General features: G+C 72.2%; 75 protein-coding genes and 1 pseudogene. 40 read left to right on the forward strand and 36 right to left on the reverse strand.

What is annotated here, in order from left to right:
* On the reverse strand, positions 1-914 hold a 914-nt coding region (locus ACIQMR_RS33685), incomplete at its 3' end, for an ABC transporter substrate-binding protein (protein WP_401395555.1).
* A 552-nt stretch (positions 915-1,466) separates the two neighbouring features.
* Between ACIQMR_RS33685 and ACIQMR_RS33690 the strand changes: the two genes are divergently transcribed.
* The 7 genes from ACIQMR_RS33690 to ACIQMR_RS33720 all read left to right on the forward strand — a co-directional run bounded on the left by ACIQMR_RS33690 (position 1,467) and on the right by ACIQMR_RS33720 (position 8,412).
* On the forward strand, positions 1,467-2,687 hold the full coding sequence (locus ACIQMR_RS33690; RefSeq protein WP_401395558.1) for an NADP-dependent malic enzyme: 1,221 nt from the start codon (positions 1,467-1,469) through the stop codon (positions 2,685-2,687).
* A gap of 298 nt (positions 2,688-2,985) precedes the next feature.
* Positions 2,986-3,576, forward strand: a complete 591-nt coding sequence (locus ACIQMR_RS33695; RefSeq protein ID WP_401395561.1) for a phosphoesterase — start codon at positions 2,986-2,988, stop codon at positions 3,574-3,576.
* Positions 3,573-5,138, forward strand: coding sequence for an alkaline phosphatase D family protein (locus tag ACIQMR_RS33700; RefSeq protein ID WP_401395564.1), 1,566 nt, complete (start codon positions 3,573-3,575; stop codon positions 5,136-5,138). The genes ACIQMR_RS33695 and ACIQMR_RS33700 overlap by 4 nt, the downstream gene beginning before the upstream one ends.
* A gap of 97 nt (positions 5,139-5,235) precedes the next feature.
* Positions 5,236-6,201: a zinc-binding dehydrogenase gene (locus ACIQMR_RS33705; RefSeq protein ID WP_401395567.1), complete on the forward strand. Its 966-nt coding sequence runs from the start codon at positions 5,236-5,238 to the stop codon at positions 6,199-6,201.
* A 65-nt stretch (positions 6,202-6,266) separates the two neighbouring features.
* Positions 6,267-7,613 (forward strand): cellulase family glycosylhydrolase, encoded by a 1,347-nt coding sequence (locus ACIQMR_RS33710; RefSeq protein WP_401395570.1) that lies wholly within the window; start codon positions 6,267-6,269, stop codon positions 7,611-7,613.
* 32 nt (positions 7,614-7,645) lie between these two features.
* The gene (locus ACIQMR_RS33715; protein WP_018571396.1) at positions 7,646-7,855 is read left to right on the forward strand and encodes a helix-turn-helix domain-containing protein; all 210 of its coding nucleotides are present in this window, start codon (positions 7,646-7,648) and stop codon (positions 7,853-7,855) included.
* Positions 7,855-8,412 (forward strand): Clp protease N-terminal domain-containing protein, encoded by a 558-nt coding sequence (locus ACIQMR_RS33720; RefSeq protein ID WP_401395573.1) that lies wholly within the window; start codon positions 7,855-7,857, stop codon positions 8,410-8,412. Before ACIQMR_RS33715 ends, ACIQMR_RS33720 begins: the two co-directional genes overlap by 1 nt.
* Positions 8,413-8,552: 140 nt before the next feature.
* Here ACIQMR_RS33720 and ACIQMR_RS33725 read toward each other — a convergent pair whose 3' ends face one another.
* On the reverse strand, positions 8,553-9,464 hold the full coding sequence (locus ACIQMR_RS33725) for a helix-turn-helix transcriptional regulator (protein WP_401395576.1): 912 nt from the start codon (positions 9,462-9,464) through the stop codon (positions 8,553-8,555).
* Position 9,465: 1 nt separating this feature from the next.
* Positions 9,466-10,314: a DUF4097 family beta strand repeat-containing protein gene (locus tag ACIQMR_RS33730; protein ID WP_401395579.1), complete on the reverse strand. Its 849-nt coding sequence runs from the start codon at positions 10,312-10,314 to the stop codon at positions 9,466-9,468.
* Positions 10,315-10,454: 140 nt separating this feature from the next.
* On the opposite strand from ACIQMR_RS33730, the gene ACIQMR_RS33735 reads away from it, so the two are divergent.
* Positions 10,455-11,318 (forward strand): hypothetical protein, encoded by an 864-nt coding sequence (locus ACIQMR_RS33735; protein WP_401395582.1) that lies wholly within the window; start codon positions 10,455-10,457, stop codon positions 11,316-11,318.
* A gap of 18 nt (positions 11,319-11,336) precedes the next feature.
* Here the strand turns inward: ACIQMR_RS33735 and ACIQMR_RS33740 are convergent, their stop codons facing one another.
* Positions 11,337-11,522 carry a DUF6104 family protein gene (locus ACIQMR_RS33740; RefSeq protein ID WP_266382947.1) on the reverse strand — a complete coding sequence of 62 codons (186 nt, stop codon included), beginning with the start codon at positions 11,520-11,522 and terminating at the stop codon, positions 11,337-11,339.
* 226 nt (positions 11,523-11,748) lie between these two features.
* Here ACIQMR_RS33740 and ACIQMR_RS33745 point away from each other — a divergent pair, with 226 nt between their 5' ends.
* The 9 genes from ACIQMR_RS33745 to ACIQMR_RS33785 all read left to right on the forward strand — a co-directional run bounded on the left by ACIQMR_RS33745 (position 11,749) and on the right by ACIQMR_RS33785 (position 25,311).
* On the forward strand, positions 11,749-12,291 hold the full coding sequence (locus ACIQMR_RS33745) for a CU044_2847 family protein (protein WP_401395585.1): 543 nt from the start codon (positions 11,749-11,751) through the stop codon (positions 12,289-12,291).
* Positions 12,288-14,453 (forward strand): trypsin-like peptidase domain-containing protein, encoded by a 2,166-nt coding sequence (locus ACIQMR_RS33750; RefSeq protein ID WP_401395588.1) that lies wholly within the window; start codon positions 12,288-12,290, stop codon positions 14,451-14,453. Before ACIQMR_RS33745 ends, ACIQMR_RS33750 begins: the two co-directional genes overlap by 4 nt.
* A gap of 109 nt (positions 14,454-14,562) precedes the next feature.
* Entirely contained in the window at positions 14,563-15,594 is a 1,032-nt protein-coding gene (locus ACIQMR_RS33755) for an AAA family ATPase (RefSeq protein WP_401395590.1), read from the forward strand.
* A gap of 7 nt (positions 15,595-15,601) precedes the next feature.
* Entirely contained in the window at positions 15,602-19,003 is a 3,402-nt protein-coding gene (locus tag ACIQMR_RS33760; RefSeq protein WP_401395593.1) for an SAV_2336 N-terminal domain-related protein, read from the forward strand.
* A gap of 27 nt (positions 19,004-19,030) precedes the next feature.
* Entirely contained in the window at positions 19,031-19,231 is a 201-nt protein-coding gene (gene fxsA / locus ACIQMR_RS33765; protein WP_401395596.1) for an FxSxx-COOH cyclophane-containing RiPP peptide, read from the forward strand.
* Positions 19,232-19,379: 148 nt separating this feature from the next.
* Positions 19,380-20,546 (forward strand): FxsB family cyclophane-forming radical SAM/SPASM peptide maturase, encoded by a 1,167-nt coding sequence (locus tag ACIQMR_RS33770; protein WP_401395599.1) that lies wholly within the window; start codon positions 19,380-19,382, stop codon positions 20,544-20,546.
* The gene (locus ACIQMR_RS33775; RefSeq protein ID WP_401395602.1) at positions 20,543-21,877 is read left to right on the forward strand and encodes an aKG-HExxH-type peptide beta-hydroxylase; all 1,335 of its coding nucleotides are present in this window, start codon (positions 20,543-20,545) and stop codon (positions 21,875-21,877) included. The genes ACIQMR_RS33770 and ACIQMR_RS33775 overlap by 4 nt, the downstream gene beginning before the upstream one ends.
* Before the next feature lie 55 nt (positions 21,878-21,932).
* Positions 21,933-24,929, forward strand: a complete 2,997-nt coding sequence (gene fxsT, locus ACIQMR_RS33780; RefSeq protein ID WP_401395604.1) for an FxSxx-COOH system tetratricopeptide repeat protein — start codon at positions 21,933-21,935, stop codon at positions 24,927-24,929.
* Between the two features lie 175 nt (positions 24,930-25,104).
* Positions 25,105-25,311, forward strand: a complete 207-nt coding sequence (locus ACIQMR_RS33785) for a DUF6191 domain-containing protein (protein WP_266382969.1) — start codon at positions 25,105-25,107, stop codon at positions 25,309-25,311.
* A gap of 76 nt (positions 25,312-25,387) precedes the next feature.
* Here the strand turns inward: ACIQMR_RS33785 and ACIQMR_RS33790 are convergent, their stop codons facing one another.
* From ACIQMR_RS33790 to ACIQMR_RS33805, 4 genes are all read right to left on the reverse strand, one after another.
* Positions 25,388-29,221, reverse strand: a complete 3,834-nt coding sequence (locus ACIQMR_RS33790; RefSeq protein WP_401395608.1) for a multifunctional oxoglutarate decarboxylase/oxoglutarate dehydrogenase thiamine pyrophosphate-binding subunit/dihydrolipoyllysine-residue succinyltransferase subunit — start codon at positions 29,219-29,221, stop codon at positions 25,388-25,390.
* A 280-nt stretch (positions 29,222-29,501) separates the two neighbouring features.
* Positions 29,502-30,593: an ATP-binding protein gene (locus tag ACIQMR_RS33795; RefSeq protein WP_401395611.1), complete on the reverse strand. Its 1,092-nt coding sequence runs from the start codon at positions 30,591-30,593 to the stop codon at positions 29,502-29,504.
* The gene (locus ACIQMR_RS33800) at positions 30,590-31,333 is read right to left on the reverse strand and encodes a response regulator transcription factor (RefSeq protein ID WP_401395614.1); all 744 of its coding nucleotides are present in this window, start codon (positions 31,331-31,333) and stop codon (positions 30,590-30,592) included. Before ACIQMR_RS33800 ends, ACIQMR_RS33795 begins: the two co-directional genes overlap by 4 nt.
* 83 nt (positions 31,334-31,416) lie before the next feature.
* Positions 31,417-32,112, reverse strand: a complete 696-nt coding sequence (locus tag ACIQMR_RS33805) for a spermidine synthase (protein ID WP_401395616.1) — start codon at positions 32,110-32,112, stop codon at positions 31,417-31,419.
* On the opposite strand from ACIQMR_RS33805, the gene ACIQMR_RS33810 reads away from it, so the two are divergent.
* Positions 32,111-32,974 (forward strand): rhomboid-like protein, encoded by an 864-nt coding sequence (locus tag ACIQMR_RS33810; protein ID WP_401395619.1) that lies wholly within the window; start codon positions 32,111-32,113, stop codon positions 32,972-32,974. The genes ACIQMR_RS33805 and ACIQMR_RS33810 overlap by 2 nt on opposite strands.
* Here the strand turns inward: ACIQMR_RS33810 and ACIQMR_RS33815 are convergent.
* Positions 32,947-33,600, reverse strand: a complete 654-nt coding sequence (locus tag ACIQMR_RS33815; protein ID WP_401395622.1) for a GNAT family N-acetyltransferase — start codon at positions 33,598-33,600, stop codon at positions 32,947-32,949. The genes ACIQMR_RS33810 and ACIQMR_RS33815 overlap by 28 nt on opposite strands.
* A 132-nt stretch (positions 33,601-33,732) precedes the next feature.
* On the opposite strand from ACIQMR_RS33815, the gene lon reads away from it, so the two are divergent.
* Positions 33,733-36,135, forward strand: coding sequence for an endopeptidase La (gene lon / locus ACIQMR_RS33820; protein ID WP_401395625.1), 2,403 nt, complete (start codon positions 33,733-33,735; stop codon positions 36,133-36,135).
* Positions 36,136-36,291: 156 nt separating this feature from the next.
* On the opposite strand, the gene ACIQMR_RS33825 is transcribed toward lon, so the two are convergent.
* Both ACIQMR_RS33825 and ACIQMR_RS33830 read right to left on the reverse strand, forming a co-directional pair.
* Positions 36,292-37,116 (reverse strand): trypsin-like serine peptidase, encoded by an 825-nt coding sequence (locus tag ACIQMR_RS33825; protein WP_401395628.1) that lies wholly within the window; start codon positions 37,114-37,116, stop codon positions 36,292-36,294.
* Positions 37,117-37,134: 18 nt separating this feature from the next.
* Positions 37,135-38,139: a helix-turn-helix domain-containing protein gene (locus ACIQMR_RS33830; protein WP_401395631.1), complete on the reverse strand. Its 1,005-nt coding sequence runs from the start codon at positions 38,137-38,139 to the stop codon at positions 37,135-37,137.
* A 153-nt stretch (positions 38,140-38,292) separates the two neighbouring features.
* Between ACIQMR_RS33830 and ACIQMR_RS33835 the strand changes: the two genes are divergently transcribed.
* Complete coding sequence (locus tag ACIQMR_RS33835) at positions 38,293-41,175, forward strand: M4 family metallopeptidase (RefSeq protein ID WP_401395634.1); 2,883 nt, start codon at positions 38,293-38,295, stop codon at positions 41,173-41,175.
* Between the two features lie 208 nt (positions 41,176-41,383).
* Here ACIQMR_RS33835 and ACIQMR_RS33840 read toward each other — a convergent pair whose 3' ends face one another.
* Positions 41,384-42,223, reverse strand: coding sequence for a lysozyme (locus ACIQMR_RS33840; protein WP_401395636.1), 840 nt, complete (start codon positions 42,221-42,223; stop codon positions 41,384-41,386).
* 202 nt (positions 42,224-42,425) lie between these two features.
* On the opposite strand from ACIQMR_RS33840, the gene ACIQMR_RS33845 reads away from it, so the two are divergent.
* A complete protein-coding gene (locus ACIQMR_RS33845) occupies positions 42,426-42,917 on the forward strand; it encodes a MarR family winged helix-turn-helix transcriptional regulator (protein WP_401395752.1) in 492 nt (163 codons plus the stop codon).
* A gap of 174 nt (positions 42,918-43,091) precedes the next feature.
* On the opposite strand, the pseudogene ACIQMR_RS33850 reads toward ACIQMR_RS33845, so the two are convergent.
* A pseudogene (locus ACIQMR_RS33850) lies at positions 43,092-43,871 on the reverse strand (protein phosphatase 2C domain-containing protein); the annotation flags it as partial.
* Positions 43,872-44,232: 361 nt separating this feature from the next.
* Here ACIQMR_RS33850 and ACIQMR_RS33855 point away from each other — a divergent pair.
* From ACIQMR_RS33855 to ACIQMR_RS33875, 5 genes are read left to right on the forward strand one after another with little or no spacing between them, the layout of a single operon-like run.
* On the forward strand, positions 44,233-47,475 hold the full coding sequence (locus ACIQMR_RS33855; RefSeq protein WP_401395639.1) for a nitrate- and nitrite sensing domain-containing protein: 3,243 nt from the start codon (positions 44,233-44,235) through the stop codon (positions 47,473-47,475).
* Positions 47,472-47,954: a roadblock/LC7 domain-containing protein gene (locus ACIQMR_RS33860; protein ID WP_266383010.1), complete on the forward strand. Its 483-nt coding sequence runs from the start codon at positions 47,472-47,474 to the stop codon at positions 47,952-47,954. Before ACIQMR_RS33855 ends, ACIQMR_RS33860 begins: the two co-directional genes overlap by 4 nt.
* The gene (locus tag ACIQMR_RS33865) at positions 47,951-48,364 is read left to right on the forward strand and encodes a DUF742 domain-containing protein (protein WP_266383012.1); all 414 of its coding nucleotides are present in this window, start codon (positions 47,951-47,953) and stop codon (positions 48,362-48,364) included. The genes ACIQMR_RS33860 and ACIQMR_RS33865 overlap by 4 nt, the downstream gene beginning before the upstream one ends.
* On the forward strand, positions 48,345-48,968 hold the full coding sequence (locus ACIQMR_RS33870; protein ID WP_401395644.1) for a GTP-binding protein: 624 nt from the start codon (positions 48,345-48,347) through the stop codon (positions 48,966-48,968). The genes ACIQMR_RS33865 and ACIQMR_RS33870 overlap by 20 nt, the downstream gene beginning before the upstream one ends.
* A 49-nt stretch (positions 48,969-49,017) precedes the next feature.
* Complete coding sequence (locus ACIQMR_RS33875) at positions 49,018-50,253, forward strand: styrene monooxygenase/indole monooxygenase family protein (protein ID WP_401395647.1); 1,236 nt, start codon at positions 49,018-49,020, stop codon at positions 50,251-50,253.
* Between the two features lie 110 nt (positions 50,254-50,363).
* On the opposite strand, the gene ACIQMR_RS33880 is transcribed toward ACIQMR_RS33875, so the two are convergent.
* Positions 50,364-51,308 carry an AraC family transcriptional regulator gene (locus ACIQMR_RS33880; RefSeq protein ID WP_401395650.1) on the reverse strand — a complete coding sequence of 315 codons (945 nt, stop codon included), beginning with the start codon at positions 51,306-51,308 and terminating at the stop codon, positions 50,364-50,366.
* A gap of 259 nt (positions 51,309-51,567) precedes the next feature.
* Between ACIQMR_RS33880 and ACIQMR_RS33885 the strand changes: the two genes are divergently transcribed.
* Positions 51,568-51,894 (forward strand): nuclear transport factor 2 family protein, encoded by a 327-nt coding sequence (locus ACIQMR_RS33885; RefSeq protein ID WP_401395652.1) that lies wholly within the window; start codon positions 51,568-51,570, stop codon positions 51,892-51,894.
* Positions 51,895-51,988: 94 nt separating this feature from the next.
* Here the strand turns inward: ACIQMR_RS33885 and ACIQMR_RS33890 are convergent, their stop codons facing one another.
* From ACIQMR_RS33890 to ACIQMR_RS33915, 6 genes are all read right to left on the reverse strand, one after another.
* Entirely contained in the window at positions 51,989-53,158 is a 1,170-nt protein-coding gene (locus ACIQMR_RS33890; RefSeq protein ID WP_401395655.1) for a hypothetical protein, read from the reverse strand.
* A 192-nt stretch (positions 53,159-53,350) separates the two neighbouring features.
* Positions 53,351-54,037: a hypothetical protein gene (locus ACIQMR_RS33895; protein ID WP_401395658.1), complete on the reverse strand. Its 687-nt coding sequence runs from the start codon at positions 54,035-54,037 to the stop codon at positions 53,351-53,353.
* 207 nt (positions 54,038-54,244) lie between these two features.
* Entirely contained in the window at positions 54,245-57,109 is a 2,865-nt protein-coding gene (locus tag ACIQMR_RS33900) for a PQQ-binding-like beta-propeller repeat protein (RefSeq protein WP_401395661.1), read from the reverse strand.
* A gap of 40 nt (positions 57,110-57,149) precedes the next feature.
* Positions 57,150-57,425, reverse strand: a complete 276-nt coding sequence (locus ACIQMR_RS33905) for a hypothetical protein (RefSeq protein WP_328726188.1) — start codon at positions 57,423-57,425, stop codon at positions 57,150-57,152.
* Between the two features lie 29 nt (positions 57,426-57,454).
* Entirely contained in the window at positions 57,455-58,186 is a 732-nt protein-coding gene (locus ACIQMR_RS33910) for a TetR/AcrR family transcriptional regulator (protein WP_401395664.1), read from the reverse strand.
* A gap of 82 nt (positions 58,187-58,268) precedes the next feature.
* Positions 58,269-59,204, reverse strand: a complete 936-nt coding sequence (locus ACIQMR_RS33915) for a diiron oxygenase (protein ID WP_401395667.1) — start codon at positions 59,202-59,204, stop codon at positions 58,269-58,271.
* A gap of 129 nt (positions 59,205-59,333) precedes the next feature.
* On the opposite strand from ACIQMR_RS33915, the gene ACIQMR_RS33920 reads away from it, so the two are divergent.
* Together ACIQMR_RS33920 and ACIQMR_RS33925 are read left to right on the forward strand one after the other, a co-directional pair.
* Positions 59,334-60,440, forward strand: coding sequence for a ferritin-like domain-containing protein (locus ACIQMR_RS33920; RefSeq protein ID WP_401395670.1), 1,107 nt, complete (start codon positions 59,334-59,336; stop codon positions 60,438-60,440).
* An 11-nt stretch (positions 60,441-60,451) separates the two neighbouring features.
* Positions 60,452-61,060: a Uma2 family endonuclease gene (locus tag ACIQMR_RS33925; protein ID WP_401395673.1), complete on the forward strand. Its 609-nt coding sequence runs from the start codon at positions 60,452-60,454 to the stop codon at positions 61,058-61,060.
* A gap of 15 nt (positions 61,061-61,075) precedes the next feature.
* Here the strand turns inward: ACIQMR_RS33925 and ACIQMR_RS33930 are convergent, their stop codons facing one another.
* The 5 genes from ACIQMR_RS33930 to ACIQMR_RS33950 all read right to left on the reverse strand — a co-directional run bounded on the left by ACIQMR_RS33930 (position 61,076) and on the right by ACIQMR_RS33950 (position 68,454).
* The gene (locus ACIQMR_RS33930; protein WP_401395676.1) at positions 61,076-62,548 is read right to left on the reverse strand and encodes a penicillin-binding transpeptidase domain-containing protein; all 1,473 of its coding nucleotides are present in this window, start codon (positions 62,546-62,548) and stop codon (positions 61,076-61,078) included.
* Positions 62,545-63,948 (reverse strand): FtsW/RodA/SpoVE family cell cycle protein, encoded by a 1,404-nt coding sequence (locus tag ACIQMR_RS33935; RefSeq protein WP_401395679.1) that lies wholly within the window; start codon positions 63,946-63,948, stop codon positions 62,545-62,547. Before ACIQMR_RS33935 ends, ACIQMR_RS33930 begins: the two co-directional genes overlap by 4 nt.
* A 26-nt stretch (positions 63,949-63,974) precedes the next feature.
* On the reverse strand, positions 63,975-65,375 hold the full coding sequence (locus ACIQMR_RS33940) for an ATP-binding protein (RefSeq protein WP_401395682.1): 1,401 nt from the start codon (positions 65,373-65,375) through the stop codon (positions 63,975-63,977).
* Positions 65,372-66,079 (reverse strand): hypothetical protein, encoded by a 708-nt coding sequence (locus ACIQMR_RS33945; protein WP_401395685.1) that lies wholly within the window; start codon positions 66,077-66,079, stop codon positions 65,372-65,374. The genes ACIQMR_RS33940 and ACIQMR_RS33945 overlap by 4 nt, the downstream gene beginning before the upstream one ends.
* A 401-nt stretch (positions 66,080-66,480) precedes the next feature.
* Complete coding sequence (locus ACIQMR_RS33950) at positions 66,481-68,454, reverse strand: HEAT repeat domain-containing protein (RefSeq protein WP_401395688.1); 1,974 nt, start codon at positions 68,452-68,454, stop codon at positions 66,481-66,483.
* Positions 68,455-68,591: 137 nt separating this feature from the next.
* On the opposite strand from ACIQMR_RS33950, the gene ACIQMR_RS33955 reads away from it, so the two are divergent.
* Positions 68,592-69,434 carry a nuclease-related domain-containing protein gene (locus ACIQMR_RS33955; protein WP_401395691.1) on the forward strand — a complete coding sequence of 281 codons (843 nt, stop codon included), beginning with the start codon at positions 68,592-68,594 and terminating at the stop codon, positions 69,432-69,434.
* Between the two features lie 50 nt (positions 69,435-69,484).
* Here the strand turns inward: ACIQMR_RS33955 and ACIQMR_RS33960 are convergent, their stop codons facing one another.
* The 3 genes from ACIQMR_RS33960 to ligD all read right to left on the reverse strand — a co-directional run bounded on the left by ACIQMR_RS33960 (position 69,485) and on the right by ligD (position 71,808).
* A complete protein-coding gene (locus ACIQMR_RS33960) occupies positions 69,485-69,916 on the reverse strand; it encodes a nuclear transport factor 2 family protein (RefSeq protein ID WP_401395694.1) in 432 nt (143 codons plus the stop codon).
* Positions 69,917-69,982: 66 nt separating this feature from the next.
* Positions 69,983-70,927, reverse strand: coding sequence for an ATP-dependent DNA ligase (locus ACIQMR_RS33965; protein ID WP_401395696.1), 945 nt, complete (start codon positions 70,925-70,927; stop codon positions 69,983-69,985).
* Complete coding sequence (ligD, locus tag ACIQMR_RS33970) at positions 70,924-71,808, reverse strand: non-homologous end-joining DNA ligase (RefSeq protein WP_401395699.1); 885 nt, start codon at positions 71,806-71,808, stop codon at positions 70,924-70,926. The genes ACIQMR_RS33965 and ligD overlap by 4 nt, the downstream gene beginning before the upstream one ends.
* A 49-nt stretch (positions 71,809-71,857) precedes the next feature.
* On the opposite strand from ligD, the gene ACIQMR_RS33975 reads away from it, so the two are divergent.
* The 7 genes from ACIQMR_RS33975 (at position 71,858) to ACIQMR_RS34005 (ending at position 79,015) form a co-directional block, all read left to right on the forward strand.
* The gene (locus ACIQMR_RS33975) at positions 71,858-72,886 is read left to right on the forward strand and encodes a Ku protein (RefSeq protein WP_401395702.1); all 1,029 of its coding nucleotides are present in this window, start codon (positions 71,858-71,860) and stop codon (positions 72,884-72,886) included.
* Between the two features lie 351 nt (positions 72,887-73,237).
* On the forward strand, positions 73,238-74,503 hold the full coding sequence (locus tag ACIQMR_RS33980) for an ABC transporter substrate-binding protein (protein ID WP_401395705.1): 1,266 nt from the start codon (positions 73,238-73,240) through the stop codon (positions 74,501-74,503).
* Complete coding sequence (locus tag ACIQMR_RS33985) at positions 74,500-75,477, forward strand: carbohydrate ABC transporter permease (RefSeq protein ID WP_401395708.1); 978 nt, start codon at positions 74,500-74,502, stop codon at positions 75,475-75,477. Before ACIQMR_RS33980 ends, ACIQMR_RS33985 begins: the two co-directional genes overlap by 4 nt.
* Positions 75,477-76,310 carry a carbohydrate ABC transporter permease gene (locus ACIQMR_RS33990; RefSeq protein WP_401395711.1) on the forward strand — a complete coding sequence of 278 codons (834 nt, stop codon included), beginning with the start codon at positions 75,477-75,479 and terminating at the stop codon, positions 76,308-76,310. The genes ACIQMR_RS33985 and ACIQMR_RS33990 overlap by 1 nt, the downstream gene beginning before the upstream one ends.
* Entirely contained in the window at positions 76,307-77,059 is a 753-nt protein-coding gene (locus tag ACIQMR_RS33995; protein ID WP_401395714.1) for an amidohydrolase family protein, read from the forward strand. Before ACIQMR_RS33990 ends, ACIQMR_RS33995 begins: the two co-directional genes overlap by 4 nt.
* Positions 77,056-77,856, forward strand: a complete 801-nt coding sequence (locus ACIQMR_RS34000; protein WP_401395717.1) for an amidohydrolase family protein — start codon at positions 77,056-77,058, stop codon at positions 77,854-77,856. The genes ACIQMR_RS33995 and ACIQMR_RS34000 overlap by 4 nt, the downstream gene beginning before the upstream one ends.
* Before the next feature lie 37 nt (positions 77,857-77,893).
* The gene (locus tag ACIQMR_RS34005) at positions 77,894-79,015 is read left to right on the forward strand and encodes a DegT/DnrJ/EryC1/StrS family aminotransferase (protein WP_401395719.1); all 1,122 of its coding nucleotides are present in this window, start codon (positions 77,894-77,896) and stop codon (positions 79,013-79,015) included.
* Here ACIQMR_RS34005 and ACIQMR_RS34010 read toward each other — a convergent pair.
* Positions 79,005-79,973 (reverse strand): LLM class flavin-dependent oxidoreductase, encoded by a 969-nt coding sequence (locus ACIQMR_RS34010; protein WP_401395722.1) that lies wholly within the window; start codon positions 79,971-79,973, stop codon positions 79,005-79,007. The genes ACIQMR_RS34005 and ACIQMR_RS34010 overlap by 11 nt on opposite strands.
* 94 nt (positions 79,974-80,067) lie before the next feature.
* Between ACIQMR_RS34010 and ACIQMR_RS34015 the strand changes: the two genes are divergently transcribed.
* Complete coding sequence (locus ACIQMR_RS34015) at positions 80,068-81,033, forward strand: dihydrodipicolinate synthase family protein (RefSeq protein WP_401395725.1); 966 nt, start codon at positions 80,068-80,070, stop codon at positions 81,031-81,033.
* 25 nt (positions 81,034-81,058) lie between these two features.
* On the opposite strand, the gene ACIQMR_RS34020 is transcribed toward ACIQMR_RS34015, so the two are convergent.
* Genes ACIQMR_RS34020 through ACIQMR_RS34030 form a run of 3 tightly spaced genes read right to left on the reverse strand, consistent with a single transcriptional unit; the run spans position 81,059 to position 83,699 of the window.
* Entirely contained in the window at positions 81,059-81,793 is a 735-nt protein-coding gene (locus tag ACIQMR_RS34020) for an amidohydrolase family protein (protein WP_401395727.1), read from the reverse strand.
* Positions 81,793-82,569, reverse strand: a complete 777-nt coding sequence (locus ACIQMR_RS34025) for a hypothetical protein (RefSeq protein WP_401395729.1) — start codon at positions 82,567-82,569, stop codon at positions 81,793-81,795. Before ACIQMR_RS34025 ends, ACIQMR_RS34020 begins: the two co-directional genes overlap by 1 nt.
* On the reverse strand, positions 82,566-83,699 hold the full coding sequence (locus ACIQMR_RS34030) for a DegT/DnrJ/EryC1/StrS family aminotransferase (protein ID WP_401395732.1): 1,134 nt from the start codon (positions 83,697-83,699) through the stop codon (positions 82,566-82,568). Before ACIQMR_RS34030 ends, ACIQMR_RS34025 begins: the two co-directional genes overlap by 4 nt.
* 171 nt (positions 83,700-83,870) lie before the next feature.
* On the opposite strand from ACIQMR_RS34030, the gene ACIQMR_RS34035 reads away from it, so the two are divergent.
* Positions 83,871-85,121, forward strand: coding sequence for a hypothetical protein (locus ACIQMR_RS34035; RefSeq protein ID WP_401395735.1), 1,251 nt, complete (start codon positions 83,871-83,873; stop codon positions 85,119-85,121).
* Positions 85,122-85,274: 153 nt separating this feature from the next.
* Entirely contained in the window at positions 85,275-86,360 is a 1,086-nt protein-coding gene (locus tag ACIQMR_RS34040; RefSeq protein WP_401395738.1) for a mandelate racemase/muconate lactonizing enzyme family protein, read from the forward strand.
* 107 nt (positions 86,361-86,467) lie between these two features.
* Here the strand turns inward: ACIQMR_RS34040 and sbnA are convergent, their stop codons facing one another.
* The 4 genes from sbnA to ACIQMR_RS34060 form a co-directional block, all read right to left on the reverse strand.
* Positions 86,468-87,562: a 2,3-diaminopropionate biosynthesis protein SbnA gene (gene sbnA / locus ACIQMR_RS34045; protein ID WP_401395741.1), complete on the reverse strand. Its 1,095-nt coding sequence runs from the start codon at positions 87,560-87,562 to the stop codon at positions 86,468-86,470.
* Between the two features lie 125 nt (positions 87,563-87,687).
* On the reverse strand, positions 87,688-88,761 hold the full coding sequence (gene sbnB, locus ACIQMR_RS34050; RefSeq protein ID WP_401395744.1) for a 2,3-diaminopropionate biosynthesis protein SbnB: 1,074 nt from the start codon (positions 88,759-88,761) through the stop codon (positions 87,688-87,690).
* On the reverse strand, positions 88,758-89,765 hold the full coding sequence (locus ACIQMR_RS34055) for a TauD/TfdA family dioxygenase (RefSeq protein WP_401395746.1): 1,008 nt from the start codon (positions 89,763-89,765) through the stop codon (positions 88,758-88,760). Before ACIQMR_RS34055 ends, sbnB begins: the two co-directional genes overlap by 4 nt.
* Positions 89,766-89,795: 30 nt before the next feature.
* A partial coding sequence (locus tag ACIQMR_RS34060) for a thioesterase II family protein (RefSeq protein WP_401395749.1) occupies positions 89,796-90,711 on the reverse strand: 916 nt, incomplete at its 5' end.

Genomic DNA, 90,711 nt, shown 5'->3' on the forward strand with positions numbered 1-90,711 from the left:
GCGATGATCTTCTCGTACTCGCCGTTCTTGATGATGGCCTCCAGCGCGGCCTGGATCGCGTCACGCAGCTGGGTGTTGGACTTGGCCACCGCGATGCCGTACGGCGCCGCCTCGACCTGCTCGCCCACGATCTGGAAGTCCTTGCCGCCGCCGGAGGTCTTCACGGCGTAGGCCGCGACGGGGAAGTCCGAGGAGCCGGCGTCCGCGCCGCCCGCCCGCAGGCGGGTCTGGGCCTGCTGGTCGTTGTCGAAGGCCTCGATCGTGATCTTGCCCTTCTTGGCCTTCAGGCACTTGGCGTTCTCGGCCTTGGCGAGGTCCTCGGAGACCGTGCCGCGCTGCACGACGATCTTCTTGCCGCACAGGTCGGCCCAGGTCTTGATGCCCTTGTCGTCGCCCTTCTTGGTGTAGATCGAGACACCGGCGGTGAAGTAGTCGACGAAGTCGACGCCCTCGCCGACCTTCTTGCCGGTCTCGGAGTCCACACCCTCCTGACGGTCCTTGGTGTCCGTCATGGCCGACATGGCGAGGTCGTAGCGCTTGGAGCGCAGACCCGTGATCAGGGTGTCGAAGGTGCCGTTCTCGAACTCGAACTTCACACCGAGCTGCTTGCCCATCGCGTCCGCGATGTCCGGGTCGATGCCGACGACCTTGCCGGAGCCGTCCTTGAACTCGACCGGCGGGTAGGCGATGTCCGAGCCGACCTTGATGACACCCTTGTCGCGGATCGACTGCGGGAGCTTGTCCGCCAGCGGAGCGGCGGAGGTGGCGGCGCCACCCGTCTCCTTGGTGCCCGAGCCCGAGTTCGTCTGGTCACCGCAGGCGGTGAGCACCAGGGCGCCGGCGACCGCGATCGCGCCGACCGCGGCGATTCGGGACCTGGCTGCGGTCGTGCGACGAGTGGTGCGTGCGGTCATGATCGTGGTCCTCCGGCAGTTTGGTGGAGTTGCCAGGCGGTCGAGCTCGTCTTCGAGTGTCGACCTTGTGTGTTTCCGGCATCTTGCCATTCGGACTAGCCCATTCAGTGGCCTCCGCATGTCAAAATCGGATAACGGGTGACCCCCGAAGTGCGACAGGCCGGTACATCAGGGCCGGACCGGCTGCAGCATCTGCAGCGTTTCCTGCTTCTGACCGGAAGATCTCCGGTTCGTCTTGGCATACGGACGGTATTCATGGTGCTTTCAACCAGCTGTTCCCAACGTGTCAGCATATGCCGGTATGAATCCTGTCACCGCATGGTCACTGAGCGGACTATGGACTCGTCGGCGGTGCGGTCCGTCCGGTAAGAAGGATCCTTACACCCCTCATCCGGGGCTCAGGGCGCGTTGTGCGGCGCGCCCGCGCGTACGTACCACCCCTGACGGGCGGGCCAACCGCCCAGGACAGGGAACGGACGCGGTGCCCGCCCACCCCTCCTCAACCAGGAGTGGCCACCCTCAACTGATGAAGACTTAAGGGGTCAAATCGACATGGCAGCGGAGATCGTCAATCCTCGTAGCGACGGCGGTACGGAGAGTGCACCCGGGGAGTCCGGTGAGCCCTTCGATCCGGCCTTCGCGCTGCACCGCGGCGGCAAGATGGCCGTGCAGGCCACCGTGCCGGTGCGGAACAAGGACGACCTGTCCCTCGCGTACACACCCGGCGTCGCCAAGGTGTGCACCGCAATCGCCGAGCGGCCCGAGCTCGTCCACGACTACACCTGGAAGTCGCAGGTGGTCGCCGTCGTGACCGACGGGACCGCGGTGCTCGGCCTCGGCGACATCGGCCCTGAGGCATCCCTCCCCGTGATGGAGGGCAAAGCGATCCTGTTCAAGCAGTTCGGCGGCGTGGACGCGGTGCCGATCGCGCTCGCGACCACGGACGCCGACGAGATCGTGGAGACCGTCGTGCGGCTCGCCCCGTCCTTCGGCGGGGTCAACCTGGAGGACATCTCGGCGCCGCGGTGCTTCGAGATCGAGCGCAAGCTCCAGGAGCGGCTCGACATCCCGGTCTTCCACGACGACCAGCACGGCACGGCCGTCGTCACCCTCGCGGCCCTGCGCAACGCGGCGAAGCTGACCGGCCGGGGTCTCGGTGACCTGCGCGCCGTCATCTCGGGCGCGGGCGCGGCCGGTGTCGCCATCGCGAAGTTCCTCCTGGAGGCGGGCCTCGGCGATGTCGCGGTCGCCGACCGCAAGGGCATCGTGAGCCGTGACCGGGAGGACCTCACCCCGGTCAAGCGGGAGCTCGCCGAGATCACGAACCGGGCCGGGCTCTCCGGCTCGCTGGAGAGCGCGCTCTCCGGCGCGGACGTCTTCATCGGCGTCTCCGGCGGTACGGTGCCGGAGCCGGCGGTCGCCTCGATGGCGCCGGGTGCCTTCGTCTTCGCGATGGCCAACCCGAACCCGGAGGTCCACCCGGACGTGGCGCACAAGTACGCCGCGGTCGTGGCGACGGGCCGCAGCGACTACCCCAACCAGATCAACAACGTGCTCGCCTTCCCGGGCATCTTCGCGGGTGCCCTGCAGGTCCGGGCGTCCCGGATCACCGAGGGCATGAAGATCGCCGCGGCCAACGCGCTGGCGGACGTGGTGGGCGACGCGCTCGCCGCGGACTACGTGATCCCCTCGCCGTTCGACGAGCGGGTCGCTCCCGCGGTCACCGCGGCCGTCGCCGCCGCCGCGCGGGCCGAGGGCGTGGCGCGCCGCTGACGCGGTCGTAGGTACGCACGGAACGGGCCGGGTCCCGCACCCCACAGGGTGCGGGACCCGGCCCGTTCCCTGTGGCAACGGCACGGTCCCGCCGGATGCGCACGGGGTGTGACCGTCGGCATCCCGTTCGGCCCGTTCGGCCCGCTCCCCGCGACACCGTTCCGCCCACGCCCTCAACAGCCGGACCTTACCCAGGAGTTGTCTGGACAACTTGGGCCGGTTGTTCGCCGCGCCGCCTTCCCCGGTTCACCGCCGACTGCTGGGATGCACCCGCTGAGTTCAAACAGGGGAGGCGTGAGTGAATCTCGTAGTGAACGGTGACGCCGAGAGCGGGCCCGGAGGGTCCGCCGAGCCGGTCACGGCCGTGACCGGCTGGGACATGCGCGAAGGCGCGCCCGCCCTCATCGCGTACAGCCTCGGGGGCGGCTACCCGACCCCGTCCGACCCCGGACCGGCAGGCCGGGGCAGCAGGTTCTTCTCCGGCGGGAACAGCCCTCGTACCGCCCTCGTCCAGGACATCGCCCTGCCCGCCCGGGGCGCCACGGGACGAGCCGCCGTCGACGCCGGCCGGGTCCGCTACACCCTGGCCGGTTGGCTCGGCGGATACGCGACGCAGGAGGACGGCGCGCGGCTGTCCGTGGAGTTCCGCGACGCCAAGGGCACGCCCGTCGCCCTGTCCGTCCTCGGCCCCGTGACCGCCGCCGAGCGCCTGTCCCGTACCGCACTCGTCGAGCGCGCCGCGTCCGCGACGGTGCCGCCCGGCGCGCGCACCGCGCGGGTGCTGCTCGTCTTCACCCGCAGTGGCGTCGGCACGTCCAACGACGGTTACGCCGACGCGATATCGCTCACCTTGACCGCCACGGCGAAGGCTCACGGGGGACGGAAATGACCAAGCTCAACCGACGTGATCTGCTCAAGGCGGCCGGCGCCGCCGGTGCACTCAACCTCGTCTGGCCGCTGAGCGCCGGACTCTCGCCGGCCGAGGCCCGTGAGGCCGCGGAGGCGCTCGGCGCCGACTACGACCCCGCGCCGTTCACCCTGGGCGTCGCCTCCGGCGACCCCCAGCCCGGCAGCGTCCTGCTGTGGACCCGGCTCGCGCCGGAGCCCCTCGCCTCCGAGCAGCGGCTGCCCGAGATCGTCGAGGTCGACTGGGTCGTGGCCACCGACCCGCAGCTGCGGCGCGTCGTCGCCCGCGGCACGGCTGCGGCCTCCGCCACCCTCGGCCACAGCGTCCACGTCCCCGTCTCCGGGCTCCGTGCGGGCAGCCGTTACTGGTACGCCTTCAAGGCCCTCGGCAGGACCAGCCGCATCGGCCGTACCAGGACCGCGCCCGTCGGCAACGTCGCCTCCGTACGCTTCGCCGCCGCCAACTGCCAGGCGTTCCACGACGGCTTCTACGCGGCCCACCGCGGAATCGCCCGCGAGAACGTCGACTTCGTCGTCCACCTCGGCGACTACATCTACGAGCACGGCCAGGTCGGCGGCGTCCCCGCCGACCACGTCCGCGACCACGAGAGCGCGGCGATCTTCACGGTCGCCGACTACCGCCGCCGCCACGCCCTCTACAAGGGCGACCGCTCCCTGCGCGAGGCCCACGCCGCCCACCCCTGGTTCCTCACCTGGGACGACCACGAGGTCGTCAACGACTACTCGGGCACCGGCGGCGGCGCCCCGTTCATGCAGCGCCGCGCGGCCGCGTACCAGGCCTGGTACGAGAACATGCCGCACCGCGACGCGGGCACCTCCGCCCTGCCCGACCCGGAGATCCACCGGGCCCGCCGCTGGGGGAACCTGCTGGAACTGACGGTCCTCGACCTGCGCTCGTACCGCTCGGCGCAGAACCTCGCCGACGGCACGATCCTGGGCGCCGGCCAGAAGGCGTGGCTGAAGCAGGGGATCGACCGCGCGCCCGACACCTGGCACGTCTGGGCCAACTCGATCATGCTGAGCCAGCTGCGCGGCCGCCCGGGCGGCTCGTACATGTTCACCGACCAGTGGGACGGCTTCCTCGCCGAGCGCAAGGAGGTGCTCGGTCACGTCCACAGCAGCGGCATGGAGGACCTCGTCGTCATCACCGGCGACTGGCACTCGGCCTTCGTCGACGACATCCGTCCCGACTTCGAGGACACGTCCTCGCCGGTGATCGGCACGGAGTTCACCGCGCACTCCGTCACCTCGGGCGCGTACTCCGCGGACTGGAACGCCGCCAACGGACCGCTCATGGGCGCCGCGAACCCGCATCTGAAGTACTTCGAGGGCAACCGCTACGGCTACGACGTCTACGAGGTCACCCCGCAGCGCTTCAGCGCCCATATGCGGGTCATCGCCGACCGCCGCGACCCGGTCTCGCCGGTCACGACGCTGACCACCTTCCATGTGGACCGGGGGAAGGCCGGTTCGTACGAGGACCCGGCCACGAAGGACTCGCCCGCCCAGTGGCGGCGCGACTAGGTCGTCCCGGACGCGCCCCGGGAAACCGGAAAAACAGGGTCTGTGTCACACCGGTGCGCGGTTCCGCCGCGCACCGGCCCGGCCTATCGTCAAGGTCATGTTCGCCGCATACGCCGCCCGCATCGACCGCGACCAGCCGCTGAACGGCCTCGAGCTGGGCGAACGCCCGGCTCCCGAGGCCCGTCCCGGCTGGACCACCGTCACCGTCAAGGCCGCCTCCCTCAACCACCACGACCTGTGGTCGCTGCGCGGGGTGGGCCTGTCCGAGGACAAACTCCCGATGATCCTCGGCTGCGACGCCGCCGGCATCGACGCGGACGGGAACGAGGTGGTGCTCCATTCGGTCATCGGCCAGACCGGCCACGGCGTCGGGCCGGACGAGCCCCGCTCCATCCTCACCGAGAAGTACCAGGGCACCTTCGCCGAGCAGGTCTCCGTCCCGTCCTGGAACGTGCTGCCCAAGCCCGGGGAACTCTCCTTCGAGGAGGCCGCCTGCCTCCCGACCGCCTGGCTCACCGCCTACCGCATGCTCTTCACCAACGCGGGCGTACGGCCCGGCGACTCGGTGCTCGTCCAGGGCGCCGGAGGCGGTGTCGCGACCGCCGCGATCGTCCTCGGCAAGGCCGCGGGGCTGCGCGTCTACGCGACGAGCCGCGACGAGGCCAAGCGGAAGCGGGCCGTCGAGCTGGGCGCGGTGGACGCGTTCGAGCCGGGCGCCCGGCTTCCGCAGCGCGTGGACGCGGTCATCGAGACCGTCGGCGCCGCGACCTGGTCGCATTCGGTCAAGTCGCTGCGCCCCGGCGGCACCTTGGTGATCTCCGGTGCCACGAGCGGCGACCGCCCCTCGCACGCCGAGCTGACCAGGATCTTCTTCCTGGAACTGAAGGTCGTCGGCTCGACGATGGGAACGAAGGACGAGCTGGAGGACCTGCTCTCCTTCTGCGCGGCGACCGGCGTTCGGCCCGTGATCGACGAGGTGCTGCCGCTGGACCGGGCCCGGGAGGGCTTCGAGAGGATGGCGTCGGGCGAGCTGTTCGGGAAGATTGTCCTGACCAACTCTTGATGGTTCGTCAGATCTGTTGATGGGATCTCCGGCACTGCCCGTTCGCGCCGTGCCGGAGGTCGCCCATGCGCCGTCTTCTCGCCGTCCTCGTCTGTTCCGTCGTCCTGGCCGCGGCCGCGCCGGCCCGGGCGCAGCCCCGTCCCGTGGACATACCCCGGCTCACCGACGACCACGGCCGGACCCTCACCCTGCGCGGCTGGAACGTCGAGGACAAGACGCACCGCGGTGAGCAGGCCCTGTCCGCGATCACCGAGCGGCACTTCCGCGACATGCGCGCGCAGGGCTTCGGCTTCGCCCGGCTGCTCGTCTTCTGGGACGACCTGGAGCCGGTCCGCGGCCGCTACAGCGAGAGGTATCTCCGTAAGATCGAACGCGTACTGGACTGGGCCGACAAGCACCGCGTCCAGGTCCTGATCGACGCCCACCAGGACGTCTTCGGCCCCGCGTTCGGACACCGGGGTGTGCCCCGGTGGGCGACACGGACGGACGGGCTGCCGTTCACCCCGCACCCCGACGACTGGTTCGCCGAGTACTTCGAGCCCGCCGTCCAGCGCGCCTTCACCCACCTGTACGAGGATCCCGACCTCCGGCGCGCCCAGGCCCGTATGTGGCGGGTGCTCGCCGGCCGCTTCGAGGACCATCCGGCGGTCCTCGGCTACGACCTCATCAACGAGCCGATGGGCGAACTGCGCGAGGGCGAGGACCTTCCCACGGCCGCCCGGCGCATCGAACGCGACCAGCTCACCGCGATGTACAACCGCCTCGCGGACGCGGTCCGTTCCGTCGACGACGACAACTGGCTCTTCGTCGAACCGACCCCGATCGTCGGCGAGGGCGTCCCGACCGGACTCGGGAGGATCGAGGACCCCAGGGTCGTGTACGCCCCGCACTTCTACAACGCGGCGATGGAGGCGGGTGCGGACTACGACCCCGACGCCGGCTGGATCGAGTCGTACGAGGCCGCGGTCACGGCGTATCCGAGGGAGTACGGGGTGCCGGTCGTGGTGGGGGAGTGGGGCCCGCTGAACAACTCCCTGCCGAACATGGGCCGCTTCTACCGTGAGGCACTCGCCTCGCTCGCCCGCTACGGCTCCGGCTGGGCGGGCTACGTGTGGTGCTACGGGGGCGGGTACTGCGCGGTGGACGCGGAGGGCCGGTTCCGTACCAACAAGGAGCAGACCGCGGCGCCCTACGCCCGGGCGGTCGCGGGGACGGTGCGGGAGGAGAGCTGGGACCCGGTGCGTGGTGTGTACCGGCTCGGGTACGAGGCGCGCGGGTCGTACGCCACGGAGCTGTCGCTGCCGTCCGGCGGGGCGGGGTGGCGGGTCACGGTGTCCGGCGGGGTGCGCGTGGGGGAGCGGGTGTACGCGGGGCCCGGCGCGCGGGTCCGCGTCACTGTCAACCGTGGTTGACGCCCCCTGTGTGTCAATGTAAGTTGACAGCCATGACCGAAGCAACCGATCTCGCCGAGCGGGCGGGAGACCGTGATCCGCGCGTCGGACTGCGGGCCGTCGCCGCGCTCCGGCGGCTTCTGGAACAGCTGGAGGCGGTTCAGGTCAGGAGCGCCCGCAACCAGGGCTGGTCCTGGCAGGAGATCGCGGCCGAGCTGGGCGTCAGCCGACAGGCCGTGCACAAGAAATACGGGAGGCAGTGATGTTCGAACGCTTCAGCCCGGGCGCCCGCGCCGTCGTGACGGGCGCGGTCGGCCACGCCGAACGATCGGGCGCCGACGCGACCGCCGAGGAGCACATGCTGCTCGCCCTGCTGGACCAGGAGGGCACGAAGGCGTCCTTCGCCTTCCGGGCGCTCGGGGTCACGGACCGGCGGGCGTCCGTCGAGTCGGCACTCGCGGACGCGCGGCGCCGGGCCGGGCTGTCCCAGGCGGACACCGAGGCCCTCGCGGGGCTCGGGATCGATGTCGCGGAGATCGTCGCGCGGGTCGAGGAGACGCACGGCGCGGGTGCGCTGGTGGGCGGCCGCAAGGCGCCCTCCGGGGGCAGAGGGTGGTGGTCGGGCCACCGTCCCTTCACCCGCGAGGCGAAGGACGTGCTGGTGAACTCGCTGCGGATCGCGGTGGGCCGTAGTGAACGCACCATCGGCGACGAGCACATCCTGCTGGCCCTCGCGGCCCGGCCGGGGGTGGTGGCGGAGGTCCTCGCGGAGCACGGCGCGACGTACGAGACGCTGGAACGGGCGATGTTCCCGCGGTAGGGGGCGCGGCTGCGCCTTCGACGGGGCGCGGGTGGCTCGGTCGGCCCGCGCCTGCGTCGTGGTGTCGGTGATGCCGGCCCTGCGCGCCCCGGCCCGGGCCGTCTTTCGGGTGCGGGGGCGCGGGGCGTACGCCGGGGCCGTTACGCGCGGGGGCGCAGAAGCGCGGTGATGTGCGCCGCGGCCGTGGAGAGATGGCGGCGGGCCTCGGACAGCTGGGCTGCCGTGACGCCGTTGTCCCGTGCCGCGTCGCGGACGTCGTCGCGGAAGCGGTCGAGGAGGCGCTCCAGATCACGCGCCGGATCACCCGACTCCGCCGTGTCCTTGGCCCAGTCGGCCTGCGGCGGCGGCGACGCCTTGCTCCGGCCGGCTCCGCCCAGTCCGCCCAGCTGGGAGGTGAGTTCGGCGAGCCCTTCCCGTACGCCCGTCGGCCAGTCGCCCCGCGCGAAGTGCCCCTGCACCTGGTCCTGGACCTGGCGGGCGATGCGCTGGACCTCGTCCCGCGCCCGCTCCTGCGCCTCCTTGGCCTGGCGGCGTGCGGTCTGCGCCTCCTCGCGGGCGCGGCGGGACTCGTCCTTCGCCCGGCGCGCCTGTTCCTTCCACTCCTGCTTGGCGCGGCGGAGTTCGTCCTTCGTCGTCTGCCAGGTCTCGTCGGAGGTGCCGCCGCTGCGGCTCTCCGTCGCCGCCGCCCTCATCTCGCTGCGCAGCTTGCCCGCCGCGCCCCGCACGTCGTCGCGGATCTCCGCGGCCAGTTCGGAGACGGACTCGCGGATCTCCAGCTCGAGATCTGCCAGTTCCCCGCTGCGGCCCGCCAGTTCCTCGCGGCCGGCGTCGGTGATCGAGTACACCTTGCGGCCGCCCTCGGTGGCGTGCGTGACCAGGCCCTCGGCCTCCAGCTTGGCCAGTCGCGGATAGACGGTGCCGGCGGAGGGTGCGTAGAGCCCCTGGAAGCGCTCCTCCAGCAGCCGGATCACCTCGTAGCCGTGGCGCGGGGCCTCGTCGAGGAGCTTCAGCAGATACAGGCGGAGGCGGCCGTGGGCGAAAACGGGCGGCATGTCAGAGGACCTTCCCTGTCTCGTCCCCGTACGGATCGTCCGTCTGCGGGGGGCGCCTCAGCAGGGCGATGGACCCGGAGACGGTGGTGGCCTTGAGCGTGCCGCTGCCCGCGCCGAGCGTGCCGGTGATCTTCTTCGCGCCCCACTGCCCGCTGACCCGGAGGTCCTCGAACGCGTTCGAGACGGACCCGCTCGCGGTGTTGGCCTCGACCCGGGCGTCCGCCGGGTGCGGCAGCCGGATCGCCACCTCGCCGGAGACGCTGGAGAGGCGGATGTCCGTGGGTGTCCCGTCGACGTCGACCACCATGTCGCCGCTGACGGAGTCCGCCCGTACGGACGAGCCCGCGCCGTCGATCACGGTCAGATCGCCGGAGACGGAGCTGAAGCGCAGATCGCCGGTGACCGACTGGGCCTCCAGGCTGCCGGAGACCGTTTCGGCACGGACCGGGCCGGAGAGCCCGACGAGGGTGGTGTCGCCGTTGACTCCCCGCACGTCCGTGCGTCCGCGGATGCCGGAGACGACCGCTCCGGCGCCGACGACACCGACCTCCACGGCCGCGTCGGCGGGGACGGCGAGGGACACCACGACGTTGCGGTGCCAGCCCTTGCGGTCGAGCAGCTTGAGGAAGCCCTTCCAGGGCAGGTCCTCATAGGCGACGGAGATCGTGGAGCCGCTGCGCGTCACGATCAGCGGCGGGCCGTCGATCTCGGAGATCTCCAGTCGGGCGGAACTCTCGTCGGTGCCGACGACGTTCACCGTCCCGTTGACGATGCGCACATTGAGGGCCGTCACGGGTTCGTCGAAGGTGAGCTTCTTCGGCTCGGCGACTTCCCACGTCGAGTCTGGCATGGTGCTGACCTCCCGAGGCCTGCCTGGACGCAACATATCGCGTCTTCTGAACAACACGATATATCGCGGCTGGGTGAAGTCAAGGGGCGATCGTGAGGGCATCACGGCATATATGGACAAAGTGCCCTAGCGTGTGGCGCATGAACGCGACTTCCGCAGGAGCACTGCTGCTCTGCCGGGCCGAGCCGGCCGCCGTGCGGCCCTCGGTCGCCCTGCTGCGTGAGCGGTTCCTCCTCGCCGCGGCGGGCCGGGGCTGGAGCGTGCTCGTTCCGCAGGACGCGCCCTGGCTGAGCGGTTCGGAACCGGTCGACCGGGTGCTCTCCGGCTGGGCCACGGCGCTCGCGGTCGCCACGAACTCGCCCGCCCTGGCCCTGTGGTGGGACGCGGACCGCGCCGGATACACCCTCGCCGCGGGATTCCGCCGACCCGTCGGCTACATCTGGCTCGCGGACGGCACCCCGGCGGGCGAGGACGAGGCGATGCAGACGTTCGCCGCCCGGCTCGCGCTCGATCCGGTCCTCGACGTACAGGCCCTGGAACCGCTCACCCGGGCCGACCGCGACGCGGACGCCCGCGCCCGGCTGCTCGGTCTGATCGCGGTGCTGGCCCGCACCGGTCTCGACCTGCCCGAGGGCCTCGCCCCGGGAGCGCCGGCCGACCGCCTCCGCGGGGCCGCCCATCTCGTCGCCGGACCCGGCCGGACGCCGGACAGCGCGGAGAACGCCGGGACCGCAGAGAACGCCGGGACCGCGGAGAACACGGAGACCTCGGAGAACATCGGGACCCCGGAGAATGCGGAGCACGGGGAAGCCGGGCGCGTCACCGCCACCCGGCCGCCGAAACCGCCGAGGCCGCATGTCCCGGCGGTGGTCCAGATCGCCGCAGGCCTGCCGCTGACCCTCTGGGGCCTGGCGCGCCGCAGCGCCGGATGGACCGCGGCGGGCGCGATCCTGCTGGTCCACGGCATCCTCGGACTGGCCCGCGAGCGCGGCACGGCCCGGTGACGGCGCTCGCCGCCGCTCCTACTCCTCGTCGTCGTCCTCGTCGTCGAGCCGCGCCAGCCAGGTGGCCAGCCGCTCGACCGGCACCTCGAAGTCCGGATTGAGATCGACGAACGTACGCAGCTGCTCGGCGAGCCACTCGAAGGTGATCTCCTCCTCGCCGCGCCGCTTCTCCAGCTCCTCGATACCACGGTCGGTGAAGTACAAGACGTGCTCCTGATGGGGACGGGTGTTCCCCTCCAGGGTATGGCGTCGGCGCTGCTGCCGGAGCTCGACGGTCGCCCTCCCACCCCGGCCGGGGCCGGCTCTCCCGGCGATGATCGTCCCTGCCCGGCCGTGGCGCGGGACAACTGACCCGCAACCCCGGCCGATCCGCCCCATCGGGCCGCCGACCGGGGTTAATCTGCGGGCAGTTGAGGGAACGGGGGATGCCATGGGGGACACCGAGGCTCGGATCACGCGCATCGTCCTGCCGGACGGCACACCGGTATGGGCCCGGATCTCGGGCGCCGAGGAGCTGGTGCGGCCCGGACCGCAGGGGTCCACGGGAGGGACCGCGACACCGCCAGGAGGGCTGTCGTACAGCGACACCGGATTCGCCGAACAGGTGCAGGCCAGGGTCGAGAGCCTGCAGGGAGTCGTGACCGGCGTCGCGCGCTCGCTCGCCGAACCCCTGCGCGCCGTACGGCCCGACGAGGTCAGCGTCGAGTTCGGGATCGAGCTCACCGCCAAGGCGGGAAGGGTCGTCGGACTCCTCGCGGACGGCGAGGCCAAGGGCGCCATCAAGGTCACGCTGACCTGGAACGGCGGCGGGCCGCCCGTCGGCGACCCGGGAGCGGCCGCCGTGCCCGCCCAGGCGCCCGCACCACCTCCGGTGCCGCCGCAGCCCCCGGCTCCGGCCCCGCCCTCATGGGCGCCTCCCGGCGCGGCGGCGCATCCGGACGGCGCCGCGGCGCCGGGCGGCGACGGATCATGACCGAAGGGTGGTCGGGGGGCGCAGGGGGCGCCCAGGAACGGTCGCCCCGTGCCCTGCTGAACCTCGTGATGGCCGCGACCGTACGTATCCACGGAAGTCCGTCGGGGCATGCTCCGGACGGGTCCGGCGGCGGCTTCCTGGGGAGCGGCTTCTTCATCGCCCCGAGCTGGGTCCTCACTTGTGCGCACGTGGCGATGCAGGGGGAGGGGCGCGAGGTGAACGTGGTCTTCGAGACGGGACCCGGCAGCGGCGAGACCTCCGTCGCCGGGACGGTCGTCGCGGCCCTGCCGGAGAACCGCCACGCCCGGCCCCCGGACCCGTACGCGCCCCGCGATCCCTATGCGCCTCCCGATCCGTACGCGACGCACGAGCAGTACGGGGGCCACGACGCTCCGGCCGGCGGCTGGCCGGCCCCCGATCTCGCGCTCGTCCGGCTGCTGAGGCCCGTCGAGCACCCCTGCGTCTATGTCACCGAGCGCCCCGGCGCCCTGTTCGGCGGCGGCAACGTCGTCTTCTCCGGGTGGACCCTGGTGGACGGCAGGCCGACACGGCTCAGCGGCCGGTGCGAGGTGATGGGCACCTACGGCGGCTGGGCCGACTCCGACGCGCAGATCCGGCTCGACGGGGACTGGCTGATCCCGGGCGTCTCCGGGGCGCCCGTCGTCGACCCGGTCCGCGGCGAGGTCGTCGGTGTACTGAAGTCACGCCTCGGTGGCAGCACGGGCGGCACGTCCATCGGCGTCGAACGGCTCCGCTCGCTGCCGGTGCCCGCCGGAGCGGTCACCGCCGAGGCGGACGACGCGTACCAGGCCGTCTTCCACGCGCATGACCGCTACCACGCCGACCGCCACAACAGCCCCGTGGGCACCGACCGCACCTGGGCCGACGTGCAGAGCGAGCTGCGCGCCGGGGCCGGCCGCGCGCTCAATCCTCAAGCGCGCATCGATCTGCTCGGCCGGCTCGCCGAGTTCCCGCCCCCGGTCAGCACCCACAGCCTCCTCGACCAGCTCGAACGACTGCCGGGCGTCCACCCCCGCGACCACCGTCCCGCGCCACGCGGCTGGCGCGACGGCCTCGGCGCGCTGTACGAGGCACGCGGCGGGGACAGCGCCCTGGAGTTGATCCTGCGCTACTGCATGAGCGTCATCGCCGCCGAACGGCCCTACGCCGTGCCGTCCACCATCACCGCCGAGAAGTCCCTGTGGGAATGGGTCAAACGGATCGCGGAGGACCGGCTCTCCCGGGAGTTCCGCAACGAACTCACCCTGCTCTGGCACACCGGCCGGCACCGCGCCGACCATGAGCACCGGCGCGCTTCCGGCGCCGCGACGGAAGCCGTCCGGCGCACGGACAGCCGTCCGTCCGTGCTGCTGGAGCTGGAGCCCCGGGGCTGGGAGCGCGACCGCTACGACTGGCGCATCGGCGTGGCCCGGCACACCGGCGAGGTCCTGCCCGTCGCCGAGGACAGCCACGGCACCGCCCTCGACGCCCTCCCGGCGCGGATCGCCGCGCCGCTGACCGAGGCGTTCCGGCGGTGCGACGAACCGGACAGCCCCGCCGTCCTCCAGGTCGCCGTGGTCCGGGCGCTGCTCGGACTGGACGTCGACAGCTGGCGCGTACCGCCGGACGGGCCCCCGCTCGGGGTCGTCCGCCCCGTCGTGGTCCGCTGCTCCGACCTCGCGCCGCCGACGACGGACGCCGAGGCGCTGGAGCGGCTGGCCCGCTGGAACCGCACGGGCAACGCCGTGATGCGCGCCGAGGTCGTGGACTGCGAGGACGGACTGCGGGTACCCGTACCGGAGTCGGCTCAGCTGCGCTCCCTGGCGCACGAGACGGTGCCCGTGCTCTGCCGGTACGGCGCCAGGCCGCATCCGGACGCCGCCGCGGGTCTGGTGCGGGTGCTCGACGGCGGATTCGGGGTCGCCCTGTGGCGGCGGGCCGACGGCCGGGACGACACGGTCTGCACCGAGTTCCACCGGCGGGCCGCCGATGCCGTCGCCGAGTCGGGCACGGCCGACCGGCTGCCGCGCAAGGTGCTCGAACTGAGGCAGGGGGTGCACGCGGGCCGTACGGAGACGTTCTGGTCCAACGGGGTCGCGCTGTTCTACGACGACCCGCACCACCCGCTCCCCGGCTCCGGCCAGCTGTTGGAGGCACCGTGAAGCGCGGCCCGGCCGGTCATGCCCTTACGGGTCGTACAACCGATCGCTACCGTAAGGCACGTTCGACGGCTGCCGCCCTCCGCGGACGAGTGACGACGAGGAACACGCTATGAGCGAACCCAGCGAGTGGCTCATCTACCGAGGGGCCGGCGAACCTCACGAGGGCATCGAGCAACTGCCGCCGCCACCGCCCTGGCGGGACTTCGCGAGCCGGCACGCGGCCGCCGCGGACGGCGGGGACCCGGACGGGTCCGCCGACCGCAGGCTGGGGGGTCACCGGCACATGGCCGAACTGCACCGGCCGGGCGCCGAAGAGCTCGAAATGATCAACGCCGCCCTCTATCTGCGCCGTCCGCTGCTCGTCACCGGCAGCCCCGGCGCGGGAAAGAGCACCCTGGCCCACTCCGTCGCCCACGAGCTGGGCCTCGGCCGGGTGCTGCGCTGGCCCATCGTCAGCCGCTCCACCCTCCAGGACGGGCTGTACCACTACGACGCGATCGCCCGGCTGCAGGACGTCCAGATCGCCGCGCACCGCGCCGCCGCCGGCCCGGGCGACGCGGGCCCGGCCGACGACATCGGCAGCTACATCCGGCTCGGGCCGCTGGGCACCGCGCTGCTGCCCGCCGAGCGGCCGCGCGTCCTGCTCATCGACGAGCTGGACAAGAGCGACATCGACCTGCCGAACGACCTCCTGAACGTGCTGGAGGAGGGCGAGTTCGGCATCCCCGAGCTGGAGCGGATCGCCGACCGGCTGCCGGACGGCCGGGCGGAGGTCCTCACGGACGACGGCACGAAGGCGACCGTGACCGGCGGCCGGGTGCAGTGCACGGCCTTTCCCTTCGTGGTCCTCACCAGCAACGGCGAACGCGACTTCCCCGCCCCCCTGATGCGCCGCTGCATCCATCTGGAGCTGGGCCGCCCCGACCACCAGCGGCTCGCCACCTTCGTACGCGCCCACCTCGGCGAGGAGGGGGCACGCTCGGGCGAGGACCTCATCGCGCACTTCCTGGAGCGCTCCCGCAGCGAACTCCTCGCCACCGACCAGCTGTTGAACGCCATCTATCTCACCGACGCCGCCGCCCCGGCCGGCCGCGACCGGCTCGCCGACCTGCTCATCCAGCGACTCGACCGGCCGAGGTGACGTCCTGATGCCCGATGCCGGCGCCCGCCACGGCCCCGACGGCCCGCCCCGCACCGAGCCCGCCGGGCCGGCGCCGCACGACGGCGGGTTACTGCCCGCCTTCGTCGCGCGGCTTCGTGCCGCCGGGCTCGATCCCGACGCCGAGCAGCTCTGCGACGTCCTGTGGCTCGCACGGTGGACGGGGAGGCCGGAGCCGGATCCGGAGCCGGCATCCGGGGCGCGGGGCGAAGGCGTGCGCCAGGGCCCGGAGGGCACCCCGTCCGTGGGGGCCGGCGTCCCGCGGGGCCCCGTGCCCGTCCCGGAGCCGCCCGAGGACGACGACCCCGCGCCCGGGCGGGCACCCGTCGGCGGTGACCGCCGGGTCGCCCTCTATCCCGTACCGCGCCACGACGACACCCCACCGCGCCACGACACCCCGTACCCGGAACGCGGGACGGGGCCGGCCGCGCTCACCGTCGGCGTACCGGCCGCTCCCGCCCTGCCCGCGCCCCTCGAACTGCAGCGCGCACTGCGCCCGTTGCAGCGCTACCGGCCCGCCGCACCGCCGATGCGCACCGTCCTGGACGAAGGGGCGACCGCCGAGCGGAGCGCCCGGGCCGGCGGGCTGATCATCCCGGTGTTCAAGGGAGTGTCACGGGCGGACGCGCTGCTGCAGTTCGTCATGGACGCCTCGTCCTCGATGCGTGTGTGGGACCGGCTCTTCGGCGAACTCCAGCAGATATTCGCCCAGTTGGGCGCCTTCCGGGACGTCCAGGTGCGCTATCTGCACCAGGCCCCCGACGGCTCGCCCGCCATCAGCCGCAGCCTCGACCCCGCCGCCGCGCCGCTGCACTCCGCCGACCGGCTCAGCGACCCCACCGGCCGCCGCGTGACCGTCCTGCTCAGTGACTGCGCCGGGCCCCTGTGGCACAGCGGACGCGCCCACCGGCTGCTGCACCAGCTGGCCCGGCAGGCCCCCGCCGCCGTCGTCCAGCCGCTGCCGCAGCGCATGTGGAACCGCACCAGGATGCCCGTCACCTACGGAGTGCTGTCGCGGGGCGAAGGCATCGCGGGCGCGGCCGCGCTGACGGTCACCGACGCGTCCGCCACCCTGCCGCGGCACGGCCACGGCGAGCTGCCGGTACCCGTTCTGCCGCCGGGCTCCGGGGCGCTCGGCGCCTGGGCCAGGCTGCTGTCCGGCGTGGGCGGGGGCGCGGGCCGGGTGTCCGGGGCCGTCGGCTGGGTGCGCCCCGACCATCCCGCCGCGGCCGGCGCCCGCGCCGGGCGCAGGCCCTCCTCGCTCCAACTGGTCAGCGGCTTCCGGTCGGCGGCCTCGCCCGCCGCCGGACAGCTGGCGGTCTATCTGGCCGCCGCACCGCTGTATCTGCCGGTGATGCAGCTGGTGCAGCGGACGATGCTGCCCGACTCGGGGCCCTCCGAGCTCGCGGAGGTGCTGCTGAGCGGACTGTTGTCGCGGGCCAAGGGCGACGGCAGGGACGACGGGCAATGGTACGAGTTCGCGCCGGGCGTCCAGGAGGCGCTGCTCGGACCGCTGGGGCGGGACGAGGCGCTCCTCGTGCTCAAGCACTGCTCGGAGTACATCGAGCAGCGCTTCGGCAAGGGCGGGCCGAACTTCCCCGCCCTCGCGCTCGCCCAGCTGGACGAGGGCAGGCACGGCCCGTACGCGTCCGTCGGCGCGGACGACGACGCCGAGACCCACGGCGAGAACGGCGACAACGGCGAGAAGCGCGTCCCGCACCCCTTCGCCGAGGTCGCGGCGCGCGTCCTGGAGCGGTTCATGCCGCTCCCGGAGCGGTTCGCGCCCTACGGACCCGCCGACCGGCCCGACCCCGGCCGGCCGGTGCACGCGGCGGTGGAGCGCGCCCGCGCCCTGGTGCGGCAGTTCGAGGCCGACAGCATGGTCCAGTATCTGATGGACGCCGTACAACTGCTGCGCGGCGCCACCGAGCGGGAGCAGCGGCCGGGCTCGGACCCCGGACTGTGGGCGGAGTTCGCGCGCTGTCTGCTGCGGCTGTGGGAGGTCCAGGGCGGCAGCGACCTGCTGAGGGAGGCAGAGCGGGCGGCCGAACGGGCCGCGGCCCATCCCGGCGCCGTACGGGAGCGGGCGGTCCTGGCCAAGGTGCTGCACGCCGCCGCCGAGGACCGCCGGCGCCGCGGCGACCGGCGCGGCGCGCTGGAACTCCTGCGCCGCGCCGACCGCGAGTACACGGCGGCCTGTGCCGCGCCCGGCCTCGACTCGGCCGAGGCCCTGCGGCTCACGCTGGAACGGGTGCGCGCGCTGGAGGCCCAGTGGCGTCTCGGCGGCGACAGCGCCCTGCTGCAGGGAGCGGTCGGCATGCTGGAGGCCTTCGCCGACGTGTGGCCCGACCAGGAGAACCGGCCCGTCGCCCTGCCACTCGCACACGGAAGGACCCTGCTGCGGCTCTCGGGCGCGACCACCGACGCCGAGCAGGCCCGGGTGTACGCGGGACAGGCGGCGCGTTCGCTGCGCAAGGCGTTCACCTCGGACGGCGGCGCCCGGACCCTGGGCAGCAGGCAACGGATCCTGCTGGACCTCGTCGACGCCCTGCTGCGGTCCGGCGGGGGAGAGGGGACCTCCGATCACGTGGACGAGGCGGGGACGCTGATCGAGCAGGCCCTGGAGACGGCCGGTGATCCCCGGCTGCGTGCCTCCCTGCTGACGAGGGCGGGCCGGGTGAGCGTCCACCGCTACGAGCAGTCGGGCGATCCGGCCCGGCTGGAGAAGGCGGCCGAGTCCTTCGCGGCGGCCTCGCGCGGTGTCCCGCGCGACTCCCGGGCCCATGCGGACCTGCTCGCCGAGTGGGGCGGCGCCCTGCTGCGCCGCGCCGAACTGCCCGACGGACGGGCCCACATCGGCTCGGCGGTCCGGGTGCTGCGGGACTGCCGCACGGAGACGGCGGCGGGCAGCGCACGGCAGGCGGAGCGGCTGCTGATGCTGGGCCGGGCACTGATGCTGCGGCACCGGGCCACCGAGGACCGGGTGGATCTGCGGGAGGCCGAGTACCTCTTCGGGCTCGCCGCGCAGGAGGCGGCCGATCCGCTGATCGCGGCCGGCTGCTCGCTGGAGCTCGGCCGGGCCCATCTGGCCGCCTACGAGAGCCTGGGCAGGCCGGCCCGGCTCGACGAGGCGGCCGAGGCGTTCCGCGACGCCGCGGAGTCCGCCAGGACGGCCGAAGCGGAGCTGGACAATCCACAACAGCGCGAAGAGGCCGTGCTGTTGCGTGCTAGGGCCAACCACTGGCGGGGTAGGACGTATGAGGAGGCGGGCCGGCCCAGGGCCGCGCGAGAGGCGTACCGGGCCGCCGCCCAGGACTGGCGCAGGCTGACGGACGGCGGCGGAGCGGAGGGCGAAGCCACCACGGAGCGGCTTGCGGAACTGGAACGGTGAGTGCCGTGACGGGAACGGGGAGGCGTGATGAGCGAGTCGGTACGCAAGGAAGCGGAAGAGGTGGCGCCGGCCGGCGGGCAGGGCGGTGAACTGCCCGATCTGCTGGGTCTCGACCTCGCGGAGCTGAGGACGCTGGAGCACCCGGTGCTCTCCGAGGTGGTCGCGGACCTGCGGGGCCGGGCCGAGCAGCCGCGGGAGTTGTTGTGGGGCTTCACCAACGCGTTCTGATCGGACGGCCGTACGGTTTCGGCCCGGCACTCCGGTGAACAGGACAACGTTGCCCGGCACGGGTTTGTCCGGCGGACCCGACAGGGATACTCGCCTCGGACCGGCAGCGGGGGCCGTCCCCCGGTCCGTACAGCATGGGGGTGCCGGAGTGTCTCGTCGCGCGACGCCCCGGGTGCCCTTCGGCCAGTTCATCGTCAAGGCGCACGGCCGGTGCAATCTGGCCTGCCGGTACTGCTATCTGTACGCGGGCCCGGACCACACCTGGCGGGACCGGCCCGCGGCCGCCTCGCCCGCGGTACTCGACCGGACCGCCGCCCGGATCGCCGAGCATGCCCTGACGCACGGCCAGCGGGAGATCTCCCTCGTGCTGCACGGCGGTGAGCCGCTGCTCGCCGGGGCGCGGCGACTGGGTGCCTTCGCCACGCTCGTACGCGACCGGGTGCCCGCGGGCTGCATCGTCCACGCGACCGTGCAGACCAACGCGACGCTGCTGACCGACGCCCGTGTCACCACCCTCGCCCGCCACGGCATCCGCGTCGGCCTCAGCCTCGACGGCGGCCTCCCCTCCCACAACACCCTGCGCACCGACCACGCGGGGCGGCCGTCCTGGCCCTCGGCCGTGCGCGGGGCGCGACTGCTCGCGGAACGCCATCCCGAGGTGTACGCGGGCATCCTCACGGTCGTGGACGTGCGCACGGACCCGGTCGAGCTGTACGAGTCCCTGCTCGCGCTCGAGCCCCCGGCGCTGGACCTGCTGCTGCCGCACGGCAACTGGACCAGCCCGCCACCGGGGCTGGCGGCGGAGCCCTCGACGGACCCGCGCGCCACCCCCTACGGGGACTGGCTGGTCGCCGTCTTCGACCGGTGGTGGGGCGCCGGGCGGCGGGAGACCCGGGTGAGGCTCTTCGAGGAGTGCCTCGCGCTGCTGCTGGGGCTGCCCGGCGCCACGGAGTCGCTCGGCCTCGACCCCGTCAACGCCGTCGTCGTCGAGACGGACGGTGCCGTCGAGCAGGTCGACTCCCTCAAGTCGGCCTACGACACCGCCGCCGCCACCGGACTCGACGTCTTCCGGCACACGTTCGACGACGCACTCGACCACCCGGGCATCGCCGCCCGGCAGGCGGGCGCGGACGCCCTCGCAGGCGAATGCCGCGCCTGCCCGCTGCTCACGGTCTGCGGCGGCGGCCACTACGCCCACCGCTACCGGGCGGGAAGCGGCTTCACCAACCGCTCCGTCTACTGCGCCGACCTGGAACGGCTGATCCGCCATGTGGCCGGCCGGCTGGCCGGCACCGCCGCGGGAGCCGTCCGGTGAGCCCCGCCGTCCCGGAGCGGGCCCTGCGGGAACTCGGCCGCACGGAAGGCGGCCCCGAGACCCTCGGCCTGCTGGTGCGCGACCAGCACACACGACGGCTCGTCATGCTGCGTGCGCTGCTCGACGCCGCGCAGGCGGCGCCGGCCGCCGTCTGCCCGCCCGGCCTGCTGCACCGGATGCACGACGACTGGGCCCTGCTGGAGGCCGCGGAACGCAGGGACAGGGCGGCCGTACGGTCCCTGCTGCTCCACCCGCTCACGGGGCCGTGGGTCCAGCGCTGCCTGTACGGACTCACCGCACCGGAGTCGACACCCCAACTACGGGCCGACCTCGCGCACTTCGGCGCACTCGCCGCGGCGGGGGCCATCCGCGCGGGCCTGTCCTTCAGCGCACGCCTCACCCCCGTCGGCGGCGAACTGGCCCTCCCCACCCTGGGCTCGCTGCGCACGGACTCGACAGGTCCCGTCGACATCGCCTTCACCGAGGACGAACTGACGTTACGTCAGAACGATCCTCGCTGGCAGCCCGTGTACACCCTGCCCGCCGTCCTGCCGGGCTCCGGGCCCGTACCCTTGGACGACCTCCACCCGTACCGCGCCGTCGGAGGGGGCCCGCAGCGGCACGGGCTGAGCGCCGCGGCCGTGCTCGACGACAGCGAGCGCAAGGCCTGGTCGGAGGCCTGGTGCGGAATGGAGCCCCTCCTGCGGATCGGCGGCGAGCACCGCGTCGCCGAGGCGACGGCCCTGCTGCGCTGTCTGGTCCCGCTCGCCCCGCCGCCCGGCTCCGGACCCACCGGCGAGAGCGCCTCGCACTGCAGCGGAACCCGCCGCGAGGCCTTCGGCGCCGTCCTCAGCAGCCGGCCGTCCACCCCCGCCCACTTCGCCGCGACGCTGGTCCATGAGCTCCAGCACACCAAACTGGCCGCACTGGGCGCGCTCGCCCCGCTGCACCACGAGGACGCGACCCCACGGCACTTCGCCCCCTGGCGGTCCGACCCGCGGCCCTTCGACGGCCTGCTGCAGGGCGCGTACTCGCACATCGCGCTGGCCGACTACTGGCAGCGGTTCGCACTCGGCGCGGAGAACACCGCGCACCGCGACCTCGCCTGGGCCGAGCACGCCCGCTGCCGAGAGCAGGTCGGCGCGGTGCTGCCCGTGCTGGCCGGCTCCGGGGAACTCACCCGGGAGGGACGGACCGTGGTCAACGAGATGATCGCGCTCTACCACCATCTGGCTGATCGGCCGCCCCCTTCGGGGCACTTGGCGAGGGCGGCGGCATATGTCGACACCGCGCGCGTGATCTGGTGCCAGCGAAACGGAACGCAGCGCTGAGACCACGTTCCGTTGTATGTTCGTATGGATTGTCGTGGAGCAGGGAGACGGTTGAATGCCCGCAGCGCGTAGGCACGTTGGAGCGACCGGGTCGCGTACCGTCACCATCAGTTTCGCGGGCTTCAACCGCGCCTGGGCGGCATGGATCGGCGACCGGCTCGAACGACGCGGCATGCGCGTGGTCTTCCAGCGCTGGGACCCGCCCGTGCAGACCCCGCTGGAAGAGAACCTGCAGGATCTGATGCTCGCCCCGGGCCGCATCCTCGTCCTGCTCAGCGACTGGTACTTCCAGCTCGGCCCGCGCAGCCACGAGGAGTGGAACCGCGCACTGCGCGAGGTGGTCGCGGCCGATCCCGGCCGGTTCGCCGCCGTCTCCGTCACCACCTCTCCGCTGCCCGCCGCCACCGCCGTGCTCGCCGCCGCGGACCTCACCAACGTCGGCGCCGACGAGGCCGAACGCCGCCTCCTGTCCCGGCTCGACCTGCCCGACGACCCGCTCACCGAACCCGTCGACGGACGGCTGGGCCCCCGCTACCCCGCCGACACCCCCGAGGTCTGGGGCGGCGTGCCGCGCCGCAACACCCGCTTCACCGGCCGTGAGAGCCTGCTCAACTCGGCCTACCACGCGCTCCAGGAGGCCGGGTCCGGCGCCGGCGTCGTGACCCTGTACGGCATGTCGGGCGTGGGCAAGACCCAGCTCGCCGCCGAGTACGTGTACCGCTTCGGCTCCGAGTACGACGTCGTGTGGTGGGTGTCCGCCGAGAAGCGCGTCACCTACCGCCAGAAGCTCGCCGAACTCGCCCCGGCGCTGGGCCTGTCCACCGGCGCCGAGTACGGCGAACGGCTGCGGGCGGTGCGGGACGCGCTGCGCCGCGGCGAGCCGTACCAGCGCTGGCTGCTGGTCCTCGACGGGGCCGACGAGCCGGAGCACATCTGGGACCTGGTGCCGACGGGCCCCGGCCACGTCCTGATCACCTCCCGCAACCCGGAGTGGAGCGAGCACAACAGCAACCTGCTGGAGGTGCCCGTCTACGACCGCGAGGAGTCGGTCGCCTTCATCCGGCGCCGCGCCCCGAGGCTCACCCACAACGAGGCGGACCAGCTGGCGGTGGCCCTGGAGGACCTTCCGCTGCTGCTCGACCAGACGGCCGGCTGGCTCAACGACTCCGACATGTCCGTCGACGAGTACATCGAACTGCTCGAGGGCGGCATCGACTCGGACGTCGTCAAGGTCTCGGCCGACTTCCCGCTGGCCTTCCAGACCGCCTGGTCGATACTGCTGAACAAGCTCCGCGAGACAGTCCCCGAGTCCGTCGACCTGCTGCGCCTGTGCACCTTCTTCGCACCGGGCTCCGTACCCGTGCGGCTGCTCAAGGAGATGCCGCCGGGCGCCATGCCGGAGTCGCTCTCCGGGCTGATGAACGACCCGCTGCTGTGGAACAAGGCGATCGCGCAGCTGCGTCAGTACTCGGTCGTGCGGCTCGAGTCCCACGAGTCGCTGGCGGACGAGGCGTCGACCTCCGGCGAATCGCTGTATCTGCACCGCATGGTCCACCAGATCGTCCGCAAGGACATGCCGGAGCGGGACCGCGGCGAGTTCATCGAGGTCGTGCGGCGCGCCCTCGCCGGTGCCGAGCCCGGCCGCCCGACCGACACACGGCTCTGGCCGCGGTACGCGGAGATCACCCCGCACCTCAAGTACGCCGACGTCCTCGGCAGCGAGGACCCGGCGGTCCACACCCTGGTCCTCAACTGCCTGCGCTACATGTACCTCTCGGGCGAGTACCGGGCGGGCATCAAGCTCGGCGAACGGGCCATGAACGCCTGGCGGGAGCTGCTCGGCGACACCCACCCGAGGATCTGGGACCTCAGCTACCACTACGCCAATCTGCTGCGCGCCGTCGGCGACTACGCCGGCACCGAGGCCATCGAGCGCGCCGCGGTCGAGCATCTGCGGACCGAACGGGGCCCGGAGGACCTGGAGCATCTGCGGGCGGCCGGCGGACTCGCGGCCGATCTGCGCGGCCTCGGCCGGTACGACGAGGCCCTGGAGCTGTCCGGCTGGATCCTCAGCGCCTATCGCGAACTCCTCGGCGACCAGGACTCCCGTACCGTCAACGCCCAGAACAACCTGGCCACGTCGATGCGGCTGCTCGGCCGGTACGCCGAGTCCCTGGAGCTCAACCGGCTCACGCTGGAGGCGCGCCGGCAACTGCTGCGGCCCCGGCACGGCTGGACGCTCTACTCGGAGATCAACTACGCCACCGATCTGCGGCTGCTCGGCCGCTACAGCGAGGCCGAGTCGCTGCAGGCACAGAGCGTCCGCGTGCACCGCCTCACCATGGGACGGGACAACCCCCAGACCCTGCGGGCCGAGCACAACCTGGCCCTGTGCCAGTACCGCATGGGCGAACGCGCCAGGGCCGAGGAGCTGTTCACGCGCGTACTGGAGCGCAGCGAACGCGTCCTCGGCGAGGGCGACCCGCTCACCATGATGTTCGCGGCCAGCCAGTGCTGCTTCGCCCGCGAACACGGAGACATCGACCAGGCCAGGGACATAAGCGCACGGGTCGTCGGCGGCTACACGGACATGCTCGGCGAGAGCCATCCGTACGTGGCGGGCTCGCGCAGCAACCACGCCCTGATCCTGCGCAACGTCGGAGACCGGGAGCAGGCCCATCTGCTCGTGGAGGAAGCGCTCGCCGACATGACCCGGGCCGTCGGCGAGAACCACCCCTGGACGCTGGGCTGCGCCATCAACGCCTCGGCGCTGCGCAATCTGGTGGGCGAGCCCGAGCGCGCGGCCGAGCTGACCGACGCCACGATCGGGCGGGCCACCGAGGCACTGGGCCGGACCCATCCGCTGACGCTCTCCTCGCGGATCGCCCACGCGGCCGATCTGCGGGCCCTGCGCGAGCGGCAGCGCGCGGACAAGATCGAGACGGAGGCGCTCGGGGACCTCGCGGCGACGCTGGGCTCCCAGCACGTCCACACGGTCTCCGCCCGCTCCAGGAACCGCCCCTACTGGGACTTCGAACCCCAGATGGTCTGAAGCACGAGCGCAGGTTTCCTGCACGCCGAAGGGCCCGGCCCGCGAATCCGTCGCGGGCCGGGCCTTTCGTACGTCACGCACCGCGCGCTGTGGGGCAGAGCACGCCCTTGCCCCCTCCACAGCCGCGGAAGGATTCGTACCATGAGGGGCGAACCCCCACCAGACAGGAGCAACCATGTTCGGCGGTGCGTTGAACGAGCTGTTCGCTCCTGGGCGGAGGCACACCGAGGAGGAGCGACGGCGTCAGGAGCTCACCCTGGAGGAGGCCGGTGACGCCGATCCCGGGCGGGGGCCGATAGACCTGGGCAGCGGGGTCGTGCTCATCCGGCTGCCCGCGGCGAGGGCCGGGGGACCGGCCGGCGAGGAGCCCGCCGACGGCTGAACGCCGTACGCATGCCGGAGGGCCCGGCCCCGCGAGTGATCGCGGGGCCGGGCCCTCCGGTTCGTACAGTCGCTGATCAGGCCTCGAAGACCTCGGCGACCAGCTGAGCCTGCTCCGCCTGGTGCCGCTTGGCCGAACCGACCGCCGGGGAAGAGCCGTGCGGCCGCGAGATGCGGCGCAGGCGCTCGCCGTGCGGGACGTCCGCGCCGACCGCGAGATCCAGGTGGTCGATCAGGTTGAGCGCGATGAACGGCCAGGCACCCTGGTTCGCCGGCTCCTCCTGGGCCCACAGGTACTTCTCGGCGTTCGGGAACTTGGCGATCTCCTCCTGGAGCTCGGCACCCGGCAGCGGGTACAGACGCTCGAGGCGGATGATCGCGGTGTCCGTGGAGCCGCGCTTCTGACGCTCGGCCTCCAGGTCGTAGTAGACCTTGCCGGAGCAGAAGACGACCTTGCGGACGGCCGTCGGGTCCACCGACTCGTCGCCGATCACCGGGCGGAAGCCGCCGGTGAGGAACTCCTCCGCCTTGGACGCCGCGGCCTTCAGACGCAGCATCGACTTCGGGGTGAAGACGATGAGCGGCTTGTGGTGCGGGTTGTGGACCTGCCAGCGCAGCAGGTGGAAGTAGTTCGACGGCAGCGTCGGCATGGCGACCGTCATGTTGTTCTGCGCGCACATCTGGAGGAAGCGCTCCGGGCGGGCGGACGAGTGGTCCGGGCCCTGGCCCTCGTAGCCGTGCGGCAGGAGCAGCGTGACGCCGGAGGTCTGGCCCCACTTCTGCTCGGCCGAGGAGATGAACTCGTCGACGACGGTCTGCGCGCCGTTGACGAAGTCACCGAACTGGGCCTCCCACATGACCAGCGCTTCCGGGCGTGCCAGCGAGTAGCCGTACTCGAAGCCCATCGCCGCGTACTCGCTCAGGAGCGAGTCGTAGACGTTGTAGCGGGCCTGGTCCTCGGCGAGGTAGAGCAGCGGGGTGTAGTCCTCGTTGGTCTCCTGGTCGACGAGGACCGCGTGGCGCTGGCCGAAGGTGCCGCGGCGGGTGTCCTGGCCGGCGAGCCGGACCGGGGTGCCCTCCATCAGCAGCGAACCGATGGCCAGGGTCTCGCCCATGCCCCAGTCGATCGTGCCGTCCTCGACCGAGGCCGCGCGGCGCTGCAGCTGCGGCATCAGACGCGGGTGGACGGTGATGTGGTCCGGGACGTTGACCTGGGACTCGGCGATCCGCTTGACGATCTCCTGGGAGACCGCGGTGGTCACCGACACCGGGAACTCGGCCTGCGCGTCCGGGACATGGGCCGGGGCGGGCTGGCTGGTGGCCTCGCGGACCTCCGCGAAGACCTTCTCCAGCTGGCCCTGGAAGTCCTGGAGCGCCTGCTCGGCCTCTTCCAGCGTGATGTCGCCACGGCCGATCAGCGACTCGGTGTAGAGCTTGCGCACCGAGCGCTTCTTGTCGATCAGGTTCACCATCTGCGGGTTGGTGAACTGCGGGTTGTCGCCCTCGTTGTGACCGCGGCGGCGGTAGCAGATGAGGTCGATCACGACGTCCTTGTTGAACGTCTGGCGGAACTCGAAGGCGAGCCGCGCCACCCGGACGCAGGCCTCCGGGTCGTCACCGTTCACGTGGAAGATCGGCGCCTCGATCATGCGGGCCACGTCCGTGGCGTACATGGAGGAGCGGGACGACTCGGGAGCCGCCGTGAAGCCGACCTGGTTGTTGATGACGATGTGGACCGTGCCGCCGGTGCGGTAGCCGCGCAGCTGCGACATGTTGAGCGTCTCGGCGACCACACCCTGGCCCGCGAAGGCCGCGTCACCGTGCAGGGCGACCGGCAGGACGGTGAAGTCCGTGCCGCCCTTGTTGATGATGTCCTGCTTGGCGCGGACGACGCCCTCGAGGACCGGGTCGACGGCCTCGAGGTGCGACGGGTTCGCGACCAGGCTGACCTTGATCTGCTCGCCGTCGAGGCCGGTGAAGGTGCCGTTGGCGCCCAGGTGGTACTTCACGTCGCCGGAGCCGTGCATCGACTTCGGGTCGAGGTTGCCCTCGAACTCGCGGAAGATCTGCGCGTACGACTTGCCGACGATGTTCGCCAGGACGTTCAGCCGGCCGCGGTGGGCCATGCCGATGACGACCTCGTCCAGGCGGGACTCCGCCGCGGAGTCGATGACCGAGTCGAGCAGCGGGATGACGGACTCGCCGCCCTCCAGCGAGAAGCGCTTCTGGCCGACGTACTTCGTCTGCAGGAAGGTCTCGAACGCCTCGGCCGCGTTGAGCCGGCGCAGGATGCGCAGCTGCTCCTCGCGCTCCGGCTTGGCGTGCTGGCGCTCCACGCGGTCCTGGATCCACTTGCGCTGCTTGGGGTCCTGGATGTGCATGAACTCGATGCCGGTGGTGCGGCAGTACGAGTCGCGGAGCACGCCGAGGATGTCGCGGAGCTTCATCATCGACTTGCCGCCGAAGCCGCCGACCGCGAACTCGCGCTCCAGGTCCCACAGGGTGAGCCCGTGCTCGGTGATGTCCAGGTCGGGGTGCTTGCGCTGGCGGTACTCCAGCGGGTCGGTGTCGGCCATGACGTGACCGCGGACCCGGTAGGAGTGGATCAGCTCGAAGACCCGGGCGGCCTTGGTGACGTCGTCGTCGTGCGAGGCGTCGATGTCCTTGAGCCAGCGGACCGGCTCGTAGGGGATGCGCAGCGCCTCGAAGATGTCGTCGTAGAAGCCGTCCTCGCCGAGGAGGAGGTTGGCGACGATCCGCAGGAACTCGCCGGAGGCGGCGCCCTGGATGACCCGGTGGTCGTACGTCGAGGTCAGCGTCATGACCTTGGAGATGCCCAGCTTGTTCAGGGTGTCCTGGGAGGTGCCCTGGAACTCGGCCGGGTAGTCCATCGAGCCGACGCCCATGATCACCGACTGGCCGGGCATCAGACGCGGCACGGAGTGGACCGTGCCGAGGCCGCCGGGGTTGGTGAGGGAGACGGTGACGCCGGTGAAGTCGTCCATCGTCAGCTTGTTGCTGCGGGCGCGCCGGACGATGTCCTCGTAGGCCTGCCAGAACTCGAAGAAGTTCAGCGTCTCGGCCTTCTTGATGGCCGCGACGACGAGCTGGCGGTCACCGTTCGGCTTCACCAGGTCGATGGCGAGGCCGAGGTTGATGTGCGGCGGCTTGACCAGGGTCGGCTTGCCGTCCTTCTCCGCGAAGGAGTTGTTCATCGACGGCATGGCCTTGATCGCCTGCACCATCGCGTAGCCGATGAGGTGGGTGAAGGAGATCTTCCCGCCCCGGGCGCGCTTCAGGTGGTTGTTGATCACGATCCGGTTGTCGAAGAGCAGCTTCACCGGGACCGCGCGGACGGACGTGGCCGTCGGCAGCTCCAGCGAGGCGTTCATGTTCTTCGCGACGGCGGCGGACGGACCGCGGAGGGGGACCAGCTCGGGGCCCTCGGTGGCCGCCGGAGCGGCTGCCTTGGCGGCGGGCGCGGCGGCAGCGGGCTTCGCCGGGGCAGCCGCGGGCGCGGGCGCCGCAGCGGCGCTCGGGGCCGGCGCGGCGGCCGGAGCGGCTGCCTGCGGCGCGGCGGCGGGCTGAGCCGGAGCGGGCTGGGCCGGGGCGGCCGGAGCCGCGGGCGCCGGAGCCTGTGCGGTGCTCGGCGTCTGAGTGGTGCCCTGGGCAGCGGGCTTCGTGGGCTCCGCCACCCCCGCGGCGGCGGAGCCGGCGGCGGCCGTACCGCCCGGCTTGTAGTCGGCGAAGAAGTCCCACCAGGCGCGGTCGACCGAATTCGGGTCCTGGAGGTACTGCTGGTAGATCTCGTCGACGAGCCACTCATTGGGACCGAAGGCGGCAGCGGGGTTCTTCCCCTGCCCGTCTTGATCGGTCGAAGTGCTCGAGTTACTGGGGGACTGAGACGACACGGCGGCAACCGCCCTCTTCCGCTTCACAAGGTGATGGACAGCGGAAATAAAGGCTACGCCTCCGGGGCCGGGAGATGCAGGCCGGGCGTGGTCATCGTCGCCTAAGTCACACCTGACAGCCGGTTTCGGCGTAGGAAATGGCGGGAAACAAGCGGGGTTCCCCGGCGGACAGGGTACGACGCATCGCGGCTACGGCCCCGTGGACCGCACCCCTGACTGCTTCCCGGACGCCCACTCGGATGACCCGGGCGGCCGGTTCGCTTCCGCTTCGAACCCTACGTCAACCGCGTGAGGCCTGGATTCCCGGAAGAGTGACCTGGATGCGGCAGCCGCGAGCCGATTCGGCCACGCCGATGCGGCCGCCGTGCAACTCGACCGCCCAGCGGGCGATCGCCAGGCCCAGTCCCGTGCCGCCGTCGCTGCCGGGGCCGTGCGGCGCCGGGACGCCGCCCCGGTTGAAGCGCTCGAAGACCTTGTGCCACTCCGACTCGGGGATGCCGGGACCCTCGTCCTGCACCTCCAGGTCCAGCGACTCGGCCTGTGCGCCGCGGCGGGCCCGGACCGTGACCCTGCCGTGCGGCGGGGAGTGCTTCACGGCGTTGTCGATCAGATTGGCCATCACCTGGTGCAGCCGCTCGGCGTCCGCGTGCGCGGTCAGCTCGGGCGGCGACACGTCCAGGTGCAGATGGACGTCCTTGCGGGTGTGACTGCCGGAGCCGGAGGACAGCCTGCGCTGCGCGGCGGCCAGATTGGCCTCCTTCAGCACTCCGGACAGATACGGCCACACCTCGAAGCGCCGTGCCTTGAGCGTGACCACACCGTTGTCGAGCCGGGACAGGTCCAGCAGGGTCTCGACCAGCCGGGACAGCCGCTCGGTCTGCTTCAGCGCCGTTCGCATCGTCTCGGGGTCGGCGGCCGAGACGCCGTCCACGACGTTCTCCAGCACCGCGCGCAACGCCGCGATGGGGGTGCGCAGCTCGTGCGAGACATTGGCGACCAGCTCCTTGCGGTGCTGGTCCACGGCCTCCAGGTCGTCCGCCATGCGGTTGATGGTGGAGGCGAGGTCGCCCAGCTCGTCGCGGCGGCCGGCGCCGCGGACCCGCCGGGTGAAGTCACCGTGGGAGATCGACTTCGCGACCGTGGTCATCTGGTCCAGCGGCGCGGTGAGCCCGTGCGCCACGAACTGGGTGATCAGCAGCGTGGTGATGATGGCGAAGACCGTGATGTAGCGCAGCTCCGCGCCGGTCCTGAAAGCGACCAGGGCGAGCCCGGTCGTGATGAGCACCGCCACCACGACGAGGGCGCCGAGCTTGGTCTTGATCGAGATCTCGACCGACCCGAGCTCGGACCGGAGCCGGCTCAGCCGGTTCATGGCGCCGGAGTCTCCAGGGCGTACCCCACGCCATGGACGGTACGGATGCGCTCGGCGCCGATCTTCCGGCGCAGGGCCTTGATGTGGCTGTCGACCGTGCGGGTGCCGGAGGCGTCCGCCCAGTCCCAGACCTCGGCGAGGAGCTGCTCGCGCGAGAGCACCGCGCGCGGCGTGTTCGCCAGGCAGACCAGCAGGTCGAACTCGGTGGGCGTCAGGTGCACGTCCTCGCTCTTGACGCGGACCCGGCGCTGGGCGTGGTCGATCTCCAGCTCGCCGAGGCGCAGGATGCCGCTGCGGGGCGTCACGGCGGCCAGCGCGGCGCGCTCCACCCGGCGCAGCAGTACGTGCACGCGGGCGGCCAGCTCACGCATGGAGAACGGCTTGGTCATGTAGTCGTCGGCGCCGACGCCGAGCCCGACCAGCATGTCCGTCTCGTCGTCACGGGCGGTGAGCATCAGTACCGGGACCGGCCGCTGGGCCTGCACCCGGCGACACACCTCCAGGCCGTCGAAGCCCGGCAGCATCACGTCGAGGACCATCAGGTCGGGCTGCCACGCCTCGGCGGCGTCGACGGCCGCCGGGCCGTCCGTCGCGGTCTGGACCAGGAACCCCTCGGCGCGCAGCCGGGCGGAGATGGCGTCGACGATGGTGGTGTCGTCCTCGACGACGAGCACCCGGCGCTGGGCACTCGCGGTCGAGTGCGCCGCCGCGCCGTTGTTGCTGGTGTGTGTCTGCTCCATCGCCCCGCCCCTGTCGCGCACTGCGAGCTGCGTGTAGATCGGTGTGTCAGGTAGGCAGCGTAAGGGCACCGACCAGTTCCCGGCTACGCAGGGCGAACCGCGAGATGGACCACGTCAGGTACGCCTCGGGCAACCCGGATCTCTTCGGTCCTTACCCCGCTGAATCCGGCATTCCGCAAGGATTCCTCGATATCGGCGGAGGGCTTCGCCGACCATACGGCGAGCACTCCGCCGGGGGTCAAACGCCGTGCGCAGGCGGCCAGTCCGTCCGGTGAGTAGAGGTTGCCGTTGTCCTCGGTGACGGTCCAGTCGGGGCCGTTGTCGATGTCGAGGCAGAGCGCGTCATACGTGTCCGAAGCGTTATGGACGTGATCGACGAGGTCCGTGTGGAGAATCACGGTCCGCGGGTCGGCGAGCGCCGCGCCGGAGATCCGCCGCAGCGGACCCGACATGTGCCATTCGATGATCGCCTGTTCGCGTTCCACGACGGCGATACGGGACCACGCGGGCTCGGCCGCCGCGCGCGCCAGCGAGAAGCCGACGCCGAGTCCGCCGATGAGTACGGACGGGGCCGGGCGGCCGTCGAGCGCCTCGTACGCGGCGTCCAGGAGCCGTCGTTCGGAGCGGCCGTCCGATGTGTCCATCAGGAAGCAGCCGTTGGCGATGATCTCGTGGATCTCCCCTTCGGGGCCGCTCCGTTCACGCAGGACGACCTCGCCGTACGGTCCTTCGCGGCGGTCGACGGTCCGGTGGCCGGCGGGACGGCTGGAGGGCTCCATGGCCCTCAGGCTAGCGGCGGCCGTCGCGCGGCGGGCTGTGTGGCGCAGGTCATGGACGCGACGGGTGGTGATCGCGTTGCTGGGCAGGGTCGGGAGCCGTCGCAGCGAGAGGGGCCGGCCCGGGATGAAGGCGCTCTGCACGGCGCGGCGCGCCGGGTCGCGCGGGTCCGCGGACGCGTGCGTCCACACGCGGGCCCGCCGGCCCGTCCGGCTCGCGCGGCTCCTCCCGGACCCCGCCGGAACGCCCTTCACGTTCTGCTACGGGCTCGTGCTCGTCGCGACCTCCCTCTTCGCCGCTTACGGCGACCCGGCGACGGTGGCCGCCCTGCTGCGCGGCTCCAGCACGGACGTCGCGCACCTCGCCACGGCACCGCCGCTCGTCCTGGTCGCCAGTGCCCTGTGGATCGCCGGCGGGCTCGCCTCCCCGTACGCCCTCGGGTTCGTGCTCGTCCTCACGGCCCTGGAGCGGCGCATCGGCGGCCGGCGCACGGCCGGCGTCTTCCTGGGCGGACATCTGGTGGCCACGCTCGCCACCGAGATCCCGGTCGGGCTGTGGGTCCTGGCGGGCCGGCTGCCCGAGACGTCCCTGCACCGGCTCGACTACGGCATCAGCTTCGGCCTGCTGGCGAGCGTCGGCGCGCTGGCCGGGCTGTACGCCCCGGTCGCGCGGACGGCGCTGCTGGTGTGCGTCTCGGCGCTCCTGGCGCGGGACCTGCTGGCGTACGAGGACCCGCTCGGCAACTGGGGCCATGTGCTGGCCCTGCTCGCGGGCGTCGCCACCTGGCCGCTGCTCCCCGGGCGTCCACGTCCGCGTCCTCGTCCACGACCGTGCCGTCAGACGTCGGCGGGCGCCGGGTCGTAGTACACGCTGACCAGTGGGGCGACCGTGCGCCACCCCAGCGCTGTGTAGAGCGCCTGTCCGTCCGGCGTGCCGCCCAGGACGCCGGCGGTGGCTCCCCGCTCGACCGCCGCGTTCTGGAGCGTGCGCATCACCAGGCTGCCGAGGCCCTTGCGGCGGTGCCCGGCGGCGGTCTCGATCTGGTCGACGACGGCCGTGGTGCCCCGCGTCGCGATCTGGCCCCGGGCCGCGAAGGCGCCGTCCGCGGTCGTGACCAGGACCCGGGTGACGCCGTCACGCGTCCAGGTGCGCAGCCGGTGGCCTGCCCCTACGTCCGTTTCCTTCCGGGTCAGAGCCGCCGTCATCAGGAAGCCGGGTTCGTCCGGCGTCCAGTCCGGCCCCAGCCACTCCAGGACCCGCTCCTGCTCCTCGAACACCTTGAGCCACCGGCCCGGCATCCGGGCCGTCGCGGCCACCTCGCGGACGCTCCGCTCGCTGTTGTCGGTGAGGACGTGCCGGGTGGTGTGCCGGGGGAGTCCGACGTCGACGGTGACGCCCCACGGCTCGCCGACGGGTTCCGCGGCACCGCGCGAGACGACCCAGCCGTCCACCCAGGCCCGTATCGTCTCGGTAATGGATAAAAATGTCATTGACCTATTACATCTGATGGGTCACGGGAAGTGACAGGGGTGATCGCTCACAGCGAACGGCCACGGGGGAACATCGGCCGCCCCTTCCGCATTGAGTCCATGTAGCTCAACTTGACTGCCGAAGGGGAGATCATGGCTTCGACGTCCACACCGCTCACTCTGCCTGTGCTGCCGCTCGACGACGAGGTCGTGCTGCCTGGGATGGTGGTACCGCTCGACCTGTCCGACGCCGACGTACGGGCCGCGGTGGAGGCCGCCCAGGCAGCCGCGCGTTCGGCATCGGGCAAGCCACGGGTGCTGCTCGTCCCGCGCATCGACGGTACGTACGCCTCGACCGGTGTCCTCGGCACCGTCGAGCAGGTCGGCCGGCTCTCCGACGGAGACCCCGGCGCCCTGATCCGCGGCCGCAGCCGGGTGCGCATCGGCGCGGGTACGACCGGTCCCGGCGCGGCCCTCTGGGTCGAGGGCACCGTTGTCGACGAGGCGCTGCCCGAAACACTGCCCGGCTCCGTCACCGAACTGGTCAAGGAGTACAAGGCACTCGCCACCAGCTGGCTGAAGAAGCGCGGCGCCTGGCAGGTCGTCGACCGCGTCCAGCAGATCGACGACGTCTCGGCCCTCGCCGACAACTCCGGCTACTCACCCTTCCTGACCACCGCCCAGAAGGTGGAACTGCTCGAGACCAGCGACCCGGTGGCCCGGCTCAAGCTCGCCACCGAGCAGCTGCGTGAGCACCTCGCCGAGCAGGACGTGGCCGAGTCCATCGCCAAGGACGTCCAGGAGGGCGTCGACAAGCAGCAGCGCGAATTCCTGCTGCGCCGCCAGCTCGAGGCCGTGCGCAAGGAACTGCGCGAGCTGAATGGCGAGGACGGCGAGGACGAGTCCGACGACTACCGTGCCCGGGTCGAGGCCGCCGACCTCCCGGAGAACGTCCGCGAGGCCGCGCTCAAGGAGGTCGAGAAGCTGGAGCGGTCCAGTGACCAGAGCCCCGAGGGCTCCTGGATCCGCACCTGGCTCGACACCGTCCTCGAACTGCCGTGGAACGAGCGCACGCAGGACGCGTACGACATCCGGGGCGCCAAGGCGGTCCTGGACGCCGAGCACGCGGGCCTGGACGACGTGAAGGAACGGATCACGGAATACCTGGCGGTGCGCAAGCGGCGTACCGACCGGGGGCTGGGCGTGGTCGGCGGGCGGCGCGGGGGCGCGGTTCTCGCGCTCGTCGGCCCGCCCGGCGTGGGCAAGACCTCGCTCGGCGAGTCCGTCGCGCACGCGATGGGACGGAAGTTCGTCCGGGTCGCCCTCGGCGGCGTCCGGGACGAGGCGGAGATCCGCGGGCACCGGCGTACGTACGTCGGCGCGCTGCCGGGCCGTATCGTCCGCGCCGTCAAGGAGGCCGGGTCCATGAACCCGGTGGTCCTGCTCGACGAGATCGACAAGGTCGGCTCCGACTTCCGCGGGGACCCGGCAGCGGCACTGCTCGAAGTCCTGGACCCGGCGCAGAACCACACGTTCCGCGACCACTACCTGGAGGTCGAGCTGGACCTGTCCGACGTGGTCTTCCTGGCCACGGCGAACGTCCTGGAGGCCATCCCGGAGGCCCTGCTCGACCGGATGGAGCTGGTCAGGCTCGACGGCTACACGGAGGACGAGAAGGTCGTCATCGGCCGGGACCACCTGCTCCCGCGCCAGCTGGAGCGGGCCGGCCTGGAGCCGGGCGAGGTCGTCCTGGACGACTCCGCACTGCGCAAGCTGGCCGCCGAGTACACCCGCGAGGCGGGCGTACGCAACCTGGAGCGGGCGATCGCCCGGCTGCTGCGGAAGGTCGCGGCCCAGCACGAACTGGGCGACCGGGAGCTGCCGTTCACCGTCACCGACGGGGAGCTGCGTGGTCTCATCGGGCGACCGCACCACGTCCCCGAGGCCGCCCAGGACCCGGCCGAGCGGCGCACCGCGGTGCCCGGCGTGGCCACGGGCCTCGCGGTCACCGGCGCCGGCGGCGACGTGCTCTACGTCGAGGCGTCCCTGGCCGACCCGGAGACCGGCGCGGCCGGACTGACCCTCACCGGTCAGCTCGGCGACGTCATGAAGGAGTCCGCACAGATCGCGCTGAGCTTCCTCCGCTCGCACGGCGCGGAACTGGAGCTGCCCGTCGCCGATCTGAAGGACCGCGGCGTGCACATCCACTTCCCGGCGGGCGCGGTCCCCAAGGACGGCCCGAGCGCGGGCATCACGATGACCACCGCGCTGGCGTCGCTGCTCTCCGGGCGGCCGGTCCGTACGGACGTGGCGATGACCGGTGAGGTGTCCCTGACGGGGCGGGTGCTGCCCATCGGCGGTCTGAAGCAGAAGCTCCTGGCCGCGCACCGGGCGGGGACGACGACCGTCGTCATCCCCAAGCGCAACGAGGCCGACCTGGACGACGTCCCGGCGGAGGTCCTGGACAAGCTGGAGGTCCACCCGGTCACGGACGTCCGCCAGGTCCTGGAGATCGCCCTCTCTCCGGCGGAACTGCCGGTGGCGGCCGCGGCGTAGCGGGTGCGCCGGGGGCTCCGCCCCGGTTCCGGTTCCCCGGTCGCCGGGTGACGGTCCGCGTCCGCAGGCCGTCACCCGGCGACGCGGTGTGCTCTTCACCGTGGGCCCGCGGGCCCACGGTGAAGAAGCGGACGACTGAAGGTCCCCGGACGAAGCTCAGCGCGCCGTGCCCTTGACCGGAACGCGGGCCGCCTTGTCGTACAGAGTGCGCGCACGTGTGCCGAAGAGCACCGCCGTCGATTCCGTGTCCGTGTCGCCCCCGCTCAGGACGCCTATCACCCGCCCCGGCCGGCCCGGGTCCACGTAGTCCGCCAGCCAGGGGCTGCCGCTCGTGCCGTCCCAGAAGCCCTGGCATTCGATGCGCACCATCCGCGCGGGCTGGTCGGCGTCGTGACGGGCGTCGGTGGTGCAGGTGATGGGCCGGTTGGCCGGATTGTGCTCGGGGTTGGGGTAGCCGACGACCGTGACCCGGCGGCTCGGCTGCGACGACCAGTCGGGCTCGGCCGCGCCCACAACGTCCTGCACCTGGCGGCCCCGCGCGTCCGGCTCCAGCGTCAGGAAGGCGTAGTCGGACGTGTCGTCCTCGTCCTTGCGCCAGCGGTCGTCGACCTGGATAGCGGCGACCTTCCACGTGCCGTACGGGGCCGACCCCTTCCCGCCGCCGTGGAATCCGGGCGCGAAGGAGAAGCCGCTCGCGTACGTCCCGTACTCGAAGACGCAGTGCGCGGCGGTCGCGACGACATTGCCGCGTGGGCTGTCGACCACGCTCGCCGTGCACCAGTGGTCCTCGCCGTCGAGCAGCACGCCCACCGAGCGGAGCCCGTCGGACGGCACGGCCGACGTCTGCGGCGAGGGGCCCTCGGCCCGCTGCCGGGGTTCGGCGGCAGGGTGCGGCGTCGCCGAGTGGGACGGCGCCGCGCACGCGGTCGCGGCGGTCAGCACCGCGACCGCGGACCACAGCATCGGCCTGTTCCAGAGCATGGCCCCATCCTTGCTCACTCAGCCGTCGAGCCATCCCCGGAGGGTCGCCTGTGCCCCCGCCTGGAACCGGGTCTCCGCGCCCAGCGTCTCCAGCAGCCTGCTGATCCGCCGCCGTGCCGTGTGCACATGGACGCCGAGCCTGCGCGCTATCGCCTCGTCCTTGAGCCCGGCGGCGAGCAGCGCCAGCAGTTCCTTCTGCGCCGGGACCAGCGAGCCGCCCGGGCCGCCCACCGGGGTGGCCCGCTCCCACACGGTCTCGAAGAGCGGCACCAGCGCGTTGCCGAGCAGCGCGTCGCCCACCACCAGCGCGGAGGCCGTCGGATCGGCCGCGTCACTCGGCGGCAGCAGGGTGATCCGCCGGTCGACGGCGATCAGTTTGGTCGGTACGCCCTGGGCCACCCTGGCCCGCAGCCCGCGCTCCACCAGCGCGGTCACCATCCGCATCTGGTCCTGGGTCGCCAGCCCTTCGGGGTCGAGGACGGTGCGGACGACGATCCCGCGGTCCAGCAGCGCCCCGATGTCCAGTCCGGGCGACGGGGAACTGCCGTCCCCCACCCGGCCCCTGACGTACGGCGGCCGGTCGAGGATGACGACCTCCTGTTCCGCGGACGCCAGCAGCACATCCGCCCGTTCGCCGATCTCCCGCTGCCCGGTGACCACTTCGATGCCGCTTCCGGCCGTGACCGGCGGGCCGGGCGTCAGCCGGCTCGCGAGCCGATCGGCGGTCATGCGTAACTGTTCGAGTTCGGCCGATTTCAGATGCAGCTCGGCCTGCCGGCGGTGGATGAGCGTACGGATCGCGGCGGCCGGCGCGGCCGGGCGGGGCAGCGCCCCGCAGTCGGGCGGCGGAAGCGCGAGACCCTGCTCGACCAGCCGGTCGAGAGCCGACTCCAACTGGTCGCGGGAGAGCTCCAGCAGCCGTGCCAACTCGTCCGCCTCGCCCGCGCGTTCCTTCAGCAGGGCCTCGTACGCGCGCTCCTCGGCCGCCCCCAGGCCGAGGGTGCGCAATTCCCCCTCGATCATGTCCCGGATTCTCACTCCGCGTTCACGAGACACACAAGTGTGCATGCCCACTTGTCGACGCAGTTGGCTCATTGCTGCTCCGGCGGCCCACATGTTGCATGGCCATGACCACCTGAACCGGCTCTGACCAAGCACGTGGGAGGGGTACGTACTGTGCGCAAGCCCAGCAACAACCATGGAAGACCGGCGTCCGGCACAACCAGGGGGGCGGCGACCGCCGCGCTCCTGGCGGCCGCGGGACTCCTGATCACCGCGGTACCGGCCCAGGCGGCGACCCCGTCGCCGGCACCGTCCGTCGAGGTCGTCCCCGGGGAGGACACCGCGACACCCGCGCTCGTGGGAGGCCTGCGCGAGGCCGTGGACGCCAAGGCCGCTCCGGCGGACGCGGCCCGCGGACACCTCGCAGCCAAGGAGAGCCGCTATCGCATCGCCCAACCGCGGCGCGATCTCGTGCCCGTCCAGACGCTCAAGGACGGTGCGGACGAGACGGTACGGCTCCAGCAGAAGCACCGCGGAATCCCGGTGCTCGGCGGCCAGTACGTCGTGCGCATGGAGAGCGACGGCGGCAAGCGGGTCGTCACCGGCACCTCGGGCAAGTACTTCACCGGGCTGACGACCGGCACCGAGGCGTCGGTCACCAAGGACGTCGCGGTGCGCCGCGCCGTGGGCGCCACCGCCGCCCGGCTCGGCCACACGCAGCTCACCAAGGCCGACGCCGTACGCAAGGAGGGCGAGAAGTCCCAGAAGGCGCAGGCGCTCAGCGGCACCGCGGGCGGCCTCGTCGTCATCCCGCGGGGCGACGGCGTGCTCGCCTACCACGTGACTGTGCGCGGCACGAACCCCGCGACCGGCGAACCCGTGCTCCAGCACGTGTACGTCGACGCGCGGTCGGGCTATCCGGTGCTGCAGTACAGCGGCATCAAGTCCGTCACCCCGCCGAATGCGGCGGCGGACCGTCACCCGGCGGCGTCGAAGGCCACCGCGTCGAAGGCCGGCGTCTCCAACGCCGCCGCGACGGGCAGGGCCCCGGCCGCGGAGTCCGCCGAGCATCCCGGCATCAAGGGCAGCGGTCAGCGCCTCGACGGAACCAAGGTCGGCCTCGACCTGTACCTCGACGGCATCCGCAGCGAGTACGTCATGACCGACTACGCGCGGATGGCCGACAGCAGCAAGAACACCCTCAGCACCTGGGACGCCTCGGACCGCGACGTGAGCGAGGTCTCGGGTCAGTGGCCCGCCGGCATCAAGGTGTTCGGCTCCGCGGCCGCCGACTTCGGCAAGGACGCCACCGACGCGGGCGCGGTCGACGCGCACTGGGCCGCGGGCCAGGTCTACGACTACTACAAGAAGCAGCACGGCAGGAACGGTCTCGACGGGCGCGGCTCCACCGTCAACTCGCTCGTCGGCGTGACCCTGTTCGGCGGCAGCTACGTCAACGCCTTCTGGGACGGCCAGAAGATGGTCTACGGATCGGGCGACGAGGAGTTCAAGCCGCTGTCCGCCGACCTCGACGTCGTGGGCCACGAGATGACCCACGGAGTCGTCGAGAGCACCGCGAACCTCGTCTACGCCGGCCAGTCCGGGGCGCTGAACGAGGCCGTCGCCGACTACTTCGGCAACGCCATCGACGTCACCGCGTCCGGCCAGTCGATGGACGACCCGGCCGCGGGTCTGATCGGCGAGGACCTGTGCCGGACGAAGAGCCCGCGCGACTGCGCCCTGCGCAACCTCGACGACGGGGCGACCACCTCCAAGAACTTCCTCGGGGTGACCTTCGGCACCGACAACGGCGGCGTCCACCTCAACTCGACCATCTTCTCGGGCGCGTTGTGGGACATGCGCCAGGACCTCGGCGCGGAGATGGCCGACCGGATCGTGTACAAGGCGCTGTCCGAGTACATGACGCCGCTCGACGGCTTCACCGAGGGCCGCACCGCTGTGCTCGCCGCGGCGAAGGATCTCGGTCTGACCGCGAAGCAGCAGAACGTGGTGAAGCGGTCCTTCAGCGCCCACGGCATCGTGCCCGGCTGGGAGGACGCCCTCGGGGTCGACTCCGAGCAGCTCCTCGACAAGCTCAACATCAGCGGCACGGGAGTCCAGGCGGGCGGCGGCTGGTGGACCTCGTCCCGGTCCAACGACGACGGCTCCGAGCCGTACTCCGTCTACGCCGGACGCGCGGACGGCGCAGGGGCGCCCAAGCTGATCAGCCCGAACGACGGCCGCTTCCACGTCTACCCGGCGACGGACGGCAAGACCGTCGTGTGGGCCGCGTACGGCGCCACGAGCCTGGACATCCTGTCCCGTCCGGTCACGGGCGGCCCCATCAAGAAGCTGTACACGTCGTCCAGCGACATCTCGGGGCTGCGGGTCGAGAACGGTGTAGTCGTCTTCGAGACCTTCGGGATCTTCGGCGATCGCCATGTCGCCTATCTCCGCCCCGGCGACAGCCGGCCCACGTACGCGGACGGCGGCAGCTTCCTCCTCGCCACGGCGCTGCCCTCGATCGCCCAGGGCAGGATCGCGTACGCCAAGCTCTACCCGGGCGAGACCGACTACAAGCTGGGCGTCGAGATCCTCGACCTGAAGACGGGCACCAAGACGCTGACCGAGCAGCTCGGCGACCCGCAGGGCCTCGGCCAGACCGGCATCAACAGCAAGCACGTCTTCTGGCTGACCGACGAGAACGCCGGCGACGCCGGTGAGATGGGCGTGCGCCGGGCGGACCTCGACGGCCGTGGTGCGTTCGACATCAGCTCCGAGGCCAAGCCGCGGGCGCTGATCGCCTTCGACCTGACCGTCTCCGAGGACGCGGTCACCGTCAACAGCCAGCTGCCGGACACCGAGTGGCGCAACGAGACGCTGCCGAAGCTGTGGCAGCTGACCACGGACGGCAGCCGTCAGGAGCGGGTGTCCTGCAACCGGGGTGAGCAGCTGTCCCCGGCCGCGGTGTCCGGACGGCAGGTCGTCTGGCTCGACGGCACGACCGGCTTCACCGACCTGGTCACCCGTAGCCGCCCGGCGGGCCTCTGCGGCTGATCACGGCGTCACCGCGTACGACAGGAGCCCCCGGCGTGGCACGGCCGCGCCGGGGGCTCCTTCGTGGTGCCGCGCGAGGCCGGCCGTCGGCGCCCCCCGGCCCTCCGGACCCCCGGCAGGGGGTCAGCCGTTGGCGAGGGCGACCACCCGGTCCAGCGCCCCGTTGCTGTGTCTTCCCGGGGGCGACCCCCGGACCCCCGGCAGGGGGTCAGCCGTTGGCGAGCGCCACCACCCGGTCCAGCGCCCCGTTGAACTTGTTGTGGTCGCCGACGATCGGGCCGGTCGAGGTGTACTGCCACATCGTGTAGTAGGACCAGCCCGCCGGAAGCGTCCCCGGGGTGGTGTTGTAGCGGGCGACCCAGAGCGGGTTGGTGGCACCGAAGCCGCTGTGGTTGCCGGTGCACTGGGTCCACCAGCTGGTGGCCGTGTAGATGACGGCGTCGCGTCCGGTGCGGGCCTTGTAGCGGTTCAGGAAGTCACGGATCCAGGTGACCATCGCGGACGGCGACTTGCCGTAGCAGGCGTCCCCGTACGGGTTCCACTCGATGTCCAGCACGCCCGGCAGCGTCCTGCCGTCGCGGGACCAGCCGCCGCCGTTGTCCACGAAGAAGTCCGCCTGGGCCGCGCCGGTGGTGGTGTCGGGGGTCGCGAAGTGGTAGGCGCCGCGGATCATGCCGATGTTGTACGAACCGTTGTACTGCTGTGCGAAGTAGGGGTTCTCGTAGTACGTGCCTTCGGTGGCTTTGACGTAGGCCCATTTCACGCCGCTGTTCCACAGTGCCGACCAGTCGACGTTGCCCTGGTGGCTGGAGACGTCGACGCCTTCGGTCTGGACGGCGCGGCTGTCGCGCGGCGGACCGCCCCGGCCGTCGTGGGCGACGACCCCCATGCCCATCCGGGCCGAACCGCGGGCCGGCGCGTCGGCGGCCGACGCCGCGCCGGGGAGGGTGAGGAGGAGGGCCAGGACCGCGAGGAGGGTGCCGGCCACGGTCCAGCGGGTGGTGGTGGTCCGTCGGGTTCCGGTCGTTCCGGATCTGTGCACGAGCATTGCGTGCCTCCGAAAGGCCTAGGTGGGGGAGAGCGACATGGTGTGGACATGCCATATCGAAGCTAGGTGCGGGAAAGCCGCCGACGGAAGAGGGGCCGGTTCCTGCCGTTGGTCTACGCCTGCGAAATACTGGGCGAGCTGCGGCAACGGCGGCCGCAGAAAGAAACTTTCATCGCCGGGAAAGCGCGTGAGGGGTGCTGACGTGCACGGAAGCGGTACGGGGAGTGAAGCCGACCCGAAGGGAGGCCAGGGCGCGGACCACGAGTTCCGCGAGATCCTCGCCCTGGAGCGCGAGTTGGCCGTCTTCCTCCGCCGCGCACGGGCCAGCTCCGGGGAGATGGCCCGCGAGGTCCACCCCGAACTGGAACCCGCCGCGTACGGACTGCTCGTACGGCTGGAGGAGTCCGGCGCCCAGCGTGCCACCGAACTCGCCGCCTACTTCGGCGTCGGCAAGGCGACCATGAGCCGTCAGCTGCGCGCGCTGGAGGAACTCGGCCTGGTCGTCCGGGAGCCCGACCCGGCGGACGGGCGCGCCTCGCTGGTCCGGCTCACCGACGAGGGGCTCACCCGCTTCCGGGCCGTACGCAAGGCCCGGCGCGACCGGTACGTACGCAAACTCGCCGACTGGGACCGGGGCGAGGTCGCCGAGCTGGCCCGGCTGCTGCAGCAGCTCAACACCGCGGACGAGTGGTAGGGCGCATCGGCCTGAAGGCCGCGCTCCGGATCAGGCCGGCCCTCCTCGGTCCGGGTCCGGAGCGGCGCCCGGCGACGGGGTCGGAGCCGACGCCGGGGTCGCGTCCGGGAACGGAGTGGGGGACGGTGCCGACGCCCGGGTCGCGTCCGTGACCGGAGTCGGGGCCGGGGCCGGGAGTTCCGCGTACACCGCCGTCGCGTCGTCGTGCGTCTTCCAGCGCCTGATGCCGCCCCGCCGCGCGTCCGCGCTCTCCAGCGCCCGCACCCGCTCGATCAGGCCGTGCGGGCCCTCCTTGTGCAGCAGCCCCATCAGGTCCGCCCAGCCGCCCTCCTCGAAGAGATCGGTCCAGCGGGACGCCCCGTCGGTGAGCGCCGCCATCGCCCGCACGCTCGCGCGCGGCGTGCTGCCCGTCACCGCGCGGCCCGCCACCTCGGGGTCCGCGGCTGCCGTGAAGAAGCCGTCCTCCTGATTGCGCAGGGCGTCCGTCGCGCTGAGCGAGCGGAGGATCTCCCGCGGAATCCGGTCCAGTCGGTCGTCCAGGACAGCCCGCACGGCACCGTCCGGCGACTCGAGCAACAGCGTCGAGTCCGACAGGACGAGGTGCTCGACCTCCTCCTCGTCCCACCGCGCGACGACGACCGTCGCCTGCGGAGTGCGCACGTGAGAAAGGTCACAGGTGTTCCGGTGGGCATCGGCCGTGCGCCGGATGGAATCCGCGAGAACCTCGGCCAGCGGCATATCCCGCCGCGAACCGGACAGTTCGATCAGGGCTCCGCCGAGTCGTGCGGTGAACCACGGGACGCCGTGCACACAGCCGTCCTCGCCCCGGGGAGGCGTCACCCCGTCCAGGACGACCAGTGATCCGCCCTGGCCCGAGGCGGGGAGGGCGACGGAAGTCCAGTCCTCGTTGGGGTGTTCGGGAGTACCGGGGACAGTGGCCAGTTCGAAGCGCATGATCCTCAGTCTGCACGAGCCGCCACGACTCCTTCACGAAGCCCGCCAGAAGGCGCGATTGGCCGAAAGCACCCGGACGACCAGCGGCTTTCCCTCGGAATGATCGACTCCGGCGAGCTGCGGGCGCGCATCCTGCCAAAGCCCGCGCGGAAGGTCCAACCGGCGCACCACGGGGGCTGGAAAAGCCTTCGCGAACGAGTTGTTTGTCAACTCCCGAGTGATGTTCACTCGTTCGCGTGGCGGAGCGGCCGATGCGCGTCCCCCTCCTGACGGCGCTGGAAAGGTCATGGGCCGTGCCAGGGGTGGGGGACTCTCGTGATGACCGGCCGTCACCTCTGCTTCATGGGCGGACGAGTCAAGAATGCGAGCACCGGTGCAGAAGAAGCGGCCTCGGGGCAAGGGCGGCATGGGCGGTACGGAGTCTTCTGGGCCCGCGGCACCTCAGGTGCCCCCGGCGCCCCAGGTTCCTTCGGCGTCGCCCGAGGAACCCGCGGCCCATGCGGCTGCGGCCTTCGCGGGGCCCCCGGTGCCTTCCGCGCCTTCCACTTTCCCGGCCTCCGTGCCTCCGGTGGTGACGGCCGAGGCGCGTGCCGCCTCCGATCCGACGCTCGTCCCCGGCGGGCGCCCCGTGCGGGTACGCCGCCGCCTCGTCGCCGGTGTCGCCGCCGTCTCCCTCGTCGTCATCGCCGCCGGCGCACCGGCGATCCTCCTGGCCTCCGACGACCTGACGGAGTCCCAGCGGCTCGTCACGCTCGCCGAAGTCAACCGGCAGGCCGTGACCCTCGCCCACTCCCTCGCCGACGAACGCGACGAGGTCACCGCGTACATCGCGGCCGGCCGCGAGGACCAGCAGGGCGAGAAGAAGGACCGCCGCGAGATCTCCGGCAGCGGCAGCGCCCGCGTCGACCGTCAGATCGACGAGATCCGCGGCAACGTCCCGGCCGACCACGCCGACCTCGGCCGCGATCTCGCCGCCGTGCCCTCCGTCCGGCGCACCGCACTCACGGGCAAGGGCAGCGCCCTGGAGGCGTACAAGGCCTACACCGACATCATCGCCGGGCTGCACGCGCTCGCCGACGACCTGGCCGAGAAGACCCCGGCCCGCGCCGCCGACGCCGGTCGCGCGCCGTCCGCCCTCGGCCTCGCCGTCGAGCAGGCCTCCGCCACCCGCGGACTGCTGCTCGCCGCGCTCTCCGTGCCCGGCCCCGCGAACGACGGCCCCTCCTTCGACCCGATCACCGGACTGCCCGTCGAGGACGAGGACGACGCCAAGGCCGAGGCCGCCCGCAACGTCCTCAGCGGCGCCGCCCAGCAGGCCCGCGTCCGCGAACTCGCCGCGCTCGCCGACTTCGACCAGGCCGCGAGCAGCGAGGCCCGGAGCCGGCTCAGCGCCACCGTCACCGGCCCCGAGGTGAAGACCGCCGAGGCCTACCTCGGCCGTCTCACCGACCAGCCCGAACTCTCCGAGAAGGACCGCAAGTCCAACCGCGGGAAGCTCGAATCCGCGCTTTCCGCCCGGATCGAGCAGATGCGCGGCGCCGAGTCCGCGCTCGCCTCCTCCCAGGTCGAGCGCCTGGAGCAGCTCCGCGACGACGACGTGACCGACCTGGAGCTGCGCATCGCACTGCTCGGCGGCTGTCTGCTCGTCACCATCGGCATCTCCTCGGCCGTCGCCCGGAGCCTCACCCGCCCGCTCGCCGTGCTCCGGATCGGCGCCGCCCGACTCGCCGCGACGCCCGAGGCCGGGGAGCCGGTCCGCTTCACCGGCCGCAACGACGAGTTCGCCCAGGTCGTCCGGTCCCTCAACACCCTGCACGGAAAGCTGCTTGACCTCGGCGCCCGGGCCGAGCGGCTGGACGCCGAGCGCGGCGAGCTGACCGCCACCCGCGAGGAGCTCGCCGCGCAGCGCGCAGAGCTCCAGCAGCGCGCCGCCGAGGTCACCGACCAGCTCGACAAGATGCGGCGCACCGTCAGCCACACCTTCGTCAACCTCGCCCTGCGCACCCTCGGACTGGTCGAGCGGCAGCTCGGCGTCATCGAGAAGCTGGAGGAGCGGGAGCAGGACCCGGACCGGCTCGCGACCCTCTTCAAGCTCGACCACATGGCCACGGTCATGCGCCGGCACAGCGAGAACCTGCTGGTCCTGGCCGGCTCCGAGCACGGGCACAGCCACCCGGGACCGGTGCCGCTGGTCGACGTGATGCGCGCCGCGGTCAGCGAGATCGAGCGGTACGAGCGCATCACCATCCAGTCGCTGCCGCCGCACGCCCATGTCGCCGGGTTCGCCGCGGACGACCTGAGCCACCTCGTGGCGGAACTGCTCGAGAACGCCACGTCCTTCTCGCCGCCGGACGCCCAGGTCCAGCTCTCCGGCTGGCTGCTGGAGAGCGGCGAGGTCATGCTCTCCGTCCAGGACGAGGGCATCGGCATGACGGCCGACCGGCTGGACGACCTCAACGCGAAGCTCGCCGCGCCCGAGCGGCCCGGTGACCTCGAACCCGGTCTGGACGGGGAGGGCCTCGGGCTGCGGGTGGCCGGGCTGCTGTCCCGCCGCCACGGCATCCGTGTCCAGCTGCGCGAGCAGAAGCAGGGCGGCATCGCCGCGGTGGTCGTCCTCCCGCAGGCGCTGCTGCCGACCGGGCCGCCGACCGCCACTCCGCAGCCGGCGCCCGTCCCGGGCGGCGCTCCCGCGCTGAACCTCCCCGGTTCGGTCGCGGAGGCCAACTCCAACGCCTTGCCCGCCCGTCGCCCGTCCGCCGGTGACCCGCTCGCCGGTGACCCGCTCGTCGCCGCGGCGGAGGACGCCGTCCGCGCGGCGGAGAGCGAGCAGCCGGGAGCGGTGGACCAGGAGGCCGTGAACGAGCCGGCGCCGGCCGAGCCCGGGAGGACGATTCCCGCGCCCCGGCGTGAGCCGGAGCCGCCGTTCGGGCCCGAACCGGTGGTGCCCGCGGCGCGGCAGGAGCCGCAGCCGACGGCCGAGGCGGAAGCAGGGGCCTTCGCCGATGCGGCCGAGCGCGTCTCCGGGCCGGGACCCGAGTACGTCTCCGACGAGGTGTCCGGGCCGGGACCCGAGTACGTATCCGGACAGGTGTCCGGGCCGCGACCCGAGTACGCATCCGACGACGTGTCCGGGCAGGTGTCAGAGCCGGAGTACGCGTACCCCTCCGACGACGTACCCGGGCACGACGCCGAGCCCGAGCCGGCCCCCACCCCGGAGACCACCCTCCAGGTCCGTCTGCCGCACCCCGCGCCGGAGCCCGACGCCCACGAGCGTGTGGCCGACGCCGCCGGCCACTCGGACCACGCGGACATGACCGGCGGCGATGCCGGGGAGGCGGTCACCGACAAGGGTCTGCCCAAGCGCACCCCCAAGGTCGTCGCCCCCGCCGGGGCGCCCCAGGAGCGCCCCCGGTCCGTCGACGCCGAAGATCTCCGGCGCCGCCTCGGAGGCTTCCACCAGGGTGCGAAGGACGGGCGTCGCGACGTGGAGGCGGAGTTCGCCGAGGCCACCGGCCGGACAGAGAGCTCCGCCCCTGCAGGGACCACGGAACAGAAGGCTCAGAGCGAGGATTCGGGGGACACCGTCGAGGAGGCACGTAGTTGACCGCGACCGGCACATTCGGGCTGAGCAGTGAAGCCCGTAACCTTCACTGGCTGTTGGGCAACCTCGTCGAGGAGGTACCGGGAGTCCGCTCCGTCGCGGTCGTCTCCTCCGACGGCCTCCTCCTGCTGTCGTCGGACCCGGCGCACACCGCCGCCCCCGCCACCACCAAGCGCCAGGACGGCCCGCGCGGCTCCAGCGCCGACCTCGCCACCATCGTCTCCGGCATCGGCAGCCTCACCATCGGCGCCGCCCGGCTGATGGACGGTGGCGGAGTCAAGCAGACCATGGTCGCGATGGCGGAGGGCAGCCTCTTCGTGATGTCCATCAGCGACGGCTCGCTGCTCGGCGTGCACGCCAACGCCGACTGCGACATGAGCGTCGTCGCGTACCACATGGCGCTCTTCGTCGGCCGCGCCGGACACGTACTCACCCCCGAAGTCCGCAGTGAGCTGCGCAAATCGTTGGAGAGCGCCCAATGACGTCCGCCGCCCAGCCCGCCCCCCGGCTTCCGATGCGCGGCGACGGCAAACGCCCCGCCCGCGTCCGCCCGTACTCGCTCACCGGTGGCCGCACCCGGTTCGGCCACGTCCTCCTCGTCGAGACGTTCGTCGCGGCGCTGGAGGCGGCCGACGAGCGCAAGGAACTGACGAACGGGAACCTCACCTCCCGCGTCATGCCGGAGATGCTGGCCATCGTCGAACTCTGCCGCCGGATGCGAACGGTCGCCGAGATCTCCGCACTGCTGAAGATGCCCCTGGGCGTGGTCCGGGTGCTGCTCAGCGACCTCGCGGACCAAGGAAGGATACGCGTGTACGGGACCGGGCACGGCGATGGCCGCCCCGACCGCGCGCTGCTCGAAAGGGTGCTGAGTGGACTCCGTCGTCTCTGACCTCCCCACCGCCGTGGAGGACGAGAACGTCCAGGCCTGGCAGAACGACCGCACCCGCGCACCGATCGCCACCAAGATCGTGGTCGCGGGCGGTTTCGGCGTCGGCAAGACGACCTTCGTGGGGTCCGTCTCCGAGATCACGCCGCTGCAGACCGAGGCGCTGATGACCCAGGCGAGCGAGGGGACCGACGACCTCACCGCGACGCCGGGCAAACTCACCACGACCGTCGCGATGGACTTCGGACGCATCACCCTCGACGACGACCTCGTGCTGTACCTCTTCGGCACGCCCGGTCAGCAGCGCTTCTGGTTCATGTGGGACGACCTCGTGCGGGGCGCGATCGGCGCGGTCGTGATGGCCGACACCCGCCGGCTGAAGGACTGCTTCCCCGCGCTCGACTACTTCGAGAGCTGCGGACTGCCCTACGTCGTCGCCGTCAACCACTTCGAGGGGACCCCTGTCTACGAGGCCGAGGACGTCCGGGAGGCCCTGACCATACCGGCCCACGTCCCTGTCGTGATCATGGATGCGCGTCAGCGGATCACGGTGATCGAGTCGCTGCTCGCGCTGGTGGGCCACGCGCTCGACGCCACCCCCGAATAGCCTCCCCGCACCGCACGTCCCCGTAGTCGCGCAAGGAAAGAGCCCCGCCATGCGGAAGATCCTCATAGTCGGCGCCGGCCAGTCCGGACTCCAGCTCGCCCTCGGCCTCCAGGCACAGGGCTACGAAGTCACCCTCATGTCCAACCGCACGGCGGACGAGATCCGGTCCGGCCGGGTCATGTCCACCCAGTGCATGTTCCACACGGCGCTCCAGCACGAACGCGATCTGAAGATCAACTTCTGGGAGTCCCAGGCCCCGAGGATCGAGGGCCTCGGCGTGTCCGTCGCCGGCCCCGAGTCCCAGCGCGTCATCGACTGGGTCGGCAAGCTCGACGGCATCGCCCAGTCCGTCGACCAGCGCGTGAAGATGGCCGGCTGGATGGAGACCTTCGCCCAGCGCGGCGGCCAGCTCGTCATCCACGGCGCCGCCGTGTCCGACCTGGACTACTTCGCCCGCACCTACGACCTGGTGATGGTCTCCGCGGGCAAGGGCGAACTCGTCTCGATGTTCGGCCGCGACGCCGCCCGCTCCCCGTACGCCGAGCCGCAGCGCGCCCTGGCCGTCGCCTACGTCCACGGCCTCGGCCCGCGCCCCGAGCACCCCGACTACGACGCGGTCCGCTGCAACCTGGTGCCGGGCGTCGGCGAACTCTTCGTCATGCCGACCCTGACCACCTCCGGCCGCGCCGACATCCTCTTCTGGGAGGGCGTCCCGGGCGGCCCGCTCGACGTCTTCCAGGGCGTGAAGGACCCCGCCGAGCACCTCTCCCTGACGCTGGAGCTGATGGAGAAGTTCACGCCGTGGGAGTACGCCCGCGCCACGAAGGTGGAACTCACCGACGCGGGCGGCACGCTGGCCGGCCGCTACGCCCCGACCGTGCGCAACCCGATCGGCCGGCTGCCCGGCGGCGGACTCGTGCTCGGTGTCGCCGACGTCGTCGTCGCCAACGACCCGATCACCGGCCAGGGCTCCAACTCGGCCTCCAAGTGCGCGGCCTCCTACCTCGAGTCCATCACCGAGCACGGTGACCGGCCCTTCGACGAGGCGTGGATGCAGTCCACCTTCGACCGCTACTGGGACACCGCCCAGCACGTCACCAAGTGGACCAACGCGATGCTCGGCGTCCCGCCGGAGCACGTCCTCAACCTGATCGGCGCGGCGGGCGAACTCCAGCCGGTCGCCGACCGGTTCGCGAACGGCTTCAACGACCCGGCGGACTTCGAGAACTTCTTCTATGACCCCGAGAAGACGTCGGCGTACCTGGGCTCGGTCGCCGGAGCCTGACGGGCTTCTGACCAGCACTCACCCCACACCGCACGAGACCAGAGGCCCGGACGCACTGTCCGGGCCTCTTCGTCCCGGCACCGCCCGTGCTGCACGGACGGGAACGGACCTCAGGCAGGGAGCGCGGTGGCCTGCCTGCCCTTGCCCTGCCGCCGGTAGGCGCCCGGGCTGAGACCGAACTCCCGCTTGAAGGCGCGGTTGAAGGCGAACTCCGAGCTGTAGCCCACCCGCTCGGCCACAGCCTGGAGCGGTGCGTCGTCATCGCTGCGGAGGATCCGTCCGGCTGTGCTCATCCGCCACCAGGTCAGGTACGCCATCGGCGGGCGTCCGACGAGGTCGGTGAAGCGCCGGGAGAACGCGGACCGGGACACACCCGCCCGTCGGCTCAATCCCTCGACCGTCCAGGGAGCCGCGGGCTCGGCGTGCATGTCCTGGAGCGCGGAGCCGATCGTCGGATCGGCGAGTGCCGCGGCCCAGCCGCCGGTCCCGCGCGGGGCGTGGTCCTGGTACCAGGCGCGCAGGATGTACAGCAACATCGTGTCGAGAAGTGCGGGGATCGCCGCGTCGGTGCCAGGTCTGCGCTGGTCCAACTCGTCCCCGAGCAGGTCGACGACCGAGGTGAGCGCCATGCGGCTGCCCACCCGCCGCGGGAGGTGGATGACGGCGGGGAGCTCGGCGAGCAGCGGGTGCGCGCCGGCTCGATCGAGCTGATACGAGCCGCACATCAGGAGCGTGAGGTCGCCCGCATCCCCTGCGGGGCCGGGCGCCGACACCCACGTGTCGTCCATGTCGTCCGTCACGTCGACGAGTTCGCTGTCGGGCGAATCGGCGAGGGCGATCTCCTGCCCGTGCGGAACGAGTACGACATCTCCGGCCCCCAGGGCTACCGGGTCCCGTCCCGCGAGCAGCAGCCAGCACCGGCCCTGCAGGACGACATGGAAGCCGATCTCGCGGGTGACCGGGAACCGCAGTCCCCACGGCGCCGTCCGGCGGGTGCGCGCGGCATGCGGCCGACCGGTGCGGATGGCCGCGACCGCGTCGCTGACTACGTCCATGCTCGGATCATACAGATGAGTCCCCAAGCTGAAGACGAATGGATAAAACCTCGCCCTTCTCAGGCATGGATCGTCCACCGTGATCTTCATAGGCTGCTTTACGGAAACCCAGTCCGGCGAGTACGGGAAGAAGCGAATACCAGCCACGACCCCCGATCGAAGCGACCCCGACGCCCTCAGCGGCAAGCGCGCCCTTGTCGCAGGAGGCACCCGTGGAAGGAAAGGCGTGTGACCCACCGACACGAACAGGAGAAAAGGCATGACAACCACCGCGCCCCGGATCGTCCGGCGCTATTTCGAGCTCGCTGCCACACCGGACAGTGAGAGGTACTTCGCCCTGTTCGCCGACGACGCCGTCGTCGAGGACGAAGGCAAGGAGTATGTGGGAATCGACGCCATCCGGGCCTGGCGCACCGAGGTTCCCCTCGTCCAGTACACGATCACCGGCCTCGAACCGGTCAGCGATGGGCTGGTGGTGACCTGCACGGTCGCGGGGGATTTCCCCGGCAGCCCCGTCGCCGGTCTGAGGTTCCATTTCGAAGCGTTCGACGAGGACCACGTGAGGATCCTCCGCATCCGCCCCTGAGCGAGGAGGTTCAGCGATCCGCCGGTGGCGGTCACCGGGCCGGGGGTGACGTGCGACCGCCCCCGGCCGCCAGGCGGCCGGGGGCGGTAGGGGTCTACCAGTAGATGACGGCGTAACCGGCGCCGCCGTCCCTGCCGTTGTCACCGGACTGGGCGAAGAACTCCTCGTCCTCGCCTTCACCGCCCTCTCCACCGTCACCGCCGACAGCGGCGGAGTTCGGCAGGCCGACGATGCCGTCGGCGACAGCGCCGCCCCCGTTGCCGGCCGTGCCGTCGGAACCGGGGCGGTTCGCACCGGCGGTGGAGCACGACGAGTCCCCGCCGTCACCGCCCGCACCCGGAGAACCGGCGTCGGTGTCGTCGGTCGTCCCTCCACCGCCTCCGCCGCCGCCCTCGGCGGTGAGGAGCGCGGTGCCGTTCGGCTTGTTGAACGTGGTCGCACCACCGTCGGTGCCGGGCTGGCCGTCCCGGCCCGCGCCTCCTCCGGGGCCGCTGTCGCCGGCGGTTCCGACGTCCACCAGGTAGCTCTTGCCCGGCTTGACCGGGACGAGGCACCAGGTGAAGCCGCCACCGCCACCGCCACCGCCGTTGCCGCCGTCGGCGGCCGGCACGTCGCCGCCACCGCCACCGCCGCCGCCACCGCCGCCACCGCCCCAGGCCTGGACGAACACCGAGGTGACACCGGCGGGCGGCGTGAAGACCGCGTCCTCGCCGAACTGCACGAGCCCGTGGAGGACTTCGGGGTACTTCGGCTTGTTCTTGCCGTGGCCCTTGCCGTGCTCCTTGTGCTCGTCCTTCTTCTCCTCGCCGCGTTCCTCGCCGCGTTCCTCGCGCGGGGCGGCCTGCTCCTCACCGCGGCCTTCGCCGTGACCCTTGCCGTGTTCCTTCTTCTCTTCGGCCTGGTCCTGGCGTTCGTCGCGCTGGTCCTTCTTCTCCGAGCCTTCGTCCTTCTTCGCGGAGCCCTCGTCCGGGCGTTCGTCGCGCTGGTCCTTCTTCTCCGAGCCTTCGTCCTTCTTCGCGGAGCCCTCGTCCGGGCGTTCGTCGCGCTCGTCCTTCTTCTCCGAGCCCTCGTCCTCGGGCTGGGACTCCTGCACCTCGGAGGGCCGGGACTGACGGTCGTCGTGCGGTTCCGGATCGACTGCGTGAACGGTAGGGGCCATCACGAGCAGCTGGCTGGTCACAGCGACCACGCCGGCTATGGAGGCAAGCAGAACCCGCGCGCGTCGCGCCCGGGGAAGTCCCATGGTCGGGAATCGATTCTTCATGTCTTGGCTTCCTTCCCCGCGGTCACAAAGATTGCCGCAGGAGTGCGAGGGGAACAGCGTGCGGACCGACTGCCCGCACGAGCTCATCCCAGCCGCCGGCACCGAGGCGCGCGCGCCGTCGGCGCGCTGCATGATCCGGTCAGGTGACCCTTCTACCCGACTGGTGTACGCGGGGCGTGTGCCGACGCCTCTTCACGGGCCATTTGCCCTGGTCGGGGGCGCCGGCGCGCCGAGCGCGGCCAGTTCCCGCGCGGAGAGGGACGCCAGCATCGCTTCCACGTCCTTCAGCCGGGCGCGCGCCGTGTCACGCCGACCACGCTCTTCCTCGGCGAGCGACTGCTGCTGGTCGAGGGCCTTGCGCGACGCCGTCGCCAGCGCGTCGACACGCAGCGCCCGGCGCTCCAGCCGGATGATCGTCGCCCGTCTGCTACCGGCCGCGCGCTCCAGCAGATACCCCTGGTCGAGGGCGCGCCGAGGATCGCGTGCCAGCAGGAGCCCGAGGTACGAGGGGAGTTCGGTCCTGCCCTGGTACTGCCGTCGGGCCAGCAGGCCGGCTTCGACACGGCTGCGGGCGAGAGCGTCGCGGGCGTCGGCGAGAGCGGTGTTGAGCCGTCCGGTCTCGACGGTCTGCGCGACGAACAGGTGCTGGGCCACGTCGTACGCCTCCTCCGCCTCGGCCGCCTGCCGGAACAGCCCCTGGAGCTGGGTGAGGAGCCGCGAAACCCTCGCGGGTGCGACACCGGGTGCGACACCGGGTGCGACACCGGCCGCGGGCGCGGCCTCCGGACCGGGCGCGGGTTCCGCCGACGGCCCGGGCGCGGCGGGCGCCCCGAACACCATCACCGCCGTGCAGAACGCGGCGAGCACTCTGCCTGGCACGTCATCACCTCCGGTCGTCCGGATGTCCGGATGGCTCCCGGTTGGTTCCGGCCGGCTCCGGTAGCGATGATGCGGCGGCTCCCCCACGACGGCCGCACGAGTGGCCGGACCGGCCCAACGCGGTCACCCGCTGCGGGCCGATCGGCCCGCCGCCCGGCGTGGCTGCTGGATGTCGGCGGCAGGTGTCCGCCCGGGTGTCCGTCGCCGCTAACCGCCGATGGGCAGCGCGTAGAACGCGCGGTCGCGCCACACCACGGCGGTCCGTCCCGCCGTCACGGCCCGATAGCCGGACACGGGTGTCCGGCCGCCCGCGTCCTGGAACTTCCACAGCCGACCGCCGTCCGCCGTGGTGAACGCCGTGACCTGCGTCGACTCCAGGACCAGCGCGGTACGGCCGCCCGCCGACAGCAGCACGCGCGGCCGCCCGCCGTCGCCGCCGGCCTCCGTGGACTGCGTCCAGCGGCTCGCGCCGGTCGCCGCGTCGAGTGCGTACAGCCGATGACCCGGAGTGGGGACGTACAGCGTGCCGTTGTGGACGACCGCCTCGCCGGACGCGCCGGCGGCCCGCCACAGATGCCTGCCGCTGCGGGTGTCGTACGCGTGCAGGTCGTCACCCGCCGCCGCGTACAGGCGGCCCGAGGGGTCGCCGGACACGGACGCGCCCTGGTGGACCGTGCCGAAGTACTTGCCCCACAGGCGCTTTCCGCCGGGCCGGTCGTACAGGGCGAACAGCGCGCGGCCCCTGTTCACCTTCTGCTGCTGCGGGGTCAGCGAGCCGCTGTCCTGACGTACGAGGATGCCGTCGGGCCGGACCACGACGCCCTGGTAGCGCGGAACGGCGTTCCGGCCGCGTCCGTTCGGGACCTGGGTGCGCCACAGCTCCTTGCGCGCGACGGCGTCGTACGCGAAGAGGTACGTCCGGGCGCCGGACGTACCGGTGAACCAGACCACCGCACCGTCGGCGGCGGCCACCGCGCTGACATGGGCGGGAGCGGCGACGCGATGCCGGACGGCGCCGTCCTGCGGCGACAGCCACACGAAGTGTGTGGCGCCGATGACGAACAGCGCGTCGCCCGCCACGACGGGCGCGTGCCCGGCCGTCGCGGCGGCGGGCTGCGTCCACAGCTTCCGGCCGGTCCGCAGATCCACGCCCGTGCACTGCCGGTCGTCGGCAACGGCCAGAACACGGTCACGCCAGGCGGTCGCCTGCAGTGCGCCGCTTCCCGGGTGCCGGTACGCCCACAGCGGCGTGGGCGGCACCCCGGTCAGCGGCTTCGCGGCCGGTGCGGGCCGGGAACCGGGCCGTGGTGGGGTGCTCTTCTCGTCCCCGCCCGCCAGGGCGGCCCCGATCCCGCCTCCGACCAGCAGCCCGACGGCCCCGGCCACGCCCCCGAGGACCACGGCACGCCGCTCCGCCCCGGCCTTGGCGGCCAGCACGGACGCGGTGAGTACGGACTTGGGCGCCCCGTCACCTTCCGCGGCGGCGGCTCGGCCGGCGGTCGGCGTCTCACTCCGACCGGGCTGCGGAGTCCCGGCCCAGGCGTGGGCGGGGACGCCCGCGCCGGCGTGCGGCGGGACGGCCGGCGCGGTCCCGGGGGAGCCGGCGACGGTGGCGGAACCCGCCTGGCCCTCCGCAGGTCCGCGTTCCGCAGGTCCGCCTGCCGGTCCGGCAGGGCCCGTCGGCACGGGTGCGCCTGCCGTGGCCGCAGATCCGGCCGTTCCCGCCGTGCCCGCCTGCGGCGGTGGACCCGATTCCGCCGGGGGCAGGGCGCGAGGCAGGCTCAGGGCGGCGGTGGCCTTGTCGGTGGTTCGCAGTTGGACGGCACCGAGCGCCAGGGTCCTGCGGCCGTCATCGGCCCGGGCGCCGGAGGAACCGCCGTCCTGCCGCCGCTCGCTCTCGCCCGGTGCCGCGGCGTCCGTCTCGGTGGGCTTCGCGCTCTCGGCCGGCGCGGTGTCCTGCGGCACGAAGCCGGCCGGCACGGCGTCCTGCGGCGTCGTTCCGCCCGGTGCGGGGGCGATGGCCGGGGGGTCTCCGGCCCCGGGCGTGGCACCGGCGGCGTCCGCCGCGCTGGGTGAACCGGCGGCGCCCGCGGACGACGGCCCGCCCAGAAGACGGGCCACCGCAGCCGCCTGGTCCGCGAGGGCGGCCGGCAGATCCTGCGGCAGCCAGCCGTCGCCGTTCTTGGCCAGTGCCGCCGCGCCCTCCAGGGCGAGCGTGGCCGCGGCGCTGCCCGCGGTGGGCCGGGCCGCCGGGGACTTGGCGAGGCAGGCGGCCACCAGATCGCGCAAGCCGTCGGGGAGACCGTCCAGTTCGGGCTCGGCGCCGGCGATGGCCGGGCCGTCGGGGAAGGGTGTGGTGCCGGTGGCGGCATAGGCGAGCAGCAGACCGAGGACGAAGACGTCGGACGCCGTGCCGGGCTTCTCGCCGGCGAGCTGCTCCGGGGTGAGGTAGCCGAGGCGTACGGACAGTCCGCCGCCGGGGGCCGGTTCGGCGTGGGCGGCCGCACCCAGGGCACCGAAGGCCGTGAGCCGGGGCCCGTCGGCCGCCAGCAGCACGGTCTCCGGCGCGAGCCCGTGCAGCACGGTGCCGGTGGCGTGGACCCGGGACAGGGTCTCGGCGAGACCCGCGCCCAGGACCCGTACGGTCCGCTCCGGAAGGGGGCCCACGAGCGCGATCGCCTCGCCGAGCGTGACGGCGGGGACGTACGCGTACGCGGTCCACAGCTCGGGTCCGTTCGTGGACGTGCCGACGGGGGCGGGGACCCAGCCCCCGGCCAGCCGCTCCGCCGTACGGGCCTCCGCCTCGAAGCGGCCGCGGAACGCCGGGAGCGCGGCGAGACCGTCCCGGGCGAGGGACACGACGACGGCGGCGGCGCCGTGGTCGGTCTCCGTCCCGGTCCCCGTCGCGGTCCCTGTCCCGGTCTCCGTCCCCGACTCCGCCCCGGTTCCGGTATCGGCGTCGCTGTCCGCGACCTCGGCGAGGTACTGGACGGTGGTCGCGGTCACCCGCAGACGCCCCAGCGTCGTGTACGGGCCGACCCGTCGCGGGTCGCCGTCCTGCAGTGGCTCCATCGGCGCTGCTCCCCCCGTGGTCGTACGCTCGCCCGTGATCCTATTCGGCCCGCTTCGGCTTCGACCAGGGCCAGTTGAGGGTGCGGCGCTCCCGGCCCTCGGGCACGTACTCGTACTTCCAGCCGCGCGGCAGACCGAGCCGTCTCGAATGGCCGGCGGGGGCGCGGCGGTACGCGTACACGGTGTGCGGACCGCCGTCCTCGTCCGGGACCGGCACCTCGTACCACTGCGGGGGACTGCCGGTGGGGCCGACGAGGACGGGCAGGACCTGCCCGTCCAGCGGTCCGCCGACGAAGGGGGTGTTCTCGCTTCTCACCCGTCCAGTCTCGCGCAGCCGGGCGCGAGCTACAGCAGGTGGCCCGCCTCGCCCACGAGGGGCAGCACCCGGCGCCCGAGCGATCCCACCGGGCCGGACGGGGACTCCAGGGTGAGCAGCTGCCGGAGGACGTCCGCGGTCTGCCCGTCGGAGGCCGCCGTCGCAGCCAGCAGGGCGATGAGGTGGTCGACGAGCCAGTCCCGCAGCTCGCCGACCGGAGGCCGCTTGTCCTCGTCCAGCCAGATCAGTGACGCGGCCTCGACCGCGGCGATCCAGGTGCGCACCATCATCCGCATCCGAGGGCCGGGGTCCGGGACCCCGAGGTGGTCCAGGATCTGCTCGGCCGCGGCGCGCCGTACCCCGTCGACGATCGCGCTGGTGCGGGACGTCTCGGCGACGCTGCCGCCGCGCATCAGCGCGCTGAACCCGGCGTCGTGCTCGTCGACGAAGACGAGATAGCGGTCCAGGACCCGGCCGAGCCGCTCGGTCGGCGGCCCTGTGGGCGGCTCGGCGAAGCACAGCACGAGTGCGTCCGCGGAGCTGCGCAGCGCGGCCTCGTACAACTGCTGCTTCCCGCCGGGGAAGTAGCGGTACACGAGAGGCCGCGAGACCCCCGCCGTCTCGGCGACGTCGTCCAGCGACACGTCCTCCGGCGCCCGGTGGGCGAACAGCGTGAGGGCGGCGCGAAGAAGCTGACTGCGCCGCTCCTCCACGCTCAGGCGCCGGTACGCGCGATTCGTCGCGGGAGCACTGGAGGTCATACGTGCAGCCTAACCGCCCCCTCCAGGAGCAGGGCGGCCGTCACCCGGCCGGTGGCCGGAACGCCGTCACGGCCGCCCGCCCTCAGGCCAGCAGTCCCGAGCTTTTCCACAGCCTGCGTCCCGGGCCCCGGAGTACGCCGATGTCGTCGAGGAAGTCCGTGAGCCGCTTCGCGCCCGTCTGCATCACCTCGCGGCGGTGGCCGCTCGCCCGCACCTGGGCGACGGCCTCCCGGCGGTCGAGGCCGACGTTCTCGTAGACCTTGGGGTTGACGAAGCAGACGGAGAAGACCCGCGCCGCCTCGCCGCAGCTGAGCCGCGTGAACTCCTGCTCCCAGCGCGGCGCGGTCACCATCTGGCGGCGCAGCTCCTCGCGTGCGTACCGGACATGGCGTGCCTCCTCCACCACGTGGATGCGTGTCACACCCCGTACCAGGGTCTGGACGCGCTCGTCCGGGAAGGTCAGGCGCTGCATCCAGTCGAGGATCTCCTCGCCGAGCAGTGTGGCGGCGAACGAACCGGGGGTCGTGGAGACGGTCTTCAGGACGCGGGCGAGGTTGTGGTAGACCCGGGGGACGGGATAGGCCGGGGCGCCACCCTTCTGGATCATCTTGGCGAACATCATCGAGTGCCGGCACTCGTCCGCTATCTCGGTGAGGGCGTAGCGCACGTGGTTGCTGGTCACCGGCTTGTCGTAGATGTGCCGCACCAGCAGCTGCATGAGGATGATCTCGAACCAGATGCCGAGCGAGGCGAGCGACGCCGCCTCGTGCCGCGCCAGGTCCATCCGCTGTTCCTCGGACATCCGCTGCCACAGCGGGGTGTCGTAGAGGGACACCAGCTCCGGCGGCCAGAACCACTTGCCCTCCTCGATCGGGGCCTCCCAGTCGAGTTCCTTGTCCGGGTCGAAGGAGTGCTTGGCCGAGGATTCGAGCAGGCGCGCGGCGACCTGTTCGCGGTCGCGCAGCGGCCCGAGGGCGTCGCGGAGGAGCGTGAGATCGCGTTGGGTCACAGTCGTCATGCCACTTATGAGACTGCGCGTCAGTAAGGGCGTCAATCCCTTGCGCAGTACTTGTTGACTGGGTGTCTACCAACGTGTGAGCCTGCCAACAGACCGTCAGTTCGTCAGTGCGAGGCGAGGGAGCCTTTCGTGTCGACGTATGACTACTACACCAACCCGCCCCAGGAACCCGTCTGGTCCGTCCCGGCCGCCGGCGCCGCCCGCTTCAGCTGGGAGTACGAGGACGGACGCGACCGGCTGCTCGCCCTCTACCAGAAGGGCAAGGACAAGCAGTGGGACGGCGCCAAGCGCATCGACTGGGACCTGGAGGTCGATCCGTACGACCCCCTCGGCACCCCCGACGAAGCCCTCAGCCTCTACGGCACCCGCCACTGGTCGAAGATGACCGAGAAGGACAAGGGCGATCTGCGCCGGCACTACTCCTCCTGGCAGTTCAGCCAGTTCCTGCACGGCGAACAGGGCGCGATGGTGTGCGCCGCGCGGATCGTCGAGTCGGTGCCCGACCTCGACGCGAAGTTCTACTCCGCCACCCAGACCATGGACGAGGCCCGGCACGCCGAGATCTACGCCCGCTTCCTGCACGAGAAGATCGGGATGCTGTACCCGATCAACGACAACCTCCAGGCCCTGCTCGGCGACACCCTGCGCGACTCCCGCTGGGACATGCCGTACCTCGGTATGCAGGTCCTCATCGAAGGGCTCGCCCTCGCCGCGTTCGGCATGATCCGCGACACGACGGAGAAGCCGCTGCCGAAGCAGATCCTGGCGTACGTGATGCAGGACGAGGCCCGGCACGTCGCCTTCGGGCGGATGGCGCTGCGCGACTATTACCGGCAGCTCACGGACGCGGAGCGGCGTGAGCGCGAGGAATTCGTCATCGAGGGCTGCTATCTGATGCGGGACCGGATCCGTGGGATCGAGGTGCTGGAGGACTTCGGCATCCCGAGGAAGGAGGCCGAGGAGTACACCGAACAGTCCGAGTTCCTGCACCTCTTCCGCAAGCTGCTCTTCAGCCGGATCGTGCCGTGCGTCAAGGACATCGGCCTGTGGGGCGAGCGGCTCCAGAAGGCGTACGTCGACATGGGCGTCTTCGAACTCGGCGACTCCAACCTCGATCTCCTGATGAGCCAGGACGAGGAGCTAGCGGAGCAACTGGACCGGGAGCGCTTCGCGGCGGAGGAGGCGCAACGGGTGGCCGAGGTGACCGAGGCGATCGCGGAGGGCGGCGGCACCTGACCTGAGCCATCATGAGTGCCGCACGCGAGTACGGGCTGGACGACCAGTACGAGTGGGCCCGCCCGCCGGCGGACGGGTGGACGGCGGACGACGTGGACAAGCTTCCCAATCTTCCTCCGCACACGGAGTTGATCGACGGGAGTCTCGTCTTCACGAGTCCGCAGACCCGATTCCATACGCGTGCCATGCGTCTTCTGGAGAACGCGCTCATGGACCAGGCGCCGGACCACCTGGAGGCCATCCGGGAGATGACGATCAAGCTGGACCGGCGGAACCGGCCGGAGCCCGATGTCCTCGTCGTTCCGGTCGAGGCGGACACCGGTCCTGGCCAGGCATGGTTCATGCCGGAGGACGTCGTCCTTGCCGTCGAGGTCGTGTCGGCCGATTCACTGGAGCGCGACCGTGAGGTCAAGCCCCGAAAGTACGCACAGGCGCGGGTTCCGCACTTCTGGCGCGTCGAGCAGAGCGACGGATTGCCTGTGGTGTACGTGTACGAACTCGACCCGGCCACCGTGGCGTATGTGCCGGTCGACATCTTCCACAAGCGGCTCAAGGTCGATCGTCCTTTCCCCGTCGAGATCGACCTGACCGCGATCAACCAGCGAAAGCCCCGCGTCTGACCGGCCGCGCACCCGTCAGGGGCGCCGGGCCGCCGTGCTCAGCGCCTGGACCATCACCGCCCGGGCGATCGGCGCCGCGTCGCCGCCGCCGCTGATCTCGCCGCCCGCCGCCTCCGGGTCCTCGACGACCACCGCGACCGCCACGGCAGGACGGGGCGCGTCGGGCTTCTGCGCCCAGGCGATGAACCAGGCGTACGGCGTCCCGGCGTTGCCGACGCCGTGCTGCGCGGTGCCCGTCTTCCCGCCCACGGTCACGCCGTCGATCAGCGCGCGCTTCCCGGTGCCCTTCTCGGCCGCCTCGATCATCAGCCGGCGCAGCTCCAGCGCCGTCGCCGGGAACATCGCCCGCCGGTACGACCGCCGTGGTGTCTCCCGGACCGTGTCGCCGTCCCAGGTCGTCGTGCGGTCCACCAGATACGGGTGGGCCAGCTCGCCGCCGTTGGCGACGGCAGCCGCCACCATCGCCATCTGCAGCGGCGTGGCCGTCGTGTCGAACTGGCCGATGGACGACAGCGCCAGCTGGTCCACGCTCATCCGCCGGTCGAAGTTGGACGGGGCCACCCCCGACGGAATCCGCAGCCCGCCGTCGTTGAACCCGAAGCGGCCCGCCGTCTCCAGCATCCCCTTCAGCCCCACCTTCACCCCCAGGTTCGCCATCACCGTGTTGCACGACCACTTGATCGCGTACTCCAGTGACGCCTTCCTGCAGCCGGGCACGGGGTTGGGCAGCGTGGTCCTGGTGCCCGGGATGGTGAACGGGTCGGGGGTGTCGGTCGGGGTCCTCGCGTTCCTGACGGCCCGTGCCTCCAGCGCGGCCGCCGCCGTCACGATCTTGAACGCCGAGCCGGGCGGATACGTCTGCCGGATGGCCCGGTTGAGCATCGGGTGGTTCGTCGCCCCGTTGAGCCGCTGCCACGCCGCCGTGACGTCCGCGCTGTTCCCCGACAGCAGTCCGGGTTCGTACGAGGGGCTGCTGACCAGCGCCAGGATCCTTCCGGTCGACGGCTCGATCGCGACGACCGCCCCGCGCCTGCCGGCGAGGCCCGCGTACGCGGCCTGCTGCATCGGCGCCCTGACGGTGGTGACGACCTTGCCGCCGGGCCGCTCGGAGCGGGTGAACTCGTTCCAGAACGGAAGCGGGGCGAGCATCGGGTCCGTACCGGCCAGCACCGCGTCCTCGGCGTGCTCCAGGAACGTCGTGCCGTACGTCTGCGAGGAGTAGCCGGTGACGGGGGCGTACAGCGGTCCGTGCCGGTACGTGCGCTCGTACCGCAGCTGCTGGCCGGTGTCCTTGGAGCCCGTGACCGGCTGACCGCCCACCACGATGTCGCCGCGCGGTTCGTCGTAACGCGCGATGGCCGGACGCCGGTTCGCCGGGCTGCCGCCCAGGGTGTCGGCCTGGAGGATCTGCACCCGCACGGCGTTCACGAACAGCGCGGCGAGCAGGAAGAGGCTCAGCGTCGCCGCGCGCCGGATGTAGCGCGTCATCGGGCCTCCTCCGGCGCGGCCGGCGACGCGGCCACGCCGGTGGGCGCGATGACGCCCGTCTCGACGGGCTCCGGGTGCGGCGCGCGGGCCGAGTCGCTGACGCGGATCAGCAGCGCCACGATGATCCAGTTGGTGACGACCGACGAACCGCCCTGCGCGAGGAACGGCATGGCCATCCCGGTCAGCGGGATCAGCCCCGTCACCCCGCCCGCGATCACGAAGACCTGCACGGCGACGATGGCGGCGAGTCCCACCGCCAGCAGCCGGCCGAAAGGGTCCCGCAGGTCGAGTCCCGCGCGGTAGCCGCGCTCCACCAGCAGCGCGTACAGCAGGAAGAGCGCGGTCAGTCCGGCCAGTCCCAGCTCCTCACCGGCCGTCGCCAGAATGAAGTCGGACTTGGCGGCGAAGCCGATGAGGATCGAATGGCCCGCGCCGAGCCCGCTGCCGAGGAACCCTCCGGCGGCGAACGAGAACATCGACTGGGCGAGCTGGCTCGGCCCCTCGCCGGCCGCGATCGACGCGTACGGATCGATCCAGGCCTCGACCCGGCTGTGCACATGCGGTTCGAACGCGCCCACGGCGAACGCCCCGACGGCCGCCAGCAGCAGTCCCACGACGATCCAGCCGGTCCTGCCGGTGGCGACGTAGAGCATGATCACGAAGAGGCCGAAGAACAGCAGCGAGGTGCCGAGGTCCCGCTCCAGCACCAGGACGACCACGCTGATCAGCCAGATCGCGACGACCGGGCCGAGCACCCGGCCGGCGGGCAGACGGAGGCTGCGGATCCGCCGGCCGGTGTGGGCGAGGGCGTGGCGGTTGGCCGCCAGGTACGCGGCGAAGAACACCGCGAGCAGGATCTTGGCGAACTCGCCCGGCTGGAAGGAGAATCCGCCGATCCGGATCCAGATCCGGGCGCCGTTCACCGCCGGGAAGAGGATCGGCACGATCATCAGCACCAGCGCGGCGGCCACCGAAAGGTAGGCGTAGCGCTGCAGCATCCGGTGGTCGCGCAGCAGTACGGCCACCGCGATGAAGAGCGCGACGCCGAGGGTGGACCAGATCAGCTGGGCGGGGGCGGCCCGGTCGGCCGGTGTCTCCAGATCGAGCCGGTAGATCAGCACCAGGCCCACGCCGTTGAGGAGGACCGCGATCGGGAGCAGCAGGGGGTCCGCGTACGGAGCCCGGAGCCGTACGGCGAGATGGGCGAGCAGCGCGAGCAGACCGAGGCCCGCGCCGTAGGCGAGGGCGTCCGGGGGAACGGCGCCGTTCCTGGTGAGGCCGACGTCGACGTAGCCGTAGACGGAGACGAGGACGGCGCAGACGAGCAGCGAGAGCTCGACACCCCGACCGTGTGCCGGGCGGGGTGCGGGCGGGGGAGTCTCCGCCGTCGTTGCGGTCATGCGACGCAACGTAGCAAGCGGGGGTGTTATGTCTGCCTATCTGTCGACTCTGCCCGCTCCATGTCGGTGTCGTCGGCGGCGTGGTCGTCGTCGGCGGTGTCGTCGGCGGCGGTGTCGGATTCCGGGCAGTCCGTGAGGTGGACGTACTCGGGCAGCGTCAGCCGGGCGACCGCCCCGCCCTCCTGCGCGTTCCCGAACTCCAGCTCCGCGCCGATCACCGCCGCCTGTCCCACCGCGATCGTGAGCCCGAGGCCGTGGCCCTTGCCGCCCGACTCCGTACGGAAGCGCTGCGGGCCGTGCTCCAGCAGGTACTCCGGATAGCCCGTGCCGTGGTCCCGGACCGACACCACTGGCCCGTCCACCGAGACCACCACCGGCCGCTCGCCGTGCTTGTGGGCATTGGCGATCAGATTGCCGAGCACTCGCTCGAGGCGGCGCTTGTCCGTCTCGACACGCGTCGCGCGGAAGATCAGCAGATCCGTTTCCGCACCGGAGGAACGCGACATCCGCACGACCCGCTCGGCCAGCGGCACCAGTTCGTGGATGTCGAGATCGACCGTCTCCCCGCCCGCCTCCAGCCGCGATATCTCCAGCAGGTCCTCGGTCAGCGCCCGCATCGTTCGCACCCGGTCCCGCACCAGCTCCGCCGGACGGCCCGGCGGCAGCAGTTCGGCCGCCGCGGACAGTCCCGTCAGAGGGGTGCGCAGCTCGTGCGCCACGTCCGCGGTGAAGCGCTGCTCGCTCAGCAGCTTGCCCTGCAGCGTGGAGGCCATGGTGTCCAGCGCGCCGGAGACCGTGGCGACCTCGTCCTCGGGGCGCGAAGGGTCCTTCGTACGGGGGTCGTTGACGCGCGCGTCCAGGTCGCCGGCGCTGATCCGCCGTGCCACCTGCGCCGTCAGATGGAGCCGGCGCGTGACCCGGGTCACCGCGAACGCTCCCATCAGCAGCGTCGCGCCGATCGCCAGCACCGAGGAGCCGAGGATGGCCCGGTCGAGACCCGTGATCGTCTGCGCGCTCAGCGAGTAGTCGATCCGTACGGCGAGCGCACGGCCGTCCGCCGGGCCCGCCGCCCACATCGTCGGCCGCCCGTCGACGTCCGAGACCACCGTGCCGCGCTGTCCGCGCAGCGCGAGCGCCCGCAGCCCGGCCGGCAGGCCCGGCGGGTCCACCGCGCCGAACCGGCCCATCGGCTCGCCGGCCTCGTACGCCTCGGTCGTGTCCTCCAGCTTGGACAGTGCCTTCTCGCGGGCCTGGTCGACCGTCTGGCGCGTCACGGACGCATGCACCAGCGCGCCGAGCAGCGCCGCGAGCGCACAGCACATGACGGCGATGAAGACGGCGGCCTTCCACGTGAGCGTGGCGGTCCAGGCGGGCAGCCGAGGGCGGCGCGGCCGCCTCCGGCGGCGGGTCAGGGGGCGACGGCTCATCGTGCGTCCGTCGGCGGCTCGGTGGCGCCGGGTCTGGACGGCTTGACCCGGACGATCTCGTCGCGGGCGGGGAGCATCGCCCGCTGCTGTTCGTCCCAGGACCAGACCGTGCGGTACTCGTACCCGGGGATCCCCGCGGAGACGGCACGCAGGATCAGGTCACGGCCCGCCAGCTCGACGCTGACGATCGGCTCCGCGTCGGACATGATGCGCGTCAGCCCGCCCTTCTCCGGCATGTAGACCCGGATCGCGGTCTGCTGCTCGGGCAGCGTGATGCCGACGATCAGCTCGTCCTTCCCGTCGCCGGTGAGGTCCCGGTAGTACGGCTTGAGCACCGGGCATGCCTTCGGCCGCTTCTTGCAGTCGCGGATCTGCTGCGCGGTCCGCTCGTAGAGCCCGTCGGGGCCGGTGACCCGGCCGGGGTGGGCGGCGACTTCCGCCTGGACGACGGCGACCGGGTCCAGCGCGTGCACATCGCCGCCCGGTGCCGCGATGCCGGCGATGTGTTCGGTGTCGCTCTCGCCGTAGTCGACCGGGGGCGCGGAGATCGGCGGCAGCTCGGGCCACAGCTGGACCGGCCCGACGGCGGTCGGGGTGGCGCCGGCGCTCTCCAGCTCACCCGCGTTGCCGCAGCCGGACAGCAACAGCGCGGCGGCGAAGGCCGCGCCGACGGCGGCGCGGGGACGTATGAGGGGGCGGGGCAAGGGAGGTCCTGGGGGATGTCGGTTCGGGCGCTGGCCGTTCCCAAGAGTACGGAAGTCTGATTTGTATGGGTTGGGGTGGGTGGCGGCGCCCAGCCGGGACACGGCAGGAGGCAGACCCCTCGCGGGGAAACGCCCCCGGTCCGTGCCCAGCCCGGACACGGCAGGAGGCAGACCCCCCGTAGGGAAACGCCCCCGGTCGGCTCGCGGCGAGGACTCCCGCACCCGCCGGGCCGATGGCGGGGCATCCGCACCCGCCGGGCCGACGGCGAGGAGTCCGCACCGGTCAGGCCGACGGCGGGGAAGCCGGCGGTGCGGGCCGGTCCGCAGCGGCGGGCTGCGCGGGGCCGCCCGTGGCGGGGAGCCCTGCTGCCGTCGAGCGATCCTGTGCCGCGACCGGCAGGTCAGTCGGTCTGGGACGCGAGCGCCGCGCGGCACAGGGACAGCAGGCGTTCGTCCTGTTCGATGTCATGGCTGCCCGAGCCGCCGTCGAGGACGTTGTGGCGGCGCGGGCGGGAGAGTTCCGCGCGCAGGAGCGGGACGGCGGGCGCCGCGGCGGGGCCCATCTCGGCGAGGCACTCGGCGATCTCGACCCGCCCGTACCGGTTCTCCTCCCACGCCGTACGCAGCACCGGAAGGGATTCCCCGGCCCCACCGGTGACCCGCCACAGCGCCACCGCCGCGTCCATCCGCAGCCACCGCTCCGGCGACGTGAGCAGTCCGCGCAGCGCGGGCGCCGCGTCGACCGCCGCGGGGCCCACGGCGCCGAGCGCGGTCGCGGCGGACCGGCGCTCGTCGGGGCCGTCGGCGGCCAGGAGTTCGCGGAGCGCCGGCAGCACCGCGGCGCCGTCGCCCGTGACGGCCCACAGCGCGCGGGCCGCGGCCGCCACGACCGACGAGGACGGGTTCCGCAGCAGCGCACGCAGGTCGGGCGCGGCCGCGGCCGCCGCGGGCCCGAACGCCGTGAGCGCCCGCAGCGCCGACTCGGTCACCCACTCCCCGCCCCGCGCCGGCGCACCGCGCAGCACCCGCAGCACTTCGGGCAGCGCCTCAGCGGCCCGCGCCCCGGCGAGTGCGGACAGCAGGGGCGCGGCCCGGTCGAAGAGCTGCTCGTCCAGGGCGACCTCGCCGAGCCGGCGCCGCAGTACCGGTGCGAGCGGGGCGGCCCGGGTACCGAGATACGGCACCGCGAACGCCGCGTCACGCGGCAGGTCCGGCTGCTCCAGCGCCTCGGCGAGCGCCGGAAGGGCCCGCGCGTCGCCGAGCCGGGCGAGCGCGACCAGCGCGCGGTGGTCGTCGGTGGCGCCCATCCGCGTCGCGAGCGCGTCGGCCGCGGGCAGCGCCAGCCCGAAGAGGCTCTCCAGGAGGCTGGCCGCGGCGCCCCGCAGCAGCGGATCGGGATCGCCGAGCTGAGCCCCGACGAGCCGTACGACCTCGTCGTACGCACCGCGCCAGGCCCGGATCAGTCCGTGGCACATCCATACGGCGTCCGTGCGCTGCGCCGGGTCGGCACTCGTCAGCTGGCCGGTGAGCAGCGCGATCCGGTCGTCCACGCGGTCGCCGAGCGCCGAGTGCAGGGTCCGCAGCAGGTCGTCCGCCCAGGGCGCCGCCCCCGGCCCGGAACCGCCACCGTCCCCCGACGGCGGGACCCCGGGCCCGTCGGTGGCCCGCAGCAGCGCGGTCGCCGTGGACGCGATGTCGTCGGGCAGGCGGCCCGGCGCGCAGCGCGCGAGCTGGGTCAGCGCGGCCAGCCGCAGGCCCGGCGACCGGTCGGGCGCCAGCAGAGTGGTCAGCCAGACGACCGCCTCGGCACGCAGCGACTCATGGCGCAGCGCGATCCGCCCCACCGCCTCGACCAGCGCGAGCCGCACCTCCGTGTCGGATTCCCCGGCCAGCCGGTCCCGGAGCAGTGCGAGCACCTGGGCCGGGTCGCCGTGCAGCATCGCCAGCGCGCACGGCGCGGCGAGCCGCACCCCGGCGTCCGGGTCGTCCAGCAGCCCGAGGAACACGTCCGCGCCCGCGGCGACCGCGGCCGCCGCCATCGCGTAGTTCGCGGCGTCCTCGAACTCCTCGTCCTCCGGGTCGAGTTCGTCGCCGTCGAGGTCGATGCCCCCGATGCTCGTGAGCAGCTCCACGACCGCGCCGCGGTCCTGGACCTCGGGGCTGGCGACCAGTTCGAGCAGGAAGGGAATGCAGGCCAGCGTCGAGTCGTACACGTCGCCCTGGTGGTGCACCGCGGCGTAGATCCCGTCGAGCGCGCTCTCCCGCTCCGCCGGATCCGCCGAGGCGAGTCCCCGCAGCAGCCCGGGGACATCGTCCGCCGATCCGTACGCATGTCCCATCGAGGCCCAGTCGACCTCGTCGATCCCCGTGAACACGCCGTTCCCTCCCGCGAGCCAGGTGCTTGGGGAGAGTGTGCACCAGGTCGGCGGCAACCCACCCCGCGTGAGTCGGTCCGGGATATTGCCCGCGCCGCCCCAGGGCTGTTCCCATGGTCGTCGGGGTGGTGATGGGGATGACCGGACTGCGCGTCACGCCGGTACGGACGTACGGGCGTTCACGGCTCTACGTCAGCCTTCCCGGTGGCCGGTGCGTGGCCTGGTACGACAGTGACGCGAACCGGGTCAGTCTGGCCCTGGCCGAACTCCGCGAGGAGGCCCTCGCCGCGCTCGCCCCGTACCTCACGGGTGAGGTGAGCGTCGGCCCGCCGCCCGTGCCGACCGCCGACGATCTGGCCCGGCTGTCGCTGCACCCGGACGACGACCTGGCGCCGAACCGTCCGGGGGAGGGCCTGCACCTGGCGCTCGACCGGTCCGGCGGTTCCTCCGGGCCGGGTCGGCCGTCCGGGTCCGGTCTCTCGTCCCGGCCCGGTCGGCGTCGCGATCCGCGCCGCGCCGAACTGGCCGCGCACGAACTGCTCGGTGCGGAGCTGGAGCGCCTGGAGGACGCCGGCTGGCGGGTGCTGCATGCGGTGCCGCTGCCCGGCGACGCCCGTATCGACCATCTGCTGGTCGGCCCGGCGGGCGTGCTGGCGCTGCGGACCCTCGCGGCGCGTGGACGGCGCGTGCGGATCACGGGGGAGTCGGCCGCGGCGGGCCGTGACCGGCCCGTACCGGAACTGCGCCTGGCCCGCCGAGGGGCGGAGCGGGCCTCGTTCGCGCTGGCCACGGCCGTACGGCCGGTGCTCGCGGTCGTCGGGGCCGTGCGGCTCGCCGCCGAGCAGGCCCCGCCGGACGTCCGGATCCTCGCCGAGGGCGAAGTGGCGGGCCTCGCCCGTCTCGGCGGCGTACTGAAACCCTCCGACGTCGAGTCGCTGTACGGGCGCGCCCGCAACCGCCGTACCTGGCTGCGGGCGTGACCGTACGGCTCGACGCGGACTCGACATGGAACAGCTCCAGGTCGACAGGTCTAGCGGAGGTTGTCCCCCCAGCCTCCCTGGAGCATGGTCTGGAACGCCCACTGCCCGTCCCGCCTGATCAGGATGTCGGCGTACCGCAGTTGCCGGGTGGCGCCGTCCATCGTCATGGTCGAGTCGGTGAAGACGACGACCATCGCCGGGCCGAGGAAGACGGGGGTGCGCACCGAGTCGAAGGCGATGTCCTCGGACCCGTCTCCCATCACCTGGGTCATGGTGTCGGTGAACTGCTCGCGGTCCCACTGGGCGCAGGCGCTGTCGCCCGCGGAGTCGTCGCTGACCAGGTTGAGCGGGAAGACCGCCAGATCGGCCATCCGCTCGATGTCGCGGCGCGCGCTCGCCGCGTCGTACTCGGCGAACCACGCCTCGACGCTTTCGAGTTCACCGCGGGTCGGGGTGTAACCGGTGTCGGGCAGCTGTGTCACGCACTCTCCTCAAGAAGCTCATCAAACTTGACTACTGCGAGAAGGTATCCCCTCTCTCTCAACTAGTCAAACTTGATTAATGGTGTCGTCCCGAAGCCGCAGGACGGTCACCACGCTGTGCCGCGTCGTGCCGCGTTCGACCTCGGCCGCGAGCCCCGGTGCCACCGGGCGGAACGGCACCTCGCCCACCCCGATCGCCATGGCCGTCGCCCCTCCCGCCGCACTCCCCGCGAGGTTCTCGGTCCCGTGCCCCGCCAGCATCCCCGCGGCGGCGGTGCGCAGCGCGGGCGGCAGCGGGCTCGACACCACCGGGGCGTCGTCGTCCGGCAGCACCAGGACCAGGGCGGCGGGGCGGTCCGCGGGTCCGGTGAAACCGACCACCGCGGCGTCATGGACGTCCGTGTGCCGCAGTTTGCGCCAGTCGCGGGCGCCGGCCCGGTAGGGCTGCCCCAGGTGCTTCACCACCAGCCCCTCGATCCCGGACGCCGTGAGCGTCTCGTACCAGGTGGTCGCGAGTTCGGGGTCCGTCGTCATCGGCACCGGCTGCAGCGGCGGCCCGAGCGGCCCGAGCAGGGCGGTCAGCCGTTCCCTGCGGCGCTCGTACGGCGCGGGCCGCAGGTCCGTCCCGCCCTCCGCGAGGAGGTCGAAGGCGGCGTAGGAGGCGGGCATCCGGCGGGCGAGGATCCCGGCCCGCGAGGTCGTGGCGGCCGCCCGGCGCTGTACGGCCGCGAAGTCGATCCGGCCGCCCGTCCAGATCACCACCTCGCCGTCGACGACGGTGCCGTCCGGCAGGGCGAGCGCGGCCTCCGCCAGATCCGGGAAGGCGGCGGTCACGATCCGTCCCGACCGTGCCTGCAGCACCGCCGCGCCGTCCAGCTTGAAGACGAGCATCCGGTGGCCGTCGAACTTCGGTTCGTACGCCAGCCGCTCCCCGCGCGGAAGCGTGGACACCGGCTCCGCGAGCGCCACTCTCAGCGGCGGCCGCAGCGTGCGCCCGGTGGCCGGACTCATGGCAGGGTGCCCGCCGCCGCGGGATCCGCCAGAGGGCCGAGCAGGTCGCCGTACCGCTCCAGCCGCCCCGCGATGTCGCCGAGCCGGAACACCAGGTCCCCGGCCGCCCCGCAGCCCTCCACCTCCTCCCAGGTCACGGGCGCGGACACGGTCGGCTCCCGCCGGGCCCGCAGCGTGTACGGCGTGGCCGTGGTCTTCGCCGCGGCGTTCTGGCTGTGGTCGACGAAGACCTTCCCGGGTCGCAGGGCACGGGCCATGCGGTGCACCACCAGGCCCACGAGCTCCGCCTCGGCCTCGACGGCCAGCCCCTTCGCGTACGCCGAGACCTCCTGCGAAGGGGTCGGCTCCAGCGGCACCAGCAGATGCAGGCCCTTCGATCCGGAGGTCTTGGCGTACGCGTCCAGGCCGTCGGCGGCGAGCCGCTCACGCAGCCACAGCGCCACCTCGCAGCACTCCACGACGGTGGCCGGCGGGCCCGGGTCGAGGTCGAACACCATCCGGTCGGCCCAGGCCGGCCGGTCCACCCGCCACTGCGGGGTGTGGAACTCCACCACCAGGTTCGCCGCCCACATCAGCGACGCCAGATCCTGGACGACCACCTGTTCGCCGCTCTCCCGGGAGGAGCGCGGCACCTCGGCGACCTCCACCCACGAGGGGGTGCCGGGAGGCGGGTTCTTGGTGAAGAACAGCTGGCCGTCGGGCCCGTCCGGATAGCGGAGGAAGGACAGCGGGCGGTCGCGGAGGTGGGTGAGCAGCGCATCCGCGATCACGGCGTAGTAGTGCAGCACCTCGCCCTTCGTGGTGCCGGTGGCGGGGTGGAGGACCTTCTCCAGGTTGCTGAGGGTCAGCCGCCGCCCCTCCACCTCTGTGATCGGCGTCATACGATGAGAATCCCATGAATCCCTACGTATCGTATGAAAGGGATGAAACGTGCGATCCATTTGGAACGGCGCGATCTCGTTCGGGCTCGTCAGCATCCCGATCAAGCTGGTGAACGCCACGGAGAGCCGCTCGGTGTCCTTCCGGCAGATCCACACCGCGGACGGCGGCCGCATCCGTTACCGCAAGGTCTGTGAGCTGGACGACCAGGAAGTCGCGCAGGCGGAGATCGGCAAGGCGTACGAGGACGCGGACGGGACGATGATCCCGATCACGGACGAGGACCTCGCCGCGCTGCCGCTGCCCACCGCGAAGACGATCGACATCGTCGCCTTCATCCCGGCCACGGACATCGATCCGCTCCAGATGGACAGCGCGTACTACCTCGCGGCGAACGGGGTGCCCGCCGCCAAGCCGTACACGCTGCTGCGCGAGGCCCTCAAACGGAGCAAGAAGGTCGCGGTCGCCAAATTCGCCCTGCGCGGGCGGGAGCGGCTCGGCATGCTGCGGGTGGTGGACGACGTCATCGCCATGCACGGACTGCTCTGGCCCGACGAGGTCCGCAGGCCGGAGGGGGTCGCTCCGGACGCCGAGGTCACGATCCGCGACGCCGAGCTCGATCTGGCCGACGCCCTCATGGACACGCTCGGCGAGGTCGACCTCGACTCGCTGCACGACGACTACCGCTCGGCGGTCGAGGAGCTGATCGCCGCGAAGGCGGAGGGTGTCGAACTGGAGCCCCAGCCCGCCCCGGAGGGCGGCGGCAAGGTCATCGACCTGATGGCCGCGCTGGAGAGCAGCGTCCGCGCCGCCAAGGAGGCGCGCGGGGACGAGGCGCAGGAGGTTGCCGCGCCGGTCACCGAACTGAAGTCCCGCAAGAAGGCCGCCCCGGCGAAGAAGGCGGCGGCGAGGGCGAAGGCCGCGCCCAAGGAGACGGACGCGAAGAAGTCGACGACGGCCAAGAAGGCGACGGCGGCCAAGTCGGCGAAGTCGACGAGCAAGAAGACGGCGGCGACGAAGGCCGCGTCCAAGAAGGCGGCGGCGAAGAAGACGACACCCCGCAAACGCGCCTCGGCCTGACCGGGAGCGGCTCCTTCCGGCCGCTTCCCGCCCCGTTCCAGCTCGTTCCGGCCGCTTCCCGCCCCGCTCCGGCTCCATCGGGCCCCGGCTCCGCCGGCCGCGGCACGCGCACCCCGCCCGCGCGTGGTCGGCGCCGTGCGCCGGGGTCGTGCGCGGGGTCCGTCCACGTTCCGGAGCCGGTGCTACGCCTTTCGGGCGATGCCGTAACGGCGACACGCGTAACGCACCCGTACGGAGCAGGTGTTGAGGGAGCATTGACAGCCCAAAACAGCCCGGCTACTTTCGGCCCAGGCCGAAACTGCCGGACTCTTCGCTCGTTTCCCCAGGTCCCCAGGGCTTCCGGAGGCCCCCATGAAGACAGGGTTCAAGCGCGCCACCGTTCCTCTCGCACTGATCATGCTCACCACGCTCACCGCCGCCGGCTGCGGCGACGGTGACAGTGGCGCAGGATCCAAGAAGGTCACCGTCTGGATGTACCCGGTGATCATGGATCCGAAGGCCAACGCCGCCTACTGGGACGGGATCGAGAAAGGCTTCGAGGCGACGGAGAAAGGCGTCGACCTCACCGTCGAGCAGCTCCCCTGGGAGAACCGGGACCAGAAGCTCGCCACCGCGTTCGGCAGCGGCAAAGGCCCGGACGTGGTCCTGCTGGGCCCCGACCAGATCCCCCAGTACCAGGCCAACGGGGCGCTCCAGCCCGTCGACCGGGCCATCGAGGACGCGAAGAGCGCCTTCCGCCCGGCCGCCCTGGAAGCCATGACCCAGGACGGAAAGGTCTACGCGGCGCCGATCTACCACACCGTCACCAGCACGCTCTACAACAAGAAACTGCTGGAGAAGGCGGGCATCGCCGAGCCGCCCGCCACCTGGGACGACATCAGGGCCGCCGCCCCGAAGCTGAAGCAGGCCGGCGCGAGCACGCTCGACTACTCCGCGAGCAACGAGGCCTCGCTCAACATGAGCTTCTATCCGCTGCTGTGGCAGGCGGGCGGCAAGGTCTTCGACGACAGCGGCAAGAAGGCCGCCTTCAACAGCGCCGAGGGCGTCGAGGCCCTCACCTTCCTCGTCGACCTGTACAAGGGCGGTTCCGTCCCGAAGTCCGCGATGACCAACGCCAACCTCTTCACCGACCAGGCGCTGGGCAAACAGCAGGTCGCGATGGGCTTCACCAACACTCCGGCCGACGCCGTGCTGGCCGAGCAGGCCTGGGGCAAGGGCAACGTGATCGTCGGCCCCGCGCTCACCGGCCCCCGGAAGCAGGTCTGCTTCGGCATGCCGGGCGGGCTCGGCATCAACGCCAAGTCCAAGAACGTGGCGGGCGCCGAGAAGTTCATCGCGTACATGGTCCGGCCCGCGCAGATCGAGTCCATGGGCAAGGCGGGCGGCTTCTTCTCCCCACGTACGGACGTCACCGTCCCCAACGACAGCACCTACGCCAAGGAGTACCAGCAGGCGCTCGACCACACCTATCCCGGTGAGCCCAACCCGGCCGCCCGGCAGCTGATGGCGCTGCTCAGCCCCGAGATCCAGGCCGCGCTGACCGGCAAGAAGAGCCCGAAGGCCGCCCTGGACGCGGCGGCCGACGAAGCCGACGACCTGCTGGCGCGTCAGCGTTGAGCAAGCTCGCCGCCGACGAGGTCGCACCGGAAGAGCCCCTGCCCGAAGCCGGCCCGGAACCCGGCGAGGGCGGGGGCGGGCCCGGCGTGAGTGCCGGCCGGAGCCGGATCCTGCGACGGCGCGAGGCCCTGGTGGGCCTCGCGTTCGTCGCGCCGATGCTCGCGCTGTTCATCGTGTTCCGCTTCGGGCCGACGCTCGGCGCCGCGTTCCTCTCGCTCACCGACTACCGGCTCAGCGGCGAGTGGACCTTCACCGGTGCGGGGAACTACACCCGCCTCCTCCAGGACGACCTGTTCTGGGAGAGCCTCGGCGTCACCGCCGTCTACACCGCGCTGTACGTCCCGATGACCGTCGCGCTCGCCCTCGGCACCGCCGTCCTGCTGCACCGCACGCTCTGGCTGCGCGGCTTCTTCCGCGGGCTGTTCTTCCTCCCGTACGTCACCAGCATCGTGCTGGCCGCCGTCATCTGGAAGTGGATCTACGAGGTCGAGGACGGACTGCTCAACGCCACCCTCGGCGCCCTCTCCCTCGGCCCGGTCGACTTCCTCGGCAGCGAGTCCCTGGTCCTGCCCTCCATCGCCGCCGCCTCGGCGTGGAAGGGCTTCGGCTACTCGATGCTGATCCTCCTCGCCGGACTCCAGTCCATCCCGCGCGAGGTCACCGAGGCCGCCACCATCGACGGCGCGAACGGCTGGCAGCGCTTCCGCTGGGTCACGCTTCCCCTGCTGCGGCCCGTCCTGTTCTTCGTCCTCGTCATCGAGGCGATCACGGGCTTCCAGGTCTTCGACGCGATGTACGTCATGACCGCCGGCGGCCCGGTGCGCGCCAGCTACTCGCTCGTCTACTTCCTCTACGACTCCGGCTTCAAGTTCTTCGACTTCGGGTACGCGAGCGCCGTCGGCCTGGTCCTCTTCCTCGTCGTCCTCGTCTTCTCGCTCATCCAGCGGAGGCTCATCGGAAGGGACACGGACTGATGGCGACCCCCACCGCGCCGCGGCGGGCCACGGCCCGGCTCGGGCTTCCCGTGCTCCTGGTCCTGGTCGCGTTCGTGACCGTCACCCCCTTCGTCATCATGGTGCTGGTGTCGTTCGCGCCCTCCGGCGGACAGACGCTTCCGGGCGCCTTCGACATCACCCGCGCCACGTTCGCGAACTTCACGGACGTGCTGGAGGACGCCGACGTCACGCGATGGGCGGTCAACTCGCTCATCTACTCGCTCGTGTCGGTGCTGCTCATCCTGCTGTTCTCGTCCATGGCCGGCTACGCGTTCGCCAAGAAGCGCTTCCCCGGCCGCGAGGTGCTCTTCTGGTCGTTCCTCGCGACCCTGATGGTGCCGTTCCAGGCCACCCTCATCCCGTACTACATCCTCGTCTCCGAGCTGGGCGGCGTGGACACCTACTGGGGTCTGATCGTGCCGACGCTCGCCAACTCCCAGGCCGTCTTCCTGATGCGGCAGTTCATCATCCAGCTGCCCGACGAGCTCTTCGAGGCCGCCAAGATCGACGGGGCCTCGGAGTGGCGCATCTACACCACGATCGTCGTACCGCTGATCCGGCCCGTGCTCGCCACCCTCGGCGTGTTCGTCTTCCTCTGGCACTGGAACGACTTCCTGTGGCCGCTGGTCATCGGCCAGTCCGAGCAGATGCGCACGCTCACCGTGGGGCTCGCCACGCTGGAGGGGGAGAACGTGACGATCAACCAGATCATGGCCGGAGCCACCATCACCGTCATCCCCTGTCTGCTCGTCTTCGGGCTGCTCCAGCGGTATCTGACGGACTCGATCGCCACCTCCGGGCTCAAGTCGTGACCGTCGCCGCGCCCACCGTCGCCGCACCCGCCCGCCCCGCCCTCACCGTCGTCGACGTCAACCGGATCCTCGGACCCCTGCCGAACGACGACGTACCGAGCCGCGACGAGGACGGACTCGTCAAGGAGCTGGAACGGCTGAGGATCGACACGGCCTGTGTCGTCCACTCCCACGCCGTGTACGGCGACCCGCGCGACGGCAACGCCCGGCTCGGCCGCATCGCCGGCGAACGGCTGCGCCCCGTCCCCGTGCTCGTGCCGGGACCGCTCGGCACCGGTGACTGGACGGGCGGCGGGGCCCCGCTGGTACGGCTCTGCCCCGACCGGCACGGCTGGGCCGCGACCGGACCGTACGCCCTGGGCCTGACCGCCGCGCTGTCCCTGGCCGGCGTCACGGTGCTGCTCGACTGGGGGGCCGTCACGGCGGCCGACGTGGACCTGCTGGCCGGCACCAGGCCCCGGCTGCGGATCGTCCTCACCGGCACGGGCTACCGCGGCCTGCGCGAACTCACCGAACTCCTCGACACACACGAACTGCTCCACGTGGACACCTCCACGCTCGCCGGACACCGCCAGGTCGAGTGGTTCGCCCAGCGGTACGGCGCCCACCGCATCCTCTTCGGCACCGGCGCGCCCGTCAGCGACGACGCCGGCCCGCGCCACCTCCTCGACACCCTCGACCTGCCGGCCCACGACACGTCCCTCATCGCCGGCGCCAACGCGCTACGCCTCCTCGGCGGCGGGGCGTGAACCCGCTCGCGCCGGGCGTCTGCGTGCGCGCCCCCGGCGGGCTGCGCGTCATCGACGCCCACGGCCACCTAGGGCGCTGGGGCGCCTTCGCCATCCCCGACGGCTCCGCCGCCTCCCTGGTGGCCATGATGGACCGCTGTGGTGTCGGAACAGCCTGCGTGTCCCATCTGCTCGCCGTGGGCCCCGACGCCCGGGCCGGCAACGCCCTCCTGCTGAAGGCCCTCGCCGCCCACCCCGGCCGGCTCCTCGGCTACGCCGTCCACAACCCCCACGACCCGGAGGCCGCCCCACGTCTGCGCGAGCTGCTCGCCGTACCGGGCGTCATCGGGGTCAAGCTCCATCCCGAGGTCCATGAACTGGCCCTCGACGACCGCGCCTACACCCCCGCCTTCGAGGCCGCCGCCGACCACGGCCGTGTCGTCCTCGCCCACAGCGAGCACGGCAGCCGCTGGTCCGACGCCCCCCGCTTCGTCACCGTCGCGTCGCGCCACCCGGGTGTGCCGCTGCTCATGGGCCACTCGGGGCTGTTCCCGCAGGGCTACGGCCCGGCCGCGGAGGCCGCCGCGCGCTGCCCCAGCCTGGTCCTGGAGACCTGCGGCTCCCGGATGACGGCCCGCCACCTCACCCGGCTGGTCGCCGAGGTGGGCGCGGACCGGATCGCCTTCGGCTCGGACGCCGTCTTCCTCGATCTGCGGATCGGTCTCGGACGTGTGCTGCTCGCGGACCTCGCGGAGAACGAGCGGGAGCAGGTCCTGCACGGCACCATGGCCGCCCTGCTCTCGCGGGCCACCGGGTGAACCGCCGCTGCGGAGCGCGACGGACACGGGCGCGACGGTGAACCGTCCGCAGTGGCCCGTCTGGCCGCCGCCCGCCACCGACGAGCAGCGGCGGGCACTGCTGCGGGTCCTCGACAGCGGCCGCTGGGGCGCGACCGACGGCACGGAGACCCGGGACTTCGCGGCGGCCTTCGCGGCGCGCGTGGGTGTCGCTCACGGCGTGTGCACGGTCAACGGCACGGTCGCGCTGTTCCTCGCCCTGCGCTCCCTCGGAGTCGGTCCCGGCGACGAGGTGATCGTCCCCGCCTACACGTTCGTGGCCAGTGCGACCGCCGTGGTGCTGGCCGGCGCGGTACCGGTCGCCGCCGACGTACGGGAGGACACCCTGCACCTCGACCCCGAAGCCGTACGCCGCCTCGTGGGTCCGCGTACGAAGGCCGTCATGCCGGTGCATCTCGCGGGCGCCCCCGCCGATACGGAGGCACTGCGCGGCCTCGGCCCCGCCGTCGTGGAGGACGCGGCGCAGGCGCACGGAGCCGCACGCCACGGCCGGCCCGCGGGCGGCCTCGGGGACGCCGCCTGCTTCAGCTTCCAGTCGAGCAAGGCGATGACCGCGGGGGAGGGCGGCATCGTCGTCACCGACGACCACCGTACCTACGAGCGGCTGTGGGCGATGCACAACGTCGGCCGCAGCCCGGACGGCGGCTGGTACGAGCATCCGGAGCTGGGCTGGAACCTGCGCATGACCGAGTTCCAGGCGGCCCTGCTGCATCCCCAGCTCGCCCTGCTGGACGGTGGGATCGACCACCGTGCGGCCTGTGCCGGCGCGCTCGCCGAGGCTCTCGGCGAGGTCAGGGGCCTCGCACTCGTCCCGCCCCCGCCGGGCACGACCCGCCACACCTGGCATCTGGCGATGCTGCGTTACGACCCCCGCGCCTTCGGCGGCCGCCCGAAGTCCGCGTTCCTGAAGGCGATGGCGGCCGAGGGCGTCCCGATCGACCCCGGCTACCGTTCGCTGACCCGTGTGCCGTACGTCGGCAACGCCGCGCCCTGCCCGGTCGCCGAGGCCGCGGAGGACAGCGTCGTCTGGGTGCGTCAGGCCCTGCTGATGGCGGACGAGGCGGCGATGGGGGCCGTGGCCCGGGCCGCGCTGACCGTCCAGCGCGCGTTCACGCGTTGAGCTCCCCGAACGCCTCGATCGCCCGCAGCGCGTCGGCCTGCGGCATCCCCGGCGGCTGGACCCGCAGCACCAGCCCGTCCGCGCCCATCTCCGCGTACCTCCCGATCCGTTCTGTGCACTCCTCGGGCGAACCGATCACCGACCGCGCCACGATGTCGTCCCACTGCTGCGCATAGCGCGCGGCGTCCATCGAGGTGCGCTTCCAGTCGCCGTACGCGTCGTACAGCCCCCGCAGCGGCCTCTCCAGCGCGTTGCGCGCCCGCTGGGTCGTCGCGGCGGCGTACCCCTCGCGGCAGACGATGACCTCCGCCCCCAGCGAACGCGGACCCCGCGGGTGGGCGCGGTAGGCGCGGATCTTCTCCGGCAGTTCCTCGTCGGTCTCGTTGAACGACGTCGTCCATCCGTCGCACATCCGGGCCGTGCGCTCCAGCGCGGCCGGCACCCGCCCGCCGTTCCAGATCCGCGGCCGCGGGTTCTGCACGGGCCTCGGCGACAGATAGGCCCCGTCCACCTCGCTCCAGCGGCCCTTGTACGTCACCTCGTCCTCGGTCCACAGCCGGGTCAGCAGCTCCAGGCACTCCTCGAACCGCGGCACCCGCTCGCCCGGCCGCGCGCCGAACAGGGTGAACTCCTCGGGGCGGTAGCCCAGCACGAACCCGGCGGTCAGCCGCCCGCCCGACAGCACGTCGATGTGCGCCAGCGTCTCGGCCAGCCACACCGGCTGGTAGACGGGAGCGATCAGCCCGGCCGTCGCCAGCCCGATCCGCTCCGTGTGCGCGGCGAGATACGCCAGCGAGGTGAGCGCCTCGTGGTAGCCGGGCCGGTGCAGATGACGCTCACCCAGCACGACCCAGGCGAAGCCCGCCTGTTCCGCCAGCCGCACCTGCTCCACGGCGTCGGCGAGCCGCGGCCGGTCGGCCTTGTCCGCATACAGGTTGACGTACAGGCCGAGGCGCATCGAAGCGGAATCCCTTCCTTTACGGTCCGGACCGTAAAGGCTAGCGTAGCGGCGACGACCGCAACAGACGGGCAACGGACGGGAGAGAACGCCGATGTCTGCGACGGACCAGCTGGTGCGCCGGCTGCGCGGCACCGTACTTCCGGCAGTCGCAACCCCCATGGACCAACGGGGAGTTGTCGACTTCGACGCACTGCGCGGATACGCGGAACGCATCGCCGCGCACCCCGTCGGCGGGGTCGCCGTATGGGCGCACACGGGACGCGGGCTGTATCTCTCCGAGGCGGACCGCCGACGGGTGCTGGGGGTGTGGCGCGCGGCGGTCGACCGGCCGGTCGTGGCCGGCGTGGGGGTACCACGCTCGACGTCGGTCACGGGACTTCGTGACGCGGTCGACGCCACCGTGGCGATGGCGGTGCAGGCGGCCGAGGGCGGCGCCGACGCCGTCATGGTCTATCCGCTGGCGCAGCTCGACGGCGACGAGGACGCGGCCCTGGCGCTGCACGAGGAAGCCGCCTCGGCGAGCGGCCTCCCCGTGCTCGGGTTCTTCCTGCACGGGGAGGCGGGCGGATACCCGTACCCGCCGCGGCTGGTGAGCCGGCTGCTCGCACTCCCGTCCGCCGCCGGCGTCAAACTCGCCACCCTCGACCGGGCGATGGCCTGCCAGGACGCGATCCGCGCGGCACAGCCCGGCGGGAAGCTCGTCATCACCGGCGAGGACCGGATGTTCGGACCCTCGCTGATGTGGGGCGCCGACTCGGCCCTCGTCGGCATCGCGGCCGCCCGGGTGCCGCTGACGGCCGCCGTGCTCGACGCGTGGCGGGACGGCGACCACGGTGCGTTCGTGCGGGCCTCGGCCCGTCTGGACGCCTTCGCGGAGGCCACGTTCCTCGATCCGATCGAGGGCTACGTGCAGCGCATGCTGTGGGCGGCGGTGTGGGAGGGCCTGATCCCGCAGGAGTCGGCCCACGATCCGTACGGGCCGGGGCTGCCCGCGGCGGAGCGGCAGACGGTGGTGGAGTGCCTGGAGCGGCTCGCGAAGGACCCCGACGCGGCGTAGCCCCTCCCGGCACCCCTGACACCCGTCACACCTTCAGGTCGAACAGCTCGGCCGCGTTCCGCCACAGGACCCTGTCGAGCTCGTCCTCCGTGAAGTGCGCGTCGCGCAGGACGCCGAGGGACCAGCAGGGGTCGATCAGGGTGGCGTCGGTGCCGAAGAGCATGCGCTCGACCGGGACGCCGGCCTCACGGGCGTAGGCGATGCGGCCCGCGTCCGCGGCCGTACGGCAGTGCTCCAGATACAGGCCCTCGCAGGACGCCGCCGCGTGCGCGGCCTCGCGCCAGGCGTCACCGCCCGCGTGGCCCATGATGACGCGGAGTCCCGGCCGGGCCGCGACCATGTCGGCCAGCTGGAGGACCTCGCGCCCCCAGGTGTGGAGCAGCAGCGGCACCCCGGCCTCGGCGATGACGTCGAAGGCCTCCGCCATCTCGCGCGAGCCCGGCAGCCGCCCCGGATAGTGGGTGTGGATCTTCGCGCCGACGAACCGCCCGGAGTCCAGACAGCGGCGCAGATCGGCCGCGCTCTCCTCGATCCGGTTCGGGTTCACCACCGCGTAGCCGTACAGCCGTGGCCGGGAGGCCAGTTCCTTCAGCAGCGCCGCGTTGCCCGCGACCGCGTCGTACACCACCGCCTCCGACGCCGACACCAGCTGCAGATCGATACCGTAGCGGTCCATCTGCCGCAGATTGGTCTCCGCGTCGCCGCAGGTCAGGTGGAACTGCCAGCGCCCCACATGGGCGTGCACATCGATGATCGGCATCAGGCGAGCAGCTCCTCGACGTTCCTGGTGGCGATGGCGGCACGGTCGTCGTCCGAGATGTCCGCGTACCGAAGCCTCAGCGTCAGCGGTGAGATGTCCATGAAGGGGGTGCGCGAGCCGAAGACGAGATGGCGCGCACCGACCGAGTCCACGACCCGCTCGACGGAGTCGGGCCCGGACAGCATCCGCGTGGTGACCCGGAATCCGGGTTCCTCGCGGGCCATCAGCAGAAAGTCCGCCAGCAGATAGGCGTGCAGGTCCAGGAAGACCACGTCCGCGCCCCGGTTCATCAGCGGCGGACCGTAGCGGCGGGGGTCCCCGTCGTGGAGGAGCACCATCCCGCGGTCCAGGGCGAGGTCGACGACCCGCCGGTAGCCGGGGAAGCCGGGGTCGGCGGCCTGCTCGACAGTGAACACGCGCAGGAAGCGCACTCCGGCCGCCGTCAGCTCGTCCAGCCGGTCCTCGGCGGTCAGCGCGTCCCGTACGTCGATCGTGCCGACCGGCAACAGCTCCGGGCAGTCCGCCAGATCGCGGAGCGTCTCCTCGTTGCCCGCTCGGTCGTCGAACAGCGGTCCGCGCGTGGACAGCGCCAGCGCCCCGGACACGGGGGAGCGGTCGAGCCGTCGTCGTACCTCGGCGAGCGGGAAGTCCCGGTGGTGCCGGGGCCACGACCCGTACAGCACGTCCACGTCCCAGCCGATGGTCTCCTCGGGGGACGGCGTCAGCCAGTCGTAGGCGCTCAGCCGCTCGTGCGCGGTCGTCGTGCTCGTGCTCATCCCGCTCCCACCTCGCCCAGCGCGCGGGCGATCCGGTCCACGTCGTCCTCGGTGTACGCCTCGTTCCACTGAAGCACCAGCAGCGTACGGTCGATCAGCGTCTCCGCACGGGGACACAGGCCGGGCGGGTGGCCGGACAGTGCCGGATTGGCGTACAGCGGCCGCTCCAGATAGCCGGGCAGCGCCGGGACGCCCGCCTCCTGAAGTCCCTTGGCCCAGCGGGAGTTGTCGTCGACGAGCAGCGGCATCACCCACCAGGCGTGACCGGCCCGCCGCTCCGGCATCCGGGCCGCGGCCGACAGCCCGAGCCCGTCGAGGGCGCTCGCGAGGCGCCCGGCTCGCTCGCGCCGTACGCGCACGACATCGGCGACCCGGGTGAGCTGGACGCGGGCGACCGCCGCGACGAGTTCCGTCATGCGGTAGTTGAGGCCCATCGTGCGGTGGATACGGCCCTCGGCGCGGTCCCAGCCCTTGTCCATGAACAGCCGCATACGGCGGGTCAGTTCCGGATCGTCGGCGATGCAGAGCCCGCCGTCACCGGCCGTGATGTGCTTGTACTGCTGGAGACTGAAGCAGGCGATGTCCCCGACGGTGCCGAGCAGCCGGCCGGAGGCGTCCTCGCCCAGCCACGCCTGTGCGCAGTCCTCGATCAGCAGCAGCCCGTGGCGGTCGCAGATCTCCCGCAGCCGGCCGGCGTCCGCGGCGCCGCCGAAGAGATGGACGGCGATGACGGCCCTGGTGCGCGGCGTGATCGCCGCCTCCACCGCGTCCGGGTCCAGGTTCCCGTCCTCGGGCCGTACGTCTGCGAACACCACCCTCGCGCCCTGCGCGAGGACCGGTGCGACCGTGCCGAAGTCCGAGATCGGCGTGGTGATGACCTCGTCCCCGGGGCCGACACCGGCCGCGGCGACCGCGAGATGGACCGCGGCCGTGCCGGAGCTGGACGAGACGGCCCCGGAGCGCCCGTACAGCGCCGCCATCTCCGCTTCCAGCGCCCGGGTCTCCGTCCCGAACGCACCGCACAGGACGGCCGAGTCGAGGACCCGCAGCACCGCGGCGCGTTCCTCCTCGCCGATGGTCCTGCCGCGTGGTTCGAGAACTGTGGGCAGTGGCATTTCCCGTTGCGGCATCGGGGGATTATCCTCTCGGCAGCACACGATTATGGCCTGGGCCGAAAGTAGAACTCCCGTCGTCGGTCGTCAATCACGCGTCAACCTCGAAGGAACGTGCGTCGAACCCCGGCAGAACGTGCGTCAACCCCGCAGGTCGTGCGTCGACCCCAGCAGAACGGAGACCGGGCCATGCCGCTCACGGTCGGCGTGATAGGCCCCGAGGACCTGGTCCACAAGGTGGTCGCCGTGGGCGGCGGCCAGGCGGGCCCGGCCCAGCTGCTGCCGCTGCCGTACCGCCACGAGGACGAGACGACGGACGTCGTCGCCGCGGCGCGTTCCTCCGCGGACGCCCTGCTCTTCACCGGAGTGGTCCCGCACTCCCTCGCCGCCGCGGCCGGCGTCCTCGACCGCCCCGCGATGTACGTCCCGTACAGCGGCGCCACCCTCCTGCGGGCCCTGGTCGAGCTGCTCCGCCTCGGCCACGACGTCTCGCGCGTCTCCATCGACACCCTGCGCCGCGACGAGGTGCTGGAGACGCTCACCGAGGCGAAGTTGCCCACGGACCACGTACAGGTGCTGCCCTACCGGCCAGGGCTCACCTCGCAGGATCTCGTCGACTTCCATCTCGACGCGCGGGACACCAGGAAGTCGAGGGTCGCGATCACCTGCCTCGGCTCGGCGTTCCACGTCCTGGAGCACCGGACCCACGCGGTACGGCTCGCTCCCTCACGGCACTCGATCCTGGCGACGCTCCAGGCCCTCGTCCTGGCCACGGCGGGACAGCACAGCGGCGACGCGCAGGTCGCCCTCGGCGTCATCGACCTGCCCGCCGCGGCCGGCGGGCCGGCCGACGAAAGACTGGCCGAGGACGTACGGATCCTCGGCGGAAGCCTCGCCGCCCTGCCGGACGGGCAGCGGCTCGTCGTCACCACCCGGGGCGTGCTCGAGAAGGCGACCGAGCAGTTCACCCGAATCCCGTTCCTCGACGGCCTCGCCGCCCGGCACGGCACCGCGCACATCGGCTTCGGGCTCGGGCGCACCGCCGCTGAGGCGGAGGCCCTCGCCCGCCGTGCCGTCAACCGGGCGCGGTCCGTCGGCGCCGCCGCCGGGGTCGTGTCGATGACCGACGACGTCGACATCGTCATCGACCCCGCGCTCGGGGACGCGGCGAGCGAACCCGCCGCGCCCGAGAGCGCCGCGCTGCTGGCCCGCCGGGTGGGCATCAACCCCCAGACCCTGGACCGGCTGCGGGAACTGGCCGCCGCGGACCCGGAGGAGGGGCTCACCGCCCACGTCGTCGCCGAGCACCTGTCCGTTCAGCAGCGCACGGCCCGGCGCATACTCAAGCGGCTGGAGCGGGCGGGCGTGGCCGTCCCGACCGGAAGCCGCCAGGAGGGACAGACCGGCCGGCCGCCGATCGTGTACCGGGTCCGGCTGTAGCCGGGACAACGGCTGCCATGCCACAGGGCCGCCGAGTTGCCGGGACGCGAGGGTGCGGGGGTGCCCGGACGCGGTGTGCCGTTTGCGGACGGCCGCCCGGCGGGAAGTTACGGTCCCGACCGAAACGACGTCACAGCGAAGGAGCTGAGCCGCGTGAAGATCGCGTCGTTCCACACCCGAGTCGTCCGCGCCCCCTACCGCCGCCCGTTCGCGATCAGCAGCGGCACCAGCCCCGAACTCATCAGCCTGCTCGTCGAGGTGCGTACCACCGACGGTGCTTCCGGCTTCGGCGAGTCCTCCCCGATGACCGCGTACACCGGCGAGACGCTCGCCGGGCTGCGGGCCGCCGTCACCGAGCACGCCGCGCCCGCACTCCTCGGCCGAGACCCGCGCGACCTGGCCGGAGCCCACACCGCGATGGACGCCGCGATCCGCGGCCAGCACCTGGCCAAGGCCGCTCTCGACCTCGCCCTCCACGACCTCGCCGCCCGCGCGGCCGGCTGGCCCGCGCACCTCCTCCTCGGCGGCGCCGTCACCCGACGCGTCCCCACCACCTGGGTCGTCGGCCTCGGCAGCCTCGAAGAGAGCGCGGAGGAGGCCGCCCGCCACGCCGAGCGCGGCTTCCCGCACATCAAGCTCAAGGGCGGCGAGGACCCGGAGCGCGACGCCGAACTCGTGGCCGCCGTACGCAAGTCGATCCCCGAGTCCGTCGAGCTGTCCCTCGACGCCAACGAGGGCTACGAGCCGGGCGGCGCTCTGCGTACGGTCCAACGCCTTGCCGACGCCGGACTCGACCTGATCGAACAGCCCCTGCCCCGCTGGGACCTGGCCGGGCTCGCCGCCCTGCGCGCCCACGGCGGCGTACGGGTCATGGCCGACGAGTCCCTCCAGTCGCTCCACGACGCGCTGGAGCTGGCCCGCCGCGGCGCGGCCGACGTCCTCAACATCAAGATCCTCAAGGTCGGCGGACTCCACCGGGCCCGTCAGATCGCGGCCCTCGCGGAGGCCGCCGGCCTCGCCGTGAAGATCGGCAGCATGCCGGAGCTGGGTGTCGCCACCCTGGCGGCCGCCCATCTGTCCGCGGCCCTCCCGCACGCCACGGTCCCGCCGGACCTGGTCGGACCGCTCCTGGTCGAACAGGAACCGCTGGCCCCGGAGGCGTTCGCGGCGACGGCCGGCACCGGTCATGTGGAGCTGCCGGACCTGCCGGGACTCGGCCACCGGCTGGCGCCGCTGTGAGCGGCGGGGCGGAAGCCCTCTGCACCGCCGTCGACGTGGGCTGATGAGCCATCAGCCCGACGCCGACCGCGGCTGGTTCACGAACGTCTGCGGGAATCCTTCACTCTTCACGGGTCTCCGGTACGACGCCGGTGACGCCGTCGGCCACCGCGGTCGCCGGTCCGCATATGCGGACGACGGCCGCCCGGTGACGGAGACGGTGCCGGCGGCGCGGGCTGGATCGCCCAGGACTCGGAGGCCCGCTCGTCGGCTTCGATCACGTCGTCGCCGTAGAGGCCCTGCAGCCAGTTGGACTGGTAGACGGTGTCGAGGTAGCGCTCACCGAGGTCCGGGGCGAGGGCCACCGCGGTGTGACCGGTCGTCTCGTGCTCGGCCAGCCAGCCCATCGCGCCGCTGACCACCGTTCCGGTGGAGCCACCGAACAGGAATCCGTTCCGGGCCAGCGAGTGGCAGGCGCGGATGGTGTCCTTCTCCTCGACGCGTATGACCTCGTCCACGTAGGACTCGTCGAGCAGCGGTGGACGGATGCTCATGCCGAGACCGGGAATCATCCGGCGACCCGCCTCGCCACCGAAGGACACCGAGCCCACACTGTCGACCGCGACGATCCGCACCGGCCGGTGCCACTCGCGGAAGTAGCGCGCACAGCCCATCAGGGTGCCGGTGGTGCCGGCCCCGATGAACAGGGTGTCCAGCTGCGGGAACTGCCGCGCGATCTCCGGCGCCGTCCTGCGGTAGTGCGCCTTCCAGTTGCTCGGATTGGTGTACTGGCTGAGCCACACGTACCGGCGGTCGGAGGCACACAGAGCGCGGAGATAGTCGATCCGTGCGCCGAGGAAGCTGCCGTTCGCCTCCTGACCGGCGATGACGTGCACCTGGCTGCCCAGCGCCTCCATCATCAACCTGGTGGTCAGGTTGCAACGGGAGTCCGTCACGCAGAGGAACCGGTAGCCCTTGCTCGCCGCGATCATGCTCAGCGCCACACCCAGGTTTCCCGAGGAGGACTCTACGAGGATCGAATCCGGCTTCAGGACACCGTCCCGCTCGGCGGCCTCCACCATCTCGATCGCGGCCTTGAGCTTGATCGAGCCGGCGAAGTTGAAGCCCTCGCACTTCAGGAAGAGCGAGTGTCCGAACATCGACGCGAGGTCGATGTAGAGCTCGTCTTCGTTGAAGTCGTAGGGAGCGGATATGACAGGCACGATGGCCTCCTCATCTGCAGTGGACCACGCGGGGTCCCTGCGTCAGCGGCCGCGGTGTCGTGCGCATTGACCTGCGGCGACCTGACCGGTGATCTCTCCTGCGATCAGTCCTGCGATCAGCCTCCTCACGGGCTTCCGTCAGCTGGGCCGTAGCGGCGCAGCTCGTGGAAGAAGTTGTCGACGACCTGCAGTTCGCCGGAGCGCTGCACCTCGTCGTAGATCCATTTGCCGACCGCGAGGTCGAGCACGCCGAGGCCGAAGGGCGAGAACACCACCGGCCGGTCCCTCGGCACCGCCACCCGGTCGGACATCACGTCGTCGAGCGTGCCGGTGAGGAAGTCGCGGCCGCCGGTGAGCTGTTCGGCCAGATGGGGCGAGGTGTTCGCCTGGAGGCAGTGCTCGACGTCGTCGACGATGTTGGCCGAGGCGAGCAGGATCTCCGGCGCGAGGTCGCGCAGCGACACGTGCAGCACCAGCGGATTGTGCTCGAACCACGACAGGTCGCCGACATGCGGCTCACCGGCCACGGTCGCGAAGACCACCAGGTCGCTGAAGCGGACCAGTTCCTCGGCGCTGTCGTGCACGCTGATCCGTCCGGCGGTGCCCGACTGCTCCAGATAGCAGCGGAAGCCGGCCGCGCTGTCGGCGGACACGTCATGGACGCCGATCTCGTCGAACGACCAGCCGGTGCCCGCCAGGAACGTGTGGATGTAGCGGGCGATCAGACCCGTACCGAAGAACCCGACGCGCAGCGGCCGCAGCCCTCCGCGGCTCAGCCAGTCCGCCGCCAGCGCGGCCGACGCGGCCGTCCTGGTGGCGCTGATGATGGAGCTCTCCAGGCAGGCGAACGGATAGCCCGTGTCGTGGTCGTTGAGGATCAGCACGGCCGAGGCCCGGGGAATGCCCGCCGCGACGTTCGCCGGGAAGCTGGAGATCCACTTCAGGCCGTCCACGCGGACCTCACCGCCGAGCGATGCGGGCAGGGCGATGATCCTGGACGCCGGGCGGTCGGGGAACCGCAGGAAGTACGACGGCGGGTTCACCGAATCGCCGGTCCCGTGCAGCCGGTAGGTGGACTCGATGAGCTCGACGAGCTGCTTCTCGCGGCCCTGCAGCGTTCGCTGCACCTGCTCACCCGAGATCACCGCGAACGCCGGCCGCGCGGTCGGTTGGGCCGTTTCGGTCCGGATGGGGGTCATTGGTCGCTCACCTCGATGGTGGGTGAGCAGTCGGTGAGTCGTACGGGTTCGGCGAGGCCGACGAGGACTTCGCGTGTGCCTTCGTAGGGTTCTCGGCTGTGGGCTGTGCGGATGTTGTCGACGAGCATGAGGTCGCCGGCCTGCCAGGGTTCGCGGGCGGTGTGGGCCTCGTAGGTCTGGTTGAGGAGCTGGACGACGTCCTCGCCGATGGGGTCGCCGTCGCCGTAGCGGGTGTTGAAGGGCAGGCCGTCCTCGCCGTAGACGTCGACGAGGTACTCGCGGACCTCTTCGGCGAGGGTCCACTGGTTGAGGAAGGCGATCTGGTTGAACCAGCAGCGCTCGCCGGTGACGGGGTGGCGGACGACGGCGCTGCGGCGCTGGCGGGTGCGCAGGGTGCCGTCGCTCTGCCAGGCGAAGTCGATGGCGTTGATGCGGCAGTAGTTCTCGATGATGGCTTTGTCGTCGGTGCCGAAGGCTTCGGCGAAGGAGGCGCCGATCTCGTCGTTGTAGCTGCGGGTGAGGAGCCAGCCTTCCTGTTCGAACCGTTTGACCAGTTCCGGGGGCAGGGCCTGGAGCACGGTGGGTGCGTCGGCGACGGCGGTGGCGCCCATCTGGGTGGGGGCGCTGAGGCAGGCGAACATCATCAGGCCGGGGAACTCGAGGGTGTAGCTGAGTTCGTGGTGCATGCACATGGGCTGGTTGGCGGGCCAGGTGGTAGAGGAGTACACACCGCCGGGGTAGGTCTGGCGGGGGGCGAAGGCCTCGCGTTCGCTCATCAGCTCGCCGCCGGCCAGCTGCCGGAAGACACCGCCCACCTGATCGGCATCACTCAGGTTCAGGCCGCGGACCAGCACCGCACCACGCTCGGCGACGACGGCACGCAGCGCCTCACGCTGCTCGGCCGCCCAACGCGCCGCATCGGCGGGGGACTCGATCCGCAGCACGGGTGGCTTGCCCGGCTGCGACTCCACATCGAGCAGTGACGCCTGGGATGAGGACGACATCTCGTTTCCTTTCGGTCTCGGCTCACAGGCTCACGAAGAAGCCGGGAGTACGGCGGCCCGCAGCACGGCATGTGCCGCTTCGGCCGGACGGGTGCGGAGGAAGTAGTGGCCGCCGTCGGTGAGCTCGTACAGATCGACGTGCTCGGCCAGCAACTGCCAGTCGCGGTAGCGGTGTGCGGACTCCGCCGTGAACGGGTCGTCGGCCGCCACGACCACCGTGACCGGCGCGGACAGCTTCACGGCGGGTGGGGACTCCAGGGCGTCGGCGAAGTAGCGGTGCGCGCTCACGCAGTCGTGCCGGTACGCGGCACCGACGTGCTCGGCGCGCTCGGCGTCCAGCTCGCCCAGCTCGGTGTAGCCGCCGTCCGTGCTCAGCCCGGCGGCGATCTCGGCGCTGCTCCGCTCCGTCAGCTCGGCGACGGCGGCGCGCCGCCCGGCGGCGTCACCGAGCAGTTGCGCGGCGAGGAAGACGCGCTGGACCTCCACCCCGCGCTCCTGGAGCCTTCTGGCCGTCTCCAGGGCAGGGGCGGCACCCGAGGAGTGGCCCCACAGGGAGACCGTGGTCGGGCCGAGCCGGATGATCTCGGCGACGACCTGCTCGACCACCTGGTCCAGCGGGGCGAAGGGCTCCCGCGCGGCGGCCACGTCGTGACCGGGCAGCTCGACGGCGTGGACCGCCGGTCCGCCGGGCGCGAGCGACCGGGCCATCGGCTGGAAGTTCACGGCGTTGCCGCCGGCGTAGGGGAAGCAGACCAGGGCGCCGGCTTGTGCGTCGTGCGACGCGGACGGTGACTGCGACAGCGGTTCCAGGAGGGCGGTGTCGGCCTTGGGTTGCGTCTGCTGTGGGCTTGCGCTGTCGAGTTGGGTGGCGAGGTCGGCGAGGACGGGGTGGCGGGTGACGTCTTTGAGGGTGATCTGGCGGTCGAGGGCGATGGCGAGTTTCACG

Origin of the sequence: Streptomyces sp. NPDC091376, assembly GCF_044757085.1 — a bacterium.
Classification (GTDB): domain Bacteria; phylum Actinomycetota; class Actinomycetes; order Streptomycetales; family Streptomycetaceae; genus Streptomyces; species Streptomyces pratisoli.

Excerpts from the sequence above, each read along its gene's own strand:
- ACIQMR_RS33690 (WP_401395558.1), top strand. The coding sequence starts at position 1,467 with ATGGCAGCGGAGATCGTCAATCCTCGTAGCGACGGCGGTACGGAGAGT.
- ACIQMR_RS33700 (WP_401395564.1), top strand. The coding sequence starts at position 3,573 with ATGACCAAGCTCAACCGACGTGATCTGCTCAAGGCGGCCGGCGCCGCC.
- ACIQMR_RS33705 (WP_401395567.1), top strand. The coding sequence starts at position 5,236 with ATGTTCGCCGCATACGCCGCCCGCATCGACCGCGACCAGCCGCTGAAC.
- ACIQMR_RS33710 (WP_401395570.1), top strand. The coding sequence starts at position 6,267 with ATGCGCCGTCTTCTCGCCGTCCTCGTCTGTTCCGTCGTCCTGGCCGCG.
- ACIQMR_RS33715 (WP_018571396.1), top strand. The coding sequence starts at position 7,646 with ATGACCGAAGCAACCGATCTCGCCGAGCGGGCGGGAGACCGTGATCCG.
- ACIQMR_RS33720 (WP_401395573.1), top strand. The coding sequence starts at position 7,855 with ATGTTCGAACGCTTCAGCCCGGGCGCCCGCGCCGTCGTGACGGGCGCG.
- ACIQMR_RS33725 (WP_401395576.1), bottom strand. The coding sequence starts at position 9,464 with ATGCCGCCCGTTTTCGCCCACGGCCGCCTCCGCCTGTATCTGCTGAAG.
- ACIQMR_RS33730 (WP_401395579.1), bottom strand. The coding sequence starts at position 10,314 with ATGCCAGACTCGACGTGGGAAGTCGCCGAGCCGAAGAAGCTCACCTTC.
- ACIQMR_RS33735 (WP_401395582.1), top strand. The coding sequence starts at position 10,455 with ATGAACGCGACTTCCGCAGGAGCACTGCTGCTCTGCCGGGCCGAGCCG.
- ACIQMR_RS33745 (WP_401395585.1), top strand. The coding sequence starts at position 11,749 with ATGGGGGACACCGAGGCTCGGATCACGCGCATCGTCCTGCCGGACGGC.
- ACIQMR_RS33750 (WP_401395588.1), top strand. The coding sequence starts at position 12,288 with ATGACCGAAGGGTGGTCGGGGGGCGCAGGGGGCGCCCAGGAACGGTCG.
- ACIQMR_RS33755 (WP_401395590.1), top strand. The coding sequence starts at position 14,563 with ATGAGCGAACCCAGCGAGTGGCTCATCTACCGAGGGGCCGGCGAACCT.
- ACIQMR_RS33760 (WP_401395593.1), top strand. The coding sequence starts at position 15,602 with ATGCCCGATGCCGGCGCCCGCCACGGCCCCGACGGCCCGCCCCGCACC.
- fxsA (WP_401395596.1), top strand. The coding sequence starts at position 19,031 with ATGAGCGAGTCGGTACGCAAGGAAGCGGAAGAGGTGGCGCCGGCCGGC.
- fxsT (WP_401395604.1), top strand. The coding sequence starts at position 21,933 with ATGCCCGCAGCGCGTAGGCACGTTGGAGCGACCGGGTCGCGTACCGTC.
- ACIQMR_RS33785 (WP_266382969.1), top strand. The coding sequence starts at position 25,105 with ATGTTCGGCGGTGCGTTGAACGAGCTGTTCGCTCCTGGGCGGAGGCAC.
- ACIQMR_RS33795 (WP_401395611.1), bottom strand. The coding sequence starts at position 30,593 with ATGAACCGGCTGAGCCGGCTCCGGTCCGAGCTCGGGTCGGTCGAGATC.
- ACIQMR_RS33800 (WP_401395614.1), bottom strand. The coding sequence starts at position 31,333 with ATGGAGCAGACACACACCAGCAACAACGGCGCGGCGGCGCACTCGACC.
- ACIQMR_RS33810 (WP_401395619.1), top strand. The coding sequence starts at position 32,111 with ATGGCCCTCAGGCTAGCGGCGGCCGTCGCGCGGCGGGCTGTGTGGCGC.
- ACIQMR_RS33805 (WP_401395616.1), bottom strand. The coding sequence starts at position 32,112 with ATGGAGCCCTCCAGCCGTCCCGCCGGCCACCGGACCGTCGACCGCCGC.
- ACIQMR_RS33815 (WP_401395622.1), bottom strand. The coding sequence starts at position 33,600 with ATGACATTTTTATCCATTACCGAGACGATACGGGCCTGGGTGGACGGC.
- lon (WP_401395625.1), top strand. The coding sequence starts at position 33,733 with ATGGCTTCGACGTCCACACCGCTCACTCTGCCTGTGCTGCCGCTCGAC.
- ACIQMR_RS33825 (WP_401395628.1), bottom strand. The coding sequence starts at position 37,116 with ATGCTCTGGAACAGGCCGATGCTGTGGTCCGCGGTCGCGGTGCTGACC.
- ACIQMR_RS33830 (WP_401395631.1), bottom strand. The coding sequence starts at position 38,139 with ATGATCGAGGGGGAATTGCGCACCCTCGGCCTGGGGGCGGCCGAGGAG.
- ACIQMR_RS33840 (WP_401395636.1), bottom strand. The coding sequence starts at position 42,223 with ATGCTCGTGCACAGATCCGGAACGACCGGAACCCGACGGACCACCACC.
- ACIQMR_RS33855 (WP_401395639.1), top strand. The coding sequence starts at position 44,233 with ATGCGAGCACCGGTGCAGAAGAAGCGGCCTCGGGGCAAGGGCGGCATG.
- ACIQMR_RS33865 (WP_266383012.1), top strand. The coding sequence starts at position 47,951 with ATGACGTCCGCCGCCCAGCCCGCCCCCCGGCTTCCGATGCGCGGCGAC.
- ACIQMR_RS33875 (WP_401395647.1), top strand. The coding sequence starts at position 49,018 with ATGCGGAAGATCCTCATAGTCGGCGCCGGCCAGTCCGGACTCCAGCTC.
- ACIQMR_RS33880 (WP_401395650.1), bottom strand. The coding sequence starts at position 51,308 with ATGGACGTAGTCAGCGACGCGGTCGCGGCCATCCGCACCGGTCGGCCG.
- ACIQMR_RS33885 (WP_401395652.1), top strand. The coding sequence starts at position 51,568 with ATGACAACCACCGCGCCCCGGATCGTCCGGCGCTATTTCGAGCTCGCT.
- ACIQMR_RS33890 (WP_401395655.1), bottom strand. The coding sequence starts at position 53,158 with ATGAAGAATCGATTCCCGACCATGGGACTTCCCCGGGCGCGACGCGCG.
- ACIQMR_RS33900 (WP_401395661.1), bottom strand. The coding sequence starts at position 57,109 with ATGGAGCCACTGCAGGACGGCGACCCGCGACGGGTCGGCCCGTACACG.
- ACIQMR_RS33910 (WP_401395664.1), bottom strand. The coding sequence starts at position 58,186 with ATGACCTCCAGTGCTCCCGCGACGAATCGCGCGTACCGGCGCCTGAGC.
- ACIQMR_RS33915 (WP_401395667.1), bottom strand. The coding sequence starts at position 59,204 with ATGACGACTGTGACCCAACGCGATCTCACGCTCCTCCGCGACGCCCTC.
- ACIQMR_RS33925 (WP_401395673.1), top strand. The coding sequence starts at position 60,452 with ATGAGTGCCGCACGCGAGTACGGGCTGGACGACCAGTACGAGTGGGCC.
- ACIQMR_RS33930 (WP_401395676.1), bottom strand. The coding sequence starts at position 62,548 with ATGACGCGCTACATCCGGCGCGCGGCGACGCTGAGCCTCTTCCTGCTC.
- ACIQMR_RS33935 (WP_401395679.1), bottom strand. The coding sequence starts at position 63,948 with ATGACCGCAACGACGGCGGAGACTCCCCCGCCCGCACCCCGCCCGGCA.
- ACIQMR_RS33940 (WP_401395682.1), bottom strand. The coding sequence starts at position 65,375 with ATGAGCCGTCGCCCCCTGACCCGCCGCCGGAGGCGGCCGCGCCGCCCT.
- ACIQMR_RS33955 (WP_401395691.1), top strand. The coding sequence starts at position 68,592 with ATGACCGGACTGCGCGTCACGCCGGTACGGACGTACGGGCGTTCACGG.
- ACIQMR_RS33965 (WP_401395696.1), bottom strand. The coding sequence starts at position 70,927 with ATGAGTCCGGCCACCGGGCGCACGCTGCGGCCGCCGCTGAGAGTGGCG.
- ligD (WP_401395699.1), bottom strand. The coding sequence starts at position 71,808 with ATGACGCCGATCACAGAGGTGGAGGGGCGGCGGCTGACCCTCAGCAAC.
- ACIQMR_RS33980 (WP_401395705.1), top strand. The coding sequence starts at position 73,238 with ATGAAGACAGGGTTCAAGCGCGCCACCGTTCCTCTCGCACTGATCATG.
- ACIQMR_RS33990 (WP_401395711.1), top strand. The coding sequence starts at position 75,477 with ATGGCGACCCCCACCGCGCCGCGGCGGGCCACGGCCCGGCTCGGGCTT.
- ACIQMR_RS34010 (WP_401395722.1), bottom strand. The coding sequence starts at position 79,973 with ATGCGCCTCGGCCTGTACGTCAACCTGTATGCGGACAAGGCCGACCGG.
- ACIQMR_RS34015 (WP_401395725.1), top strand. The coding sequence starts at position 80,068 with ATGTCTGCGACGGACCAGCTGGTGCGCCGGCTGCGCGGCACCGTACTT.
- ACIQMR_RS34020 (WP_401395727.1), bottom strand. The coding sequence starts at position 81,793 with ATGCCGATCATCGATGTGCACGCCCATGTGGGGCGCTGGCAGTTCCAC.
- ACIQMR_RS34025 (WP_401395729.1), bottom strand. The coding sequence starts at position 82,569 with ATGAGCACGAGCACGACGACCGCGCACGAGCGGCTGAGCGCCTACGAC.
- ACIQMR_RS34030 (WP_401395732.1), bottom strand. The coding sequence starts at position 83,699 with ATGCCGCAACGGGAAATGCCACTGCCCACAGTTCTCGAACCACGCGGC.
- ACIQMR_RS34035 (WP_401395735.1), top strand. The coding sequence starts at position 83,871 with ATGCCGCTCACGGTCGGCGTGATAGGCCCCGAGGACCTGGTCCACAAG.
- sbnB (WP_401395744.1), bottom strand. The coding sequence starts at position 88,761 with ATGACCCCCATCCGGACCGAAACGGCCCAACCGACCGCGCGGCCGGCG.
- ACIQMR_RS34055 (WP_401395746.1), bottom strand. The coding sequence starts at position 89,765 with ATGTCGTCCTCATCCCAGGCGTCACTGCTCGATGTGGAGTCGCAGCCG.